Origin of the sequence: Azorhizobium doebereinerae UFLA1-100, from assembly GCF_000473085.1 — a bacterium.
GTDB lineage: Bacteria > Pseudomonadota > Alphaproteobacteria > Rhizobiales > Xanthobacteraceae > Azorhizobium > Azorhizobium doebereinerae.
Genome location: NZ_AXBA01000005.1, coordinates 111,304 through 209,634 on the forward strand (window position 1 = coordinate 111,304; position 98,331 = coordinate 209,634).

The 98,331-nt window shown below is 70.5% G+C and carries 87 protein-coding genes, 1 tRNA gene and 2 other RNA genes (1 of these 90 only partly in view); 51 read left to right on the plus strand and 39 right to left on the minus strand.

Annotated features, from left to right (window positions below):
- The 3 genes in view from YU1_RS0106835 to YU1_RS0106845 are tightly spaced (at most 33 nt apart) and all read right to left on the minus strand, a layout consistent with a single transcriptional unit that may run on beyond the window.
- Nucleotides 1-668: the 5' portion of a branched-chain amino acid ABC transporter ATP-binding protein/permease gene (locus YU1_RS0106835; RefSeq protein WP_029003435.1), read on the minus strand. 1,792 nt of this gene lie to the left of the window's left edge; the window shows 668 of its 2,460 coding nt (coding positions 1-668); the start codon lies at nucleotides 666-668; the stop codon falls past the left edge of the window.
- A 4-nt stretch (nucleotides 669-672) separates the two neighbouring features.
- Nucleotides 673-1,545: a branched-chain amino acid ABC transporter permease gene (locus YU1_RS0106840; RefSeq protein WP_425339137.1), complete on the minus strand. Its 873-nt coding sequence runs from the start codon at nucleotides 1,543-1,545 to the stop codon at nucleotides 673-675.
- 33 nt (nucleotides 1,546-1,578) lie between these two features.
- Nucleotides 1,579-2,760 (minus strand): ABC transporter substrate-binding protein, encoded by a 1,182-nt coding sequence (locus YU1_RS0106845; protein WP_051356581.1) that lies wholly within the window; start codon nucleotides 2,758-2,760, stop codon nucleotides 1,579-1,581.
- A gap of 418 nt (nucleotides 2,761-3,178) precedes the next feature.
- On the opposite strand from YU1_RS0106845, the gene YU1_RS0106850 reads away from it, so the two are divergent.
- The gene (locus YU1_RS0106850) at nucleotides 3,179-3,586 is read left to right on the plus strand and encodes an AprI/Inh family metalloprotease inhibitor (RefSeq protein WP_029003438.1); all 408 of its coding nucleotides are present in this window, start codon (nucleotides 3,179-3,181) and stop codon (nucleotides 3,584-3,586) included.
- Between the two features lie 22 nt (nucleotides 3,587-3,608).
- Here YU1_RS0106850 and mraY read toward each other — a convergent pair whose 3' ends face one another.
- The 7 genes from mraY to YU1_RS0106885 form a co-directional block, all read right to left on the minus strand.
- A complete protein-coding gene (mraY, locus tag YU1_RS0106855) occupies nucleotides 3,609-4,694 on the minus strand; it encodes a phospho-N-acetylmuramoyl-pentapeptide-transferase (protein ID WP_029003439.1) in 1,086 nt (361 codons plus the stop codon).
- Between the two features lie 4 nt (nucleotides 4,695-4,698).
- Complete coding sequence (locus tag YU1_RS0106860) at nucleotides 4,699-6,129, minus strand: UDP-N-acetylmuramoylalanyl-D-glutamyl-2,6-diaminopimelate--D-alanyl-D-alanine ligase (protein WP_029003440.1); 1,431 nt, start codon at nucleotides 6,127-6,129, stop codon at nucleotides 4,699-4,701.
- Nucleotides 6,126-7,571: a UDP-N-acetylmuramoyl-L-alanyl-D-glutamate--2,6-diaminopimelate ligase gene (locus YU1_RS0106865; RefSeq protein ID WP_029003441.1), complete on the minus strand. Its 1,446-nt coding sequence runs from the start codon at nucleotides 7,569-7,571 to the stop codon at nucleotides 6,126-6,128. Before YU1_RS0106865 ends, YU1_RS0106860 begins: the two co-directional genes overlap by 4 nt.
- A gap of 68 nt (nucleotides 7,572-7,639) precedes the next feature.
- Complete coding sequence (locus YU1_RS0106870) at nucleotides 7,640-9,388, minus strand: peptidoglycan D,D-transpeptidase FtsI family protein (protein WP_051356594.1); 1,749 nt, start codon at nucleotides 9,386-9,388, stop codon at nucleotides 7,640-7,642.
- Between the two features lie 235 nt (nucleotides 9,389-9,623).
- Nucleotides 9,624-10,238, minus strand: a complete 615-nt coding sequence (gene ftsL / locus YU1_RS0106875; protein WP_029003443.1) for a cell division protein FtsL — start codon at nucleotides 10,236-10,238, stop codon at nucleotides 9,624-9,626.
- Nucleotides 10,239-11,279, minus strand: a complete 1,041-nt coding sequence (gene rsmH, locus YU1_RS0106880; protein ID WP_029003444.1) for a 16S rRNA (cytosine(1402)-N(4))-methyltransferase RsmH — start codon at nucleotides 11,277-11,279, stop codon at nucleotides 10,239-10,241.
- On the minus strand, nucleotides 11,276-11,749 hold the full coding sequence (locus YU1_RS0106885) for a division/cell wall cluster transcriptional repressor MraZ (protein ID WP_029003445.1): 474 nt from the start codon (nucleotides 11,747-11,749) through the stop codon (nucleotides 11,276-11,278). Before YU1_RS0106885 ends, rsmH begins: the two co-directional genes overlap by 4 nt.
- Before the next feature lie 534 nt (nucleotides 11,750-12,283).
- Between YU1_RS0106885 and YU1_RS0106890 the strand changes: the two genes are divergently transcribed.
- The 4 genes from YU1_RS0106890 (at nucleotide 12,284) to YU1_RS0106900 (ending at nucleotide 15,777) form a co-directional block, all read left to right on the plus strand.
- On the plus strand, nucleotides 12,284-12,991 hold the full coding sequence (locus tag YU1_RS0106890; protein WP_029003446.1) for a molecular chaperone DjiA: 708 nt from the start codon (nucleotides 12,284-12,286) through the stop codon (nucleotides 12,989-12,991).
- A gap of 11 nt (nucleotides 12,992-13,002) precedes the next feature.
- The gene (locus tag YU1_RS28330; RefSeq protein ID WP_051356582.1) at nucleotides 13,003-13,818 is read left to right on the plus strand and encodes an N-acetylmuramoyl-L-alanine amidase; all 816 of its coding nucleotides are present in this window, start codon (nucleotides 13,003-13,005) and stop codon (nucleotides 13,816-13,818) included.
- 70 nt (nucleotides 13,819-13,888) lie between these two features.
- Nucleotides 13,889-14,265: RNase P RNA component class A (gene rnpB / locus YU1_RS31825), an RNA gene on the plus strand.
- A gap of 189 nt (nucleotides 14,266-14,454) precedes the next feature.
- Nucleotides 14,455-15,777 (plus strand): LVIVD repeat-containing protein, encoded by a 1,323-nt coding sequence (locus YU1_RS0106900; RefSeq protein ID WP_084539710.1) that lies wholly within the window; start codon nucleotides 14,455-14,457, stop codon nucleotides 15,775-15,777.
- A gap of 39 nt (nucleotides 15,778-15,816) precedes the next feature.
- On the opposite strand, the gene YU1_RS0106905 is transcribed toward YU1_RS0106900, so the two are convergent.
- Complete coding sequence (locus tag YU1_RS0106905; protein WP_029003448.1) at nucleotides 15,817-16,839, minus strand: LLM class flavin-dependent oxidoreductase; 1,023 nt, start codon at nucleotides 16,837-16,839, stop codon at nucleotides 15,817-15,819.
- A gap of 152 nt (nucleotides 16,840-16,991) precedes the next feature.
- On the opposite strand from YU1_RS0106905, the gene ftsW reads away from it, so the two are divergent.
- From ftsW to lpxC, 11 genes are all read left to right on the plus strand, one after another.
- Nucleotides 16,992-18,191, plus strand: a complete 1,200-nt coding sequence (gene ftsW, locus YU1_RS28335) for a putative lipid II flippase FtsW (protein WP_051356583.1) — start codon at nucleotides 16,992-16,994, stop codon at nucleotides 18,189-18,191.
- Nucleotides 18,192-18,200: 9 nt separating this feature from the next.
- Nucleotides 18,201-19,298 (plus strand): undecaprenyldiphospho-muramoylpentapeptide beta-N-acetylglucosaminyltransferase, encoded by a 1,098-nt coding sequence (murG, locus tag YU1_RS0106915; RefSeq protein WP_029003449.1) that lies wholly within the window; start codon nucleotides 18,201-18,203, stop codon nucleotides 19,296-19,298.
- 61 nt (nucleotides 19,299-19,359) lie between these two features.
- Entirely contained in the window at nucleotides 19,360-20,766 is a 1,407-nt protein-coding gene (gene murC, locus YU1_RS0106920) for a UDP-N-acetylmuramate--L-alanine ligase (RefSeq protein ID WP_029003450.1), read from the plus strand.
- 35 nt (nucleotides 20,767-20,801) lie between these two features.
- On the plus strand, nucleotides 20,802-21,107 hold the full coding sequence (locus tag YU1_RS0106925; RefSeq protein ID WP_035714252.1) for a nucleotidyltransferase family protein: 306 nt from the start codon (nucleotides 20,802-20,804) through the stop codon (nucleotides 21,105-21,107).
- A 502-nt stretch (nucleotides 21,108-21,609) separates the two neighbouring features.
- Nucleotides 21,610-22,497, plus strand: coding sequence for a cation diffusion facilitator family transporter (locus YU1_RS0106930; RefSeq protein WP_029003452.1), 888 nt, complete (start codon nucleotides 21,610-21,612; stop codon nucleotides 22,495-22,497).
- A gap of 57 nt (nucleotides 22,498-22,554) precedes the next feature.
- Nucleotides 22,555-23,484: a UDP-N-acetylmuramate dehydrogenase gene (gene murB / locus YU1_RS0106935; RefSeq protein ID WP_029003453.1), complete on the plus strand. Its 930-nt coding sequence runs from the start codon at nucleotides 22,555-22,557 to the stop codon at nucleotides 23,482-23,484.
- A 191-nt stretch (nucleotides 23,485-23,675) separates the two neighbouring features.
- The gene (locus YU1_RS0106940) at nucleotides 23,676-24,596 is read left to right on the plus strand and encodes a D-alanine--D-alanine ligase (protein WP_029003454.1); all 921 of its coding nucleotides are present in this window, start codon (nucleotides 23,676-23,678) and stop codon (nucleotides 24,594-24,596) included.
- A 14-nt stretch (nucleotides 24,597-24,610) separates the two neighbouring features.
- Nucleotides 24,611-25,576, plus strand: a complete 966-nt coding sequence (locus tag YU1_RS0106945; protein ID WP_084539711.1) for a cell division protein FtsQ/DivIB — start codon at nucleotides 24,611-24,613, stop codon at nucleotides 25,574-25,576.
- On the plus strand, nucleotides 25,573-26,901 hold the full coding sequence (ftsA, locus tag YU1_RS0106950) for a cell division protein FtsA (RefSeq protein WP_245263249.1): 1,329 nt from the start codon (nucleotides 25,573-25,575) through the stop codon (nucleotides 26,899-26,901). The genes YU1_RS0106945 and ftsA overlap by 4 nt, the downstream gene beginning before the upstream one ends.
- Nucleotides 26,902-26,989: 88 nt before the next feature.
- A complete protein-coding gene (gene ftsZ / locus YU1_RS0106955) occupies nucleotides 26,990-28,717 on the plus strand; it encodes a cell division protein FtsZ (RefSeq protein WP_029003457.1) in 1,728 nt (575 codons plus the stop codon).
- 366 nt (nucleotides 28,718-29,083) lie between these two features.
- On the plus strand, nucleotides 29,084-30,025 hold the full coding sequence (gene lpxC, locus YU1_RS0106960; RefSeq protein ID WP_029003458.1) for a UDP-3-O-acyl-N-acetylglucosamine deacetylase: 942 nt from the start codon (nucleotides 29,084-29,086) through the stop codon (nucleotides 30,023-30,025).
- 102 nt (nucleotides 30,026-30,127) lie between these two features.
- Here lpxC and aidB read toward each other — a convergent pair whose 3' ends face one another.
- Nucleotides 30,128-30,949, minus strand: coding sequence for an AidB family quorum-quenching N-acyl homoserine lactonase (aidB, locus tag YU1_RS0106965; protein ID WP_029003459.1), 822 nt, complete (start codon nucleotides 30,947-30,949; stop codon nucleotides 30,128-30,130).
- Between the two features lie 253 nt (nucleotides 30,950-31,202).
- Here aidB and YU1_RS0106970 point away from each other — a divergent pair, with 253 nt between their 5' ends.
- The 6 genes from YU1_RS0106970 to YU1_RS0106995 all read left to right on the plus strand — a co-directional run bounded on the left by YU1_RS0106970 (nucleotide 31,203) and on the right by YU1_RS0106995 (nucleotide 37,227).
- Nucleotides 31,203-32,057, plus strand: a complete 855-nt coding sequence (locus YU1_RS0106970; protein ID WP_029003460.1) for an outer membrane protein assembly factor BamD — start codon at nucleotides 31,203-31,205, stop codon at nucleotides 32,055-32,057.
- A gap of 6 nt (nucleotides 32,058-32,063) precedes the next feature.
- Nucleotides 32,064-33,743 (plus strand): DNA repair protein RecN, encoded by a 1,680-nt coding sequence (recN, locus tag YU1_RS0106975; protein ID WP_029003461.1) that lies wholly within the window; start codon nucleotides 32,064-32,066, stop codon nucleotides 33,741-33,743.
- A gap of 86 nt (nucleotides 33,744-33,829) precedes the next feature.
- A complete protein-coding gene (locus YU1_RS0106980) occupies nucleotides 33,830-34,300 on the plus strand; it encodes an SRPBCC family protein (protein WP_029003511.1) in 471 nt (156 codons plus the stop codon).
- Nucleotides 34,287-34,616: an ArsR/SmtB family transcription factor gene (locus YU1_RS0106985; protein WP_029003462.1), complete on the plus strand. Its 330-nt coding sequence runs from the start codon at nucleotides 34,287-34,289 to the stop codon at nucleotides 34,614-34,616. Before YU1_RS0106980 ends, YU1_RS0106985 begins: the two co-directional genes overlap by 14 nt.
- Before the next feature lie 246 nt (nucleotides 34,617-34,862).
- Complete coding sequence (locus tag YU1_RS34215) at nucleotides 34,863-35,219, plus strand: hypothetical protein (RefSeq protein WP_029003463.1); 357 nt, start codon at nucleotides 34,863-34,865, stop codon at nucleotides 35,217-35,219.
- A 1-nt stretch (nucleotide 35,220) separates the two neighbouring features.
- The gene (locus YU1_RS0106995) at nucleotides 35,221-37,227 is read left to right on the plus strand and encodes a caspase family protein (protein ID WP_029003464.1); all 2,007 of its coding nucleotides are present in this window, start codon (nucleotides 35,221-35,223) and stop codon (nucleotides 37,225-37,227) included.
- A gap of 62 nt (nucleotides 37,228-37,289) precedes the next feature.
- On the opposite strand, the gene YU1_RS0107000 is transcribed toward YU1_RS0106995, so the two are convergent.
- Entirely contained in the window at nucleotides 37,290-37,946 is a 657-nt protein-coding gene (locus tag YU1_RS0107000) for a TetR/AcrR family transcriptional regulator (RefSeq protein WP_029003465.1), read from the minus strand.
- 81 nt (nucleotides 37,947-38,027) lie between these two features.
- Between YU1_RS0107000 and YU1_RS0107005 the strand changes: the two genes are divergently transcribed.
- Entirely contained in the window at nucleotides 38,028-38,768 is a 741-nt protein-coding gene (locus tag YU1_RS0107005) for an SDR family NAD(P)-dependent oxidoreductase (RefSeq protein ID WP_029003466.1), read from the plus strand.
- 70 nt (nucleotides 38,769-38,838) lie between these two features.
- Here YU1_RS0107005 and YU1_RS0107010 read toward each other — a convergent pair whose 3' ends face one another.
- The 5 genes from YU1_RS0107010 to YU1_RS28340 form a co-directional block, all read right to left on the minus strand.
- Nucleotides 38,839-39,555: an SDR family oxidoreductase gene (locus YU1_RS0107010; RefSeq protein ID WP_029003467.1), complete on the minus strand. Its 717-nt coding sequence runs from the start codon at nucleotides 39,553-39,555 to the stop codon at nucleotides 38,839-38,841.
- A 149-nt stretch (nucleotides 39,556-39,704) separates the two neighbouring features.
- Nucleotides 39,705-40,127 (minus strand): alternative ribosome rescue aminoacyl-tRNA hydrolase ArfB, encoded by a 423-nt coding sequence (gene arfB, locus YU1_RS0107015; protein ID WP_029003468.1) that lies wholly within the window; start codon nucleotides 40,125-40,127, stop codon nucleotides 39,705-39,707.
- 146 nt (nucleotides 40,128-40,273) lie between these two features.
- Complete coding sequence (locus YU1_RS0107020; RefSeq protein ID WP_029003469.1) at nucleotides 40,274-40,615, minus strand: hypothetical protein; 342 nt, start codon at nucleotides 40,613-40,615, stop codon at nucleotides 40,274-40,276.
- Nucleotides 40,616-40,670: 55 nt separating this feature from the next.
- Nucleotides 40,671-42,056, minus strand: coding sequence for an MFS transporter (locus tag YU1_RS0107025; protein WP_029003470.1), 1,386 nt, complete (start codon nucleotides 42,054-42,056; stop codon nucleotides 40,671-40,673).
- Between the two features lie 114 nt (nucleotides 42,057-42,170).
- Nucleotides 42,171-47,018: an NAD-glutamate dehydrogenase gene (locus YU1_RS28340; protein ID WP_035714258.1), complete on the minus strand. Its 4,848-nt coding sequence runs from the start codon at nucleotides 47,016-47,018 to the stop codon at nucleotides 42,171-42,173.
- Between the two features lie 305 nt (nucleotides 47,019-47,323).
- Between YU1_RS28340 and YU1_RS0107040 the strand changes: the two genes are divergently transcribed.
- The 9 genes from YU1_RS0107040 (at nucleotide 47,324) to YU1_RS0107080 (ending at nucleotide 55,422) form a co-directional block, all read left to right on the plus strand.
- Complete coding sequence (locus tag YU1_RS0107040; RefSeq protein WP_051356595.1) at nucleotides 47,324-47,875, plus strand: peroxidase-related enzyme; 552 nt, start codon at nucleotides 47,324-47,326, stop codon at nucleotides 47,873-47,875.
- 188 nt (nucleotides 47,876-48,063) lie between these two features.
- Entirely contained in the window at nucleotides 48,064-48,978 is a 915-nt protein-coding gene (locus YU1_RS0107045) for a metal-dependent hydrolase (protein WP_210163757.1), read from the plus strand.
- A gap of 10 nt (nucleotides 48,979-48,988) precedes the next feature.
- Nucleotides 48,989-49,807 (plus strand): class I SAM-dependent methyltransferase, encoded by an 819-nt coding sequence (locus tag YU1_RS28345; protein WP_051356584.1) that lies wholly within the window; start codon nucleotides 48,989-48,991, stop codon nucleotides 49,805-49,807.
- A gap of 105 nt (nucleotides 49,808-49,912) precedes the next feature.
- Nucleotides 49,913-50,443, plus strand: coding sequence for a hypothetical protein (locus tag YU1_RS0107055; protein ID WP_029003473.1), 531 nt, complete (start codon nucleotides 49,913-49,915; stop codon nucleotides 50,441-50,443).
- A 188-nt stretch (nucleotides 50,444-50,631) separates the two neighbouring features.
- On the plus strand, nucleotides 50,632-51,414 hold the full coding sequence (locus tag YU1_RS0107060; RefSeq protein WP_245263251.1) for an ABC transporter ATP-binding protein: 783 nt from the start codon (nucleotides 50,632-50,634) through the stop codon (nucleotides 51,412-51,414).
- A complete protein-coding gene (locus YU1_RS0107065; RefSeq protein WP_029003475.1) occupies nucleotides 51,407-52,129 on the plus strand; it encodes an ABC transporter ATP-binding protein in 723 nt (240 codons plus the stop codon). The genes YU1_RS0107060 and YU1_RS0107065 overlap by 8 nt, the downstream gene beginning before the upstream one ends.
- A gap of 53 nt (nucleotides 52,130-52,182) precedes the next feature.
- Nucleotides 52,183-53,409, plus strand: a complete 1,227-nt coding sequence (locus YU1_RS0107070; RefSeq protein WP_029003476.1) for an ABC transporter substrate-binding protein — start codon at nucleotides 52,183-52,185, stop codon at nucleotides 53,407-53,409.
- Nucleotides 53,410-53,537: 128 nt separating this feature from the next.
- Nucleotides 53,538-54,419 (plus strand): branched-chain amino acid ABC transporter permease, encoded by an 882-nt coding sequence (locus YU1_RS0107075; RefSeq protein WP_029003477.1) that lies wholly within the window; start codon nucleotides 53,538-53,540, stop codon nucleotides 54,417-54,419.
- Between the two features lie 7 nt (nucleotides 54,420-54,426).
- Entirely contained in the window at nucleotides 54,427-55,422 is a 996-nt protein-coding gene (locus tag YU1_RS0107080) for a branched-chain amino acid ABC transporter permease (protein WP_029003478.1), read from the plus strand.
- Nucleotides 55,423-55,471: 49 nt separating this feature from the next.
- Here the strand turns inward: YU1_RS0107080 and YU1_RS0107085 are convergent, their stop codons facing one another.
- Together YU1_RS0107085 and rsmI are read right to left on the minus strand one after the other, a co-directional pair.
- Nucleotides 55,472-55,867 (minus strand): YraN family protein, encoded by a 396-nt coding sequence (locus tag YU1_RS0107085; protein WP_029003479.1) that lies wholly within the window; start codon nucleotides 55,865-55,867, stop codon nucleotides 55,472-55,474.
- 2 nt (nucleotides 55,868-55,869) lie between these two features.
- Nucleotides 55,870-56,859, minus strand: coding sequence for a 16S rRNA (cytidine(1402)-2'-O)-methyltransferase (gene rsmI, locus YU1_RS0107090; protein WP_156921991.1), 990 nt, complete (start codon nucleotides 56,857-56,859; stop codon nucleotides 55,870-55,872).
- 279 nt (nucleotides 56,860-57,138) lie between these two features.
- On the opposite strand from rsmI, the gene YU1_RS0107095 reads away from it, so the two are divergent.
- From YU1_RS0107095 to YU1_RS0107115, 5 genes are all read left to right on the plus strand, one after another.
- Nucleotides 57,139-58,380, plus strand: coding sequence for a penicillin-binding protein activator (locus YU1_RS0107095; RefSeq protein WP_245263252.1), 1,242 nt, complete (start codon nucleotides 57,139-57,141; stop codon nucleotides 58,378-58,380).
- Between the two features lie 234 nt (nucleotides 58,381-58,614).
- Nucleotides 58,615-59,220, plus strand: coding sequence for a hypothetical protein (locus YU1_RS31820; protein WP_029003482.1), 606 nt, complete (start codon nucleotides 58,615-58,617; stop codon nucleotides 59,218-59,220).
- A gap of 292 nt (nucleotides 59,221-59,512) precedes the next feature.
- Complete coding sequence (locus tag YU1_RS0107105) at nucleotides 59,513-61,840, plus strand: ATP-dependent helicase (protein WP_198018856.1); 2,328 nt, start codon at nucleotides 59,513-59,515, stop codon at nucleotides 61,838-61,840.
- Nucleotides 61,841-62,005: 165 nt separating this feature from the next.
- Entirely contained in the window at nucleotides 62,006-63,250 is a 1,245-nt protein-coding gene (locus YU1_RS28355; RefSeq protein WP_051356585.1) for a GGDEF domain-containing protein, read from the plus strand.
- Between the two features lie 123 nt (nucleotides 63,251-63,373).
- Entirely contained in the window at nucleotides 63,374-64,291 is a 918-nt protein-coding gene (locus YU1_RS0107115) for a 50S ribosomal protein L11 methyltransferase (protein WP_029003484.1), read from the plus strand.
- A 15-nt stretch (nucleotides 64,292-64,306) separates the two neighbouring features.
- On the opposite strand, the gene YU1_RS0107120 is transcribed toward YU1_RS0107115, so the two are convergent.
- Both YU1_RS0107120 and YU1_RS0107125 read right to left on the minus strand, forming a co-directional pair.
- Nucleotides 64,307-64,492: a hypothetical protein gene (locus tag YU1_RS0107120; RefSeq protein WP_029003485.1), complete on the minus strand. Its 186-nt coding sequence runs from the start codon at nucleotides 64,490-64,492 to the stop codon at nucleotides 64,307-64,309.
- Nucleotides 64,493-64,844: 352 nt separating this feature from the next.
- Nucleotides 64,845-65,354: a thioesterase family protein gene (locus tag YU1_RS0107125; RefSeq protein ID WP_029003486.1), complete on the minus strand. Its 510-nt coding sequence runs from the start codon at nucleotides 65,352-65,354 to the stop codon at nucleotides 64,845-64,847.
- A gap of 221 nt (nucleotides 65,355-65,575) precedes the next feature.
- Between YU1_RS0107125 and YU1_RS0107130 the strand changes: the two genes are divergently transcribed.
- Together YU1_RS0107130 and YU1_RS0107135 are read left to right on the plus strand one after the other, a co-directional pair.
- Nucleotides 65,576-66,988, plus strand: a complete 1,413-nt coding sequence (locus tag YU1_RS0107130) for an FAD-binding oxidoreductase (protein ID WP_029003487.1) — start codon at nucleotides 65,576-65,578, stop codon at nucleotides 66,986-66,988.
- A 64-nt stretch (nucleotides 66,989-67,052) separates the two neighbouring features.
- Nucleotides 67,053-70,940 carry an AsmA family protein gene (locus tag YU1_RS0107135; RefSeq protein ID WP_029003488.1) on the plus strand — a complete coding sequence of 1,296 codons (3,888 nt, stop codon included), beginning with the start codon at nucleotides 67,053-67,055 and terminating at the stop codon, nucleotides 70,938-70,940.
- 323 nt (nucleotides 70,941-71,263) lie between these two features.
- On the opposite strand, the gene YU1_RS0107140 is transcribed toward YU1_RS0107135, so the two are convergent.
- The 6 genes from YU1_RS0107140 to YU1_RS33950 all read right to left on the minus strand — a co-directional run bounded on the left by YU1_RS0107140 (nucleotide 71,264) and on the right by YU1_RS33950 (nucleotide 75,622).
- The gene (locus YU1_RS0107140; protein WP_029003489.1) at nucleotides 71,264-71,773 is read right to left on the minus strand and encodes a dihydrofolate reductase; all 510 of its coding nucleotides are present in this window, start codon (nucleotides 71,771-71,773) and stop codon (nucleotides 71,264-71,266) included.
- A gap of 216 nt (nucleotides 71,774-71,989) precedes the next feature.
- Nucleotides 71,990-73,258: a flavin monoamine oxidase family protein gene (locus YU1_RS0107145; protein WP_035714262.1), complete on the minus strand. Its 1,269-nt coding sequence runs from the start codon at nucleotides 73,256-73,258 to the stop codon at nucleotides 71,990-71,992.
- A 33-nt stretch (nucleotides 73,259-73,291) separates the two neighbouring features.
- A complete protein-coding gene (locus tag YU1_RS0107150; RefSeq protein WP_029003491.1) occupies nucleotides 73,292-73,867 on the minus strand; it encodes an SspB family protein in 576 nt (191 codons plus the stop codon).
- Nucleotides 73,868-74,140: 273 nt separating this feature from the next.
- Nucleotides 74,141-74,514, minus strand: a transfer-messenger RNA (tmRNA) gene (gene ssrA, locus YU1_RS32575).
- Between the two features lie 33 nt (nucleotides 74,515-74,547).
- The gene (locus tag YU1_RS0107155; protein WP_029003492.1) at nucleotides 74,548-75,468 is read right to left on the minus strand and encodes a site-specific tyrosine recombinase XerD; all 921 of its coding nucleotides are present in this window, start codon (nucleotides 75,466-75,468) and stop codon (nucleotides 74,548-74,550) included.
- A 10-nt stretch (nucleotides 75,469-75,478) separates the two neighbouring features.
- The gene (locus YU1_RS33950) at nucleotides 75,479-75,622 is read right to left on the minus strand and encodes a hypothetical protein (protein ID WP_029003493.1); all 144 of its coding nucleotides are present in this window, start codon (nucleotides 75,620-75,622) and stop codon (nucleotides 75,479-75,481) included.
- 131 nt (nucleotides 75,623-75,753) lie between these two features.
- On the opposite strand from YU1_RS33950, the gene YU1_RS0107165 reads away from it, so the two are divergent.
- From YU1_RS0107165 to YU1_RS0107195, 7 genes are all read left to right on the plus strand, one after another.
- Complete coding sequence (locus YU1_RS0107165; protein WP_029003494.1) at nucleotides 75,754-76,413, plus strand: shikimate kinase; 660 nt, start codon at nucleotides 75,754-75,756, stop codon at nucleotides 76,411-76,413.
- A gap of 42 nt (nucleotides 76,414-76,455) precedes the next feature.
- The gene (gene aroB / locus YU1_RS0107170) at nucleotides 76,456-77,592 is read left to right on the plus strand and encodes a 3-dehydroquinate synthase (RefSeq protein WP_029003495.1); all 1,137 of its coding nucleotides are present in this window, start codon (nucleotides 76,456-76,458) and stop codon (nucleotides 77,590-77,592) included.
- 315 nt (nucleotides 77,593-77,907) lie between these two features.
- Nucleotides 77,908-79,170, plus strand: a complete 1,263-nt coding sequence (locus tag YU1_RS0107175) for an aspartate kinase (protein WP_029003496.1) — start codon at nucleotides 77,908-77,910, stop codon at nucleotides 79,168-79,170.
- Between the two features lie 243 nt (nucleotides 79,171-79,413).
- Entirely contained in the window at nucleotides 79,414-81,681 is a 2,268-nt protein-coding gene (ptsP, locus tag YU1_RS0107180) for a phosphoenolpyruvate--protein phosphotransferase (protein ID WP_029003497.1), read from the plus strand.
- Nucleotides 81,682-81,750: 69 nt separating this feature from the next.
- Entirely contained in the window at nucleotides 81,751-82,821 is a 1,071-nt protein-coding gene (gene prfA / locus YU1_RS0107185; RefSeq protein WP_029003498.1) for a peptide chain release factor 1, read from the plus strand.
- Between the two features lie 4 nt (nucleotides 82,822-82,825).
- Nucleotides 82,826-83,692 carry a peptide chain release factor N(5)-glutamine methyltransferase gene (gene prmC, locus YU1_RS0107190; RefSeq protein WP_029003499.1) on the plus strand — a complete coding sequence of 289 codons (867 nt, stop codon included), beginning with the start codon at nucleotides 82,826-82,828 and terminating at the stop codon, nucleotides 83,690-83,692.
- A 514-nt stretch (nucleotides 83,693-84,206) separates the two neighbouring features.
- Complete coding sequence (locus YU1_RS0107195) at nucleotides 84,207-85,286, plus strand: DUF4167 domain-containing protein (protein ID WP_245263253.1); 1,080 nt, start codon at nucleotides 84,207-84,209, stop codon at nucleotides 85,284-85,286.
- A gap of 85 nt (nucleotides 85,287-85,371) precedes the next feature.
- Here the strand turns inward: YU1_RS0107195 and coaA are convergent, their stop codons facing one another.
- The 7 genes from coaA to hisB are packed head-to-tail and all read right to left on the minus strand — an operon-like array spanning nucleotide 85,372 to nucleotide 90,001.
- Nucleotides 85,372-86,334, minus strand: coding sequence for a type I pantothenate kinase (gene coaA / locus YU1_RS0107200; RefSeq protein ID WP_029003501.1), 963 nt, complete (start codon nucleotides 86,332-86,334; stop codon nucleotides 85,372-85,374).
- Between the two features lie 40 nt (nucleotides 86,335-86,374).
- Nucleotides 86,375-86,704: a phosphoribosyl-ATP diphosphatase gene (locus YU1_RS0107205; RefSeq protein WP_084539725.1), complete on the minus strand. Its 330-nt coding sequence runs from the start codon at nucleotides 86,702-86,704 to the stop codon at nucleotides 86,375-86,377.
- A 46-nt stretch (nucleotides 86,705-86,750) separates the two neighbouring features.
- Nucleotides 86,751-87,527: an imidazole glycerol phosphate synthase subunit HisF gene (hisF, locus tag YU1_RS0107210; RefSeq protein ID WP_029003503.1), complete on the minus strand. Its 777-nt coding sequence runs from the start codon at nucleotides 87,525-87,527 to the stop codon at nucleotides 86,751-86,753.
- A gap of 9 nt (nucleotides 87,528-87,536) precedes the next feature.
- On the minus strand, nucleotides 87,537-88,277 hold the full coding sequence (gene hisA / locus YU1_RS0107215) for a 1-(5-phosphoribosyl)-5-[(5-phosphoribosylamino)methylideneamino]imidazole-4-carboxamide isomerase (protein ID WP_156921993.1): 741 nt from the start codon (nucleotides 88,275-88,277) through the stop codon (nucleotides 87,537-87,539).
- On the minus strand, nucleotides 88,265-88,912 hold the full coding sequence (hisH, locus tag YU1_RS0107220; RefSeq protein WP_029003505.1) for an imidazole glycerol phosphate synthase subunit HisH: 648 nt from the start codon (nucleotides 88,910-88,912) through the stop codon (nucleotides 88,265-88,267). The genes hisA and hisH overlap by 13 nt, the downstream gene beginning before the upstream one ends.
- Complete coding sequence (locus YU1_RS28360; RefSeq protein WP_051356587.1) at nucleotides 88,909-89,397, minus strand: DUF2628 domain-containing protein; 489 nt, start codon at nucleotides 89,395-89,397, stop codon at nucleotides 88,909-88,911. The genes hisH and YU1_RS28360 overlap by 4 nt, the downstream gene beginning before the upstream one ends.
- 10 nt (nucleotides 89,398-89,407) lie before the next feature.
- On the minus strand, nucleotides 89,408-90,001 hold the full coding sequence (hisB, locus tag YU1_RS0107230; RefSeq protein WP_029003506.1) for an imidazoleglycerol-phosphate dehydratase HisB: 594 nt from the start codon (nucleotides 89,999-90,001) through the stop codon (nucleotides 89,408-89,410).
- Between the two features lie 137 nt (nucleotides 90,002-90,138).
- Here hisB and YU1_RS28365 point away from each other — a divergent pair, with 137 nt between their 5' ends.
- The 3 genes from YU1_RS28365 (at nucleotide 90,139) to hslU (ending at nucleotide 92,970) form a co-directional block, all read left to right on the plus strand.
- Nucleotides 90,139-90,933, plus strand: coding sequence for an alpha/beta fold hydrolase (locus YU1_RS28365; protein ID WP_051356588.1), 795 nt, complete (start codon nucleotides 90,139-90,141; stop codon nucleotides 90,931-90,933).
- A 110-nt stretch (nucleotides 90,934-91,043) separates the two neighbouring features.
- The gene (gene hslV, locus YU1_RS0107240) at nucleotides 91,044-91,586 is read left to right on the plus strand and encodes an ATP-dependent protease subunit HslV (RefSeq protein WP_029003507.1); all 543 of its coding nucleotides are present in this window, start codon (nucleotides 91,044-91,046) and stop codon (nucleotides 91,584-91,586) included.
- 76 nt (nucleotides 91,587-91,662) lie between these two features.
- Nucleotides 91,663-92,970 (plus strand): ATP-dependent protease ATPase subunit HslU, encoded by a 1,308-nt coding sequence (gene hslU / locus YU1_RS0107245; RefSeq protein ID WP_029003508.1) that lies wholly within the window; start codon nucleotides 91,663-91,665, stop codon nucleotides 92,968-92,970.
- 48 nt (nucleotides 92,971-93,018) lie between these two features.
- Here hslU and YU1_RS28370 read toward each other — a convergent pair whose 3' ends face one another.
- The 3 genes from YU1_RS28370 to YU1_RS0107260 all read right to left on the minus strand — a co-directional run bounded on the left by YU1_RS28370 (nucleotide 93,019) and on the right by YU1_RS0107260 (nucleotide 97,438).
- A complete protein-coding gene (locus YU1_RS28370) occupies nucleotides 93,019-94,830 on the minus strand; it encodes a hypothetical protein (RefSeq protein WP_051356589.1) in 1,812 nt (603 codons plus the stop codon).
- A gap of 393 nt (nucleotides 94,831-95,223) precedes the next feature.
- Nucleotides 95,224-95,376: a DUF3309 family protein gene (locus tag YU1_RS32580; RefSeq protein WP_035714267.1), complete on the minus strand. Its 153-nt coding sequence runs from the start codon at nucleotides 95,374-95,376 to the stop codon at nucleotides 95,224-95,226.
- Nucleotides 95,377-95,578: 202 nt separating this feature from the next.
- A complete protein-coding gene (locus YU1_RS0107260; protein ID WP_084539717.1) occupies nucleotides 95,579-97,438 on the minus strand; it encodes an aminopeptidase P family protein in 1,860 nt (619 codons plus the stop codon).
- A 142-nt stretch (nucleotides 97,439-97,580) separates the two neighbouring features.
- Between YU1_RS0107260 and YU1_RS0107265 the strand changes: the two genes are divergently transcribed.
- Nucleotides 97,581-97,655 (plus strand) — tRNA-Gly (locus tag YU1_RS0107265).
- 84 nt (nucleotides 97,656-97,739) lie between these two features.
- Here YU1_RS0107265 and YU1_RS0107270 read toward each other — a convergent pair.
- Nucleotides 97,740-98,018, minus strand: a complete 279-nt coding sequence (locus YU1_RS0107270; protein ID WP_245263254.1) for a hypothetical protein — start codon at nucleotides 98,016-98,018, stop codon at nucleotides 97,740-97,742.
- A gap of 99 nt (nucleotides 98,019-98,117) precedes the next feature.
- On the opposite strand from YU1_RS0107270, the gene YU1_RS28380 reads away from it, so the two are divergent.
- A partial coding sequence (locus tag YU1_RS28380; RefSeq protein WP_035713436.1) for a transposase occupies nucleotides 98,118-98,331 on the plus strand: 214 nt, incomplete at its 3' end.

The following is a 98,331-nucleotide window of genomic DNA, read 5'->3' on the forward strand; positions in this document are numbered from 1 at the left end:
GCGAACACCGCGCCCGCCAGCCCGGCGAGGGCGGCGGAGAGCACGAAGGCCAGCGTCTTCAGCACCACCGGGTTGAGGCCGACGGACTGGGCCGCCACCTCGCTGTCGCGCACCGCCAGCATGGCGCGGCCGAGCCGGCTTTCCGCCAGCGCCAAGAACCCGAGCAGCGCCAGCGTGGCGAGGGCGACGCAGAGCACCGCCATCTCCCGCTCGGCGAGCATCAGCCCCATCACCGGCGGCGGCAGGATGCCCATCAGCCCGTTGGCGCCGCCGGTCACCGCCCGCCACTCGATCAGGCCATGCTCGACGATGAAGGCGAAGGCGATCGTCACCATGGCGAGGTACGGCCCCCTCACCCGCAGCGCCGGCAGCGCCAGGAGGAAGCCGACCGCCCCGGCCGCCACCGCCGCCGCCGCCAGGGCCAGCGGGAAGCCGGCGCCCTTCAGCAGCAGGATGCCGCTCACATAGGCGCCGATAGCGTAGAAGCCCACATGGCCGAGCGAGACTTGGCCCGTGAGCCCGAGCAGGATGTTGAGGCCGATGCCCACCAGCGCGGTGAGCGCCACCAATGCGATGACGAAGGCGGTGTAGCTCTCCCCCGCGAGCGCCAGCCCGGTGGCGGCCCCGGCCAGGACCAGGATGGCGAGCGCGGGCAGGAGGGCGCGCACGCGCTCAGACCTTCTTCACGGCGGCGCGGCCGAACAGGCCGTCCGGCGCCAGGGCCAGGGCGGCGATGACCGCCAGGAACACCAGGATCTGGGTGTAGGAGGAGCCCAGCATGCTGGTGACCAGCGCCTCCACCAGGCCATAGGCGAAGCCCGCCAGCATGATGCCCGAGGCCGAGCCCATGCCGCCCAGGATGGCGACGGCGAACGCCTTGATGCCGAACATCAGTCCCATGTCGGAGGAGACCGCGAGCAAGGGCGCGATCAGCAGGCCGGCGATGCCCGCCAGCACGGCGGAGGCGGCGAAGGCGAGCGCCACCACCCGCTTGACGTCGATGCCCATCAGGCTGGCGGCGGTGGGGTTCTGCACCACCGCCAGCAGCGCCTTGCCGCGCGCCGTGTGGCGCAGCAGGACGTGCAGCCCCAGGGCGATCGCCACCCCGACCACCGGGATGACCAGCTGGAGCGGATAGACGCCGGCGCCGAACAGGTCCACCGGCGTGCGGGCGAGCAGCGAGGGGAAGGCGCGCGGCTCCTTGCCGAAGGTGAACATCACGGCGTTGTCCAGCACGATGCCGCCGGCGACGGTGGCCATCAGCCAGGCGCTGGAGCCGCGCGCGGTGAAGGGGCGCACCAGCGCCCGCTCCACCACCAGCCCGGCGAGGGCGCAGGCGGCGAGTGTCGCGGCGATCGCCAGCGGCAGGGGCAGGCCCAGCGTCACCCAGAAAGTGTAGCCGAGCACCGCCCCCAGCATGACGCACGAGCCCTGGGCGAAATTGACGGCGTATGACACGGTGTACGTAGTGTGAAATCCAAGAGCGATAAGCCCGTACATGCTGCCCAGGCTGAGCCCCGAGACGATGGCAGAGAGGATCAGCATGACTTACCTCAATACCGAACCGTATCCGCCGGCCTATTGGCCGACGGGCACGATCTCGGCGCCCTTGAAGTGGGTGAAGATGTAGTCGCCCTTGCCCAGCGCGTCGTTATTGCCGACCGAGAACGGCGTCTCATAGGTCTTGATGAGCCCGACATAGGGGCCGATCTCATAGAAGGCCTTGCGCAGCGCCGGCCCGTCGGTGGTGCCGGCCTTGGCGATGGCGAGCGCCAGCAAATTCATGGCGTCATAGGCATTGGCGATGCCCACCGCCGGGGTGACGTCCGCCAAGGTCTTGATTTCAGGATACTTCGCCTTCAGCGCCGCGAGCACCTGCTCACCCTTGGGCGATAGTTTGCCGGAGAAGGAATAGGTCTGGACCATGTCCACCTTCTCCGCGCTCGGCCCGCCCAGCTCGATGAAACGCCCGCCGGCGGGGCCCCAGTGCGAGACCACCGGCACGTTCCAACCCATGCGGTCCAGCGACTTGACCACCTGCGCGGCGGGCTGGACGTTGGCGACGAGGAAGAGCGTATCGGCCCCCGCCTCCTTCAGGCGGGTGAGCTGGGGCACCATGTCGACGTCCGCATTGTCGAACTTCTCCGCCCCGGCGACCGGCAAGCCCTTGGCGCCGGCTGCCTTTTTCAGGCCGGCCTCGTTGGATTCGCCCCAGGGGTTGTTGATGAGCATGAGGCCCGGCTTCTTGGTGCCGTGGATCTTCACTGCGAAATCGATCATCGCCTCGTCCACCAGCTCATCCACGGCGGAGACCCGGAAGACATAATTCTCCTCCGCCCCGTTGCGGGTGATGCCGGTGCCCGCCGCCCAGACGGCGATGAAGGGCACCTTGGAGGAGTTGGCGAAGGGCACGACGGCCAGCGACACCGGCGTGTCGATGCCGCCGAAGAAGGCCACCACCTTCTCCTTCTGCACCAGCTCGCGGGCGGCCAGCAGGCCCTTGGCCGGGTTGCTCTCGTCGTCGCGGCGCACCAGCTCGAAGGTCCTGCCGAGCACGCCGCCCTTGGCGTTGATCTCGTCGATGGCCACCTGGAGGCCGCGCGTGATCGCCTCGCCGGATTTCGCCGACTGGCCCGACAGCGCGGCGACGAGGCCGACCTTGATGGTGTCCTGCGCGCGGGCGGGCGCGGCAAGGGTGACGGCAAGGCCGATGGCGGCGGCCAGGCGCGGAAGACGAAGAGCGGAAGCGAAGATGCCCATGGTGTCCCCTCCGGAAAGTCCGCTCCTGCTTGGCAAGCGCCGTGCCAAGCCATGGACGGCCGGAGATAGCCGGCGCCCCGGCGGCACGCGCATCCGCCAAAGCCCGCCCGCAGCCAGCTTGCGCCGCAGCTTGATGCAGGATACGCCGAAATCGACGCCATATTGCATCCATTAATTATTATAAATTGGATACAATTGTGCTGCTGACGGCCGGCTGTGACGGGTGAAGCGTTGCAATTGAAGGCATGGCCCGCACCGATACGAGCGCTGGAGACGCCCACGCCGCAAGCTTGGCGTATACGATGATGCCTAAGATTTGTGCGCGATCCATGGGAGGACGCCCCTTCTCCCACGCGGTGCCAACGGCGTGCATCGTGCGCTAGAATTCCCCGCCAGGTCAGAGGGCGGAGGGACATCCATGCTTCGCGCGGTTCGCATCGCCGCCACCCTCCTGCCGCTGCTGGCCGGGATCGCCCGGGCGGAGGAGCCGAAGGTGCTGAACCTCGACGAACTCGACCCGCAGGAGGTCAAGGACCTGCTCGGCGTCTGGATCATCAAGGATCAGCGCGGCAGAAAGCAATGCCGGGTCGTGCTCAAGCGCGAGCCCACCATCGGCGGCATGCAGATCGACGTGGACCCGAAGTGCCCGAAGGTGTTTCCGGTGATGGGGGACATCACCGCCTGGCGCCTCATGGAAGGCTGGGAAATCCGCCTGGCGGACGGCGAGCGCAAGACCCGCATCCGCTTCTTCACGCCCGACAACCGCTATGTGGCCGAGCCGGAGACCGACGGCATCTTCACCATCGACCAGGGGCCGCGCCGGTAGCGCGGCCAGCCCGGCGGGCCGCTCAGCGCAGCTTCAGCGTGGCGAGGCCGAGCAGGGCCAGCATCACGGCGACGATCCAGAAGCGGATCACCACCTGGCTCTCGGTCCAGCCGAGCTGCTCGAAATGGTGATGGATGGGCGCCATCTTGAACACCCGCTTGCCGGTGAGCCGGAACGACAGCACCTGCACGATCACCGATACCGCCTCCAGCACGAACAGGCCGCCGATCACCGCCAGCACGATCTCGTGCTTGGTGGCCACCGCGATGGTGCCGAGCAGGCCGCCCAGCGCCAGCGAGCCGGTGTCGCCCATGAAGATCTGCGCCGGCGGCGCGTTGAACCACAGGAAGCCGAGCCCAGCGCCGATGATGGCGCCGCAGATCACCGCCAACTCGCCAACGCCCGCCACGTAGTGAATCTGCAGATAGTCGGCGAAGACCACGTTGCCGGAGAGATAGGAGATCACGCCAAAGGAGCCGGCGGCGATCATCACCGGCACGATGGCGAGGCCGTCGAGGCCATCGGTGAGGTTCACCGCATTGCCCGCCGCGACGATGACGAAGGCGCCGAAGATCACGAAGAACCAGCCGAGATTGAGCAGCAGATCCTTGAAGAAGGGGAAGGAGACCGAGCTCGACAGGCCGCTGCGGCCCACCTGGATCATCGCCACCACGGCGATGCCGGCGACCAGCGCCTCGATGGCCAGCCGCGCCCTGCCGGAGAAGCCGGCATGGCTCTGGCGCGTCACCTTCAGATAGTCGTCATAGAAGCCGATCAGGCCGAAGCCGGTGGTGACGAACAGCACCACCCACACATAGGCGTTCGAGAGATTGGCCCACAGCAGCGTCGCCACGATGAGGCCGGAGAAGATCATCAGCCCGCCCATGGTGGGCGTGCCCTTCTTGGTCAAAAGGTGCGACTGCGGGCCGTCGGCGCGGATCGGCTGGCCCTTGCCCTGCTTCAGCCGCAGGGTGGAGATGATCGCCGGCCCGAACAGGAACACGAACAGCACCGCGGTGACGATGGCGCCCCCGGTGCGGAAGGTGATGTAGCGGAAGACATTGAAGGCGGGAAAGGTGTCGTGCAGCTGCGCGAGCCACTGGAGCATTGATCTATCCTTCGAGCAGCGCGTCGCCGGACACCCGGAAGCGGTCGCAGAGGGCTTTGACCAGCGGGCCCATGCGGCTGCCGTTCGAGCCCTTCACCATCAACGTGTCGCCGGCGCGGATCGCGGCGGAAATAAGCGGTTCGAGATGCGAGGCGTGGAGCGCGTAGCCGCCCCGGCGCGAGGAGGGCAGCGCCTCCCACAGCGCGTGCATCAGCGGCCCGGCGCAGAACACGGTATCGATCCTGGCGGCGTCCAGCGCGCCGGCCAGTTCGCGATGGTGCAGCGCGCCCTCGGGCCCCAGTTCCAGCATGTCGCCCAGCACGGCGATGCGCCGGCCGCGCGGCCCCACCGGCGTGCGGCTCAGCACGTCGATGGCCGCGCGCATGGAGGCGGGATTGGCGTTGTAGCTCTCGTCCAGCAGCGTGGCGCTGCCGCCGAGGACGGCGAGGTCCAGCGGCACGCCGCGCCCCGGCGGCGGGCGCAGATGGGCGAGCGAGACCGCCGCCAGCGCGAGGTCGGCGCCGATCAGGCTCGCCGCCGCCAGCACCGCCAGGGCGTTCTGCACGATGTGGCGGCCGGGCATGCCGATCTTGAAGGTCACCGGCGTGCCCAGAACCTGGGCCACCGCGATGGAGCAGCGCGGATGCAGCGCCACGTCCACCAGCCGCACGTCGCTTTGCGGATCGGCGCCGAACGAGACGATGCGCGCCACGCCCTTGGCGCGGGCACTCGCCGCGAGGCGCTCGAACAAAGGATTGTCCCGGTTCAGCACGGCGGCGCCGCCGGCTTCCAGGCCGTCGAAGATCTCCGCCTTGGCGTCGGCGATCGCCTCGATGCCGGAGAACGCCTCCATGTGGACGGCTTCCACGGTGGTGATGATCGCCACCTGCGGGCACACCAGGCGCACCAGCGGGGTGATCTCGCCGGGATGGTTCATGCCGATCTCGAACACGCCGTAGCGCGCCTCGCGCGGCAGCCGGGCGAGCGACAGCGGCACGCCCCAGTGATTGTTGTAGGACGCGGCAGAGGCATGGGTCGCGCCGTCCGCCTGGAGGGCGAGGCGCAGCGCTTCCTTGGTGGTGGTCTTGCCGACCGAGCCGGTGACCGCGACGATGCCCGCGTGCGAGCGCGCCCGGGCGGCCTTGGCGAAGTCGGTCAACGCCGCCAGCACGTCCGGCACCACCAGCATGGGGCCGTGCGGCAGCCCGTCGGCGCGGTCCGCCGCCACCACGGCGAAGGCGGCGCCGGCCGCGAACGCCCGCTCCACATAAGCGTGGCCGTCGCTGTTCTCGCCGGTGATGGCGAAAAAGGCGTCGCCGGGCGCCAGCGTCCGGGTGTCGATGGAGATGCCGGAGGCCGTGTTGATGAGGCCGCGGGCGGTCCCGCCCGTCGCCGCGAGGGCTTCGGCCGGGGTGAACAATGCGCGCGTCGTCATGCTCCCACCTCCCTCAAGGCGGCGAGAACGGCCGCGGTGTCCGAGAACGGATATGTCCGGTCGCCTATGATTTGGCCCGTTTCGTGACCTTTGCCAGCAACAAGGAGAACATCCCCAGGGGCAAGCATGCGCACGCCGGCCCGGATGGCCTCCTCGCGGGCGCCGATTTCCAGCGCGCCGGGGGCGGCGGCGAGGATCTCCGCCCGGATGGCGGCCGGGTCCTCGCTGCGCGGATTGTCGTCGGTCACGATCACCACATCGGCCTTGCGGGCGGCGATGGCGCCCATCAGCGGGCGCTTGCCCCGATCCCGGTCGCCGCCGCAGCCGAACAGCGCGATCAGCCGGCCGGGGGTGGCGGCGCGCAGGGTGTCGAGCACGGTCTCCAGCGCCTCCGGCTTGTGGGCATAGTCCACGAACACCGGCCGGGCCGGGTCGTCGCCGATCCGCTCCAGCCGCCCCGGCACGCCCGAGAGGCCGGCGAGCGCGGCGAGCGCGTCATCGAGCGGCACCCCGCCCGCGGCGACCAGGCACGCCGCCAGCAGCGCATTGTCAGCCTGGAACCGTCCGACCAGCGGCACCACCACGTCCGGCCGGTCGGCGAAGCGGATGCGCTGGCCGGTGCCCTGGGCGATCACGTCCGTCACCTTCAGGTCGCCGCCGGGGCCGATGGCGAAGGTCGGCAGGCCGCGGGTGCGGGCGTAGGCCAGCGTGGTCGCGCCATAGGGCGCGTCGAGCGCGGCCACGGCGGGCGCCGTATCCGGCAGCAGCTCGGTGAACAGCCGCAGCTTGGCGTGGTAGTAGGCTTCCACCGTCGGGTGGTAGTCCAGATGGTCCCGCCCGAGATTGGTGAAGCCGCCGGCGGAGAGCCGGACGCCGTCGAGCCGGCGCTGGTCGAGGCCGTGCGAGGAAGCTTCCAGCGCCATGTGGGTCACGCCGGCGCCGGCCAGCCGGTCGAGCGCCGCATGCAGGTCCGCCGGATCAGGAGAGGTGAGGCCGCCATAGGTGGACTGCCCCGGCGCGATCAGGCCGAGCGTGCCCATATAGGCTGCCTGGAAGCCGAGATGGGTCCAGATCTGGCGCAGGAACTCGGCGACCGAGGTCTTGCCGGCGGTGCCGGTGACGGCGACGACGGTCTCGGGCTGGCGGGCATGGAAGCGGGCGGCGGCCAGCGCCAGCGAGCGGCGCACGTCGAGCGAGAAGACCAGCGGCACCGCCATGTCCGGCGGCGCGCCTGTGGGCTCCATCAGCACGGCGGCGGCGCCCCGCGCCAGTGCGTCGGGCACGAAGCGGGCGCCATCGGCCTTCACCCCGGGCACCGCCACGAACAGCGTGCCCGGCAGGACCTTGCGGCTGTCGCTGGTGATGCCGCTGATGGCGCTCGCATGCCCTTCGCCCCGCTCCAGGCGGGCGTGACCGGCGATCAGTGCGACGAGATCCGCCATGGTGCCCTTCTGTGACCTTCTTTGATGGCTGACCGTCCCCCGGACGGGCCCGGCCCGCTGGGGCCGGATCAGCGCCGGTCCGCCACCTTCTGCCCGATGTCACGCAACATCTGATCCGAATTGAGCGGCGTCTGGCGCGGCGCGACGTTCAGCATCGGCGCGATGCGCTCCACGATCTTTCCGGCGGTCGGCGCCGCATTCCAGCCCGACGTGGCATAGCCGTGGGTCTCGGGCGTGGGCTGGGGCTCGTCCAGCATAACCAGCAGCAGATATTGCGGCTTCTCCATAGGGAACACCGCCGTGAAGGAAGTCAGCAGCTTGTTGTGCGCATAGCGGCCGTTGACCACTTTCTCGGCCGTGCCGGTCTTGGCGCCGACATTGTAGCCCGGAACGTTCGCGCTCTTGCCGGAGCCCTTCTCCACGTTGAGGCGCAGGAGGTAGCGCATCTTGTCGGAGGTTTCCGGCTTCAGCACACGGGTGGCCACCTGCATGGCCTCTTCCTCGCTGCGCTTCATGAAGGTCGGCGGGATCAGATAGCCGCCATTCACCATGGAATTGACCGCCATCACCGCCTGCAGCGGCGCGACGGCGATGCCGTGGCCGAAGGCGATCGTGGCTGAGTTCACCTCGCCCCAGCGACGCGGAACGATGGGCTCGGCGCTCTCGGGCAGCTCGGTCCGCAGCCGGTCGAGCTGGCCCATCTTGCGCAGGAACGCCTTGTGCGCCTCCACGCCGAGACTCAGCACCATCTTCGCGGTGCCGACGTTGGACGAATAGATGTAGATCTCCGGCACCGACAGCACCCGGCCTTCCGCATGGAAGTCGTGAATGGCGAAGCGGCCGAAGGACAGGGCGCCACGGGCGTCGAACGAACTGCCGAGGGTGACCTTCCCGGAATCCAGCGCCATGGCGAAGGACAGCGACTTGAAGGTCGAGCCCATCTCGAACACGCCGGTGGTCAGGCGGTTGAGGTGGGCGTTGTCGCGCGGGTCGCCGGACTGGTTGGGGTCGAAGTCGGGCAGCGAGACCATGGACACGACCTCGCCGGTGCGCACGTTGGTCACCAGCCCCATGGCCGCCTTGGCCTTGAACTTGTCCCGCGCCTTCAGGAGTTCGTCCCGCAGCGCGTGCTGGACGCGCGAATCCATCGCCAGCGCCACCGGCTCCTGCTGGCGGTCGGTGGCAAGGCCGGCGAGGTGCAGTTCGGCGAGGCCCCGGTTGTCGACATATTTCTCCAGCCCGGCAATGCCCTGGTTGTCCACGTTCACGTTGCCGAGCACGTGGGAGAAGGTGGGACCGTCGGGATAGATGCGGCGGTTCTCGCGCACGAAGCCGATGCCGGGAAAGCCGAGCCGGTAGATGGCCCGCTGCTGGGCCGGCGTGATCTCACGTTTCAGCCAGGCGAAGCCCTTGCCGGAGTTCAGCCGGGCGCGCACCTCGGCGACGTCCAGGTCCGGCAGCACCTTGAGCAGGCCTTCCAGCGTCTCGTCGGGATCGATCAGGCGCTTGGGCTCGGCGAACAGCGAGGGCGAGCGCACGTCGATGGCGATGACGTCGCCGTTGCGGTCCACGATGTCCGGGCGGGCCGAGGCCACCGCCTCCGAGCCGCCGCCGCGCGTGCCATTGGGATCGGAGGTCAGCGCCAGGATGGTGAGGCGGCCGGCGATGGCCACGAACACCAGCGAGAAGGCCAGGATGATCAGCTTGAGCCGCGCCCGCGCCACCGTCTCCTGGTCCACCCGGTCGAGCCCGAACAGGCCTCGGACGATGAAGATGGAGGCGTGGTAGGAGAACAGGACGAGGCCGATCGCCCGCATCACGAACCAGCGGCACAGCCGGTAGATGCGCAGCACGATCCACCGCAGGATGCCGTAGAACGCCATCCCCACCGCCCGCACCATGCGCCACAGCAGGTCCAACAGGAACAGGCCGGCGACGCCGCCCATGCGGCCGAGGACGCGCCCGGTGGCGGCGCCGGCCCGGCCGAGGAGGCGGCCGGCCTTGGCCAGCGGTGCGGGAATGGAAAACGAGGGGGTCATGGCATGGGCCTCGTTAATGCGTGCCGCCGAGCAGCCCGGGCGGCAGGAGCGCACCCAGAGCGGCGAAGGGATTGGTGGGAGCCTGGGGCGCCGGGGCGGCCTGGGGCTGGGGCGCCTCGCGCGGGGCGGCCTGCGCCATCGGCGCGGAGGCGCGGGGCGTGGCGGCGCTGGGAGCTGCGGGCTTCGGCTTCGCCGGGCTGGTCGGCGAGCGGAGCGAAGAGGATGCCGGCGGGGCCGAACTGCCGGAATTCGCGCGCTCGGACGGCACCGACTTGGCGCTGGTCGACGAGGTGGTGAGCGGCGCATCCACCAGCGCCTCGATCATCCCGCCGATGCCGTCACCGCCGGCCGCCGGCTTCTCCGGCAGGTCGTCGAGGGTGGAGATGTTGTCCGGGGAGAGCGGCTGCAGGTCGAGATGGCGCTGCACCAGCCCCTGCACATAGAGCGGCGCGGTGCGCCGGGCCCATTCCGCGCGCAGGACGGCGATCTGGTCGCGTTCGGTGCGGATCGCGGCGCGCAGGTGGGCGAGGCGTTCCGCCTCCGCCGTGGAAGCGTACTTCACCTGATAGACCACTGCGGCGGTCACGAGCAGCGCCAGAACCATCAACAGGTTGGCGATGCGGAACATTCAGTTTCGTCTCCGCCCTCGGCGTTGCGACAGGTCGGCGGGAAGCAGTCCCGCCAAGTCACCGTCCGGATGCGCCGGGGCTTCCGTGCGCTCGGCCGCGCGAAGCTTCGCGGACCTTGCACGCGGATTGCCTGCCACTTCCTCGGAGCCGGCCTCCACCATCCCCTTGGCCACGAGCCGGAAGGAGGGGGCCGGCCCCTCCGCTTGCGGCATATGACGCGAGGCGGACGGTGCCTTGCTCCGATGTGACAGAAAATTCTTAACGATCCGGTCTTCGAGCGAATGAAACGTCACCACCACCAGCCGGCCACCCGGCTTCAGCACCCGCTCGGCCGCCGCCAGGGCGCCCACAAGCTCCTGCAATTCCTCGTTTACGGCGATGCGCAGGGCCTGGAAGGTGCGGGTGGCGGGATGCATTTCGCCGGGCTTGGCCCAGACCACCTTCGAGACGATGTCGGCCAGCTGAAGGGTGCGGGTGATGGGCGATTCCGCCCGCGCGGCGACGATGGCCTTGGCGATCTGGCGCGAGAATCGCTCCTCGCCCAGGGTCCAGATCACATGGGCGAGTTCCACCTCGTCGAGGTCGGCCACGAGGTCGGCGGCGGAAGGGCCGTCATTGGCCATGCGCATGTCGAGCGGCCCGTCGCGGCGGAAGGAAAAGCCACGCTCGGCCTCGTCGAGCTGCATGGAGGAGACGCCGATGTCCAGCACCACGCCGTCGAGCGGGGCAAAGTCCATCTGCTGCGCCACGGTGCCGAGCTCGGAGAAGCGGTCCTGCACCAAAGTGAGCCGCCCGCCCGCATCCAGCACCAGGCCGGCGCCGCCGGCGATGGCGGTGGGGTCACGGTCGATGGCCAGCACGCGGCAGTCGGCGGCGGCGAGGATGGCGCGGGTGTAACCTCCCGCGCCGAAGGTGCCGTCCACATAGCGGCCGGCATCCTTCGGCGCGAGGTGCGCGAGAACTTCGGCAAGCATCACCGGAAGATGACGGGCCGGTCCGCCTGCGGCGTCGGTGGGCCCGACCCCGCGACCCGTCTTCATCCCGTGGTACTCCCCTCGTTCTCCTGTCCGGCTCCCAGGTCACGCCGCAGCTTGCGCACCTTCTCGCGGGCCTCTGCGAGATGGGCGCGAAAGCGCTCCGGTTCCCAGATCCGGAACTTGTGCCCGAGGCCCACGAACGTCACCTGATCGGCAATCGCGGCGTGGGCTTTCAGGCTGTCCGTCAGGACCGCCCGGCCTTCCGGGTCGATCCTCAGCATTTCCGTCGTGCCGTAGAGCGCCGCCGCCAGTTCCTCCCGCGCTTCCGAATAGGGCGGATAGCGGGCGATCAGGGCTTCGATCTCGGCCATCAGGCGATTGCCGCCCGCATCCAGCGCCGGTTCGGCGAGGCTGGGGTGGCAATGGAGAAGGTCCGTGCCGTCCTTCCCGAGGACGGTGCGATAGGGCGCGGGAATGGAGACCCGGCCCTTGGCGTCCAGGCGCATCGTGTAGGTGGACACGAAGCGGTCCATGACGCCCGTGGAACCCCCAGCGCAATAAGGAACCCCCACCTGCGGGACACCGCCGCCTCACACGGCCGGGACACGGCGAAACGCGCCAGCATCTCCGGATGGGTGATTTTGGGTTAACATGGGATATTATGGGCGTCAATGGATTCAGGCGGGGGCGACGCCCCTCCAGGCCCGCCACTTCCCGCCACGACAGCAAGACGGCGCGCTTGGCGCGGGGGACCCCTCCGGTGCGGGGTTTCGCCGCGCAAAATGGTGAACCCACGCGCAAGCTTAACGGCGCATTAACCCTAATCAGTCCTTAACTTAGGGACCGGGCCTTTCCATCGCCCAGGCGGCGGGACGGTTCGACGGGGGTGAATCACCGCAGGACGTCGGCACCGCCCGCGGTCCGGCGGAAGCGGATGCCGGACGCGGGCTTCGGCCACGGCCGGCACCGCGCCTGCAAACAGCCCCCTCGCGTTGCGTTATGGTTAACAATTTGTTGCGGCAGCGTTCTGCGTCTCTACTGTTGATGAGTGACCGGGTGGGGGGTTCGTGACTCTGGTGGGGATCATCGGCGGGGCCGGCGTGGGGTTTGCCCTGGGCGGCCCGCTCGGCGCATTGCTCGGCGGCCTTGCCGGACATGCGCTCCAACGCCTGCTTGCTCCCGCCCCGCGTCCCGCTGCCTTCTCAATCGCCCTCATCGCACTCTGCGCCAAGATGGCCAAGGCCGATGGCGTAGTCGTGCCGGTGGAAGTCGCCGCGTTCCGTGAAGTCTTCGATATTTCCCCCGAGGATCTTGCAGGAGTGGCTCGCGTGTTTGACCTAGCCAGCCAAGACACCGCCGGTTTTGAAGCCTACGCCCGACAGATCGGCGTGATGTTCGCCGACGAGCCGGACACCCGCGAAGACCTTCTCGACGCCCTGTTTCACGTGGCCAAGGCGGACCACGCACTGCATCCGGGCGAACTGGTCTTCATGCAGAAGGTCGCCGTCCTCCTCGGCTTCGATGGCCCGGCCTATGACCGGATCGAGGCCCGCCACGTGCGCCGGCCCGGCGACCCCTATGCGGTGCTGGACCTGCCCCACGACGCCACGGATGCCCAGATCAAGGCCCGCTGGCGCCAGCTGGTGCGCGAGCACCATCCCGACCGCCTTCTGTCGCGGGGCGTGCCGCCGGCGGCGATCAAGCTCGCCAACGACCGGGTGGTTGCGGTAAACGCGGCCTACGCCCGCATTCTCGAACACCGGGAGAAACGGTGAGTCCCGAGCCTTTGCCCTTCGCCCCAGACAGCGACCTCGTCAGCCTTCTCGCCCCCTCCCCCAACCACGGGGAGCGCAAGTCCGCCATCGACATGCTGGTGCTGCACTATACCGGCATGGAGAGCGCGGAAGCGGCCATCGACCTCCTGCGCGCGCCCACCGCCGAGGTCTCCTGCCACTACGTGGTGCTGGAGGACGGCAGCATCATCCAGATGGTGCCGGAGGCGCGGCGGGCGTGGCATGCGGGCGTGTCCTCCTGGGAAGGCAAGGACGACATCAATTCCCGCTCCATCGGCATCGAGATCGTCAATCCCGGCCATGAGCTCGGCTATCCGGATTTTCCCGAGCGCCAGCTCCGCTCGGTGGCGGCCTTGTGCCAGGACCTCATCGCCCGCCATGCCATCCGCGCCGACCGCGTGCTGGCCCACTCCGACGTCGCGCCGGGGCGCAAGCAGGATCCGGGCGAGAAATTCCCCTGGGAGTTCCTGCACCATGCCGGCGTCGGCCATCATGTGCACGAGGCACCGAAGGGCGGCGGGCGCTTCCTGATGATGGGCGACAGCGGCCAGCCCATCGCGGCCCTCCAGGCCATGCTGGCGCTCTACGGCTACGGCCTTGCGGTGACCGGCGTCTATGACGCGGCGACGCAGGACGTGGTCACCGCCTTCCAGCGCCATTTCCGCCGCTCGCAGGTGGACGGCGTGGCCGACGGCTCCACCATTCTCACCCTGCGCAACCTGATCGGCGCCCGCCCGCAGGACGGGGACGCGCCGGACCATGACCACGACGGCCATGGCCATGGCCATGGCGGCTGCGCGCACGGCTGAGGCCAGCCGCGCCAGGGGAAAAGCGGCGGGACGCTTGACGCCCGGCTCGCGAACCCCCATTGCAGGGCCACCAGCCGGCCGGGCGGCCGCGATGTTCGCATCGAGGAAAGTCCGGGCTCCACGGAGACACGGTGCCGGATAACGTCCGGCGGGGGCGACCCTAGGGAAAGTGCCACAGAAATCAGACCGCCCGTGCGTGCACGGGTAAGGGTGAAACGGTGGGGTAAGAGCCCACCGCGCGACCGGCAACGGAAGCGGCACGGTAAACCCCACCGGGAGCAAGGTCGAATAGGGACGGCACGGCCCGCGCAAGCGGTCCAATCCGGTCTTCGGATCGTCGTCCGGGTTGACTGCCAGAGGCGCCGGGTAACCGGCGTCCTAGAGGAATGGCCGCCACGCGGGAGCAATCCCGCCGTACAGAACCCGGCTTATAGGCCGGCTGGTAACTCTCCCCCGCCCGCGGGCGGCGCGCCCGCTCCGCCAACCATGCCGATGCGGTTCCTTAACGCGTCTGGGATAGAGCCCGCGACGCCGCGCGCCGCGACCGCCTGTCCGGTCCCGCTTCCGCTCGGCTGTCCGCACACTATCCTGGCCACCGTCGGTGGGAACGGCCGGCTGAACCTTTGGGGGGTTCTCATGTTGTCACGTCGATCCTGCCTGGCCGCGCTCGCCGGGCTCGCCGCTCCGGCCTTGCCGCGCCCGCTGTGGGCGCAGGCCGCCGCCACGCCGGCCGCCGCGTCCGCCTTGCCCATGAACGGTCGGCTCACCCATCTGGCCTATAGCGACCAGGGCGGCCGGCCCGACGGCGTGCAGGTGATGGTCAGCCGCAAGACGCTCTATGTGGGCCACATGTTCTCGAACGGCTTCACCGTCATGGACGTGGCCGACCCGGCCAAGCCGTCGCCAATCCAGTTCGTGGCCGCCCCGGCCAATACCCGCACCCACCATCTCCAGACCAATGGCGACCTGATGCTGCTGGCCTGCGGCGCCGACATCCCGACCATCGGCAAGTACAATCCGGGCGTCTCCTATTACCAGCAGTCGTTCGGCGGCAACATGGCGGGGAAGGCCGACTTCGCCGCCGGGCTGAAGATCTACGACATCTCCAGGCCCGCCGCCCCGCGCGAGATCGCCTTCCTCAACATCCCCGGCATCGGGGTGAACCGGCTATGGTACGCGGGCGGGCGCTATGCCTACGTCTCCGCCCATATGGACGGCTTCACCGACCATATCCTCGTCATCGTCGACATGCAGGAGCCGGCCAAGCCGGAGATCGTCGGCAGATGGTGGATCCCCGGCATGTGGAAGGAGGGCGGCGAGACCCCAAGCTGGAGCGGCAAGCGCGTCGCCCTGCACCACATGATCGTCGCCGGCGATACCGGCTATGCCGCCTGGCGCGACGGCGGCTTCACCATCCTCGACCTCGCCGACAAGACCAAGCCGAAGCTGGTCTCGCACGTGAACACCGCTCCGCCCTATCCGGGCGGCACCCACACGCCCCTGCCCCTGCCCGGCCGCAAGCTCGCGCTGGTCCTCGACGAAAGCTCCGGCTTCGCCTGCGCCAAGGGCCTCAGCTACACCTGGATCTACGACGTGCGCGCGCCGCAGAACCCGGTGTCCATCGCGACGCTGCCCACCCCCACGGACCAGCAGTTCTGCCGCACGGGGGAGAATTTCGGCCCGCACAACCTGCACGAGAACCGGCCAGAGACGTTCCAGAGCGAGGAGCTGATCTTCGCCACCTACCACAATGCCGGCCTCAGGGTGTTCGACATCCGCGACGCCTATGCCCCGCGCGAGGTGGCGCGCTTCGTGCCCCCGGCCCCGGCCCGCATCCTCGACCCCCGCCCCGGCAATGCGCTGGCTCCGCAGAGCTGCGACGTGAACGTGCAGGCGGACGGCATCGTCTATCTCAGCGACTGGAACGCCGGCCTGCACGTGCTGCGCTACGAGGGCTGAACCGGCCGCGGGGCGGGCGCACCCCGCCCCGCGCGCGCCTCAGCGCCAGCCCAGCGCCGGGGCCACGTGGGTGAGGATCGCCTCAATGACGTGCGCATTGTAGGCGACGCCGAGCTGGTTCGGCACGGTGAGGAGCAGCGTGTCGGCCTCCGCGACCGCCTCGTCCTTCTTCAGTTCCTCGATGAGCACGTCCGGCTCGGCGGCATAGCTGCGGCCGAAGATGGCGCGGGTCTTCTCGTCGATGAAGCCGATCTGGTCCTCGCCCTCGTTGCCGCGCCCGAAATAGGCGCGGTCGCGCTCGTCCACCAATGCGAAGATGCTGCGGCTGACCGACACCCGCGGCTCGTGCGCATGGCCGGCGGCGGCCCAGGCCGCGCGATAGGCGCGGATCTGCTTGGCCTGCTGGATGTGGAACGGCTCCCCGGTCTCGTCGTCCTTCAGCGTCGAGCTCTGCAAATTCATGCCCCGCTCCGCCGCCCAGGCGGCGGTGGCGTTGGAGCCCGCCCCCCACCAGATGCGCTCACGCAGCCCCTCGGCATGCGGCTCCAGGCGCAGCAGGCCGGGCGGGTTGGGGAACATGGGGCGGGGATTGGGCTGGGCGAACCCCTCGCCGCGCAGCACCTCCAGCAGCACCTCGGCGTGGCGGCGGCCCATGTCCGCGTCGCTCTGGCCCTCGGTGGGCTGGTAGCCGAAGTGGCGCCAGCCGTCGATCACCTGCTCGGGCGAGCCGCGGCTGATACCCAGTTGCAGGCGACCGCCGGAAATGAGGTCCGCCGCGCCGGCGTCCTCCGCCATGTACAGCGGGTTCTCGTAGCGCATGTCGATGACGGCGGTGCCGATCTCGATGCGGCGCGTCCGCGCGCCCACCGCGGCCAGCAGCGGGAAGGGAGAGGCGAGCTGGCGGGCGAAGTGATGCACGCGGAAATAGGCGCCGTCCGCGCCCAACTCCTCGGCGGCAACCGCGAGGTCGATGGATTGCAGCAGCGCATCGCCCGCCGAGCGGGTCTCGGAGCGGGACGAGGGCGTCCAGTGCCCGAAGGAGAGAAAGCCGATCTTTTTCAAGGGTCACACGGTGGTTCGTTGAAGTTGGCGGGACGCTACGCCGCAACGGCCGGCCGCGCCACTCACGGCCGCGTGGACGCCGCCGCCCTTAATCCCCCGTCAACCAAGCCTGCCCCATGGTGTCCGGCAAAGCCCGCCGGAGTATTCGTCTGATGATGTCGCGCGCCGACCGCACCGTGCTGAGCGAGTGGTGGTGGACGGTGGACCGCCTGCTGCTCGGCAGCCTGCTGGTCCTCATGATGGTGGGCATCGTGCTCTGCCTCGCCGCCTCCCCGCCGGTGGCGGCCCGCCTCGGCATCGCCGATCCGTTCCACTTCGTGGACCGGCAGGTGATGTTCCTGATCCCGGCCATCTTCGTACTGTTCGGCACCTCCTTCCTCCAGCCGCGCACCATCCGGCGCATCTGCGTGGTGGTGTTCGCGGTGTTCCTGGTGCTGCTGTTCGCCACCCTGGTGCTGGGCCCGGAAGTGAAGGGCGCGCGGCGCTGGCTCAACCTCGCCGGCGTCACCGTGCAGCCGTCCGAATTCCTCAAGCCCGCCTTCGTGGTATTGGCCGCGTGGCTGTTCTCGGAGAGCGGCAAGCGGCCGGAAATGCCGGCGCAGCTCCTCGCCATCGCCCTGCTCGGCTCGGTGCTGCTGCCGCTGGTGATGCAGCCGGATTTCGGCCAGACCACGCTGGTCTGTCTCGTCTGGGGCGCCCTGTTCTTCCTCGCCGGCCTGCGCTGGATCTGGATGGTGGGCCTCGCCGGCGCCGGCGCCAGCGGACTGCTCATCGCCTACAAGTTCGTGCCGCACGTCACCAAGCGCATCGACCGCTTCCTCGATCCGGCCTCCGGCGACACCTATCAGGTGGATACCGCGCTGGAGAGCTTCCGCCATGGCGGCTGGCTGGGCCAGGGGCCGGGCGAGGGCACGGTGAAGCGCATCCTGCCCGACGGCCACACCGATTTCGTGTTCGCCGTGGCGGCGGAGGAATTCGGCATCATCCTGTGCCTCATCCTGCTGGCGCTGTTCGCCTTCATCATCCTGCGCAGCCTCAACCGGGCGCTGAAGGAGCAGGACCCGTTCTCCCGCTTCGCCGCCACCGGCCTTGCCATGCTGTTCGGCCTGCAAGCCTCCATCAACATGGCGGTGAACGTCCACCTCATGCCGGCCAAGGGCATGACGCTGCCGTTCATCTCCTACGGCGGCTCCTCGCTGATCTCGCTGGCCTTCGGCATGGGCATGCTGCTGGCCCTCTCGCGCAGCCGGCCCGGCGCGGCGGCCATGGCGGCGCTGAGCGAGCCGATGCAACCGCCCAAGAGCGGCGTCCTCGCCACGCCCGTCGAAATCCCCCACGCCGAAGCCGCGTAAGGAGAGCCGGTGAGCCGCCTGATCCTGCTCGCCGCCGGGGGCACCGGCGGCCATTTGTTCCCCGCCGAGGCGCTGGCCGCCGCGCTGAACCGGCGGGGCTTCATCATCGACCTCGCCACCGATTCCCGCGCCGCCCGCTATGCCGGCCATTTCCCGGCGCGCCAGCTGCATGTGCTCTCCGCCGACACCGTGCGCGGCCGTTCCCCCATCGCGCTGGCCAAGACCGCGCTGGCCTTGGGCGGGGGCTTCCTGTCCGCGCTCCTGCTGCTGCGCCGGGTGAAGCCGGCGGTGGTGGTCGGTTTCGGCGGCTATCCCACGGTGCCGCCGGTGTTCGCCGCCACCGTGCTCGGCGTGCCCAGCCTGGTGCATGAGGCCAACGGCGTCATGGGCCGCGCCAACCGCCTGCTGGCGGGCCGAGTGAAGGCCATCGCCACCGGCTTTCCCGGCATCCTGGACCAGGACCCGCGCCTCGCCCCCAAGGCGGTATGGACCGGCAACCCGCTGCGCCCCGCCGTGCTGGAGGTGGCCCACCTCCCCTACGTGCCGCCCGTCGCAGGCGGGCCGCTGAACCTGCTGGTGTTCGGCGGCAGCCAGGGCGCGCGGGTGATGTCGGACGTGGTGCCGGACGGGCTCGCCGCCCTCGATTCGGACCTCAGGGCCCGGCTCAGGGTGGTGCAGCAGGCCCGTGCGGAAGACCTCGACCGCGTGCAGGGCACCTATGCAAAGGCGGGCATCTCCGCCGAGGTGGCGCCCTTCTTCCAGGACCTGCCGGCCCGCATGGCGGCGGCGCAACTCGTCGTTTCCCGCTCCGGCGCATCCACCGTGGCGGAACTCGCCGCCCTAGGCCGGCCCAGCCTTCTCGTGCCCCTGCCGGGGGCCATCGACCAGGACCAGGCGGCCAATGCCAGGGCGCTGGCCGCCACCGGCGGGGCGCTGCCCATCCCTCAGGCCGAATTCACGCCCGAGCGCGTGGCACGCGAGATCACGCGGCTGGCCGCGACGCCGGAAACATTGACGCAGATGGCGGATGCCGCCAAAAGCGCCGGCGTGCTGGATGCGGCCGAACGCCTGGCGGATCTCGTGGCGCGCCTCGCCGGCGGCGCCTGAACATCACCCGCGCGGCATCGGTCGGGGACCGACGCCGCCGGTCTCATGGTGGATTGAACAGATGAAGCTTCCCGAGGCGCTCGGCTCCATTCATTTCGTCGGCATCGGCGGCATCGGCATGAGCGGCATCGCGGAGGTGCTGCACAATCTGGGCTATACGGTCCAGGGCTCGGACGTATCCGAGAGCGCCAACGTCAAGCGCCTGCGCGACAACGGCATTGCCGTGACTGTCGGCCACAAGGCGGAGAATATCGACGGCGCCGAGGTGGTGGTGGTGTCCTCCGCCATCAAGCGCGACAATCCCGAGCTTCTGGCCGCCCGCGCCAAGCGCCTGCCGGTGGTGCGCCGGGCCGAGATGCTGGCCGAGCTGATGCGCCTGAAGAGCTGCGTCGCCATCGCCGGCACCCACGGCAAGACCACCACCACCTCGCTGGTGGCGACCCTGCTGGACAAGGGCGGCTTCGACCCCACCGTCATCAACGGCGGCATCATCAATGCCTATGGCACCAACGCGCGCCTGGGCGGCGGCGACTGGATGGTGGTGGAGGCGGACGAGAGCGACGGCACCTTCCTGAAGCTGCCGGCGGAAGTGGCCATCGTCACCAATATCGACCCCGAGCATCTCGACCACTTCAAGACCTTTGAGCGGGTGCAGGAGGCGTTCCGCGCCTTCGTGGAGAACGTGCCTTTCTATGGCTTCGCGGTGATGTGCACCGACCATCCGGTGGTGCAGGCCCTGGTCGGGCGCATCGAGGACCGGCGCATCATCACCTATGGCGAGAACCCGCAGGCGGACGTGCGCCTGGTGGACGTGGACCTGCGCGGCGGCATCACCCGCTTCGGCGTGGTGTTCCGCGACCGCGCCGGCACCAGCGAGCACCGCATCGACGGCCTCAAGCTGCCCATGCCCGGCAAGCACAACGCACTGAACGCCACCGCCGCCATCGCGGTCGCCCGCGAGCTGCGCGTGCCGGACGCGCGGATCATCGAGGCCATCGGCGGCTTCGGCGGGGTGAAGCGGCGCTTCACCCGCACCGGCGACTGGAAGGGCGTGACCATCTTCGACGACTACGGCCACCATCCGGTGGAGATTTCCGCCGTGCTGCGCGCCGCCCGCGCCGCCACCGAGGGGCAGGTGATCGCCGTGGTGCAGCCGCACCGCTACACCCGCCTCGCCTCGCTGTTCGACGAATTCTGCACCTGCTTCAACGACGCCGACCACGTGATCGTCGCGCCCGTCTATGCGGCGGGTGAAAGCCCGGTACCGGGCGCCGACAGCGAGCACCTCGTCCAGGGCCTGCGCGCCCGCGGCCACCGCTCGGTCACCGCCCTGCCCGGCCCGGAGGCGCTGGCCGGCATCGTGGCCGGCCTCGCCAAGCCGGGCGACTACGTCATCTGCCTCGGCGCCGGCACCATCTCGCAATGGGCCTATGCCCTGCCGGGAGAGCTGGAGAAGCTGGAAGGCTGAGGCGCGCATGAGGGTGGATGTGCTATCGTTTATCCATGTCCATCTCGCGCGGAGAGTTGATCGAGGCCCTCGCCGCCCTTGAACCGCAGTTGCGCTCCGAGGGCGTGACCGGGCTTGCCTTGTTCGGCTCGCGGGCGCGCGGCGATCACCGCGCCGACAGCGACGTGGACGTGGCCATCGACGTCGAGGCGGGTTCGCGCTTCTCCCTGATTACCTTGGCGGGTGTTGCCCGACAGATCGAGGCGCGCGTTGGCGTGCCGGCAAACATCTTCATGCGGCGCAGCCTGGACGAAAGCTTCCGGCACACCTTGGCGCGCGACGGCATCAAGGTGTTCGGCTAATGGTCCGTCGTGCCGTTTTCCGACTCCATGACATGCGCGACAGTATCCGTGAGATTCGGCGCTTCTGGATGGCGTGACCTTCGATGCGATGTATGCTGATCGCGCCACCCGGGCGGCATTCGAGAGGTTTCTGGAAATCCTGAGCGAAGCTTCCCGCCACGTGCTTCCGATTGGAAAGAGGCCGTGGCACCGGAGATCCCATGGATCGATATTGCCAACATTGGCAACCATGTCAGGCATGTCTACCATAAGATTGATGCGGAGATCTTATGGTAGATCTACGAGAACGATCTGGATGCACTTGAGCATGCGGTCGAGAGCATGCGTGCGATGTTTGCGACCCAAGACGATGATGCATCCGACCACTGATGCCCACTCGCTTCGTCTCCCAACCCTGAGCTTTGCCCGCTAAGCACAGGCCGCCTGCGCAAGGCGCAGTTGCACTGCAGCGCGCGAACCGCTAGGCATCCCTCTCCCACCGTGACGTGCCTCGGAGACGCTGATGAGCCGCAACCTGCAGGTGGCAGCCGCAAGCGTTGCAATCGGGCTCATCGTGCTGGCCCTGAAGGGCGCGGCCTATTGGGTCACCGGCTCCATCGCCCTTCTGTCCGATGCCCTGGAGAGCATCATCAACGTGGCGGCGGCGCTCGCCGCCTTCTTCGCGCTCCAGATCAGCGGCCGCCCGGCGGACGAGAACCACCAGTACGGCCACCACAAGGCGGAATATTTCTCCGCCGTGCTGGAAGGCGTGCTCATCGTCCTCGCCTCGCTGTCGATCCTGCGCGAGGCCTATTACGGCTTCCAGGATCCGCACCTGCCGGACCAGCCGCTGAACGGCATGCTGCTCAACGGCGCGGCCACCGTCATCAACGCCATCTGGTGCACGGTGCTGATCCGCGTCGGCCGGGCGCGGCGCTCCCCGGCGCTGATCGCGGACGGCAAGCATCTCCTCACCGACGTCATCACCTCCGTCGGCGTGCTGATCGGCTTCGTCCTGGTGCCGGTCACCGGCTGGCCGCAGCTCGACCCGCTGCTGGCGGGCCTCGTGGCGCTGAACATCCTGTGGACCGGCTGGGGCCTGATGCGCGAATCGGTGGGCGGCCTCATGGACGCGGCGCCGCCGGCCGACGTGGTGGCGCGCATCCGCGACCTCGTATCCACCCATGCCGCCGGCGCCATCGAGGCGCACGACCTGCGCACCCGCCACGCCGGGCGCATGACGTTCGTGGAATTCCACCTCGTCGTGCCCGGCGACATGACCGTGGCCGCCGCGCACGAGATCTGCGACCGCATCGAGCGCGCGCTGGAGGAGGAGATGGACGACACCATCATCACCATCCATGTGGAGCCCGAAGGCGAGGCGAAGCATCGCGGCGTGGTGGTGCTTTGACCGGGGCGACAGCGCCACGCATTGGCAGCGGCCGGCCGAGGCGCTAAAGCCCCGGCCATGACCGCGCCCACCTTCCCCGACCTCGTGCCCGACCTTGCGGCCAAGCTGCCGGAGCTGCGCGGCCGCCTGACCGCCAACGCCCCCCTCGCCGACATCACCTGGTTCCGCGTCGGCGGCCCGGCGCAGGTGCTGTTCCAGCCCGCCGACGAGGCCGACCTCGCCTATGCCCTCGCCCACCTGCCGGCCGCTCTGCCGGTGACGGTGATCGGCCTCGGCTCGAACCTCATCGTGCGCGACGGCGGCGTGCCCGGGCTCGTCATCCGGCTGGGCAAGGGCTTCTCGGACATATCTGTCGACGGCACGCGCATCACCGCCGGCGCAGGCGTGCCGGACGTGAAGGTGGCGCGCACGGCGGCGGATGCCGGCCTCGCCGGCCTCGCCTTCCTGCGCGGCATCCCCGGCGCCGTCGGCGGCGCGCTGCGCATGAACGGCGGCGCCTATGGCGGCGAGACCAAGGACGCGCTCGTCTCCGCCCGCGCCGTGGACCGCGCCGGCCGGATCCATGTGCTGACCCTGGCCGACATGGGCTTCACCTACCGCCACAGCGCGGTACCGGAGGACTTCATCTTCACCCGGGCGACCTTCCAGGGCACGCCGGGGGATGCCGCCGCGATCCAGGCGGAGATGGACCGCATCACATCGTCCCGCGAGGCCACCCAGCCCATCAAGAGCCGCACCGGCGGCTCCACCTTCAAGAATCCGGACGGCCACAAGGCCTGGCAATTGGTGGACGCCGCCGGCTGCCGGGGGCTCGTGATGGGCCGCGCCCAAGTGTCGGAGATGCACACGAACTTCCTCCTCAACCTCGGCGGCGCCACGGCGGCGGAGATCGAGGGGCTGGGCGAGGAGGTGCGCCGGCGCGTGCGCGAGACCAGCGGCGTGACGCTGGAGTGGGAAATCAAGCGCATCGGCCTTCCCGCCGCCTGATGCGCCCCTCGCCCCATTCGCGGCGCCTTTAGGGAATTACACACCCGCAGCGGTCTTAATGCGCTGGTCCGTCCCGCACAGGGCGCGCCATGCCTGTGGCCGCGCCGTGCAGCCCGCGCCGATCCGGCCGCGGGGCCGGCGGTTCTCGCATTTGTCCCGCCCCGTGACGGCGGGCCTCAGGAGCATGGGCGATGGCGAAACACGTGGCGGTGCTGATGGGCGGCTGGTCCCCGGAGCGGGAGGTGTCGCTGCGCTCGGGTGCCGCCTGCGCGGCGGCACTGGAGGAGGCGGGCTATCAGGTGACGCGCGTCGATGTCGGCCGCGACGTGGCCGAGGTGCTGGCCCGGCTCAAGCCGGACGTGGCGCTGAACGTGCTGCACGGCTGCCCGGGCGAGGATGGCACGGTGCAGGGCATCCTGGAGATCCTGCGCATCCCCTATTCCCATTCCGGCGTGATGGCCTCGGCGCTGGCCATGGACAAGGTGCGGGCCAAGGTGGTGATGGCCGCCGCCGGCGTCCCCGTGCCCGGCGGACGGCTGGTGACGCGCGCCGAGGCGGCCCAGGCCCACGTGCTGCCCCCGCCCTATGTGCTCAAGCCCAATGCGGGCGGCTCCAGCGTCGGGGTCTTCATCGTCAAGGAAGACCAGGCCCACCCGCCGCAGGAACTGTTCCGCCCTGACTGGGCGTTCGGCGAATCACTGCTGGCGGAGCCCTTCATTCGCGGTTTCGAGCTCACCTGCGGGGTAATGGGCGACCGCGCCCTCGACGTGATCGAGGTAGAAGCTGTGCATGCTTTTTACGATTACGAATCCAAATATGCAGTTGGCGGCTCCCGCCACATCCTTCCGGCGCGCATTTTACCCCAAATTTACCAACAGGTCCGGATGCTGTCCCTGGAAGCGCACCGAGCGCTCGGCTGCAGGGGGGTCTCCCGCGCTGACTTTCGCTACGACGACACGGCTCCCGAGGGAACCGGGCTCGTCTGCCTGGAGGTCAACACGCAACCCGGCATGACCGAGACGTCCCTGGTGCCGGACATGGCGGCCCATGCGGGCATTTCCTTCGGCGAGCTTGTGACATGGATGGTCGAGGACGCGACGCTGGACCGCTGAGGGGCGAGGCCGACATGGCCGACCGCACCGCGACCCGGCCCCGCACCGCCGATGCCGACGCCCGTCGGTTCGCAGCGGCGCGCCGCCACAAGCCGCGCCCGATCTCCGACTTCCGGGCGCCGAGCCGCTTCGTGCTGCTGCTGCACCGGCTCTCCATCCGCCTGTCCGCCTCGCCGCTCGGCCGGCGCGGCGGCGGCATCCTGGCCTCGCTGGTGATCGGCGGGTTCGTCGCCTACGGCGTCGTGCTCGGCGGCCATGTGGAGGAGGCGCGCGAGCTGGCGGTGGACCTGGGCGACGTGGCCGCCAATGTCGCCGGCTTCAAGATCACCCAGGTGGGCCTGTCCGGCCAGAACCACGTGACGCCGGCCGAGATCCTCGCCGCCGCCGGCATCAAGCCCACCACCTCCCTGCTGTTCGTGGATGCCGACGCCACCCGCCAGAAGCTGGAGGCCATGCCGTGGATCGCCAGCGCCACGGTGCGCAAGCTCTATCCCGACCGCATCGAGATCGCGGTGGTGGAGCGCGAGGCCTATGCGCTCTGGCAGGTGAACGGCGAAATCCGCGTCATCGCCAAGGACGGCATGCCCATCGCCCCCTATTCGGACGATCCGCGCTACATCAGCCTGCCCATCGTGGTGGGCGAGGGCGCGCAGAAGAAGGTGCAGGAGATCGTCGACGCGCTCGGCCGGCTGCCGGCGATCCGCGATCAGGTGCGTGCCGCCATCCTGGTGGCCGAGCGCCGCTGGACGCTGAAGCTGCGCAACGGCATCGACGTCCGCCTGCCCGAGGTCGGGCTCGACGGCGCGCTGATGGAACTGGCCGACCTCGACCGCGACAAGAAGCTCCTGACCCGCGACATCACCATCGTGGACCTGCGCCTGCCCGACCGGGTGGTGGTCCGCCTCTCCGATTCCGCCGCCGATGCCCGCATGCAGATGCTGAAAGCGCGCGCCAAAGCCAAGAAGGTAGGCGCCACATGAGCAGATCCCGCCTCGCCCAGGGTTTCGCCCCCAAGATGCGCCCGCTGCCGCCCAAGAAGAGCGGCATCATCGGCGTATTGGACATCGGCACCAGCAAGATCGTCTGCATGATCGCGCGGCTGAAGCCGCGCCCGCCATCCGACGTGCTGCGCCGTCGCACCCATTCCATCGACGTGCTCGGCATCGGCCACACCCGCGCCCACGGCGTGAAGGGCGGCGCGGTGGTGGACATGGGCCGCGCGGAGGCCGCCATCCGCCAGGCGGTGGACATGGCCGAGCGCGCCTCCGGCGTGCAGATCGCCTCCGTCATCCTCGGCGTCTCCGGCGCCCGCCTGTCCTCGCAGCATTACGAGGCACAAGTCCGCCTCACCGCCCCGGCGGTGGAGGAATTCGATATCCGCCGCGTGCTCGAAGCCGCCTCCACCTATGCGGTGGGCGACGGCCGCGCCGTGATGCACGCGCTGCCGGTGGGCTATTCGCTCGACAACCGGCGCGGCATCGGCGAGCCCTGCGGCATGCTCGGCCGCGAGCTGGGCGTGGACATGCACGTGGTCACCGGCGACCTGACCTCCCTGAAGAACCTCGTGCTGTGCGTCGAGCGCTGCCATCTCGGCATCGAGGCGATGGTGGCCGCGCCCTATGCGGCGGCCCTGTCCTCCCTGACCGACGACGAAATGGAGCTTGGCGTCACGCTCATCGACATGGGCGCGGGCACCACAACCTTCTCGGTCGTGGCCGGCGGACACTGCGTCTATGTGGACGGCATCGCGGTCGGCGGCCAGCACATCACCAACGACGTGGCCCGCGGCCTGCCGGCCCGCCTCGCCGACGCCGAGCGCCTGAAGGCGCTGCACGGCGCGGTGGTGGCGGTGTCGTCCGACGACCACGACATGCTCACCATCCCGCCTTTGTCCGGCGACGAGCGCGACCAGCCCAACATGGTGCCCAAGTCCCGCCTCGTGACCATCGTGAAGCCACGGGCGGAAGAGATCGTCGAATTGATTCGCGACCGCCTGCGCGCCTCCGGCCACGTGGGTGACGCGGGACGCCGGCTGGTGCTCACCGGCGGCGCGGCGCAGCTCCAGGGCCTGCCGGACCTGCTGGCGCGGGTGATCGGGCCGCAGGTGCGCATCGGCCGCCCGCTGGGCGTCTCGCGGCTGCCGGAGGCCGCCCGCGGCGCCGCCTTCGCGGTGGCGGCGGGACTGCTGGTCTACCCGCAGGTGGCAGGGCTCGAACACTTCGAGCCGCGCCGCCGCCAGGCCGCCGGAGCCGAGGGCGGGTCATATTTCGGTCGTGTTGGTCAATGGCTGCGAGACAGCTTTTAGAGATGGTTAACCGTGAGGCCCTTAACTAGGGGCACACCACGGATTCGGAACCGTCGGGACAGCGCTTCGGGCGCAACGGAGTGAGGACATGTCGATCAACCTTCAGATGCCCGACATTCGGGAGTTGCGGCCCAGGATCACGGTGTTTGGTTGCGGCGGTGCCGGTGGCAACGCGGTCAACAACATGATCACCGCGGGTCTCACCGGCGTTGAGTTCGTGGTGGCCAACACCGACGCCCAGGCGCTCTCCCTCTCCAAGGCCGAACGCCTCGTGCAGATGGGCGTGGCGGTGACCGAGGGCCTCGGCGCCGGCTCCCAGCCGGAAGTCGGCCGCGCCGCCGCCGAGGAAGTCATCGACGAGATCCGCGACCACCTGTCCGGCTCGCACATGGTGTTCATCACCGCCGGCATGGGCGGCGGCACCGGCACCGGCGCCGCCCCGGTCGTGGCCCGCGCCGCTCGCGAGCTCGGCATCCTCACGGTGGGCGTGGTGACCAAGCCCTTCCACTTCGAGGGCCAGCGCCGCATGCGCGTCGCCGAGCACGGCATCAACGAATTGCAGAAGACGGTCGACACCCTGATCGTCATCCCGAACCAGAACCTGTTCCGGGTCGCCAACGAGAAGACCACCTTCGCCGACGCCTTCGCCATGGCCGACCAGGTGCTCTATTCCGGCGTCGCCTGCATCACCGACCTGATGGTGAAGGAAGGCCTCATCAACCTCGACTTCGCCGACGTGCGCGCCGTGATGCGCGACATGGGCAAGGCGATGATGGGCACCGGCGAAGCCTCCGGCGACAAGCGCGCCATCCAGGCGGCGGAAGCCGCCATCGCCAACCCGCTGCTGGACGAAATCTCCATGCGCGGCGCCGGTGGCCTCTTGATCTCCATCACCGGCGGCAACGACATGACGCTGTTCGAGGTGGACGAGGCGGCGACCCGCATCCGCGAGGAAGTGGACCCCGACGCCAACATCATCCTCGGCGCCACCTTCGACCAGTCGCTGGACGGCATCATCCGCGTGTCGGTGGTCGCCACCGGCATCGACCCGGCGGTGGTTCCCGAGCAGATCGCGACCAGCGGCAACGGCCTGCCGGATCTCGGCGGCCGCAAGATGTCGAATGCCGGCCGCGTCGCCGTGGAACAGGCCCGCGAGGCCCAGATCCGCAGCGCGGTGGCCTCCATCTCCGCCGAGGACCTGATGTCCATGGAGCCGGCCCCGCCCGCGCCCCAGCCGCAGCAGACCGTCTATCGCGACCCGGCGCCGCAGCAGGCCCGCCCTCCCATGCCGGAGCGCCCTCAGCCGGCGCAGTCGGTGGTGGATGACGTGACCATCCGCGCCGCTGCGCCGAAGCCCTCCTTCTTCTCCGAGCCGGAGCAGCCGCCGGCGCCACCGCCGGTGGTGGAGGACGAGTTCGCTCCCTACATCCCGCCGCAGGCCCAGCGTCCCCGCGCCCCGCGCATGCCGCGCGTCGAGGAACTGCCGGTGCCGGCGCAGAACCAGATCCGCGCCCAGCGCGGCGAAGCGCCGGTCGAGCAGAAGCGCATGACGCTGCTGCAGCGCCTCGCCAACGTGGGCATGGGCCGCCACCATGACGAGCCGGAAGCCCCTCCGGCCCGCCGCGAGCAGCCCAGCATGCGGGCGCCGGAAGCCCGCGGGCCTGCGCCCCGCCAGGGCGAGCCGCCGGTGTCTGAATTCGCCAAGCGCCCGCCCACCCGGCCGCAGCAGGAAGTGCCCAGCCGTCCGGCGCCCCAGCAGGGCCACGACGACGACCAGCTGGAAATCCCGGCCTTCCTCCGCCGCCAGGCGAACTGAAGTCCCGCTGCGGCGCGGCATCGGCCACCGGCCGATTCGCGCCGCGCGGCTCCCGGGGCCCGGCCCCGGTGGGACACGACCGTCCGAATCCGGTCCCACGCTCTGTAACACTGCCCCTCGCGCCCGGAGCCTGCTCCGGGCGTAACTTTTTGATAATGATGAATTATTTGCCCGCTAAGCTTGGTAACAGGCGGTAAGCAAGCGTGATTTGGCGCGGCGCACACCACCGACTAGGGTGCAGCCCATCCGAAGGGCTCCCACGCTCTCCGCCAGCCTAGACAGGCAAGCGCGGCAAATGTGGTCCCCCCGGATGTTGGTTTGGGGGCGAAGAAGTGGCAGGGCTTTCCAGCCACCGCTTCGAGACGGATGGTTCCACTGATGCAGACCACACTGGCCGGTACGGTCACGCTCACGGGCGCCGGAGTTCACGCGGGTGTCGAAACCCGTCTGCTCCTGAAGCCCGCTCCCGTCGACACCGGCATCGTCTTCCTCCGCACCTTCGCCGACCAGGCTCCCCGCAAGATTTCCGTGTCCCGCCAGTCGGTGCAGGCCACCGACCTCGCCACCGTGCTTGGCGACAAGAGCGGCATCCTCGTGTCCACCGTCGAGCACCTGCTCTCGACGCTCTCCGGCCTCGCCATCGACAATGCGCTGATCGAGATCGACGGGCCCGAAGTTCCGATCCTGGACGGCAGCGCCGCCCTCATCGTCGCGGCCATCGACCGGGTCGGCACCGTCTCCCAGAAGGCGCGCCGCAAGTTCATCAAGGTGCTGAAGCCGGTGCGGGTCGAGAACGGCGCCGCCTTCGGCGAACTGCGCCCCTATGACGCCGGCTTCCGCGTCGAGGTGGAGATCGAGTTCGACCATGTCGAGATCGGCCGCCAGCGCTTCGCCGCCAACCTGACCCCCGCGGTGTTCCGCCGCGAGCTGGCGCACGCCCGCACCTTCGGCTTCCTGAAGGACGTGGAGCGCCTGCGCGGCGCCGGCTTCGCGCGTGGCGCCTCGCTGGAAAACACCGTCTGCCTCGGCCCCGAGGGCATCCTCAACCCCGAGGGCCTGCGCTGCCCGGACGAGTTCGTGCGCCACAAGGCGCTGGACGCGGTCGGCGACCTCGCCCTCGCCGGCCTGCCGCTTCAGGCCCGCTATGCTTCGTTCCGCGGCGGCCACAAGCTGAACTTCCAGGTGGTGGACGCGCTGCTGGCGGACCGTTCCGCCTATGCCATCGTGGAAGCCCCGGAAGCCCGCCGCCGCGACGCCGCCGAACTGGTGTTCGGTCAGCCCATGCCGGCCTTCGCCCCCGAGCGCTGAGCCCTGGACCGGGCCGGCGCCCGGCCCGTCAGAAACAACTCCCCCGAATGACCGGCGCCTGAGGCCGGTTCGGATGGCTTGAGATCTTCGGAACGGCCGCGCTCAGTCCGGCACGATCCGATAGGCGCTGCCCACAGCCTCCACCCGCCCGAACCCGCTCACATGCCCGCCGGCAACGCTCCAGCCTTGCCGGGCGGCCTGTTCCAGCGCTCCGCGCCGCGTGCGCGCGGCCGCGGCAGGGTCGAGATCATACACCAGGCCGACGTCCGGATCGGCGGGCTGAAGCGTCTCCAGGTGCAGCATGTCCGCCCAGAGCAGCAGACGATCCGCGCCGTCACCGATGAGATAGCCGGTGTGGCCGGGCGTGTGGCCCGGCAGCGGGCACGCATCGATGCCTGGCATGACCGTCCCCGGACGGATGGGGCGGATGCGCCCGGCATAGATGCGCTGCAAGGCCGCGGCGATGTCGAAGCCGCCCTGCCGGGCCTTCGGGATCGCCGCACGGGCCTCGGCATCGGTGAAGAAGGCCAGATCCGCCTGCGGCACCAGAATCTCTGCCTCTGGAAAATAAGGCGCCTCGCCATCGAACAGGCCGAGGGCATGGTCGCCATGGACATGGGTGAGCAGAACGCAGCCGACCTCGCCGGGTGCCACGCCGATGCCGGCGAGCGCCGCGCGGGCATGGCCGAGATGCGCGCCCCAGCTCGGGCCGGTGCCGGCATCCACAAGGACGACACCGGAGGGACCGCGCAGCGCGAAACAGTTCACGTCCATGCGCAGGGCGGGCAGCCCCCAGGCGGCGATCGCCTGCCGCCGCGCGCCCTCGCCGGCGACATGGACCAGCGCTTCCGCGGGCGCCTCGAAGACCCCGTCGCGCAGCAGGAACACATCATAGGCGCCGAAGCGCCGGGGGCCATATTCCATTCGCGCGGGTTCCGGTGTGGTCCGCCTCCTTACAGCACGGTGCCGGCGCGGTGGTCCAGGGCCCGGCAACCGGCCCCCTGCCGCTGCGGCGAGGCTTGCCGCCGGAGCACACCCGGTCTATTTCCTCTTTCCGGAATGACGTTTGCGGTCTGTTCATGACCGCCCGCCACAATGCCGGCGGAAAGCGCCATTAGCGCCGTAAGCGGTGGCCTCCTCGCCAGCAGAGGCATGCGCCTCAATGGGATCTGAACGTATGCGCCTTTTCATCGACGCGGTTCCGTTTCGCGCTGGGACTGCCCGCGCCGCGGCCCTGCTGGGTGTGCTTCTCGTCTCCGCGACGCTCGCGGGCTGCGCCAACGACAAGGACGTCACCCCCCCCGACGAGCCGGCCGAGAAGATCTACAACGAGGGCCTGACCCTCATGCGCAAGGGCGAGATGGACGCCGCCGCCAAGCGCTTCGAGGACATCGACCGCACCCACCCCTATTCGGAATGGGCCCGCAAGGCGCTGCTGATGGACACCTATGTCTATTACGAGGCGGGCAAGTACGACGAGGCCATCGCCGCCGGCAAGCGCTACATGACGCTGCATCCCGGTTCGCAGGACGCGCCCTACGCTTCCTATCTGGTGGCCTCGGCCTATTTCGACAGCATCCCCGACATCACCCGCGACCAGCGGCGCACCCGCCAGGCGCTCGACGCGCTGGACGACGTGATTCGCAAATATCCCAACACCGAGTATGCCGCCGGCGCCAAGCGCAAGGTGGAGGTGGCCCGCGACCAGCTCGCCGGCAAGGAGATGCTGGTCGGCCGCTACTATCTTGAGCAGCGCAACTACACCGGCGCCATCAACCGCTTCAAGGTGGTGGTGACGCAGTATCAGACCACCCGGCAGGTGGAAGAGGCGCTCATGCGCCTGACCGAGGCCTACATGGCGCTCGGCATCGTCTCCGAGGCACAGACCGCCGCCGCCGTGCTGGGCTATAACTTCCCCGACAGCCCGTGGTACAAGGACGCCTACAAGCTGGTGCAGTCCAAGGGCGTTCTCCCGCAGGAGAACAAGGATTCCTGGATCAGCCAGTCGTTCAAGAAGATGGGCCTCGGCTGATACCCCATGATCTCGTCCCTCTCGATCCGGGACATCGTTCTTATCGAGAGGCTTGACCTCGCCCTGTCGGACGGCCTCACCGTCCTCACCGGCGAGACGGGCGCGGGGAAGTCGATCCTGCTCGATGCCCTGTCCCTGGCGCTCGGCGGCCGGGGCGACGGCGCCCTGGTGCGGCATGGCGAGGCCAAGGGGCAGATCACCGCTGTCTTCGACATCGCGCCGGGCCATCCCGCCCGCGCCCTGCTCGCCGAGGCCGACATCGCCGACGAGGGCGACCTGATCGTCCGCCGGGTGCAGATGGCCGACGGGCGCACACGCGCCACCATCAACGAACAGCCGGTCTCGGTGCAGACCCTGCGGGCGCTCGGCGCGCTGCTGGTGGAACTGCACGGCCAGCATGACGACCGCGCTTTGGTGGACCCCGCCAGCCACCGCGCGCTGCTCGATGCCTTCGGCGGCCTGATCCCCGACGTGCAGAAGGTGAGCGCGCTGTGGCGCGTCTGGCGCGCCATCCTGTCCGAGGCGGATGCCGAGCGCGCCCGCCTGGAGGCCGCCGCCAAGGAGGCTGACTTCATCCGCCACGCGGTGGAGGAATTGACCGCGCTCGGCCCCGAGGACGGCGAGGAAGCGCTGCTCTCCGAGCGGCGCACCTTCATGATGCGCTCGGAGAAGATCGCCGGCGACCTGTCCGAGGCGCTCGACGCCGTGGGCGGCGGCGCCTCCCCCGTGCCCTCGCTCGCCGCCGCCGTGCGCCGGCTGGAGCGCCGCGCCGGCGAGGCGCAGGACCTGGTTCTGCCCGCCGTGGAGGCCATCGACATCGCGCTCGACGCGCTGGAGACCGCGCGCAGCCACCTGGAGGCGGCCATCGCCGCCACTGCCTTCAACCCACGCGAGCTGGAACGGATCGAGGAGCGGCTGTTCGCTTTGCGCGCCGCCGCCCGCAAGTATGGCGGGGCGGTGGACGACCTGCCGAAGGTGGCGGCGAAATTTTCCGCCGACCTCGCCGCGCTCGACCGCAGCGCCGCGACCCTGGCCGGGCTGGAGACCCGCACGGCGGATGCGGAAGCCGCCTATCGCGCCGCCGCCGACAAGCTGGCCCAGCGCCGCGCCAAGGCCGCCGCCGCCCTGGACAAGGCGGTGGATGCGGAACTGCCGCCCTTGAAGCTGGAGCGGGCGCACTTCACCGCCCGCATCGACAGCGACCCCGCCCAGGCGGGCCCGGAAGGCTATGACCGGGTGGAATTCTGGGTGCGCACCAACCCCGGCACCCGCCCCGGCCCGATGATGAAGGTGGCCTCCGGCGGCGAGCTCTCCCGCTTCCTGCTGGCGCTGAAGGTGGTGCTGGCGGATCGCGGCTCTGCCCCCACCCTGATCTTCGACGAGATCGACAGCGGCGTCGGCGGCGCGGTGGCGGACGCCATCGGCCAGCGCCTCGCCCGCCTCGCCGGCAAGGTGCAGGTGCTGGCGGTGACCCACGCGCCGCAGGTGGCGGCTCGTGCCGGACAGCACCTGCTGATCTCCAAGGCCAGCGCCGCGGGGGCGAAGAAGGACGCGCCGGTGACCACCCGCGTTCAGCCCCTCACCGACGACCACCGCCGCGAGGAGATCGCCCGCATGCTGGCCGGCGCGACGGTGACCGCCGAGGCGCGCGCGGCGGCGGACCGGCTGCTGGGGGCGGAGGGCTGACCTGAAAAAGGCAACTTTTTAGTTGCATGTTTCGGCGGCCAATGCCCTAATCAGGCAACCGGGAGGTTGCTGATATGAGCACTGACATGAGCCAAGACATCGACACCGCCGATAGCAACGTCGTCACCAAGACCATCCTGCTGAAGGCGCCCATCGACCGCGTGTGGCAGGCCCTGACCGACCATCGGGAATTCGGCGCTTGGTTCCGCGTGCGGCTCGAGACCCCTTTCGTGCCAGGCGCCCCGACGAGCGGGCAGATGACCGTGCCGGGTTATGAGCATGTGCGCTGGTCGAGCGTGACCCAGCGCATGGATGCGCCGCACGTCTTCGCCTTCACGTGGCATCCCTACGCCGTCGAGCCGGACGTGGACTATTCCGCCGCAACACCGACACTGGTGGAGTTCCGCCTGACGGCGGTGGACGGGGGCACCCGCCTCGTCGTCACGGAGACCGGCTTCGATGCCCTGCCCGCCCATCGCCGCCCGGATGCCTTGCGCATGAACTCACGTGGCTGGGCCGCACAGATGGACAATCTTCGCGGGCATGTTGAACCCTAGCCTTTCCCCCGACGCCGCCGCCCCGCTCTTCGCCGCGCTCGGCGACCCCACCCGCCTCTCGCTGGTGCGGCGCCTGAGCGACGGCGAGGCGCGCTCCATCGCCCGCCTGTCGGAGGACACCGACCTCACGCGGCAGGCGGTGACGAAGCATCTGAAGGTGCTGGAAGGCGTCGGCCTCGTCAGCAGCACCCGCAGCGGGCGCGAGAGCCTGTTCGCGCTCCAGCCGGAGACGGTGGGCGCGGCGCGCGACTATCTGGCGAGCGTGTCGCGGCAGTGGGACGATGCGCTGGGACGGCTCCGGGCCTTCGTCGAGTAGGCCGGCGCGCCCGGCCATCGGCGATCTCCCGTGCGCATGAGTATAGCCAGCTATATTGCGCTTACAACACTACCGCCAAAGAGTCTTCGCCCTGCGCACATCTTCAGGAGAACACTCGACTTTTTCTCATACTGCTACGTCACCCCGGAGCATCGACGCCACTCGTCTCCTGCCTGTGCCACCTCTATTGAAGAGAGCCTGCAACCAATGGTATTGGTTAAGCAGGACTTAAGGTGGGGGCGGGTTATGGAAATCTCCTTTGATGGAGTCTCGGCCGCCGAGGCCGGACTGCTGGCGCGTGAACTGAGCATTGAGCTGAAGACTCTCGGGGCGCCGTCGAAAAGCCTTCAGATCAAGCGCTCATCCGAAGAGAATATGGATCTCGGCACGCTGCTGGGCGTCGACCTCAGCATGATGACTGAATTGCTGACCGCCGCCGGCGGCGTCACCGCATTCGCCCAGAGCATCTACAATCTCGTGCGCAAGAATTCCGTGACGGTGCACATCCACGGGCTGGAAAATTCCACCGTCATCCCGCCGAAGACCGCCTCGCTGGAGCAGATCGAGGAGATTCTGCGCCGCCTGAACAAGACGGACAATTGAGATGCGCCAGCTCGGCGTCATCATCCTCGGGGCCAGCACCTATGATTACTGGCAGAGCCTGAGCGATCCGCGTTTCGCGGCCTCGGCCAAGGCATTCCGCCGGCTGTTCGCCCATGGCGGGGCGCTGGGCGAGGCGGGCGCCGCCGCGCAGGTGCTCGATCTCTACGATTCCCCGGCCTCGGCCGACGACATCACCAGCCAGATCGTCGAATTCGTCGCCGAGTCCGAATTCGACGACGTCATCCTCTATTATTGCGGCCACGGCTTCATCTCCGCCGACCGCAAGGGCTATTGCGTCACCCTGCGCCGCACCAAGGAGCTGACCAAGACGTCAAGCAGCCTGCTGGTGCGCAACCTCGCCCATGACCTCAGCGAGCACCTCATCGGCAAGCGCACCTTCATCGTCTTCGATTCCTGCTTCTCGGGCGATGCGGTGAAGGAGTTCATGGCGCCGGGCTTCCTCGACAATTTCGTGGAAGACTATTTCATGGAGAGCTTCCCCCGCAGCGGCACGGCGGTGATCTACGCCACGTCCGGCGGGGACGTGGCCCTGTCCAAGCAGCAGGACACCATGACGCTGTTCACCGGCACGCTGGTCTCGGTGCTGAGTAGCGGCCTGGAGGCGAAGAAGGACGCCGCGCTCATCTCCTGGCGCGATGCCGTCGAGCAGGTGCGCAAGCTGACCAAGGAGCGCCTCGGCGTCGCCGCCCCGCGCCCCAGCATCACCGCCGTCAAGAGCGACGACGGCGACATCACCACCATGCCGTTCTTCGTCAACAGCGCCCATGCCGTGACGCCGCCGGCGGCACCGGCCCCCGTCCCCGCCGCGCCGCAGCCGGCTCCCCTGTCCGCCGCCGCGCCGGCGCAGGCGCTGGTCGTCGTGCCGCCGGAACGCCGCGCCGGCCCGCGCCGCGTCATGCTGGCGGCCGGGATCGCGGCGGGGCTGCTCGCCCTCGGCTCGGTCTTCTACGTGCTCGACGAACGCCAGACGCAGCGCATGTCCGAACTGCGCCAGGACATCGGCGGCAAGGCCGCCCCGGGCAGCGAGAGCGCGGCGGTCACGCAGGCCGCGAAGGATGCCGCCGCGGCCGCCGCCGAGGCTACGCGCCAGCGCACGGCCGAGCAGGAGGCCCAGCGGCAGGCGGCCGAGCGCCAGCAGGCGGAGCAGCTTGCCGCGCTGCGCCAGCAGCAGGCGGACGCCGAGGCAGCCCGGCTGCGGGCCGAGGAGGCGGACGCCGCCCGCCGCAAGGCCGTCGCCGATGCCGAGCGGGCCCGTGCCGAGCGGATTGCCCAGGCCGATCTCTGCGATCAGCTCGCCGCCAGCCCCTATGACCGCAGCAAGGCCGAGACCGCCATGGGCGTGAGCTTCCAGACGCTGAAGCTTCAGGCCAGCGACGCCATCGCCGCCTGCGCCGGCGCGGTGAATGCCTTCCCCGCCGAACTGCGCTTCAAATATCAGCTCGCCCGCGCCACCCAGGCCACCGACCCGCGCCAGGCCCTGGCGCTGGAGACCGAGCTGACCCGGGCGAACTATCCGGCGGCGTTCGATAATTTCGGCTGGCTGACGATCCAGCAGCAGAAGGACTACCCGGCCGCCGTCGCCGCCTTCCGGCGCGGCGCCCAGCTCGGCGACCCCGCCGCCATGGTCAGCCTCGCGCAGATGATCGAGGAGAAGCGCTTCACGCCGCAGACGCCGCAGGAGAGCAAGGTCGAGCTCTACCGGCGTGCCGCGGCCATCGGCCACCAGGGCGCGGCGACCGCCTATCTCGCCGCGCTCCAGGAGGAGCAGGACAAGGCGGCGGCGGCAGCCGCCAAGGCCCAGCAGCGGGCGGCTGCCCAGCAGCAGCAGCAGCAGCAGCGCGCCGCCGCCCAGCAGCCCAAACCTGCCGCGCAGCAGCCGCCGGCGCCCTCGGCCCAGGAGCAGGCCGCCGCGGCGGCGGCCAATGCCGCCGCCATGGGAACGATGATCAACGTCATCGGCGGCATCGCCAGCAGCGTGCGGCGGTGAGGCGGCGGCCGACGCACGGCCGCACCTGGCCCGGGACGTCGCGATAGCCAGGTCGACGCCGGTCAACCGCCGGCGAGGGCGTCCCACCCCTGCATTGCATGGCGGGCGACGGCTTCCAGTTCCGTCCGGCTCGCGCCGTCGCGGGCCTGGAGCGACATGCCGCCCTGCACCGCTAGCACGAAGCGGGCCAGGCCGGGGACGTCCGCGGCGGTGCTGATCTCTCCCGCCGCCACCCCTTGCGCGAGCCGCTCCTCCAGAAGCCGGAGGCCGAGGGCACGGGCCGCGCGCACCTGTGCGCCCAGATCCTCCTGGCCTTCGCCGCCGACCGCGGACAGTGTCACCATGCAACCGCGCGGATCCGCGCCCCCGCAGGCCCCGGTGAGCGCGGCGGCAGAATCCGTCAGATAGGCCGCCATCGCCGCGCGGGCGGTGGGAGCCGCCAGGAAATTGGCCCAGACGAGCGCCCCGTATTGCTGCTGGTAATGCTCCAACGCCTCCGCATAGAGCGCCTCCTTCGAGCCGAAGGCCGCATAGAGGCTGGGCGAGCCGATGCCCATCGCCTCCGTCAAGTCGGCGATGGAGGTGGCCGCATAGCCCTTGCGCCAGAACAGCCGCGTGGCCTCGGCCAGCGCGGCCGCACGGTCGAACGCCCGGGGCCGGCCGCGCGACCGGGCCGGCGGCTCCGGCGAGGGGGCGGAAGTGGGGACCGATTTATGCATCGGTCGTTATATAAATCTCTTGACGCTTCACCGCAACGCATCTAGCCATTTCTGTATCAATCGACACATAAAGGTGTGCAGATGACTGAACTGGCTGGAAAGCGCGCGCTCGTAACGGGTGCCTCGCGCGGCATCGGCGCTGCCATTGCGCTGGCGCTGGCGGAGAAGGGCGCCGACGTGGCGATCACCTACGAGCGTTCGGCGGACAAGGCCGCCGAGGTGGTGCGGGCCATCGAGGCCAAGGGCCGGCGGGGCATCGCCCTCCAGGCCGACAGCGCCGACCCGGCGGCGGTGAAACGCTCGGTGGACGCGGCGGCCGAACAACTCGGCGGCCTCGACATCCTAGTGAACAATGCCGGCATCGCCCGCCCCGGCGCGGTGGCCGACATGAGCCTTGCCGACATCGACGCCCTGCTCAGCGTCAACGTGCGCGCGGTGGTGCTCGCCTCCCAGGCGGCCCTGGCGCACCTGCCGCAGGGCGGGCGCATCATCTCCATCGGCTCGTGCCTCGCCGAGCGCGTGCCGTTTCCGGGGGTGACGGTCTATTCCATGTCGAAGTCGGCCTTGCTGGCCTTCACGCGGGGCCTCGCCCGCGAGCTCGGGCCGCGCGGCATCACGGTGAACCTCGTGCATCCGGGCGCCACCGACACCGACATGAACCCGGCCGGCGGCGAACAGGCGGACGGCCTGCGCGCGCTGACGCCCCTCGGCCATTTCGGGCGGCCCGAGGATGTGGCGGCGTCCGTCGCCTTCCTGGCGAGCCCCGCCGCCGGCCAGATCACCGGCACCGGCCTCGTGGTGGACGGCGGCTTCAACGCCTGAGAGCGCGGGCGGCGGCGGCCATCCGGCACCGCCGCCCCGCCATGATCGACGCCGAAGGACCGGCGCCGCCTCAGATCCCCCGCATCAGCCCGCCGTCCACCTTGATGTTCTGCCCGGTGATGTAGCCCGCCCCTTCCGAGGCGAGGAAGGCGATGGTGGCGGCGATCTCCTCAGACGTCCCATAGCGGCCGAGCGGCACGCCGGCGCGGCGTTCCTCGGTGGCAGTCAGGCTGTCGATCCAGCCGGGCAGCACGTTGTTCATGCGCACGTTGTCCGCCGCATACTGGTCCGCGAACAGCTTGGTGAAGGCGGCGAGCCCGGCGCGGAACACGGCGGAGGTGGGGAAGGTGGCGGCCGGCTCGAACGCCCAGGCAGTGGAGATGTTGATGATCGCCCCGCCCTTCTGCGCCGCCATGATCGGCGCCACCAGCCGCGTCGGGCGGATGACGTTCATCAGGTAGACGTCCATGCCGGTGTGCCATTGCGCATCGGTGATCGCCAGGATCGGCGCGCGCGGACCGTGGCCGGCGCTGTTCACCAGCACGTCGATGCGCCCATGGCGGGCCATGGTCTCGGCTACCAGCCGCTGCAGGTCGTCCACGCTCTGGTTGGAGCCGGTGACGCCGAAGCCGCCCAGTTCCCGCGCCAGCGCCTCGCCCTTGCCGGAGGAAGACAGGATAGCGACGGTGTAGCCGTCCGCCGCGAGGCGCCGCGCCGCCGCAGCCCCCATGCCGCTGCCGCCCGCCGTCACGATCGCCACCTTGCCCGCACTCGCCGCCGCGCTCATCTTCGCCGTCCTCGCCTCGCGCGGCGGAGCCGCTGCGGAAATGGGGAATCACCCCCGGTGCCGCCGAGACTGCCGGAACGCCCGCGCCCGCGCCAGCCGCTCCCGGCAAGGCGGGCGGCATTCCCCGGCACCGGCCGGCGGGCGTGCTGTCAGTCCACGTCCGGCTTGCCTTGCCGCAGGCTCTTCACGCTGCCGCGCCGCTCCTTGGCGGCGAGCCGGCGCTCCTTGGAGCCCAGCGTCGGCCGGGTGGGGCGGCGCTTGGGAACCACCACGGCGGCGGCGCGCAGCAGCTCCACCAGCCGCTCGATGGCGTCTTCCCGGTTGCGCTCCTGGGTGCGGAAGCGCTGGGCCTGGAGCACCAGCACGCCGTCCTTGGTCAGGCGGCTGCCGGCCAGAGTGGCGGCGCGCATCTTCACCCCCTCGGGCAAGGAGGGGGAGCCCATGAGGTCGAAGCGCAGCTGCACGGCGCTCGACACCTTGTTCACATTCTGCCCGCCGGGGCCGGAGGCGCGCACGAAGGAGAGGCTGATCTCCTCCTCGGCGATGCGGATGCGGGGCGTGATCTCGATCATGTCTGCGCCGGACGGGTGGGCGGGCCGCACCGGCCGGCGCCCCACCGGCGCGGCCGCTCGTCCCCTCCCCGCGTTTGAGCGCGTTTCGGGCGGCAGGTCAAAGCCGGGGCGAGGGAAGCAGCGTAGGAAACGCCGCCGCCCGCCCCTCACCGGCCCTGGAAATGGCCGGGCTTGAAGGTCCAGATGGTCAGGCCGTGGATCTCCCAGGACGGGCCGATCCAGCGCGGATCGAGCGCCTCGGCCTCCGCGAGGCGGGTGGGTGAAGGTGTCTTGGTGGAGGCCGGGGCCTTCGGCGCGGGCGAAACCGTTGGTGCTGGCGGCAGGCTGGGCGCCGACTGAGGCGCCGGCGGCGGCCCGTCGGCGGGCTTGGCCGGCTCATCCGCCAGCGCGGGCGCGGCCAGAAGAAACGCGGCAAGGAGGAACGCGGCAAGCAGGGCCACGGCCAGAACCGGCGCGGCGGCGAAACGGCACAGGCTCCGATGGCTCATCGCGGCGCCTCCCCGAAAGGGTGAAAATCAAGGATAACGCCGATCGGCCCGGGCCTCAACGGGCCGGTTCGCGCACCCCGGCCAGCAGCAGCCCGCCCAGGAGGAAGAAGCCGAGCAGCACCGCGACGCCGGCCCGCTGGCTGGCGGCAAGGCCGGTGACGATGGCCACCAGCGTCGGTGCCGCGAACGAGGTGAGCCGGCCGGACAGCGCGAACAGGCCGAAAAACTCCCCCAGATGCTCCGGCGGCGCGAGGCGGGCCAATACCGTGCGCGAAGCGGCCTGGAGCGGCCCCGCCACCAAGCCGATGAGCAGGCCGAGGCCGAGGTAGAACTTCTCCGGCAGCGTGCCGAACAGCCCGGTGCCCGGCGCGGTGGGGATGAGGCCGAACAGCAGGCTGTCGCGGGCGAGGCTGAGGACGCCCAGCGCCGCCACGAACAGGCAGGCGAGCGCGATCAGCACCACCCGCCGGCCGCCGATGCGATCGTCCAGCCAGCCGCCGATCAAGGCACCGGCGATGCCGGCGATCAGGATGAGGATGCCGAAGATGCCGATCTGCACCGAGCCCCAGCCGAGCGTGCCCGCCGCATAGATCCCGCCCAGCGAGAACAGGCCCACCAGCCCGTCGGTATAGATCATGTTGGCGATCAGGAAGCGGGCGAGGTTCGGCTGCCCCTTCAGGCGGCGCAGCAAGGCAGCCACGTCGCGTAGCCCGCCGCGGATCGCCACGTCGAGCGGCAGGCCGCGCGGCCGGTCGGGCGTGAACAGGAACATGGGCGTCACCAGCACCAGGAACCATACGGCGCACAAGGGCCCGGAGATGCGGTCGCCCTCCCGCAGCGCCGCGCTGAGCCCGAAGGCGGGCGGCTGGCCCAGCAGCGTCAGCCCGGTCCTGGCGTCGGTGGCGAAGAAGGCGAGCACGAGGGCGAGCGCGACGAGCCCGCCCACATAGCCCGCCGCCCAGCCGATGCCGGACAGCCGGCCGAGTCGTTCGGGGGGCACGAGGCCGGGCATCATGGCGTTGTTGAAGGTGATGGCGCATTCCGCGCCGATGGTGGCGAGCGCGAAGGCGGCGAGGATCAGCGGCACCCGGCTCTCCTCCCCCGGCAGCGCGAACCACAAGGTGGCGCTGCCCAGCACCAGGGCCGCGCCGCAGGCCGCGATCCACGGCTTGCGCCGGCCCGCCGCGTCGGCCACCGCGCCGAGGATGGGCGAGGCCAGCGCGATCATCAGCCCCGCCATGCCGGTGGCGAAGCCCCACAATTCCTGTCCCCGCGCCGGATCGCTGACCACGGCGGAGGCGAAATAGGGAGCGAAGATGAAGGTGGTGACGAGGCTGAAGAAGGGCTGGCAGGCCGGATCGAACAGCACCCAGCCCACCACCGCCGCGCGCGAGGCGGGCCGGGCGGACGAAACGGCGGAAGCGGAGGGCATCGCGGTCATGCGCCGGACAGTGGCACCATGGCCCGCGCGGCGGAAGCCGTCCCGCCGCCAGGCGGGACCGATCCCCAAGTATCGCGCAAGACCGGCCCGGCCCTGTCCCTCCCCCGCAACCCCTCACCCCCGGGCGAGGTCGCCCAGGAGGTTGGCGGCCAGCGTCAGCTTGGAGAGCGAGAGGCCGGAGGCGGTGATGTCCTGCACCGTAGCGCGGATGCGCTCCACTTCCTTGCGGCGGCGCTCCACCCAGGCTTCCACCCCTTCGACGCCGGTGCCGCCCTGCGCCAGCACCTCGCTGGTGATCTGGCGGGTGAAGGTCTCCACCTGCCCGAGCGCCCGGTCGAGGGCGAGCCGGTCGTAATAGTCCGGCGCGGTGATGGCGCGGGCGGAGGCGACGATGTCGTCGATGGCGAAATAGCGCCCCGCCGCGAAGAAGGTGGGCGCCGCGTCGGCGATGCTCCGCCCGCTGCGCTCGGCCAGCAGGGCGATGTCGGAACCGACCGCGAGGACCGGCAGCACGGCGATGTCCTTCGCCAACCCATCCGGCACGCGCTGCTGCACCAGCTCCGCCACGCGGCGGTCACGCGCCACGCGCCACGTATCCGGCAGGCTGGTGTCGAGCACCCGCTTGACCTCGGCGATGGCCGCGCCATAGCGCGCCACCACCCCGGCGATGCCCTCAGCGAGGCTGACGTTGCGCAGGAACCAGATGGCCCGGCCGATCATCAGGTCCTGCACCGCCATGTAGAGGCCGAGCTGCACCTCGCCGTCCACCTGGTTGTCCAGGGCGTCGATGGCGGCGTTAAGCTGCGGCAGGCGGTAGCTGTCGCGCACCACGGCGAAGGCGTGGGCGATGCCCGCCGCGTCCGCCCCGGTCTGGTCGGCGATGCGGGTGATGCTGGCGGGCCCGCCCTGGTTGACGATGGCATTGGCAAGGCCGGTGGCGATAATCTCCCGGCGCAGACGGTGCGCCGCGATGGCGGCGGGGAAGCGCTCGCGCAGCGCCGGCGGGAAATAGGTCACCAGTTCGTCGGCGAGATAGCTGTCGTCCGGCACCTCGGAGGCCAGCAGCTCGGCATAGAGCGAGAGCTTGGCATAGGCCAGCAGCACCGCCAGTTCCGGCCGGGTCAGGCTTTCCCCGCGCGCCCGGCGCTCCTGGATCTCCGCATCGCCGGGCAGGTATTCCACCGTCCGGTCCAGTTCGCCGCGCACTTCCAGCGCCTGCATCATGCGCTGCTGGAAGGCGAGATCCTCGGTGCCGCGCCGCTCGGCGAGCGACAAAGCGAGCGGCTGGAGATAATTGTTGCGCAGCACCAGCAGCGCCACGTCCGCCGTCATGTCGGCCAGCAGCTTCGCCCGGTCGGGCGCGGTCAGCACCCCTTCCGCCACCGGCAGCGACAAGGCGATCTTGATGTTCACCTCCACGTCGGAGGTGTTCACGCCGGCGGAATTGTCGATGGCGTCGGTGTTCAGCTTCACGCCCTTGCGGGCGGCCTCGATGCGGCCGCGCTGGGTCATGCCGAGGTTGGCGCCCTCGCCCACCACCTTCACCTTGAGGTCGGCGGCGCTGACGCGGATGGCGTCGTTGGCGCGGTCGCCCACCTGGGCATCGCTCTCCGCCGTGGCGCGCACATAGGTGCCGATGCCGCCGAACCACAGCAGGTCGGCGGCGGCCTTGAGGATGGCGGTCATCACCTCGTTCGGCGCGGCCTCCGGCTTGGCAAGGCCGAGCAGCGCCTGCGCCTGCGGCGACAGCGGGATGCGCTTGGCGCTGCGCGGATAGACGCCGCCGCCCTCGGAGATGAGCGCGGCGTCGTAGTCCGCCCAGGAGGAGCGCGGCAGGGCGAACAGGCGGGCCCGCTCCGCATAAGCGGCGGCGGTGTCCGGCGTGGGGTCGAGGAAGATGTGGCGATGGTCGAAGGCGGCCACCAGCTTGATCGCCTTCGACAGCAGCATGCCGTTGCCGAACACGTCGCCGGACATGTCGCCGACGCCGACCACGGTGACCGGCGTCACCTGGATGTCCACGTTCAATTCGCGGAAATGGCGCTTCACCGCCTCCCAGGCGCCGCGCGCGGTGATGCCCATGGCCTTGTGGTCGTAGCCCACCGAGCCGCCGGAGGCGAAGGCGTCGTCCAGCCAGAAGCCGTGGCGCTGGGAAATGGCGTTGGCCGTGTCGGAGAAGGTCGCCGTGCCCTTGTCGGCGGCGACCACCAGATAGGGATCGTCGCCGTCGAGCCGCACCACGTCCTGCGGATGGACCACCGCGCCGCCCTTCAGGTCGTCGGTGAGGTCCAGCAGGCTGGAGACGAAGGTCTCATAGGCCGAGACGCCCTCCGCCTGCACCGCGTCGCGGCTGCCGCCGGCGGGCAGGCGCTTGGGCACGAAGCCGCCCTTGGCGCCCACCGGCACGATGACGGCGTTCTTCACCTGCTGCGCCTTCACGAGGCCCAGCACCTCGGTGCGGAAGTCCTGCGGCCGGTCCGACCAGCGCAGCCCGCCGCGCGCCACATGGCCGAAGCGCAGGTGCACGCCCTCCACCTGCGGGGAATAAACGAACACCTCGTAGAGCGGGCGCGGCAGCGGCAGCCCCTCCACTTTGGCACTCTCATACTTGATGGCGATGGCCGGCTTCACCTGCCCGTCCGGCCCGGCCTGATAGAAGGTGGTGCGCAGGGCAGCGTCCACGAGGTTCACGAAGCGGCGCAGAATGCGGTCCTCGTCCAGGCTCGACACCTCGGCGAGCGCGGCCTCGATGGCCGCGCGCAGCGGCGCCTCGCGGGCGGCACGCGCCTCGGGCGCGGGGTCGCGGGCGGGATCGAAGCGGGCGTGGAACAGCCGCGCCACCTTCTCCGCCACCGGCGCATGGCGCACCAGGGTGGTCCACAGATAGTCCTGCGAGAAGGCAAGGCCCGCCTGGCGCAGGTAGCGGGCGAGCGCGCGCACCAGCGCCACCTCGCGCCAGGCGAGCTGGGTGTCGAGCACCAAAGCGTTGAAGCCGTCGTTCTCCGCCTCGCCGCGCAGCACGGCGGTGAGCAGGTCCTCCAGGCGCTCGGCCGAGCCCGACACCTCGATGGTGCCGCCGTCGGCCCGCTCCAGGCTCATCTCGTGCACCCAGCCGCGCGCGGCGGGTGCCCCGCCGGCACGGGCGGCGGTGGCGATGCGGTAGGAGCTTTCGTCGATGGCGCGCAGGCCCATGTTCTCCAGCGTCGGCACCCGCTGCGACAAAGGCAGGGGGCGGCCGAAGGAGATCAGGCGCAGCGAGATGCGGGTCGAAAGGTCGCCGGGCCGGCGGTAGAAATCCAGCGCCACCGGGCGGGCCTCGGACAGCCGCTCCATGCGGGCGATGTCCTCCACCGCCGTCTGCACCCCATAGGCGGCCACATAGCCGGCATCGAAGGCGGCGCCGTAACGCGCGATCAGCGCCTGGGCCTCGGCGGCGCCGTGGGTGGCCAGCAGCGCTTCGCGCAGGCGGTCGGACCAGGTGAGGGCAAGCCGGGCGACCTCCTTCTCCAGCGCCGCCCGGTTCACCTCGGGCGTGCGGCCTTCCTGGCGGCCGATGATGTAGTGCACGCGGGTGAGCGGCAGGTCATGCAGGAAGACCGGCTCCACCGTCGCCACCTGCCCGGAGAACACCTGGGCGAGATAGGCGCCGACGCGCTGGCGCAAGGCGGCGTCGAAGCGCTCGCGCGGCGCGAACACCAGCACGGAGACGAAGCGGTCGAACGCATCCACCCGCGGCAGCACCCGCACCCGCGGCCGATCGTAGAGCGAGAGGATGTCGAAGGCATAGGTCTGCAGCGTATCAGCGTCGATCTGGAACAGGTCGTCGCGCGGATAGGTCTCCAGCACGGTGGAGAGCGCCTTGCCCGAGTGGCTGTCGGGCACGAAGCCCGCCCAGTCCATCACCGCCTCCGCCTTGTGGCGCACATAGGGGATCTGCATCACCGAATGCGTGTAGGCGGTGGAGGTGAACAGGCCGATGATCCTGAGCTCGCCGGTGAGCTGGCCCTCGGCGTCGTGCAGCTTCACGCCCACATAGTCGAGGAAGGTGCGGCGGTGGACGCGCGAGCGCAGGCTCGACTTGGTGATGATGAGCGGCTGGCCACCGGACAGGAACTGGCGGATCTCCGGCGTGGTGACCACGGGGGCTGAGCCGAGGCGCAGTTCGTGCACCGCCGGGTCGCGCAGCACGCCGAGGCCGCTGTCGGCCACCGCCTCCAGGCCGCCTTCGGCGGTCAGCGCATAGGCACGCACGCCGAGGAAGATGAAATTGTCGGCCACCAGCCATTCCACGAGGTCGGCGGCCTCTTCCCGCTCGACCACCGGATACGGGCATTTCTCGCGCCGATAGGTCTTCGAGACCTCATGGACGCGGCTGCGCATGGCATGGAAGTCGCGATTGGCGGCGCGCACGTCGGCCAGCACCTGGAGCAGCGCGGCGCGCAGTTCCGCTTCCGCCTCCGGCCCGCTCAGCGCGGGGATGTGCAGGTGGATCAGGCTCTCGCGCTTGAGGCCGCGCGCCACGGCGGCGGCAAGGTCCGCCTCCAGGGCGCCGGCGCCGCTCGCGCCGCGTTCCAGCGCGAAGATGGGATGGGCCACAAGGCTCAGGTCGAGGCCCCGGTCGGCCAGTTCGCCGGCGACGGAATCGAACAGGAACGACATGTCGTCATTGATCGTCTCGACCACCGTGATGGCCGGCTGTCCCGGCAGGCTGGGGGTGAAGACATGCACGTCGCTCTGGCCCGGCTGGTGGGCGAGCAGGTGCGCCCAGGCCGTGCGCGACAGGTCGGCGATGGCCTCGGGGAGCAGCGTGTCCACGTCTTCCGGAGCGGCGGAGCCGAACAATTGGCGGGTGAAGGCCTCCGGCACGCGGGCACCGTCCGCCTTGAGCAGGCTCACCGCCACCGAGAGGCGGGCCTGGGGCCCGAAGGAGGCATCGGAACCCTGGCTTCCCTGGATATTCATCACACCTCTCCTGGGGCTCTTGCGAACACCCCGATTTGAGCGATCCTCATCCCCTCCGGGAGGCCATGGGTCTGAGCCCAAGGCGCGACAAAAGAATGACGAGGTCCCCCTCAATGGCGAAGAAGATGACGCCCGCCACGACGGCGCGCAAGCCCGCTGAAAACCTTGATAAACCTGCCCCCTTGCGCGCCGCGCCTGCAAAAGAGGCAACTGCCGGACGGTTGAAGGCTACCGCGAAATCCCCACCCCCGGCCCGGCGCCCGACAGCGCCCGCCGCCGCGCAGGCGGCCAAGGCGGAGCCCGCCATCGCCCTCGACCTGCCGCCCGCGCCGCTGGACGCGCCGACCCGGGCCTATTTCGACAAGTGCCTGGAGAAGATCGGCTTCGTGCCGAACGTGCTCCTGGCCTATGCCTTCGACATGGCCAAGCTCGGCGCCTTCGCCGCCATGTATAACGACCTCATGCTCGCGCCCTCCGGCCTGTCGAAGCTGGAGCGGGAGATGATCGCGGTGGCCGTTTCGGCGGTGAACCGCTGTTATTATTGCCTCACGGCTCATGGGGCGGCGGTGCGCGCGCTCTCCGGCACACCGGAGCTGGGCGAGCAGATCGTCATGAACTACCGCGCCGCCCGGCTCGACGCCCGCCAGCGGGCGATCCTCGACTTCGCGGTGAAGCTCACCGAGACGCCGCACCTGGTGGAGGAGGCGGACCGCGCCGCGCTGCGCGCGGCGGGCCTGTCCGAGCGGGACATCTGGGACGTGGCGGCGGTGACCGGCTTCTTCAACATGTCGAACCGCGTCGCCAGCGCCACCGACATGCGCCCCAATGCGCAATACCACGCCCAGGCGCGGGGTTGAGGATGCGGGGTTGAGGTCGCGAGGCTGGCCGCGCCGGGCCGGCCTCGGCGGCCCGGCGCGCGGCTTTATGCGCTTCCGCCGTCATGCTACCCCGCCGGCCGGCGATCTGCGATAAGGCACGGGTGACGGTCCGTCGTCCGGCACGGCGCGGGATCGCGCGGCCGGTTCCAACCGAGTGGATTGAGCATATGGCAGGACCCAGCGGCTACGGTCAGGACACGGCGGGACACGGGACGGCCCACATGGCCAACCCGGACGACATCATCCCGCGTGACATCCGCTTCGGGATCCTCGGCAACGCCCAGCGCCACTGGCTGGAAGACGATATCATCAAGACGGTGCTGATCGACGGCCTCTCGGTGTTCCTGCCGGAGGGCGAGCGCTTCTTCATCCGCTCGCTGAAGCACTATGCGGCCAAGATGCCGGACCGCCAGATGGCCGCAGAGATCAACGGCTATGCGGTTCAGGAAGCCTTCCATACCCGCGAGCATGAGGAATACAACCGGGCGATGATGTCGCTCGGCTATGACGTCGAGGCGATGGAGAAGCCGATCCGCTTCGGCTTCGAGGTGGTGAAGAACCCGCTGCACCGGCTGGCCATCACCTGCGCCATCGAGCACATGACCGCCACCCTCTCCACTCTGACGCTGCGCCATCCCGACCTGCTGGACAAGGCCGCCCCGGCCTATCGGCGGCTGTGGATGTGGCACGCGCTGGAGGAGCTGGAGCACAAGGCGGTGGCGCTCGACGTGCTCCAGGCGGCGACGCCGGAGATGTCGCGCTGGCAGCGCTACATGCTGCGGGTGCTGGGCATGAACGGCACGCTGCTGCCGTTCCTGGTCATCTTCCTGCGCAACGTGCCGATCTATGCCCGCGCCGACGGGGTGAAGACCGGCCTGCGCTTCTGGCTGCGCTTCATCTGGGTGACGCTCGGCTATCCCGGCTACTGGCGGCGCTGCCTGCCGAACGTGCTGCGCTACTATCTGCCGGGCTTCGACCCGCGCAACAGCGACGATGCCGAGCTGATGCGCAAGGGGCGGGAGTGGCTCGCCAACGACATGCCGCCGGGCAGCGGCGCCGCGCCCGCCGGCAAGGCCGGCTGAGGGACCCGCCATGGCCAGCCCCGTCTTCACCCGCATGCTCGACGCCATCGACCACGGGGCATTCCCACGCACCCGCAAATGGGCGTGGCGCGGCCTCTACGACATGCTGTCCTGGTTCTGGCGCGACGACGACTGGCGCTTCATGAACTACGGCTTCGTGCCGGACGGCGCGCCGTTTCCGCTCAGGCCGGAGGACGAGCCCGAGCGGGCCTTCATCGGCCTCTACCAGCAGGCCGTCGAAGGACTGCCGGTGGCCGGCGCCCGCGTGCTGGAGGTCGGCTCGGGGCGCGGCGGCGGCGCGCGCTACGTGGCGCGCTACTGCGCGCCGGCCGTGGTGGTCGGCCTCGATTACTCGCCGCAGACGGTGCAATTGGCGCGGCGGCTGAACGGCGACACGCCGGCGCTTTCCTTCCAGACCGGCGACGCCGAGCGGCTGCCGTTCGCCGACGGCGCGTTCGACATCGTCGTGAACATCGAATCCTCGCACTGCTACGCCGACGTTCCCGCCTTCGCCCGCGAAGTCGCGCGGGTGCTCAAGCCGGGCGGCTGGTTCACCTTCGCCGACATGCGCGGCAAGGCCATGGTGGCCGAGCTGGACCGCCAACTGGCGGCGCCGGGGCTGGAGCTGGCGGCGGCGCGCGACCTGTCGGCGGGCGCCGTGGCCGCGCTCGATGCCGCCGAGGCGCGCAAGCGCGCGCGCATCGGCCGGGTGTGGCTGATGCAGCGCTTCATGGCCGAGTTCGCCGGCGCCCAGGGATCGATGCTCTACAAGGGGCTGGCCAACGGCCAGGTGGCCTACGTGGCCCGCCGCTACCGCAAGGCGGCCTGAAGCCGGGGCGCTGCGGCCGGCGGCGAAACGTCCTCCTTGGGCATGCGCCCTGCCGGCGCGACGGCCATGCTATATTCAGGCGGATATATCATGGAGGCCTGTCCCATGCGCCGCTCCCGGCTGCCCCTGCTGATCCTCGGCTTCGCCCTTGTCCAGCCGCTGCTCCTGCCCGCCGCCGCCGCGGCGGCCGAGGGGTCCGGCTGCGCGGCCGCCGCCTGGCCGCTGGAGGCGGAGGGGGCGCGGCTCCAGGCCGCCGGCCTGCCGCGCCTCGCCAGCGGCGCGACGCTCGCGGCGGACAGCCCCACCGCCTTCGCCCTCGCGCTTGTCCCGGCCGGCGAGGCGGGCCTGCCGACGCCGCCGGAACGGGCTTCGGGCGCGGGCTTCGCCGGCTTCGTGCGGCTCGCCCCGCCGCGGCAGGACGGCGTGCTGCAGATCACCCTCGACCAGGGCGCCTGGATCGACCTGGTGCAGGACGGCAAGCCACTCAAGCCCACCGCCTTCACCGGCGTGCGCGACTGCCCGCTGGCGCGCAAAAGCGTGCGGTTTTCCCTGAAGGCCGGCGATGCCCCCGTGCTGCTCCAGGTCAGCGGCGCGGCCGCCGATACGCTGCGCCTCGCCCTGACCGCAGCGCCGTAACCACACTGCTGCACCGCCAAATACAGGAATCGATCATACGTTCATATCTTCACCGTTTGATCTATTGACGACAGCCATTCCTACCGTGCTACGGTCGCTGCCAACATAAGCGCTAACCATTAAGGCGCGTTCCAAGGGAGTACGCCAGAACCGCCGTGCGGTCTGGCGCAAACGCAAGCGAGGCGCCCGTGGCGATTCCGGACACTGTCTCAGACGTGCCCTATATCGTTGAAGCTGAAGGTCTCACCAAAGAGTTCAAGGGGTTCACCGCGGTCAAGAACGTGAACCTCAAGATTCGCCGCCACACCATCCACGCCCTCATCGGGCCCAATGGTGCCGGCAAGACCACCTGCTTCAACCTCATCACCAAGTTCCTGGAGCCGACCCGCGGGGCGATCCGCCTCAACGGGCGCGACATCACCCGCACCAAGCCCGCCGACGTGGCGCGGCTCGGCATGGTGCGCTCGTTCCAGATCTCCGCCACCTTCGGCCACCTCACCGTGCTGGAGAACGTGCGCGTCGCCCTCCAGCGCAAGCTCGGCACCTCGTTCCATTTCTGGGCCCCGGAAGGCGCGCTCGACGCGCTGAACGAGCGCGCCATGGAACTGCTGGAGGAAGTGGGGCTCGCCTCCTACGCCCAGCACCTGGCGGTGGAACTGCCCTACGGCCGCAAGCGCGCGCTGGAGATCGCCACCACGCTGGCGCTGGAGCCGGAGATGCTGCTGCTGGACGAGCCCACCTCCGGCATGGGCCGCGAGGACATCGCCCGCACGGCGGAGCTGATCAAGCGCGTGTCCGCCAACCGCACCGTGCTGATGGTGGAGCACAATCTCTCCGTCGTCGCCGACTTGTCCGACACCATCACCGTGCTGGCGCGGGGCGAGATCCTCACCGAGGGTCCGTATGCGGAGGTGTCGAAGAACCCGCAGGTGGTCGAAGCTTACATGGGCACGGGGCACGGTCATGGTTGAAGCCCGGACATCGGCTGAGGCGCTGCTCAAGGTCGACGACCTGCATGGCCACTATGGCGAGAGCCATGTGCTGCATGGCATGAGCTTCGAGGTGCGCCCCGGCGAGGTGGTCACCCTGCTCGGCCGCAACGGCGCCGGCAAGACCACCACCATGCGCGCCATCATGGGCCTGCTGCGCAAGCGCGCCGGCTCGATCCGCTACGAGGGCACCGAGACGGTGGGCCTCCAGCCCAACAAGATCGCCCGGCTCGGCATCGCGCTGTGCCCGGAGGAGCGCGGCATCTTCGCCAGCCTCAACGTGCGCGAGAACCTGCTGCTGCCCCCCGTGGTGAAGCCCGGCGGCCTCTCCGTGGACGAGATCCACGAATTGTTCCCCCGCCTGCACGAGCGCCGCAGCAGCCAGGGAACCAAGCTCTCGGGCGGCGAGCAGCAGATGCTGGCCATCGCCCGCATCCTGCGCACCGGGGCGAAATTCCTGCTGCTGGACGAGCCGACCGAAGGGCTCGCGCCGGTCATCGTGCAGCATATCGGCGAGATCATCCGCNCGCTGAAGACGCGCGGCTTCACCGTGCTGCTCGTCGAACAGAACTTCCACTTCGCCTCAACTGTCGCCGACCGCCACTATGTGGTCGAGCACGGACGGGTGGTGGACATGGTGCCCAACGACAAGATCGCAGAAAACGCGACGCGTCTGGAAGCCTTCCTCGGCGTCTGAAGCCGGGGATTTCGTACAGCGACACGCCGGTCCGTCCGGCAGGAGGAAACGAAATGCGTCTTGCAGCCATGTTCCTGGCCGCCGGCAGCCTGTTGGCCGCCGGCGCGGCCCAGGCCCAGACCCCCGCAGCCCCCCTCGCCGTCAAGATCGGCGTGCTCAACGACCAGTCCGGCCTCTATGCCGATCTCGGCGGCCCCGGCTCGGTCTGGGCCGCCAAGAAGGCGGTGGCGGACTTCCTCGCCACCCCCGCCGGCAAGAACCTGAAGGTGGACGTGGTGTTCGCCGACCACCAGAACAAGGCGGACGTCGGCACCGCCATCGCCCGCCAGTGGTTCGACGTGGACGGCGTGGACGTGATCCTCGACGTGCCCAATTCCGGCGTCGCCCTGGCGGTGAACCAGGTGGCCAAGGAAAAGAACAAGGTGTTCATCAATTCCGGCGCGGCGGCCTCCGACCTCACCGGCAAGGCCTGCACGCCCAACACCGTGCACTGGACCTACGACACCTGGGCGCTGGCCAACGGCACCGGCAAGGCCATCACCAAGAATGGCGGCGACACCTGGTTCTTCATCACCGCCGATTATGCCTTCGGCCATGCGCTGGAGCGCGACACCGCCGCCGTCGTCGCCGCCAACGGCGGCAAGGTGGTCGGGCAGGTGCGCGTGCCGCTCAACAATGCCGACTTCTCCTCCTTCCTGCTCCAGGCGCAGTCGTCCAAGGCCAAGATCATCGGCCTCGCCAATGCCGGCGGCGACACCATCAACTCCATCAAGCAGGCGGCGGAATACGGCATCGTGGAAGGCGGGCAGAAGCTCGCCGGCCTGCTGATCTTCCTCTCCGACGTCAACTCGCTGGGCCTGAAGACCGCGCAGGGCCTGACCCTGACGGAAGCCTGGTACTGGGACATGACCGACGAGAACCGCGCCTTCGCCAAGGAGTTCGCCGCGGCCAATCGCGGCGTGCATCCCACCATGGTGCATGCGGGCGTCTATGCCGGCACGCTGCACTATCTCAAGGCGGTGGCCGCGCTCGGCGCCGACAAGGACGGCGCCGCGGTGGTGGCGGAGATGAAGAAGCTGCCCACCGACGACAAGCTGTTCGGCAAGGGCGAGATCCGCGCCGACGGCCGCCAGATCCACCCCATGTTCCTGTTCGAGGTGAAGAAGCCGTCGGAATCCAAGTATCCCTACGACTACTACACCCTGAAGGCGACCATTCCCGCCAACGAGGCGTTCCGCCCGCTGAGCGAGAGCGAGTGCCCGCTGGTCAAGAAGAGCTGAGGCGTCAGCCGAAACACCGGGACCGGCGGCGGCGTCACGTCCCGCCGGCCCTTCCCGGCGCAGGCCGCGCGCGGCCCGCGCCGGCCTCTGCCCCTTCGACCGCACCCACCGGGATCTGAGACCGCCCCATGTTCGAGCTCCTCGGCATCGCGCCGCAAGCTTTGTTCGGCCAGCTGCTTCTGGGCCTCATCAATGGCGCCTTCTACGCCATTCTGAGCCTCGGCCTCGCGGTGATCTTCGGCCTGCTCAACGTCATCAACTTCACCCATGGCGCGCAGTACATGATGGGCGCCTTCGGCGCCTGGATGCTGCTGAACTACGTGGGCATCCCGTTCTGGGGCGCGCTGGTGCTGTCGCCGATCATCGTCGCCATCATCGGCATGGTGATCGAGCGCACATTGCTGCGGCGGCTCTACCATCTCGACCATCTCTACGGCCTGCTGCTGACCTTCGGCCTCGGCCTCATCATCGAGGGCCTGTTCCGGCGGCAGTACGGCTCCTCGGGCCTGCCGTACAACAATCCCCTGCCCGGCGGCACCAATCTCGGCTTCATGTTCCTGCCGAACTACCGCGCCTTCGTGGTGGTGTTCTCGCTGGCCATCTGCATCGGCACCTGGTTCGTCATCGAGCGCACCAAGCTCGGCTCGTACCTGCGCGCCGCCACCGAGCGGCCGGACCTGGTGCAGGCCTTCGGCATCGACGTGCCGCGCATGATCACGCTGACCTACGGTTTCGGCGTCGGCCTCGCCGCGCTGGCCGGCGTGCTCGCCGCGCCCGCCTATCAGGTGAGCCCCACCATGGGCTCCAACCTCATCATCGTGGTGTTCGCGGTGGTGGTGATCGGCGGCATGGGCTCGATCATGGGCGCCATCGTCACCGGCTTCGGCCTCGGCCTCGTGGAGGGGCTGACCAAGGTGTTCTATCCGGAGGCCTCCTCCACGGTCATCTTCGTGATCATGGCCATCGTGCTTCTGGTGAAGCCGGCCGGCCTGTTCGGCACGGTCAAGTGAGGGCGTCATGAGCACCACATCATCTCCCGCAGCCCTCGCGGGCGGCCCGGCCTCCACGGGCGGCGTCCTGCGCCTCGTGGGCGCCGCCATCGCCCTTGCCCTGCTCATCGCCGCCCCGCTCGCGATCTATCCCGTCTTCCTGATGAAGGTGCTGTGCTTCGCGCTGTTCGCCTGCGCCTTCAACCTGCTGCTCGGCTATGTCGGCCTGCTGTCCTTCGGCCACGCCATGTTCTTCGGCGGCGCGGCCTATATCTGCGCCCATGCGGTGAAGAACTGGGGCCTGACGCCGGAACTGGGCATCCTCGCCGGCGTCGCCTTCGCCGCGCTGCTCGGCCTCGTCGCCGGCCTGCTCGCCATCCGGCGCCTCGGCATCTATTTCGCCATGGTGACGCTGGCGCTGGCGCAGATGTTCTTCTTCTTCTGCCTCCAGGCCCGCTTCACCGGCGGCGAGGACGGCCTGCAGGGCGTGCCGCGGCGCGCGGTCTTCGGCCTCATCGACATCACCAAGGACCTCAATCTCTATTATGTGGTGCTGGCGATCTTCGTCATCGGCTTCGCCATCATCTACCGCACCATCCACTCGCCCTTCGGGCAGGTGCTGAAAGCCATCCGCGAGAACGAGCCGCGCGCCATCTCGCTGGGCTACCGGGTGAACCAGTACAAGCTGCTGGCCTTCGTGCTCTCCGCCGCGCTGGCCGGGCTGGCCGGCGCCACCAAGGCCATCGTGTTCCAGCTCGCGTCCCTCACCGACGTCGCCTGGCAGATGTCCGGCGAAGTCATCCTGATGACGCTGGTCGGCGGCATGGGCACGGTGCTCGGCCCGGTGGTCGGTGCCGGCATCATCGTCACCATGCAGAACTATCTCGCCGGCTTCGGCGAATGGGTGCTGGTGATCCAGGGCGTGATCTTCGTGGTGGTGGTGTCGCTGTTCCGCCGCGGCCTCGTGGGCGAGGTCATCGCTTTGTTCAGCCGCCAGAAGCCCGGCGCCCCCGCCGGCCACTGAGCCCGCGCGCCCTGCCGTCACGGGCAGGGCGTCCATTGCCTGCGGCGCCCTATCCGTCGAGGTCGAACGCCCCTTCCAGATGCTCGGCCCCGCCGTCGCGGCCGAGCAGGACGGCATCGAAGCGCATGTGGAGGCCGGCCAGCTCCGGCCGGGTGGCGAGATAGGCTTCCGCCGCCGCCGCGATGCGCCGGCGCTGGCGCGGTTGCAGGCTTTCCGCCGCCACCACGAGATCGGCGCGCAGCTTCACCTCGCAGAACACCAGGAGGTCGCCGCAGCGGGCCACCAGGTCCAGTTCGCCGGCCCCGGTGCGCAGGCGGCGCTCCAGAATGGCAAACCCCCGCGCTTCCAGCAGGCCCGCCGCGCGCGCCTCGGCGTCGAGCCCCCGGGCATGGGCGGCCTGGCGGCGCCGGCGCGCCGGCGTGTCGGCGGGCGGCGGCCGGGCCATGCTCAGTCGGTGCCGTCGCCGTCCGCGCCGCCCTTGGTCAGCGCCAGGGCGCGGGCATAGACCTCGCGCTTGGGCCGGCCGGTGGCGGCGGTGACGGCGGCCACCGCGTCCTTGAGCGAATGCACCGCCAGGGCGCGGGCGAGCGCGGCGTCCACGTCGTCGTCGGCGGCCGGGGCCTCCAGCGGCGGGCCGATCACCAGCACGATCTCGCCGCGTGGCGCGCCGGCCTCCGCGTAATGCGCGGCAAGCTCGGACAGCGGGCCGCGCCGCGTCTCCTCGAACGCCTTGGTCAGTTCGCGGCACACGGCGGCGGGGCGGTCGCCGAGCCCCTCGGCCAGGTCGGCGAGGCTGTCGGCGAGGCGCGGGCCGGTCTCATAGAGCACCAGCGTGGATGGCAGCGGCGCCAGCTCGGCGATGCGGTTGCGCCGCTGGCCGCCCTTCTGCGGCAGGAAGCCGTCGAACAGGAAGCGGTCGGTGGGCAGGCCGGCGGTGACGAGGGCGGCCAGCAGCGCGGAGGCGCCGGGCACCGGATGGATGCGGAAGCCGGCGGCGGCCGCCTCCACCACCAGCTTGTAGCCGGGATCGGACACCAGCGGTGTGCCGGCGTCGGAGACGAGCGCGATGGCCTCGCCCGCCGCGAGGCGCGCCAGCAGCTTCGGGCGCATGGAGGCGCCGTTGTGGTCGTGATAGGGCACGAGGTGCGTGGTGATGCCGTAGCGCTCGGTGAGACGGCGCGTCATGCGCGTGTCCTCGCAGGCGATCAGCCCCGCGCCCGCCAGCGTCTCCAGCGCCCGCACCGTGATGTCGGACAGATTGCCGATGGGGGTCGCCACCACGTGCAGCCCGGTCTCCAGGCGCCGCGCCGCCACGGTCTGGCCGAGCAGGGTGAAGGTGCCGGTGCCCTGGCCTTCGGCGGCGAGACTGGGCAGGTCGGTGTCGCCGTCCTCGGGCGCGGGGACGTCGGACGACAGCGGGGAAGTGTGCTGGCTCATGTCCCCGAGCATAGAGCGGGCGGCCCGCCGGCGACAGCCGGTAGCGCACATGCGTAGCGGGACACCATGACAGGGCGGCGCGATGCCGATAACGTGACCGCCGGTCACCGGGGCAGGCGCCGGCGCGGCATCGCGCGGGCCGCGCGCCGGTGACAGGATCGCCGAAAGGCTGGGGATTGCGATGCCGACGCAGGATCAGGCCCGCGTGCCTTTCCGTGCCGGCGCGGCTTTGTTATGTGCGTGCCCGACGGGGCATTCTGGGCTCCGAGGAGTAGAGTGGTGACCGATCGCGTTCAGCCCCCCGGCTTTGCCCAGGCTTCCCTCATGGCGGACCAGACCTCCGGCCTCACCCGCCGGTCGCTGCTCGGCGGCGGGCTGAAGCTGGCCGGCTCGGTCTCCGCGGCCGCTTTGCTGGCCGCCTGTGCCGGCGGCGAGGCGCCGCTCGCCACCGGCCCCCAGGCGGCGCCGACCCCACAGGTCGCCAGCGCCCCCCTGCCCTCCGGCCCGGTGGTGGCGCTGATCCTGCCGCTGGGCGCCCAGGGCAATGCGGCCCTGGCCGGGCAGGCGCTGAAGAATGCCGCCGAGCTGGCCATGGCGGAGATGGGCCAGCCGCCGTTCCAGCTCCTCATCAAGGACGATGCCGGCACCACCCAGGGCGCGCGCACGGCGGCGGAAGCCGCCATCAACGAGGGCGCGCGCATCATCCTCGGGCCGCTGTTCGCCCATGCGGTGGGCGCCGCCGCCCAGGTGGCGCGGCCGCGCGGCGTGCCGGTGGTGGCCTTCTCCACCGATACCAACGTGGCCGGCAACGGCGTCTTCCTGCTGAGCTTCCTGCCGCAGACCGACGTGGACCGCATCATCCGCTTCACCGCCAGCCAGGGGAAGCGCTCGTTCTCGGCGCTGCTGCCGGAGAATGCCTATGGCACCGTGGTGCAGGGCGCGTTCCAGCAGACCGTGGCGGAGACCGGCGGCCGGGTGATGGCGCTGGAGCGCTACACCCCCGCCCGCCTCGCCGACGCGGTGAAGCGGGTGGCGGACGTGGCCGCCCAGACCGACGCCATCTTCATCCCCGATGCCGCCGACAGCGTCACCAACGTGGTGCAGCAGCTCGCCGCCACCGGCATCGACCTGAAGCGCATCCGCCTGCTGGGCACCGGCCTGTGGGACGAGCCGCGCCTGTTCAGCGTGCCGCAGATGGACGGCGCGCAGTTCGCCGCCCCCGACGCCACCGGCTGGCGCTCCTTCTCCGACCGCTACAAGGCGCGCTACGGCTCCGACCCGGTGCGCACGGCGACGCTCGCCTATGACGCGGTGTCGCTGGTGGGCGCGATCGTGCGCACCCAGGGCGCCGAGGGTCTGAACAGCACCACCCTCACCAATCCGTCGGGCTTCGCCGGCGTGGACGGCGCCTTCCGGCTGAAGCTGGACGGCACCAACGAGCGGGCGCTGGCGGTGCTGGAGATCCGCGGCGGCGCGGCCACCGTCATCAGCCCGCCGCCGCGCACCTTCGCCGGCGGCTGAGACCCCGCGCACCGGGATCGCCGGGCCGACGCAGCGTCACAGCTTGGTTTGGCCGCAGAATCCGCTATAGGGTCCGGCGCGTCCCCGCGCTGGCCCCGGGCCACAAGAGCCTGATCCGTTCAGGTTGCATCAACCTGAACGGTGAATCAGTCTCTGAACGTTGGTAGAGAGCGTTTTACCGGCCCGGTTGCCATGCAATGAGGTCCGAACGTGCTCTGGAAGGAAGACAGGTCCATGAAAGTGATTGCACCTCTGGCGGGTCTCATCCTGGCCGTCTCCGGCTTCGCCGCGCTGGCGCAGACCGCGCCGGCGGCCGGCACCGCCCCGGCCACGCCCCCCGCCGCGCAGGCCCAGGCCGCCGACCCGGCCCCCGGCCAGCCGGAAATCGAGATCGCCCGTCCCATCGAGATGATGCTGACCCAGCAGTCGGCCGCCCTCTCCTTCGACGGCAAGGTGCTGACCCTGACCGGCGTGTCGCCCACCACCGCCTTCACCATCGACCGCCCCGAGCGGATCGGCGGCACCATGACCACCGAGCAGTTCGTCAAGATGTGGAACGCCACCGTGGCGACCATGAAGAACGATCCGCCGAACGTCTCCCTCACCACGCTCGGCCCGGTGCCGACCCAGGCCATCGTCGAGCTCGGCGCCGCCAGCCTCTCCGGCACCACGCTGACCTTCAACACCGTGGTGCTCGACGGCGTGCTGCCGCCCACCGGCGAATTGGTGAGCCTGACCTCCGCCCCCACCATCTTCCGGCCCATGCGCGAGGTGCGCGGCTTCCTGAAGTGCTGGTGGAGCCCCTACTGGTCGCAGCGCGTCTGCCGCGCCAACTGGTGAGCTGAAACGGCGCCTGCGGGCGCCGTTTCCACAAAGGCGGGGCTTGCCCCTCGCAATCCCGCCCTTGCGGTGCCATTTTGTTCTCACACCAGAATCGGTGCCCGAGGACGAGACCCGCGATTGCCCATGTTCGTTATCCATGCCCCATGAGAAGCACGGCCTGCCCGCCGACGGCGCGCGCCGTGAGGTTGCCCGCAGCGAGACCGGCCTGAGCGACACCCGCCGCAGCGAGACCGGGGTGGAACGCCCGGCGCTGAAGCCCGGCGGCATCGCCGAGCGGGCGCGCGCGGGCATGGGCCTTCCCACGGGCGCCCCGGCGCGCGCCTCCTATCTCGACGGCCTCAATCCCGAGCAGCGCGACGCGGTGGAAACCCTGGACGGGCCGCTGCTGGTGCTCGCCGGCGCTGGCACCGGCAAGACCCGCGTGCTCACCGCCCGCGTCGCCCACATCCTCTCCCAGGGCCGCGCCTTCCCCTCCCAGATCCTGGTGGTGACCTTCACCAACAAGGCCGCGCGGGAGATGAAGGAGCGCATCCATTCCATGGTCGGCGACGCCGTGGAGGGCATGCCCTGGCTCGGCACCTTTCATTCCATCGGCGTGCGCATCCTGCGCCGGCACTATGAGCTGGTGGGCCTGAAGAGCGGCTTCACCATCCTCGACACCGACGACCAGATCCGACTGCTGAAGCAGTTGCTCGCGGCGGAGCAGATCGACGAGAAGCGCTGGCCCGCCCGCATGCTGGCCGCCGCCATCGACGGCTGGAAGAACCGCGGCCTCTCCCCCGAGCAGGTGCCGGCCGGCGAGGGCTCGGCCTTCGCCCACGGGCGCGGGCAGATGCTCTACGCCGCCTATCAGGCGCGGCTGAAGGCGCTGAACGCGGTGGATTTCGGCGACCTGCTGCTGGAGGGCATCCGCCTGTTCCGCGAGCATCCCGACGTGCTGGCGGACTATCACAAGCGGTTCAAATACCTGCTGGTGGACGAGTATCAGGACACCAACGTCGCCCAGTATCTCTGGCTGCGGCTGCTGGCCCAGGGCTCGAAGAACGTCTGCTGCGTCGGCGACGACGACCAGTCCATCTACGGCTGGCGCGGCGCGGAGGTGGACAACATCCTGCGCTTCGAGAGCGACTTCCCCGGCGCCAAGGTGATCCGGCTGGAGCGCAACTACCGCTCCACCGGCCATATCCTGGCCACCGCCTCGCACCTCATCGCCTTCAACGAGGGGCGCCTCGGCAAGACCCTGTTCTCCGAGGGCGAGGCCGGCGAGCGCGTCTCCGTCACCGGCGCCTGGGATTCGGGCGAGGAAGCCCGCGCCATCGGCGACGAGATCGAGGCGCTGCAACGCGCCGGCCATCCCCTGTCGCAGATCGCCATCCTGGTGCGCGCCTCGTTCCAGATGCGCGAGTTCGAGGACCGCTTCGTCACGCTCGGCCTCAACTACCGCGTCATCGGCGGCCCGCGCTTCTACGAGCGCGCCGAGATCCGCGACGCGCTGGCCTACCTGCGCTGCGTCATCTCCCCCGCCGACGACCTCGCCTTCGAGCGCATCGTCAACGTGCCCAAGCGCGGCATCGGCGACGTGGCGATCAAGCAGATCCGCGATGTCGCCCGCGCCCACGGCGTGCCTCTGATGGAAGCCTCGCGCCTGCTCACCGAGAGCGAGGAGCTGAAGCCCAAGTTGCGCGGCACGCTGCGCGGCCTCGTCCAGTCGTTCGAGCGCTGGCGCGAGCAGGGCGAGACCACCAAGCACACCGAATTGGCCGAGATCGTGCTCGACGAGAGCGGCTACACCGAGATGTGGCAGAAGGACCGCTCGGCGGAAGCCGCCGGCCGGCTGGAGAATCTGAAGGAACTGGTCCGCTCCATGGAGCAGTTCGAGAACCTCTCCGGCTTCCTGGAGCACATTTCCCTGGTGATGGACGTGGACAGCGGCGCCGGCGACGACGCGGTGCAGATCATGACGCTGCACTCCGCCAAGGGCCTGGAGTTCGACACCGTCTTCCTGCCCGGCTGGGAGGAGGGCCTGTTCCCCCACCAGCGGGCGCTGGACGAGCAGGGCAAGGCGGGCCTGGAGGAGGAGCGGCGGCTGGCCTATGTGGGCATCACCCGCGCCCGCGCCTCCGCGCGGGTCTATTTCGCCTCCAACCGGCGCATCCACGGCATGTGGAACTCCACCGTGCCCAGCCGCTTCCTGGACGAATTGCCCGACGCCCATGTGGACGTGCAGGAATCCAAGGGCGGCTTCGGCTGGGGCGGGTCCGCCGGCCAGGGCGGGGGCGGCTATGGCGGCAGCCGGTTCGACAATGCGGCGCCGTTCGCCTCCACCTATGCCACGCCCGGCTGGCAGCGGGCGCAGAATGCCCGCGCGGACAGCCGCGACGCCGGGCCGCGCGGCGGCTTCGGCGCGGCCAACCGGCGCTCCGGCCCCACGGTGATCGAGGGCACGCTGATCGCGTCCTCCACCGGCGCGGCCTCGGCCTTCGATCGCGGCGAGCGGGTCTTCCACATCAAGTTCGGCTATGGCGAGATCACCGGCATCGACGGCAACAAGCTGACGGTGCAGTTCGACAAGGCAGGCGAGAAGCGGGTGCTGGACAGCTTCGTCGAGAAGGTCTGAGCCACCGAAAAGCCGGGGGCGCCCGCCGCAACGGCGGGCTCGCGCAAGCTCGGGGCGGCAGAAAAGCGCAGCCGCACCTGTCGCGGCATCTCCGCGCGGGGTAACATGCGGTTGGCCTGCTGCCGCGCGCGGCCATTTCTGGCTCCGACACCGATTTCCCCGCCCATGTATCTCGGTAATTTCCTGGTGATCGCCGCGCAGATGGCGATCTATTTCGGCGGCATGCTGGCGCTGTTCCGCGCCCGGCGGCTCATCGGCATCGGCGCGTTCTTCTGCGCGCTCGGCACCACCCATTTCCTCGAGACCTACCTGGCCATCTCCTTCTACCTGAAGATGCCGTTCGGCCTCGCGCTGTCGCCCGGTTCGGCCATGCTGTTCTCCGGCAAGATCGCGCTGCTGCTGCTGACCTATATCCGCGAGGACGCGCCGGTCGCGCGCCAGCCGCTCTACGGCATGCTGCTGGGCAATGTGGTGGTGTTCCTGCTGGTGGCGACGCTGGCCATCGGCCACACCCGCCTGCCTTTGCCCATCGCGCTCGACGTGCCGCTGCTGGGCAAATATGCGGTGCTCATGCTGTGGGGCAACCTGCTGCTGTTCGTCGAATGCCTCGGCATGTTCGTGCTCTACGAGCGCCTGGCGCGCGCCTCCCGCCTCGGCCTCTGGCTGCCGGCCTTCATCGCGCTGGTGCTGGCGCTGACCATCGACCAGATCGGCTATTTCACCGCCCTGCACTTCTCCTTCAACATCCCGCTCGCCGCCGGCCTCGGCGGCTGGCTCGGCAAGCTGGCGGCGGCGGCGGTCTTCAGCGGCGTGCTGGCCTGGTACCTGACCCACATCGAGGCCCAGCCCGCCACCGGGCTGCGCGACCCGCACGAGATCTGGCGCGCCATGCGCCCCGGCACGCCGGCCTCCCGCCCGGCCACGCGGCGCTACGATCCGCTCACCGGCACCTTCCATACCTCGCAGTTCGAGCCGATCTGCGACCACCTGCTGTCCGTCACCACGCTGACCGGACGGCCCATGAGCCTGCTGCTGATGCATATCGACGGCCAGGACCCCGCCGCGCCGGACCTGGAGGAGCGCAATGCCGTCGTGCGCCGGGTGGGCGAGGCGCTGGGCGAGGGCATCCGCTCCGGCGACTATGTGGTGCGCTACCACGACAACATCTTCGCCATCCTCACCCCCGGCGCGCCGCACCAGGCCGCCATGCAGGTGGCCGCGCTGCTGCGGCGGGAGACCGAGGCGGTGCTGGGCGCTTCCGAGGGGCCGCCGCACACCCTGAGCATCGGCGTCGCCACCACGCCGCAGGACGGCAGCAGCGTGAGCGCGCTGCTGCGGGCGGCCGAGCAGCGGGTGCAGGAGGCCCGCCGCCTCGGCCCCAATCAGGTGGCCGGCATGTTCAGCGGCTGAGCGGGCTTTCGCGCACCGACGCGCGCATCGGCGTATGATGGCACTGGATATCCGGCGGCGGCTCTGGCACTGACCGTGCAGCCATGCGCCGCGCGACGCGCCCGCTTAAAGTTCGAGGATTGGATGCTGGAAGGTCTGCCGCCCAACGACGCCACCCATGTGATGCGCCTGAGCGCCCCCGAGCGCGAGGCCCGCCGCGTGGCCGACTTCCTGGCCGAGCATTTCGATCCGGCCGAGGTGGCGGTGGCGAATTTCGAGCAGCCGGACGGCGCCTGGGCCATCGAGCTCTATGCCGGCGAGGCGTTCGACGCCGACCTGCTGCGCGAGTTGGTGACCATCGCGGCCGGCCCGGAGATGGCGGCGCAGGTGACGTTCCACGCCATCGAGGAGACCGACTGGGTGGCGGCGAGCCTGGACGGCCTCGCGCCGGTGCGGGTCGGCCCGTTCATCGTCCATGGCAGCCATGACCGCAGCCGGGTGCCGGTGAATGCCATCGGCATCGAGATCGAGGCGGCGCTGGCCTTCGGCACCGGCCACCACGGCACCACGCAGGGCTGCCTCGCCGCCATCGCCGACATGGCCAAGCAGCGCACGCCGGCGCGCATTCTCGATGTGGGAACGGGGACGGGCGTGCTGGCCATCGCCGCGGCGCGGGAGTTCCGCCGGCCGGTGGTGGCGAGCGATCTCGATTGGGTGGCGGTGCGCACGGCGCGGGAGAACGCCCGCTACAACGGCGCGGGCCCGTTCGTGACCCTGCATCTGGCGGCAGGCGTGGACGCGACGAGTGTGCGGGCCTCGGCGCCCTACGACCTGATCCTGGCCAACATCCTGCTGCCGCCGCTGAAGCGGCTGGCGCGCCCGGTGCGGCCGCTGCTGGCCCCCGGCGGATGGCTGGTGCTGTCCGGCCTGCTCCCCAGCCACGCCAATGCGGCGCTGGCGGCATATCGGGCGCAGGGCCTGAAGCTGGTGCGGCGCCGCGACATCGACGGCTGGACCAGCCTTATCCTCTCTGCCACCGGGGCGGCGCCCCGGCGGATCTGACCCCGGGCAATCAGATCAGAGCAGCGGGTAGCGGCCGGGGCGCTGGATGTACTTCAGCACTTCGCGCTCGGCCTGCTCGGTGCGGGCGGCGATGATGGCGTCGAGCACGCGGGCGAAGAAGCCCTTCTTCGGCTCGGCATTCGCCTGAGCGTTCGCCTGGGCGGGCACGTACTTCGGGGTGGTGTAGCTTACGGCGCTCATGATGGCGGCCCTCTTGCACTGCAATATCTGCACTGCAAGATAGTCCGTGTTGCGCCGCAGCAGAATTGATAGGTCAGCATGTCTGACCTGCACGCAGCGCAGACATGCCCGCAAGCTGGGCACAAGCCCGCGCGACGCAGCGCTCGAGCGGCTTTCCCGCTCCGGTCGCGCGCAGACGGTTGCGGCACGCCGCGCCACACGCACCGGCCGGCGGGAAGGCCCGTCCGAACCGGGCGCGCGCTATCCATCAGGGCCGCCCACCGCCCATGCGGCTCAGCCCAGGCGCCTGCTCTATCAACGTGTTAGAGGGCGATTCACCGATCAGATTGAGTCAATCTGATCGGATCGCGCTCTAGCAGCGCGCCCGCATGCCGACGCTGCGGCCGATGCCGTCCGGCGGCGGCAGGGTGGCGTGGGCCGCCCGCATGGCGGCGATCCGCTCCAGCACGTCGTCGGGCATGGTGCGGGCGCGGCGGCTGTCCAGGTCCACGTGCAAAGCGATCTGCTCCGTGGTGGCGGCCACCCAGCCCTCGGTGCCGTGGTGCAGGCTCTCGAACAGGTGCAGCCGCTTGTCGTCATAATCGACCAGCCGCAGGGTGACGCGCACCGGCACACCGGTGGCAAGCTCCCGCAGGTAGCGGGTATGCGTCTCGACCGTGAAGAAGGATGTGTTGCGGCGCGCCAGCGCATGCGGCCCGAACCCGAGCAGGGCCAGCGCCTCGTCGAACGCACGGTCGAACATCAGGCTGTAATAGGCCACGTTGAGATGGCCGTTATAGTCCGTCCAATCCCGCTCGACCGCCATCGTCGAGGAGACGAAGGGCGCGAAGAAGACCGGTTCGAAGTCCGTGGTGTCCAGCATGGGAGAGACCTCCTGTCCCGGAAGGTGCTCGTCAGGCACTCAGTGTGCCGTTACTGGAGGCATCGGTCACTATCGAAGTGGCGTAAGATTGGCTCCGATGCGGAATCGAAAAGCAGATGCCCTCGTCTTTCCGCCCCATTGCGAGACCCGTTTTCACGAGCCTCCCGGCCCGATACACTCGCGCCGGAAATGCCCCCGCCACATATGTTAAGGAATTCTAAATGCTTGGTGCGGCTGCGAAGACCTCCTTCGCAAACGAGGAAACGCTCGGGCAGGCCCTCGCCGAACTCAGTGCCCAGCTTGGTAACAAGGTCGTGATGTCGCGCCCGGTGCGCGAGCAGCATGCCAATGTCACCACCTTCCTGCCCAACGAGCCCGCGGACGCCGTGGTCTTCGCCGCCAGCGTGGAGGACGTGCAGGCCGCCGTGCGCATCTGCGCGGCCCACAAGATCCCGGTCATAGCCTGGGGCGCCGGCACTTCGCTGGAAGGCCATGTGAACGCGCCCTACGGCGGCGTCTGCATCGACCTGTCCGGCCTCAACCGCATCCTCGCCGTGAACACCGAGGACCTCGACTGCGTGATCGAGCCCGGCGTCACCCGCAAGCGGCTCAACGAGGAGCTGCGCGACCAGGGCCTGTTCTTCCCCATCGACCCCGGCGCCGACGCCTCGCTGGGCGGCATGGCCTCCACCCGCGCCTCCGGCACCAATGCCGTGCGCTACGGCACCATGAAGGACAATGTGCTGTCGCTCAAAGTGGTGATGCCCAGCGGCGAGCTGATCACCACCTCCCGCCGCGCCCGCAAGTCCTCCGCCGGCTACGACCTCACCCGCCTGTTCATCGGCGCCGAGGGCACGCTCGGCATCATCGTCGAGATCACGCTGAAGCTCTACGGCATCCCGGAGAGCGTGGTGGCCGGCGTCTGCCCCTTCCCCACCATCTCGGACGCCTGCAACGCGGTGATCCAGACCATCCAGTCCGGCATTCCCGTGGCCCGCATCGAGCTCCTGGACGAGGTGCAGGTGCGCGCCTCCAACGCCTATGCCAAGCTCACCCTGCCCGAGACCCCGCACCTGTTCCTGGAGTTCCACGGCACGGAAGCGGGTGCGGCCGAGCAGGCGGAGCGCTTCGGCGAGATCGCGGCGGACAATGGCGGCGGACCGTTCGCCTTCGCCGGCAAGGCCGAGGACCGCACCAAGCTGTGGCAGGCCCGGCACGACGCCTACTGGTCCGTGCTGCCGCTGCGCCCCGGCGCCAAGGCGGTGGCCACCGACGTCTGCGTGCCGATCTCCCGCCTCGCCGAATGCGTGGAGGCCACCAAGGCCGACATCGTCGAGATGGGCCTCGTCGCCCCCATCGTCGGCCATGTGGGCGACGGTAACTTCCACACCACGCTGATGGTCGACGTCACCGACGAGGCGGACATCGCCAAGGCGGAGGTGTTCATGAAGCGGCTGGTGGAGCGCGCGCTGGCCATGGAGGGCACCTGCACCGGCGAGCACGGGGTCGGCGAGGGCAAGAAGAAGTACCTGCTCGCCGAGCACGGCGCCGGCACGCTGGAGGCCATGCGGTCGATCAAGCACGCGTTCGACCCGCACAACATCATGAACCCCGGCAAGATCCTCTCGATGTAAGGCCCCGCCTCGGGTCCGCCGGGCGCGGCGGACCCGCCATGGACACTGGAATGGGGACAGGCGCGTGCAAGCCATCCTGATCGGCCTCGCCACGGCGGTCATCCTTGCCATCGGCGCCGCCTTCGCGGCGCCGTTCGTCGTGGACTGGACCGCCTGGCGCAGCAGCTTCGAGGCCGAGGCCAGCCGCGTCCTCGGCGTGCCGGTGCTGATCCGCGGCCAGATCGACGCCGACATCCTGCCCACCCCGCACATCGTCCTGCGCAACGTCGCGCTCGGCGCCGACGAGGTCGCCACCGGCGGCACGGTGCGCGAGCTGCGCGCCGACCTCGCCCTCGGCCCGCTCATCCGCGGCGAGGTGGAGGCGAGCCGCGTCACCCTGGTGCGCCCCAGCCTGCGCCTGGTGCTGGACAGCGCCGGCCGCCTCACCGCCCCCACCGGCACCGGCCGCCCCGCCGGCTTCGCCATCGCCCAGATCGCCATCGCCCAGATCGCCATCGAGCAGGGCACGCTCGACATCCTCGACCGCGGCGCCGACCGCAGCCTCCGGCTCTCCGACCTCAACCTCAAGGGCGAGGTGCGCTCCACCCTCGGCCCGTTCCGCCTCGACGGCGACGGCGTGGCGGGCGGCGAGCGCTACGCCCTGCGCACCAGCCTCGGCCGGCTCACCGAGGACGGCGGCCGGCTGCGCCTCATCGCCGACGGCCGCACCCGCCCCTTCTCCATCGATCTCGACGGCCAGATGCGCTTTGCCGGCGGCACGCCGCGCTTCGAAGGCAAGGGCACGCTGGTGCGCCGGGGCGAGGCCGGCGCCGCCGCCGACGCCTGGCGCCTGTCCGCCGCTGTCCGCGCCTCTCCCGAGGCCATCGTCGCCGACACGCTCGACCTCGCCATGGGCGAGGACACCCGCCCGGTGCAGCTCTCCGGCTCGGCCCGGCTGTCGCTCGGCCGCGCGGTGGGCCTCGACGCGGTGCTGAATGCCCGCAGCCTCGATCTCGACGCCTTGCGCCCGGTGCCCGCCGGCGCCGCCCAGGCCCCCGCCGACACGCTGACCGGCCTCCTCGCCGGCTTCGCCGCCCTGCCGGCGCCGGACGTCACCTCGCGCATCGGCATCGCCGTGGACCAGCTCACCGTCGGCGGCACGGTGATCCGCGACGCCCGCGCCGACTTCACCGGCACGGCGGACGGCTGGCGCATCGACACCGGCGAGGCCAAGCTGCCGGGCCAGACCGCCATCCGCCTCTCCGGCATCGCCGCGCGCGGGGCGGCCCAGCCCGCCTTCGGCGGCGACCTCACGCTGACCTCCGAGGACCCCGCCACCTTCCTGCGCTGGGCCGCGCCCCGCGCGGCGCAGGACTATGCCGCCGCCGTGCGGGGCCCGGTGCGCATCGCCGGCCGGATCTCGGCGGATGACGCGCGCTACGCCGTCTCCGGGCTCGACGCCGCCTTCGGCCCCGCCCGCCTGCGCGGCGACGGCGCGCTGAGCTTCACCGCCGGCAAGCCGCCGCAGCTCGACCTTCGGCTCGCCATGGAGGGCGCCGACCTCGACCCGCTGGTCGGCCTCGCCCGGCGCGCCGTCGGCGGCGGCGTGCCGCTCACCGGCCGCGTCTCGCTGGACGGCCAGTCCCTCACTTTGTCCGGCCTGCCGCTGCGCGGCCTCGCCGTCACCGCCGAGGCCACCGGCCAGTCCTGGGCGCTCTCCCGCTTCAGCCTCGACGATCTCGTCGGCCTCAGGATCACCGGCACCGGGCAGATGGACACGGCGGGCGCGGCCCCCACCGGGCGGCTCGGCCTCGCCATCGCCGGCGGCAAGGCGGACGGGCTGGTGCCGCTGGCGCGGCTGGTGGCCGGGCCGGAGGCGGCCGACGCCGTCCAGCGCCTGCTGCCGGTGGCCGCCCCGGTGCAGCTCTCCGCCGCCGCCACCTGGGGCGAGAAGGGCGCCCACGGCCTCACCGCGGAGGGCACGCTCGGCCAGCTTTCCGGCCGCGCCGCCTTCGCCCGCACCGACGGGACGGCACCGAGCCGGGTGGACCTCGCCCTCACCGCCGCCGACGGCGCCAGGGCGCTGGAGGCGGCCGGCCTGCCCGGCCTGCGCCAGGGCCTCGGCCCGGCCCGCATCGACCTTGCCATCGATCCCCGCGCCGACGGCACCGCCGGCTTCGACGGCCGCCTGTCGCTCGGCAATGCGCAGGCCAGCGGCCAGGGCAGCGTGCGCCTCGCGCCCGACGGCGCGCTGCTGCCCACCCTCGACATGCGCCTGGAGGGCCCCGACCTCGCCCGCCTGCTGGCGGCGGCCGGCGCCACGGACGGGGCGGTCCCCGGCAGCCTCACCTTCGCCTTGTCGCGCGCCGGCCCGCTGTGGCGGCTCGAACGGCTGGCGGGCACGCTGGCCGGCGCGCCCGTCGCCGGCGCCCTCGACCTGGAGCCCGGCGCCCTGCCCCGGCTGAGCGGCCGCCTGGAGCTGGACGCCCTCTCGGTCCCCCGGCTGATCGGCCTGTGGAGCGCGCGCAGCGCCGGCCCGGACGTGGGCACCGGCCCGTGGTCGGCGGCGCGCTTCGCCCCCGCCGCGCCCGCGCCCGCCGCCTTCGCGCTGGATCTGACCGCGAAGAAGATCGAGCTGGGCGGGGCCTATGCCGTCGCCGACGGGCACATGCGCATCCTCGCCGACAGCAGCGCCTTCGAAGTCCGCGACCTCGCCGGCACCCTCGGCTCCGGCCATCTGGGCGGCGGGCTGACCCTGCGGCGGCGCGGCGAGATGCTCCAGGCCGACGGGCGGCTATCGCTGGACGCGGTGGAGAGCGGCATCCTCCTCGCGCCGCTCGCCGTGCGCGCCCCGCCGCGCGGGCGGGTGACATTGGTGCTCGACGCCATGGGCACCGGCCGCACGCCGCTGGCCATCGTCCAGGCGCTCTCCGGCCAGGGCACGCTGTCGGTGCAGGAGCTTGAGATTCCCGGCGCCGACCCCCGGGCGCTGGACAGCGTGATGGCCGACACCGCCACCGGCACGCCGCCGGACGAGCGGCGCATCACCGCCATGTATGACCGCGCGCTGGCGCGCGGGCCGCTGCGGCTGGACAGCCTGGAAGGCACCTTCGGCATCGTCAACGGCGTCGCCCGCCTCTCGCCCGCCCGCGCGGTGGTGGGCAACACCAGCATCATGATTTCCGGCAATCTCGACCTCGCCCGACAGGTGCTGGACATCACGCTGGAGCAGGAGGGCCGCGACGCCCCCGGCACCATGCCCGGCGGGGCGATCTCCTGGCGCGGCCCGCTGGCGGTGCCGGAACGCAAGGTGACGTCCACGGCGCTGACCGGCGTCATCTCCATGCGCGCCATCGAGCGCGAGACCAGGCGGCTGGAGGAGCGCCAGGGCCTCGGCGGCGGCGCCCCCGCCCTGGTGCCCGCCACCCCGGCACCAGCACCGGCATCTGCCGCGCCGGCAGCGCAGCCGCCCGCCGCCGCGTCTCCCGCCGCCCCCCCCGTTCCCGCGCCGGCGCCTCTGCCTCAGGTCGTGCCTCAGGCCGCCCCGCAGGTCGCGCCCCAAATCGCGCCCCAAGTCGCGCCCCAGGCCCCGCCCCAGGCCGCGCCTCAAGTCCCGCCTCAGACCCCGCCCGCGCCCCAGCCCGCACCCCAGGCAACGCCCACGCCGCCCGCCGCGCCGATCACGGCGCCGGCCGCGTCAGCTCCGGCGGCGACGCCCGCCCTTCCGGCCGCCCCGATGCCCCTGCCGGCACCGCCGCAGCCGCGCGCCGAGCCGCGCCAGCCGGACTCCCGCCAAGCCAGCCCCCGGCAGGTGGACACACAGGCCGCCCCGCCCTTGCCGCCGCCGGTGGAGATCAGCCCCACGATCCGGCCGCGCGCGGCCCGTCCGGACGCCGACCCGCCGCTGTCGATCGCCCCCGGCGTGGGCGGCTTCGGCACCTTCCCCCGCCCGCCGGGCCTGGTCCCGGACTGAGTCCCGGATTGAAGCTTGCCGGATCGGCACCACGCCTGCCCCGCCACCCGCGCGGCCCCACTCTCTCTCCCGCTCGCGGGGGAGGGCCGGGGTGGGGGCCGCGCGCCAGCGCGGAAACCGCGTCACAGCGCGAACGGCCGGCGACACCGCGCGGCCTCCGGCCGCCGGCGGCGCCCGGCGCAGATGGCTCGCTCCGGCCCCCACCCCCTCCCGCTGCGCGGGAGAGGGAGACATCGGTGGGCGGGCGTCGGTGTGGAGAGGGTGCCGTGTCGGCCGGAGCAGGCGGGCGGGTCCGTCCTGTCCGCCGGACGATCCCCGGAGGCTCAGATCCGTTCCAGCGTCACGTAGCTGAAGGGCAGGTCGTCGCCCGGGCCCTGGAGCGGGCCCTCGCGGTCGCGCTCGCGCCAGACGGCGGGATCGAACGGCGGCAGGCGGACGTCGCCCTCGGGCGCGGCATGCACCTGCGTCAGGTGCACCAGATGGGCCAGCGGCAGGGTGTCGGCGAAGATGCGGCGGCCGCCGATCACCATCACCTCGTCCGCGCCGAGATCCTGCGCCGCAGCCTCGGCCAGGGCCAGGGCCTCCTCCAGGGTGCGGGCCACCCGCACCTCCGGCGGCGGGGCGAAGGCGGGATCGGTGCCCACCACCACCGAGATGCGCCCCGGCAGCGGGCGGCCGATGGATACATAGGTGTGCCGCCCCATCAGGATCGGCTTGCCCAGCGTCAGCGCCTTGAAGCGCTTCAGGTCGGACGGCAGGTGCCAGGGCAGCGCCTGGTCGCGGCCGATGACGCCGTTCTCCGCCACGGCGACGATCTGGGACAAGGGACGCATCACCATACTCCGTCGTTCAGGCCGGCCGCACGACCAGCCATGTTGCGGCCGGTCCGCCGGCCGCAACGCCCGTCCACTTGCCCGGCCCTTCTGGTTGGCCCTTCTGGCCGGTCGTGCCGCGTGCCGGGCCGACGCCTCATGGCGATACAGGCAAAACCACGCCGGCGAAATGTCCGCCTCCCGCAGCCGACGAAAGCCGGACGCCGCCGGCGAGCGTCAGCCAGGCGGGTGCAGCGCCAGCGCCCGCTCCGCCGCCGCGATGCCGGACAGGTGCGCGCCGTGGCAGGTGGAAAAGGCGGTGCGATGAACAGCTTCGCCGGCAAACAGGATCCTGTCGGCCAGCGGCTCGAACAAATGCTCTCGCGCCCCGGCCTGCCCCGGCACGGCGCAGGAATAGCCGCCGCCGATGAAGCGGTCGTTCGCCCACGAGGTGGTGAAGCTGCCGCGCAGCCGGCGGCGCAGGTCCTCGCCGAACACGGCGCAGAGCGCGTCCAGCGCCGCCGCGGTCATGGCCGCCGGGCCCGCCTTGAGCAGATCGCCTCCCGCCGCACCCGCCAGATGGCCGATGGCGGCCGGACGGGCGCCGGGCAGAAGCTGGAACTGGATGGGGCCGCGCCGGGGATCATCCGCGCCCAGCACGCCGAGGCCGGTGCGGTCGGCGAAGCCGAACACGTCGCGGTCGAAGCTGAGCGCCACCTTCTCCGCCACTCCGAGAGGCAGGGCGGCGCAGGCTTCCGCCAATGCCACCGGCAGGGCCGGGAAGAAGCCCAGGCCGCCGTCGGCGATCACCTGGGTGGACACGGTGACGATGACGGCGCGGGCCTTGAGCGTGCCGGCATCGGTCTCCACCCCGACATGCGGGCCGGACCAGTCCAGCCGCCGCACCGGGCAGGCGAGCGTCACCGGCACGTCGGCGCCGGCGGCCCGCACCAGGGCGCCGTAGCCGTCCGTCACCGGCCAGTTGTCGTCAGTGTCCACATAAGCGGCGAAATCCACACACGAGATGCGCTCGGGCTCCTGCGCCGACATCAGCCCGAACCATTGCCGCACCAAGGCGGTCCAGCGCGGATCGCCGTCGCGCTCCGCCAGCGCGGCGGCGGCGGACACGTCCCGCCCGGCACGGCCGGCGGCGCGCACAACGTCGAAGGCGGCGTCCACCTCGGCGCGGGCCGCCGCCTCCTCGGTGGGGTCGGCCCAGCGGGTGCCCAGATGCAGGCGGCGGTTGCCGCGCCCCTCGGTCCGGCGATAGCGGAAGCCGAGCTGGTCGGCGAGGGCGACGAAGGGATTGTCGCGGGCGTGGTGCAGCCAGTGGCAGCCCAGGTCCCAGGGCTGGCCGAGGCTGGCGGTATCGGTGAAGGCACGCCCGCCGGTGCGGCCGGAGGCTTCCAGCACCCGCACATGGGCGCCGGCCGCGTGGAGGGTGCGCGCGGCCGCGAGTCCCGCCGCACCCGCACCCACGACAACGACGTCGAACTCGGCTGTCATGGGCGGCACTTCATGCGGGGGCGGCGGACCGCGCTATTTCTTGCGGAAGACGTCCAGGCGAACCACCTCGGCTCCGCCGGAGGCGGGCGGAGTGCCCTCCTCCCCGTCGCCGGAGGCGGCGGTTTCGGGCTTGCTGGCGCTGATCACCGGCGGCTCGGAGGCGGCGCCGCGCAGCGGGCGGACGGTGCCGGGCAGCGCGGCCGGCGCGGCGGTGTCCTGCGCCCCGTCCAGCTCGGGCTCCTCCTCGGGCGTGCCGAGGTCGAACTGGAGGCCGAACTTCACCGACGGGTCGAAGAAGCCCTTCATGGCGGAGAAGGGGATCAGCAGCTTCTCCGGCACGCCGCCGAACGAGAGCCCCACTTCCAGGGCGTGCTCGGTCACGGTCATGTCCCAGAACTGGTGCTGGAGCACGATGGTCATGTCCTCGGGATACTGCTCGCGCATGCGCTGCGAGAGGCGCACGCCGGGGGCGCGCGTGTCGAAGGACAGATAGAAATGATGATCGCCCGGCAGGCCGTCGCGGGCCACGTCCGTCAGCACGCGGCGGACGACGCCGCGCAGGGCTTCCTGGGCGAGAAGATCGTAGCGGATGTGATCGACCGGCGGCATGGGTCCTGCTGACTCTGTGTCCTGCTGACTGGCAGTCCTGCCGGCTCGGGGGCCTGCCGACTGCTGATCCCGCCGGAGGCTGCGTCGCGATGAAGCAGCGTCCCCAGGCGATGGCGCTGGCCGGCCCCGCCGGTCCCGCTCCGCCGCCGACGCGCGCCAAGCAGGAGGCCCGAGCGGAAACGCCATGCGACAGCCGCGATGCGACAGGGTGTTCCAAATGGGGAATTTCGCCCCATTCCCTTTCCCCCGGAGCCGGCACGCCCCCCGGAGGGAAGTGGAGGCTTCTGTTGCCAGGTGCCTCCGAACCCCGCCTATCCAGTGCTACCCAGTAGGACTTTTATTTCGGTACCTTTACCGCTCACGCGGCAACGGCAACCGGAGCATAGTTGTCATTCGCAACTATAGGTCGGCCCGATATCGGCGGAACCATGCCGAGCGAAAGAAAGCCCTTTACGCCCTCGTCGATCCTGTTTCGCCCCCGCCGGAGCCCAACCCGCGATGCGTCGCCGCGCCGCGTTGTGGGCTTTGGTGGAGGCGCCGGGTACTGCCCCCGGGTCCGAAAGGTTTATTCCGACAACCATTTATCGCCATAGCCGGCTTGCGCCGGCCCGTTGAATATAGGCGGGCGGGGCCGGCGATGAAAGGGGCCGGGCGCGGATAATGGGGACAGCCCCCCGATCTCAGCCGCCGGACAGGGGATGCAGGTCGCGCACCATGCTCTTCAGCCGCTCGTCCAGCACGTGAGTGTAGATCTGCGTGGTGGAAACATCCGCATGGCCGAGCAGGGTCTGGACGATGCGCAGATCGGCGCCATGGGCCAGCAGATGGCTGGCGAAGGCATGGCGCAGCACATGCGGCGACAAGGCTTCGGGCGCCACCCCGGCGGCCACCGCCAGATCCTTCAGTTCCCGCGCGGCGTGCTGCCGCGTCAGGTGGCCGCTCTCCGCCGCCGTCGGGAACAGCCATTTGGAACCGGCCAGCCCCTGCTCGGTGCGCGCCGCCAGATAGGCGGCCATGGCGGCCTTGGCCGGCGTGCTCAAGGGCACCAGCCGCTCCTTGCCGCCCTTGCCCGTCACCACCAGCACCTCCCGCGCCCGGGCGGCGGAGGCCGGCAGGGCGACGAGCTCGGAGACGCGCAGGCCGGTGGCATAGAGCAGCTCGACGAGGCAGACCACGCGCAGGCGGCGCAGCCGCTCGGCCGGCGGGGCGGGCTCGGCGGCGCGGGCCTGGGCGGTGTCGATCAGCCGGCCCACCTCCTCGACGCTGAGCACCTTGGGCAGCGGACGGCCGCGCTTGGGGCCTTCCAGCACGGCGGCCGGATCATCCCCCCGCCGGCCTTCCGCATAGAGGAAACGGTAGAGCTGACGGATGGCCGAGAGGCGGCGCGCCACGGTGGTGGACTTCAGGCCGCGGTCGCTCAGTTCGGCGAGATAAGCGCGGATGTCCGGCGTCTCCGCCTCCGCGACGCCGCGTTCCCGCACCGAGAGGAAATCGGCGAAATCGGCGAGGTCCCGGCCATAGGCGTCCAGCGTGTGGCTGCTCGCCCCGCGCTCCACCGCCTGCATGTCGAGGAAGAGCGCGATGGGGCCGGAGGCGCTCATCGTTGCCCCATCACTTGGCGAAGCGGTCGTTCGGGACCGTGAAGCTGGTGTCACGCTGCACCGGCTGGACCATGGTCGCGAGCGCCCAGACGCCGGCATAACCGAGGCCGGCCAGGATCGCGATAACCAGGAGGAAGCGCAGAAGGCTCGGCACAGTCTATCTTCCGAATCGCGCTGGACGTACTTTCCCGACTGGTCGCACGCCAGGGCTGAGCTTTCAACCGGCATTGCCGGTTCGCCCTGGCGGTGCTACGGGCGGCGCTACATCTCTATGAGCCGAATAACATGACCGGGGCGGAGGAGACGGCGGTGGGTGGTCATTTGGGCCGGAGCAAGGTGGAGGCACAGGGCGCGCCCGTGGCCGACGCTGCCGTGCTGGAGCACCTCGGCCCCCGCTGCATCGTGCTCGTGGGCATGCCGGGCGCGGGGAAATCCTCCGTCGGGCGCCGCCTCGCCAAGCGGCTCGGCCTGCCGTTCATGGACGCGGACGAGGAGATCGAGCGCGCCGCAGGCATGTCGATCCCGGAAATCTTCACCAGCCGGGGCGAAGCCGAATTCCGCGAGGGCGAGAAGCGGGTGATGACCCGCCTGCTCCAGACCGGCCCCTGCGTGCTCGCCACCGGCGGCGGCGCCTTCATGAATGCCGACACCCGCGCCGCCATCGCCCGGCTGGGCGTCTCGGTCTGGCTGAGCGCCGACTTGCCCGTGCTGCTGCGCCGGGTGCGCAAGCGCGCCGACCGGCCGTTGCTCGCCGAGGGCGACCCGGGCGAGAAGCTGGCCGCCCTGCTGGCCGCGCGCGGCGATGTCTATGCCCTCGCCGACATCCGGGTGGAATCGCGCGATACCGCCCATGAGGCGGTGGTGGAGGACGTGCTCCTCGCCATCGCCACCCATTTTCAGCGCAAGGCCGAGGGACAGGCGACGCCCGCCCCTCCCGCATCTTGAGGCCGAGGCTGCGCCCGGCCATCCCCCCGATCAGGACCCGACATGACCGCCTCTCCCGCAGTGCCCGCCCCGTCCCCGCGCCTGGTGCGCGTCGAACTGGGCAGCCGGGCCTATGACATCGCCATCGGCCCCGGCCTGCTGGCCGGCATCGGCGGGCGCATCGCCGCGCTGCGGCCCGGCGCGCGGGTGGCCATCGTCACCGACAGGAACGTGGCCGGGCGCCACCTCGGCACGGTGGAGGCCGCGCTGGCCCAGGCGGGCATCGCCCATTCCGCCATCGTGGTGGAGCCGGGCGAAGCCACCAAGAGCTATGCCGGCCTCCAGCAGGTGACCGAGGGCCTCATCGCCGCCCGCGTCGAGCGGCGCGACCTCGTGCTGGCGCTGGGCGGCGGCGTGGTGGGGGATCTGGCGGGCTTCGCCGCCGCGGTGGTGCGGCGCGGCCTTGATTTCGTGCAGGCGCCGACCACGCTGCTCTCGCAGGTGGATTCCTCCGTCGGCGGCAAGACCGGCATCAACTCGCCCCAGGGCAAGAATCTGATCGGCGCCTTCCACCAGCCGGTCCTGGTGGTCGCCGACACGGCGGCGCTCGATACTTTGCCGGCGCGAGAACTGCGCGCCGGATATGCCGAGGTGGCTAAGTACGGCCTGCTGGGTGACGCCAAGCTGTTCGACTGGCTGGAAGGCGCGTGGCGCGACATCGTCACCGGCGATGCCCAGCGGGTGGAAGCCGTGGCTGCCAGCTGCATGGCGAAGGCGGCCATCGTCGCCCGCGACGAGACCGAGACCGGCGACCGGGCGCTGCTCAACCTCGGCCACACCTTCGGCCATGCGCTGGAGGCGGGCGCAGGCTATTCCCAGCGGCTGCTGCACGGCGAGGCGGTATCCATCGGCATGTGCCTCGCCTTCGCTTATTCCGCGCGTCTTGGTCTCTGTCCCGGTCAAGACGTCGTGCGCGCCCAGCGCCATCTGGCGGCGGTGGGCCTGCCCACCCGCATCGCCGACGTGCCCGGCGACCTGCCGGACACCGACGGCCTGATGACCCTGATCGCGCAGGACAAGAAGGTCTCGCGCGGCCAGCTCACCTTCATCCTGGCCCGCGGCATCGGTGAAGCGTTCGTCGCCAGGGACGTGGACGCGGCGAGCGTGCGCGCCTTCCTGGCGGAGATGCGCGCTGCCTGAGCGCAGTTTGCAGAGATTCGCATCAACCAACGCCCCATTGCCGGACGGGCGGGACATCGCTATTTAGGCGCGCCAAGTCATGACCCGCAGCGAAACCTCTCTGCGGGAAGGGGTCAGGAATGTTTCAGCCGGTCGAGATCCGCGTGTCCGTCCCGCATCGCGCCATGGGTCGAACTCCCATGGGCGCCATGTCCGCGCACGCGACGGCGAAAGCGAAACGCCGCGCGCGAAAATGATGCGGCGGCGCGTGGCGCCCTTCGCCCGCTGACGGTTCGTTCTCCCTGGCAATCCGGTTTTTGAGAGAGGCACGAGCACATGGCTCGGCTGGTCATGAAGTTCGGCGGCACGTCTGTCGCCACCATCGAACGCATCCGCAACGTGGCGCGCCATGTGAAGCGGGAAGTGGACGCCGGCTATCAGGTCGCCGTCGTGGTTTCCGCCATGTCCGGCAAGACCAACGAACTGGTCGGCTGGTGCAAGGAAGCCTCCGCTCTGCACGATGCGCGCGAATATGACGCGGTGGTCGCCTCCGGCGAGCAGGTCACGTCCGGCCTTCTGGCCATCACCCTCCAGTCGATGGGCCTCGATGCCCGCTCCTGGCAGGGCTGGCAGATCCCCATCTCCACCGACGACGCGCACGGCTCCGCCCGCATCCAGGAGATCGACGGCACGGCGCTGAATGCCCGCCTCGATGCCGGCGAGGTGGCGGTGGTGGCCGGCTTCCAGGGCATCCACCTGCCCTCCGGCCGCATCACCACGCTGGGGCGCGGCGGCTCGGACACCAGCGCGGTGGCCATCGCCGCCGCCATCGGCGCCGAGCGCTGCGACATCTATACCGACGTGGACGGCGTCTACACCACCGACCCGCGCGTGGTGCCCAAGGCCCGCCGGCTCGACCGCATCGCCTTCGAGGAGATGCTGGAAATGGCCTCGCTCGGGGCCAAGGTGCTCCAGGTCCGCTCGGTCGAACTCGCCATGGTGCATCAGGTGCGCACCTTCGTGCGCTCCAGCTTCGAGGATCCCGATGCCCCGCACATGGGCACGGTCGAAGCAGCCGGCACCCTCATCTGCGACGAGGAGGAAATCGTGGCAAACCAGATGGAAGCCCGGGTGGTCACGGGCATCGCCTTCGCCAAGGACGAGGCCCAGGTGTCGATCCGCCGCGTGGAGGACAAGCCCGGCATCGCCGCCGCCGTGTTCGTGCCGCTGGCCGACGCGCACATCAATGTGGACATGATCGTGCAGAACGTGTCGGCCGACGGCCGCTACACGGACATCACCTTCACCGTCCCCAGCGCCGATTACGAGCGCGCCAAGAGCGTGCTGGAAAAGGCCCGGGACACCATCGGTTTCGAGACCGTGGAAGGCGCCACCGACGTGACCAAGGTGTCGGTCATCGGCATCGGCATGCGCTCCCACGCCGGCGTCGCCGCCGATGCCTTCCGGGCGCTCGCCGCCAAGGGGATCAACATCCGGGCGATCACCACGTCGGAGATCAAGATCTCCATCCTGATCGATGCGGCCTATACCGAGCTTGCCGTGCGGACTCTCCATTCGCTATACGGGCTGGATAGCTGATGCCTGCCTCGCGCCGCTCGTCATCCGAGTAGCGCGGGACGCGGTGCAAATGCCAAGTTGAAGGACGGCGTGCGGCCACGGGGTGATCCGGGCCGGTCCGCCCTTCGCGTGCCCTGGCTGGCCTGGAACCCGAGGCCGGCGGTGAGGGGCGCGGTGTGTGAGGTTTGAGTCGCCGGGGGGCGCCGTCCGCAGACCCGTTCCGGGAACGCGGTTCCCGGCCACCCGTTTTCGAGGATGCGGTCGATGCGTGGCGCGCTCGGCGGTCCCCGCGTGCTCTTGAGGCGTCTCCGCGAAGTCATGGCGGAGCCGATCAGCGCGCAGGACCGGCTGGACAAGATCGTGGTGCTGATCGCTGCCAACATGGTGGCGGAAGTCTGCTCGGTCTATGTGCTGCGCGTCGACGCCACGCTTGAGCTCTATGCCACCGAGGGCCTGAACCGCGACGCGGTGCATCTCACCGTGATGCGCACCGACGAGGGCCTCGTCGGCCACGTCGCCCGAGAGGCCGAATCGCTCGCCCTCTCCGACGCCCAGAACCACCCGGAATTCTCCTACCGGCCGGAAACGGGCGAGGAGATCTACAACTCCTTCCTCGGCGTGCCGATCCTGCGCGGCGGCAACACGCTGGGCGTGCTGGTGGTGCAGAACCGCGCCCGGCGCACCTATACGGACGAGGAGATCGAGGCGCTCCAGACCACCGCCATGGTACTGGCGGAGATGATCGCCTCGGGCGAACTGACCGCGCTCGCCAAGCCCGGCGCGGAGCCGGCGGTGCGCCGGCCGTTGCACCTGACGGGCGTGCCGCTGGCCGACGGCCTCGGCCTCGGCCATGTGGTGCTGCACGAGCCGCGCATCGTCGTGACCAACGTCATCGCCGATGACGTGCACAAGGAAACCGCACGCCTCGACGGCGCCATCGGCAAGCTGCGCGCCTCCATCGACCTGCTGCTGGAGGACGACGGCCTGTCCAAGGCCGGCGAGCATCGCGACATTCTCGAAGCCTACCGCATGTTCGCCCACGACCGCGGCTGGATGCACAAGATGCGCGAGGCGGTGCTCTCCGGCCTCACCGCCGAGGGCGCGGTGGAGCGGGTGCAGTCGGACACCCGCGCCCGCATCATGCGCGCCTCCGACCCCTATCTGCGCGAGCGCCTGCACGATCTCGACGACCTCGCCAACCGGCTGCTGCGCGAACTGACCGGGCGCACCCGCGCCTCCGAGCGCGCCGATTTGCCGGAAAACGCCATCCTCATCGCCCGCAACATGAGCCCGGCCGCGCTGCTGGACTATGACCGCACCCGCATCCGCGGCCTGGTGCTGGAAGAGGGCGGCACCACCAGCCACGTGACCATCGTCGCCCGCGCGCTCGGCATCGCCGCCGTCGGCCAGGTGGACAACGCCTCCGGCCTCGCGGAGGCCGGCGATCCGGTGATCGTGGACGGCCAGGCCGGCGAGGTGCATTTGCGCCCGCCCGGCGACGTGGAAGCCGCCTATGCGGAGAAGGTGCGCTTCCGCGCCAAGCGGCAGGCGCGCTATGCCGCGCTGCGCGACATTCCCAGCGTCACCCGGGACGGGGTGGCGATCGACCTGCACCTGAACGCCGGCCTGCTGGTGGACCTGCCGCACATCGCCGAGACCGGCGCCGCCGGCATCGGCCTGTTCCGCACCGAGTTGCAGTTCATGGTGGCCGCTACCTTCCCGCGCATTTCCGAGCAGCTCGGCCTCTACCGGGCGGTGCTCGACGCGGTGGGCGAGCGGCCGGTGACCTTCCGCACGCTGGATATCGGCGGCGACAAGGTGCTGCCCTACATGCGCACGGTGGAGGAGGAGAACCCGGCGCTCGGCTGGCGTGCCATCCGCCTCGGCCTCGACCGGCCGGGCCTGCTGCGCAGCCAGATCCGCGCGCTGCTGCGGGCCGGCGCCGGGCGCGAACTGCGCATGATGTTCCCCATGGTGGCGGACGTGCACGAGTTCGACCAGGCGAAAGCCATCCTGGAGCGCGAGCTCACCCACCTGCGCAAGCATGGCCACAGCCTGCCGGAGAAGGTGTTCGTCGGCGCCATGGTGGAGGTGCCGTCCCTGCTGTTCCAGCTCGACGAGATCCTCTCCCGCGCCGACTTCCTCTCCGTGGGCTCCAACGACCTGGTGCAGTTCCTGTTCGCCGCCGACCGCTCCAACGTGCGCGTGGCGGACCGCTTCGATCCGCTGTCGCCCGCCGCGCTGCGGGCCTTCCGCATGGTGGCGGAGGCCGGGGCGCGCCACGGCAAGCCGGTCACCCTGTGCGGTGAGTTGGCCTCGCGGCCGCTGGAGGCCATCGCGCTCGCCGCGCTCGGCTATCGCGCGCTGTCGCTGTCGCCGGCCTCGGTGGGGCCGGTGAAGTCCATGGTGCTGGACCTGGACGTGGGCGCCGCGCGGGCCATCCTGCTGCCGCTGCTGGACGACACCACCGGCGGCGCCGACATCCGGGCGCGGCTGAAGGCGTTCGCGGAGGAGAGCGGACTGCCGCTCTGACGCCATGCGCCTGCCAGCCCTCGTTTTCCTGTCCATCCCGGCCGCTGCGGTCACCCCCGGAGCGGCCGCATGAGCATCGACCTGCCCACCGCCAAGCTCGACCAGGTGGTGGCGCGCCATCGGGAAGTGGAGGCGCTGCTCGCCGCTGGCGCCGAGGGCGAGGAATATGTCCGCCTCGGCCGCGAATTCTCCGACCTGTCCCCGGTGGTGGAGCAGGTCCGGGCCCTGCGCGCCGCCGAGCAGGACCTGGCCGACGCCCGCGAGATGCTCGGCGACCCGGAAATGCGCGACCTCGCCCAGAGCGAGGTGGAGCGGCTGGAGGCGCAGCTCGACGTGCTGGCCAAGGAGGTCCGCCTCGCCTTGCTGCCCAAGGACGCCATGGACGAGCGCGGCGTCATCCTGGAGGTGCGCGCCGGCACCGGCGGCGACGAGGCGGCGCTGTTCGCCGGTGACCTGTTCCGCATGTATGCGCGCTACGCCGCCGAGAAGGGCTGGAGCGTGGAACTGCTGTCCGAGAGCGAGGGCTCTATGGGCGGCTACAAGGAAGTGGTCGCCGCCGTGCACGGGCGCGGCGCCTATGCGCGCATGAAGTTCGAATCCGGCGTCCACCGGGTGCAGCGCGTGCCGGACACCGAGGCCTCCGGCCGCATCCATACCTCCGCCGCCACCGTCGCGGTGCTGCCCGAGGCGGAGGAGGTGGACGTGGACATCAACGAGAGCGACCTGCGCATCGACGTCTACCGCGCCCAGGGCGCCGGCGGGCAGCATGTGAACAAGACCGAGAGCGCGGTGCGCATCACCCACCTGCCCACCGGCATCGTGGTGGCGGTGCAGGACGAGCGCTCGCAGCATCGCAACAAGGCCCGCGCCATGGCGCTGCTGCGCTCGCGCATGCTGGACGAGGAGCGCCAGCGGGCCGACGCGAGCCGTGCCGCCGACCGGCGCGGGCAGGTGGGCTCGGGCGACCGCTCCGAACGCATCCGCACCTACAATTTCCCGCAGGGGCGGGTCACCGACCACCGCATCAACCTCACCCTCTACAAGCTGGAGGAGGTGATGACCGGGCAGGCGCTGGACGAGATCATCGACGCGCTGCTGACCGAGCATCAGGCCGGCCTCATGGCCGCCGAGCGGGACTGACCCCATGCCGCAGGACGCGCCCGACACCATCGGCGCGCTGCGCCGGGCGCTCGCCGCCCGCCTCGAAGCCGCCGGGATCGACAGCCCGGACCTCGATGCCGGCCTTCTCGTCGCCCATGCCCTGGGCCTCTCCCACGCCGCCGTGCGCCTCGGCGCCGGCGATCCGGTGGACACCGCCGGGGCGGCACGCGCGGAAGCGCTGGCGGCGCGGCGAATCGCCGGCGTGCCGGTCGCCCGCCTGCTGGGAGAGCGGGAATTCTGGAGCCTGTCCTTCGCGCTGAGCGACGAGACGCTGGTGCCGCGCCCCGACACCGAAACCGTCGTCGAGGCGGCCCTCGCGCTCATCGCCGACCGCCGCGCGCCCTTGCGGCTGCTCGATCTCGGCACCGGCTCCGGCGCCATCCTGGCGGCCCTGCTGGTGGAACTGCCGGGCGCCTGGGGCCTGGGCGTGGACCGCGCCTATGGCGCCACGCGCACCGCCCGCGACAATCTGGCGCGCGCGGGCCTGGACGGTCGCGGGGCGATGATCGTCGGCGACTGGGCGGCCGGTCTCGCGGGGCCGTTCGACCTCATCGTCTCCAACCCGCCCTACATTCCCAGCATCGATATTCCCGGCCTCGCCATCGAGGTGCGCGAGAACGATCCCATGGCGGCGCTCGATGGCGGCGCGGACGGGCTCGAATCCTACCGCATCATCGCCCGGGAAGCCCCGCGCCTGCTGGCCTCCGGCGGCCATCTGGTGCTGGAATTGGGCATCGGGCAGGAAATGGACGTGGCAGCGCTGCTGGAGGCCGCGGGCATGCGCGTGGTCGGCCCGGCCCGCCGGGATCTCGGCGGCATTCCCCGCGCCCTGGTCGCCCGGCGGCCGTGAGCGACAATCACCGCCCCGTGCGAAGGAGCGCGCCGCTCTGCCGCAGCGCGGTAAAATCGAAAAAACTGCTTGGAACACCGGGTCGAACTGGCTAGTGTCCAGACAGGTGTCGAACCGATGCGGCAGCCCGAGGGGCTGATGCGAGCTTCCGAAATCTCGACAGGATCTCTCGGACGCTGCGGAAGGCGAAAGCCGGCGGTGCGGATAGCGCGCCACTGTGCACCTTCCCGGGACGGCTCATGACGCCAGGTTCTCGCGTTCAGGGCATGCCCGTGACGGCGAGGTTTGACGTGGCTTGCCGCGCGCGAATGCGCGGAGCGGGGCTCATGGTCACACAGATCCTGAATTCATTGTGTCCGGGACGAACGTGACAGCCGACGGGCGCATCAGCCCTGGCGAACAAACCGTTGCGACGTCATCGGGCTTTCGATCTCCGGCCGTGCCGGGCGCTTCATCAGCACCCGGTTTCGCGGTTCGGACGCAGGCGGCGGCGGCACAGCCGAGTGAGTAGAGAATGATCCTCATGAGAAATGGTCAGCAGAAGCGTATGCGCGGCCGTAACAACCGCCGCAGCTCCAACCCGATGACCCGGGTGTACGAGTCCAACGGCCCGGACGTGAAGGTGCGCGGCACCGCTCACCACATTGCCGAGAAATACCAGCAGCTTGCCCGCGACGCCCAATCCTCCGGCGACCATGTGGCTGCGGAGAATTACTACCAGCACGCCGAGCACTATCAGCGCCTGATCGCCGCCCTCCAGGGCCAGTTCGCCACCCAGCCCGGCTTCGGGCGGGAAGACGAGATGGACGAGGACGAGATGGATGACGGCGGCTTCGACGCGCCGCAGCCGAACTTCCAGCCGCGCGAGCAGAACTACCAGCCCCGCGAAGGCCAGCGCCAGCAGCGCGACAACCGCCAGAACGGCAACCAGCGTCGCCAGCGCGACGACGAGGGCGGCGAGGGCAATTACCAGCCGCGCGAATTCCGCGGCCAGCGCCGCGACGACGACCAGCAGGGCAATTATGCCCCCCGCCAGCCGCGCGAGCCCCGTTACCCCCGCGAGGAAGGCAGCGAGGGCTACGCGCCCCGTCCCCCCCGCCAGCCGCGCGAGGAGGGCGAGGGCTATGCCCCGCGCCAGCCGCGTCAGCCCCGTGAGGAAGGCGAAGGCGGCTATGCCGCCCGCGCCCCGCGCCAGCCGCGCGAGGAAGGCGAGGGCTACGCGCCCCGCCCTGCCCGTGAGCCGCGCGAGCCCCGCGAACAGCGCCAGCCGCGCCAGACTGAGGACGAAGCCCCCTACGCCGCCCCGGCGGCGGCGCCTGCCCCGGCCCCCGCTCCGGCTCCGCGCGCCTCCCGCGCCCGCAAGGAGCGCGAGGAAGTCCAGCAGCCCGAGCTCGGCCTGCCCTCCTTCATCACCGGCGGCACCCCGGCCCCGGCCGCCAAGGAGCGCGCCGCCGCCCCCGCGGCCGAGGAAGGCGGCGAGGACAGCCCCCGCTTCACCCGCCGCCGCCGCCGCTTCCGCGGCCAGTCGGAGGAAGGCGCCGAGGGCGCGGCCCCGGCCGCCGAGAGCGGCGCCGAGCCCCAGTTCGACAACTGAAGCGCGCCTCGGCACCAAGCCGGCGCCCACAATAAAAAAGGCCCGCTCGCGCGGGCCTTTTCTTTTGAACGCGATGGCTTGCCGCTCACAGCTTGCGCAGCTGAACCTCTTGGATCTCGTGATCGCCCGCCTTGCGCAGGATGAGGTCCGAGCGCTGGCGGGTGGGCAGGATGTTCTCCTGCAGGTTCGGCAGGTTGATCCGGTGCCAGATGGACAAGGCGGTGGCCCGCGCTTCCTCCTCCGACAGCTTGGAATAGCGATGGAAATAGGAGAGCGGATCCTTGAAGGCGGTCTCGCGCAGCCGCATGAAGCGCTGCACATACCATTGCTCCAGCACGTCCTCGTCGGCGTCGATATAGACCGAGAAATCGAAGAAGTCGGAGACGAACGGGATGGCCTTGCCGTCGCGCGGCGGCCGGCCGGTCTGCAAGACGTTGAGGCCCTCGACGATGAGGATGTCCGGACGGTCCACCTCCACCGTCTGGTCGGGCATCACGTCGTAGAAGAAATGCGAATAGAGCGGCGCCTTCACCGGCCGGCGCCCGGCCTTGATGTCAGTGAGGAAGCGCAGCAGCAGGGAGAGGTCGTAGCTTTCCGGAAAGCCCTTCTTCTCCATCAGCCCTTCGCGTTCCAGCACCGCATTGGGCAGCAGGAAGCCATCGGTGGTCACGAGGTCCACCTTCGGCGTGTTCGGCCAGCGGGCAAGCAGCGCCTGGAGCACGCGGGCAGTGGTGGACTTGCCCACCGCCACGGACCCGGCCACGCCGATGATGTAGGGCATCTTGCCCTCGCCGGTGTCGCGATGGTCGAGGAAGTGGCTCATGGCGCGGAACAGCTTCTGCGTCGCCCCCACATAGAGCGACAGCAGGCGCGACAGCGGCAGGTAGATCTCCTCCACCTCGGACAGGGACAGGCGATCGTTCAGGCCCTGGAGGCGGATGATCTCTTCCTGCCGCAAAGGCATGGGCGTGTCTTCGCGCAACTGCGCCCATTCAGCCCGCGTAAACCTGCGGAAGGGCGAGAGGCCTGGGTCAAGCCGTTGATCCATATAGTGCGTTCCCTCCCAAGACGGCCCCTCTCATGACGGCTCAGCTGCGTTGTCTCGCGGCTTTTTCTTGGTGCCCGGACTGGCTGGTGCGTCGCGCCAGTTCCGCGTGGATGTCATCGAGCGGCACGCCCTTGGCATGGAGTAGAACCGCCAGATGGTAGAGTAGATCGGCGGCCTCGGATACCACCTCCGCCCGGTCGCCGGCGACGGCGGCAAGCGCCGTCTCCACCGCCTCCTCGCCGACCTTCTGGGCACACTTGGCGATGCCCTTGTCGAGCAGGGAGCGGGTGTAGGACGCCCCCGCGTCCGCCTGCGCCCGCGCGGCGACGATGCGCTCCAGATCGGCGAGGGTCACGCGGTCTTCGCTCATCGTCATCCCCGCCATAGTGCGGCACCCCGAGGGCGCGAAAAGATCTTCAGGTTTCCAGCCGGACCGGCAGGCCGGCCTCCGCCAGGCGCTCCTTGGCCTGGCGCACGGTGAAGGTACCGAAATGGAAGATGGACGCCGCCAGCACCGCCGACGCGCCGCCTTCCCGGATGCCTTCCACCATATGGTCCAGCGTGCCCACGCCGCCCGAGGCGATCACGGGAACGTGCACCGCGTCCGAGACCGCGCGGGTGAGCACCGTGTCGAACCCCCGGCCCGTGCCGTCACGGTCCATGGAGGTGAGCAGCAGCTCGCCGGCCCCGAGGTCCACCACTTCGCGGGCATATTGCACCACGTCGATGCCCGTGGGTTTGCGCCCGCCATGGGTGAAGATCTCCCAGCGCGGCGCCTCGCCGGGGCCGGACACCTGCTTGGCGTCGATGGCCACCACGATGCACTGCTCGCCGAACTTCTCCGCCGCCTCGCCGACGAAGGCGCGGCGGGCCACGGCGGCGGTGTTGATCGCCACCTTGTCCGCGCCCGCATGCAAGAGGGTGCGCACGTCGTCCACGGTGCGCACGCCGCCGCCGACGGTCAGCGGCATGAAGCACTGCTCGGCGGTGCGCTGGACCACGTCGAGGATGGTGCCGCGATTCTCGTGGCTGGCGGTGATGTCGAGGAAGGTCAGCTCGTCCGCGCCGGCGGCGTCATAGGCGCGCGCGGCTTCCACCGGGTCGCCGGCGTCGCGCAGGTCGACGAACTGCACGCCCTTCACGACGCGGCCGTCCTTCACGTCCAGGCAGGGGATGACGCGGACTTTCAGCATGGCCGCGCCTCAGCCCCGCCCGGCCACGAGCGCGAGCGCTTCGCCGGGGTCGAGCCGCCCGTCGTAGAGCGCGCGGCCGGTGATGGCGCCGGCCAGCTTGTGGGCGCGAGGGGTCAGCAGCGCCTCCACGTCCGCCAGCGAGGCGAGGCCGCCGGAGGCGATCACCGGGATGTTCACCGCCTCGGCCAATTCGATGGTGGCATCGAGATTGAGGCCCTTCAGCAGGCCGTCACGGGCGATGTCGGTGTAGATCAGCGCGGCGACGCCCACGTCCTCGAAGCGGCGGGCGATCTCCACCGCCGGCACGTCGGAGCTTTCGGCCCAGCCCTGCACGGCGACGCGGCCGTCGCGGGCATCGAGGCCCACCGCCACCCGGCCCGGATGGGTCTTGGCGGCGGCGCGCACGAAATCGGGATCACGCACCGCGGCGGTGCCGAGGATGACGCGCGTCACGCCCTTCTCCAGCCACGCATCCACCGTCGCCATGTCGCGGATGCCGCCGCCCAGTTGCACCGGGATGGAGACCGTCTCCAGGATGCGGTCCACCGCCGCCGCATTGACCGGCCGGCCGGCGAAGGCGCCGTCCAGGTCCACCAGATGCAGGTAGCGGAAGCCGAGCGCCTCGAACTCGCCCGCCTGGCTGGCGGGGTCGCGGTTGAACACAGTGGCCCGCGCCATGTCGCCCTGTTCCAGGCGCACGGCGAGGCCGTCCTTCAGATCGATGGCGGGAAACAGGATCACGGGCGCCACTTCAGGAAATTGGCGAGAAGGGCGAGGCCAAGCCGCTGGCTCTTCTCGGGATGAAACTGGGTGCCGGCCACGTTGTCGCGCGCGACCACGGCGGTGATGGTGCCGCCGTAATCGGTCGTCGCCACGAGGTCGGCGGGATCGGCGAGCTGGAACGCATAGGAATGCACGAAATAGGCATGCAGGCCGCCCTCGCCCACGGGGATGGCGTCGAGCAGCGGGTGCGGCCGGGCCGGAACCAGCGTGTTCCAACCCATGTGCGGGATCTTCAGCGCCGGGTCGGCGGGCGTGATGCGGTCCACCTCGCCCTTGATCCAGCCGAGGCCCTGCGTGGTGCCGTGCTCCAGGCCGCGCTCGGCGAGAAGCTGGAGGCCGACGCAGATGCCGAGGAACGGCCGGCCCTTGCCGTGCACCGTGTCCTCCAGCGCCTCAACCATGCCCGGCACGGCATCGAGCCCGCGCCGGCAGTCGGCGAAGGCCCCGACGCCCGGCAGCACCACGCGGTCGGCGCCGCGCACCACGTCCGGGTCGCTGGTCACGACCACGCGTTCGGCGCCGGTGTCCAACGCCGCGCGCTCAAGGGCCTTGGCGGCGGAATGCAGGTTTCCGGAGCCGTAATCGACAATGGCGACGGTCATGATGCGTAAGGCTCCGGCAGCGAGCCGATCACCGGCCCCGGCCGCGCGGGCGTGCGGCGACCGGCGGAGGGCGGCGCAGACGCGTGTCCCGAGGCGCCGGTGGGCGGCGTCCAGTCCGCGAAGAAGCGCCATTCCGCTTCCATCTCGTCACGGGCGACGACGACGCCGGCCTCCTCATAGCCGCGCCAGCGCAGCTTGCGGATGCGCAGCGCCGGCAGCTCCAGCGCGACCAGCACGTGGAAGCCGAGCGACACAGCGCCCGTCACCATGTCATCGAGGCCGAAGCGGTGCTCGGCCACGGCCAGGATGACCGCCACCGCCACATAGGCGGCGAACACCAGCCACAGGCGGTAGCGCAGCAGCACCAGCGGGGCGAAGAAAAGCGCGGCCCAGGAGAAGCGCTCGCGCACGAACACCACCCGCTCGGCGGCCCGCACCGGCGTGTCGCCCGCCACGTCCCTGGTCAGAACGGTCCAGCTCGCCATGACGCCTCCTTCAGCCGCCGAGGGCGCCCTTGGTGGAGGGGATTTCCCCCGCCGCCGCCGCGTCGATGGCCACAGCCGCGCGCAGCGCACGGGCCAGGCCCTTGAAGCAGCTTTCGGCGATATGGTGGGCATTGTCGCCGTACAGCGTCTCCACATGCAGCGTCACACCGGCATTGGAGGCGAACGCCTGAAAGAACTCGCGCACCAGCTCGGTGTCGAACGCGCCGATCTTGGCGACCTTGAATTCCGTGCGGAAGACGAGATAGGGACGGCCGGAAATGTCCAGCGCCACGCGGGTCAGCGTCTCATCCATGGGCAGGTGCAGGTCGGCATAGCGGGTGATGCCGCGCATGTCGCCGAGCGCGCGCTTCACCGCCTGGCCGAGCACGATGCCGACGTCTTCCGTGGTGTGGTGGAAGTCCACATGGAGATCGCCCTTGGCCTCCACTTCGAGATCGAAGCGGGCGTGGCGGGCGAGCAGGTCGAGCATATGGTCGAGGAAGCCGACGCCGGTGGAAATGGCGGCACGGCCCGTCCCGTCCAGATCGAGGGACAGGCGCACCTTCGTTTCTTTGGTCTCGCGGACGATCTCGGCCTGACGCATGGAACTCCTCCAAGGCCGCGCCTTCTAGCAGGTACCGTGCTGCAACGCCATATGGCGGCCATGTGACAACCGCATGGGAGATGGACGTATGCCCCTGCGCGAAGCACGTCTTTCCGGGGCGGTCACAGGGGGATGGCATGACAGCGTTTGCGACCAGCGGCGGCCTCAGGATCGCCTATGACCTCCAGGGCGACGGCCCGGCGCTGCTGCTCATCGGCGGCCTGTCCGCCGACCGGGCGTTCTGGAGCTTCGCCCGGCCGCATCTGTCCGCCTTCCGCACGCTGGCCTTCGACAATCGTGACATCGGCGCCAGCGACCGGGCCGAAGGCGCCTATGCCCCCGTGGACATGGCCCGCGACGCACTGGCGGTGATGGATGCGGCCGGCATCGGCAAGGCCCATGTGCTCGGCCATTCGCTCGGCGGCGCCATCGCCCAGGAACTGGCGCTGCTGGCGCCGGAACGGGTGGACCGCCTGGTGCTCGCCTGCAGCTTCGCCCGGCCGGACCTCTATGTGCACGGCGTCCTCACGCTGCTGAAGCGGCTGCGGGCGGAACTGGCCGACCCGGTCTCCTATGTGTCGGCCCTCGCCACCTTCACGCTCGGCCGGACGTTCCTGGAGGCGAACGGGCTGGAGGACATCGCCCGCGCCGCGCTGGTCGCCGGCCCGCTGCAGGAGGTGGCGGCCTTCCAGCGGCAGGCCGATGCCACCCGCAAGGTGGACACCCTGGCCCGCCTCGGCGGCATCGCCGCGCCGACGCTGGTGCTCTCCACCCCCGAAGACCGCTTCTTCGGACAGCTCTTCTCGGACGCGATCGCCGCAGCCATTCCCGGCGCGCGGCAGGCGATGGTGGGCGCCTGCGGCCATTGCCCGATGATCGAGGCGCCGGAACGCTTCGCCGCCGCCGTCTCCGGCTTCCTGCGCGGCCGTTGAGGACGCAGGGGCCAGACCGCCCCGGGGGGCTCCTTCCGCGCGCCTTGGCCGAGGGGGCGTTGCGCCGGCGGCGGAACGCCTTAAGTAAGGCGTCGTCAGCGGAGCCTTGCATGCATTCCCCAGATACCATTTACGGCACGACCATCGTCACGGTGCGCAAGGGCGATCGCGTCGCCATCGCCGGCGACGGGCAGGTGACGCTCGGCCAGACGGTCCTGAAAGCCAATGCACGCAAGGTGCGGCGGCTGGGGAAAGGCGACGTGATCGGCGGCTTCGCCGGCGCGACCGCCGACGCCTTCACATTGTTCGAGCGCCTGGAAGCCAAGCTGGAGCAGTATCCCGGCCAGCTCCAGCGCGCCGCGGTGGAACTGGCCAAGGACTGGCGCACCGACCGCTATTTGCGCCGGCTGGAGGCGATGATGATCGTCGCCGACGCCCAGGTGTCGCTGGTGCTCACCGGCACCGGCGACGTGCTGGAGCCGGAAGCGGGCGTGGCCGGCATCGGCTCGGGCGGCATGTACGCGCTCGCCGCCGCCCGCGCGCTGCTCGACCGCGAGGAGGCGCCCGAAGCGATCGTGCGCCGCTCGCTGGAGATCGCCGCGGATATCTGCGTCTATACCAACCGCAATATCGTCGTGGAGACCATCGGCTGACCTTTGCGTCCGCCGGCCCCCGCGCATCCCTGTCACCGGAGGGCCAAGCCCTGCGGGACGCGAAAGACCTGGACCGATGACCGACTTTTCCCCCCGCGAGATCGTCTCCGAACTGGACCGCCACATCGTCGGCCAGGCCAAGGCCAAGCGCGCCGTCGCCATCGCGCTGCGCAACCGCTGGCGCCGGCAGCAGCTCGAAGGCCACATGCGCGAGGAGGTTCTGCCCAAGAACATCCTGATGATCGGCCCGACCGGCGTCGGCAAGACCGAGATTTCACGCCGCCTCGCCCGCCTCGCGGGCGCCCCCTTCCTCAAGGTGGAGGCCACCAAGTTCACCGAGGTGGGCTATGTGGGCCGCGACGTGGAGCAGATCATCCGTGACCTCGTTGAAGTGGGCATCGGCCTGGTGCGGGAAGCCAAGCGCAAGGACGTGCAGGCGCGCGCCCATCTCGCCGCCGAGGAGCGCGTGCTGGACGCCCTGGTGGGCGCCAACGCCTCCGCCACCACCCGCGACGCCTTCCGCAAGAAGCTGCGGGCGGGCGAGTTGGACGACAAGGAAGTGGAGATCGAGGTGCAGGCCGGCGGCCAGGGCCTGCCCATGTTCGAGATCCCCGGCATGCCCGGCGCGCAGATGGGCGCCGTCTCGCTGGGCGACATGCTGGGCAAGGCTTTCGGCGGGCGGAGCAAGGCGCGCCGCGTGCTGGTGAAGGACGCCCACCCCCTCCTCCTCACCGAGGAGGCCGACAAGCTGATCGACCAGGACGCCACCACCCAGGAAGCCATCTATGCGGTGGAGAACAACGGCATCGTCTTCCTGGACGAGATCGACAAGATCGCCGGCCGCGAGGGCCGCTCCGGCGCCGACGTCTCGCGCGAGGGCGTGCAGCGCGACCTGCTGCCGCTGATCGAAGGCACCACCGTCTCCACCAAGCACGGGCCGGTGAAGACCGACCACATCCTGTTCATCGCCTCCGGCGCCTTCCACGTCTCCAAGCCTTCGGACCTGCTGCCGGAGCTGCAGGGCCGCCTGCCCATCCGCGTCGAGCTGGAAGCGCTCACCCGCGCCGACTTCGTGCGCATCCTCACCGAGACCGAGGCCAGCCTCGTCAAGCAGTCGCTGGCCCTCATGGGCACCGAGGGGGTCACGCTGGACATCACGCCGGACGCGGTGGAAGCCATCGCCGACGTGGCGGTGGAGGTGAATTCGAGCGTCGAGAACATCGGCGCCCGGCGGCTCCAGACGGTGATGGAGCGGGTGCTGGACGACCTGTCCTTCACCGCGCCGGACCGCTCCGGTGAGAGCGTCGTGATCGATGCGGCCTATGTGCGCGACCGGGTGGCGGACCTTGCCAAGAATGCCGACCTGAGTCGCTACATCCTCTGATCCCGGCGCGGGACGGCTCCGTCCGGATCGATCACGGATCCGGGCAGCCTATCCCCGCGGCTGGACGGCGGAGACCGAGCGCGGGGTCAGGCCCGCTTTTTCCAGCTCATCCAGCGCCGGCTCGGCCACGTCGGACTGCGGCAGCAGGTTGCGCACCACCCGGCGGACCCCGGCCGCGCCCTCGGGCGTGTCCTGCGCCAAGGCGACGACCACATCATGCTCCTCCTGCGCCCGGCCGAGCGTATGCAGCGCGAGGGCCAAGGCGACACGGGTCTGCGGCGTCGGATGGAGCTGGAGCGGCAGCACCACCGAGCCGGCGGCATGGGCGTCGTCCCGCATGAAGGCCGAGACCGCGAGATAGGCTTCCTGCAAGGGGGTGCGCAGGGCGCCGTGGGCGCGGGCGAAGGTCAGCAGCGCCTCACCCTGCTCCGGCTGCCCGAGCCCGATGAGCAGCGAGCCCACATCCGCCGCGGCGTCATAGTCCAGCGGATTGAGAGCCAGCGCCCGTTCGGCCGCTGCGAGGGCCGCGTCCCGCTCGCCGCGGGAGAAATCCACCTTCGCCAGCACCCGCGCCGCATAGGCGCTGGTGGGAACCAGATCGGCGGCCAGTTCCGCCTCGCGCAGCATCCGCGCCTCGCGCTCCACATCGGGCGGCGCATCCGGCGCGCGCTGCGTCTCATCGAGCAGAAGCTGCGCCCGCACCGCATGGGCGAGGGCAAAGCCGGTGTGCTGCCGCGCCACCTGGACGAGGCATTCGTGGATCTGCGTCGTGGCGCCGGCCTCCGCCGCCCGCGTGACCGCATAGACCTGGGCGATGCAGCCGAAGCCGGAGGGCGTCACGTCGGCGCGCGCCTGCGCCCGCGCGCGGGTGGGCAGCACGCCGTAGGCCTGCATCAGCGCCACCGACATGTCGCGGACCACCCGCTGCTCGGTGGCCGGCATGTCCGCACCCCGCCGCAGCCCCTCGAAGGCCGAAGACCAGACGATGGTGCCCTCGCAGCGGTCCACCAGGCGCACCAGCAGCGAGAAGGTGCCGTCATCCCGGCCCTCGGCCAGGCCGGACAAGGCGAAGACCGAGCGCGGCGGCGGATCCCGGCACTCCCGCACCGAAGCCTCCTGCCCGGGCTCCATCACATCGACGAAATCGAAGCGGGCGAAGGCGTCGCGCAGCCGGGCTTCGATGGCATGGGTTTCGGCGAGCGTGGGCGCGCGGCTGCCCACCGTCTCGAACGGGCGCACGTCCAGTACCGGCATCCCCAGGCGATCGGCGAGATCGCGCGGGCCGTCCTGCGCCAGCCCGAAGGCCCGGCCGAGGGAATCCGCCCCGACCCCGTAGCGCAGGCTGGTCCAGCCCAGCGCGGCGCCCACCAGCAGCAGAAGCGCCGCGATCCCCCACTGCGCCCGCCGCCCCGAACGCGCCGGGGCCGGAGGCGGCGCGACGGGAACCGGCAATGCGGGATCGATGTCGGGCAGCGGCTCGGCAGCGTCGCCGCGCTGGCGGAACTGCGGCACGTAGCTGCCCTTGGGGATGACGACTTCCAGCGTCTCCTCGGGACCCGCGCCGGCATAATAGCGCTCCAGCGCGCGGCGCAGGCGTGTCGCCTCGACGCGCACGATGGGGTCGCTTTGGGGGTCGAACGAGGTCGGCCGGCCGAGGGCCTCCACCGCGATGGTGTAGCCCTTGATTTCCTCCGCCCGCCCCGCGAGCTTGGCTTCCACCACGAAGCGCAGGAAATCAGCGAGGCGCGGCGAGGACACGAATTCCTCGGAGGCGAGGACGCGCGCCAAAGCCGCCCGAACCAGGGCGCCTTCGTCCGCTTCCGGCGAGGTCTCGCCGGCGTCACCCGTCGCCATGTCCATGTCAGCCCCCCTCCCCGGCCGACGCGCACGCGCGCGAGCCCGCGCCGTTGCGCGCAGGCGTGCGGCGGCGGGGGGCCATGGGGGACGCAGGGTGACGTATCGTCATAACGCTCTTTTCGATCAGCCCGCTCCCGCGCGCAAGGGGCGATCGGCACCGGAACGGCCAGCGAAACCTGCCAACCCGGCGAAACGCCTCGCTCCCGGTGCTTTGCGCGCAACAGCGCGCCTTCGCTGTCCGCTCAAAACCCCGTGTTCTCTTGCCGTGACACATCCCTGCGTCGGTATGCGGCGGATCTGAGGCCGCGGCGCGCCAGGGCGCCGGAGCGAACGCCACGCTGAACGCAAAAACCCGGGGAGGTGCCTCCCCGGGTCTGCCCGCTTGCGCGAGGTTCGCTAGATGCGTCCCGTCAAGGCAAGGACGATCACCACGACCAGCAGTACGCCCACGATGCCGCCGGGGCCGTAGCCCCAATTGCCGCTGTAACCCCAAGTGGGAAGCGCGCCGACCAGCAGCAAAACCAAAACAATGATGAGAATAGTTGACATGGCTGTTGCGTCCTTCTGTCACCTCTGGCGAAAGAACGCAGGCTCCAGGTAAAGGTTCCGCTGGGGTGCGGCGGCTTTGGAAAGATGAGACACAGAAAGCAAGGGGACGGAACAAAGCCCGTCGACCCTCGCTCCCCGTGCCGCAGAAGCTAACGTTGCGTCATGGCAGCATCGATCCGTGAGATGGGCCGAACGGCGCCGTTCATTCGAGCGGGGCCGTGGCAGCCTCCATCCAGGCCCGCGCCGCCGGATCGAGCAGCGGGCCGATGCTTGCCGCCACGCGGGCGTGATAGCTGTCGATCCACGCCGCCTCGCCCGCCGTCAGCAGAGCGGTGTCGATCAGCCGCCGGTCGATGGGCGCCAGCGTCAGCGTCTCGAAGCCGAGGAAGCTCTTCCCGCCGGCCGCCATCTCGCGCGGCTCCACCAGAATCAGGTTCTCGATGCGGATGCCATAGGCCCCGGTGCGATAATAGCCCGGCTCGTTGGAGAGGATCATGCCCGGCTCCAGCGCCACATGGCCGAGCTTCGAGATGCGGGCCGGCCCCTCGTGCACGGAGAGGCCCGCACCCACGCCATGGCCCGTGCCGTGCTCGAAATCGAGCCCCGCCGCCCACAGGAACTGCCGCGCCAGCGTATCCAGCTGCGCCCCGGTGGCCCCCTTCGGAAAGACCGCCCGCGCCAGCGCGATATGGCCCTTCAGCACCAGGGTGAAGTGCGCCCGCATGTCGGGGCTGGGGGTGCCCACCGCCATGGTGCGCGTCACGTCCGTGGTGCCGTCGGGATATTGCGCGCCGGAATCCAGCAGGAACAGATCGCCCGGCGCGATGGTCCGGTTGGTGGCCCGGGTGACGCGGTAGTGCACGATGGCCCCGTTCGGCCCGGCGCCGGAAATGGTCGGGAAGGACACGTCGGTGAGCTGTCCCGTCTCGCGCCGGAAGGTCTCCAGCGCCTCCACCGCCTCGATCTCGGTCAGGGTGCCGGAGGCGGCCGCGCCGTCGAACCAGTGCAGGAAGCGGGTCAGCGCCACCCCGTCGCGCAGATGCGCGGCGCGCATGCCGGCGATCTCCGCCGCATTCTTGCGCGCCTTCAGGGCGCTCACCGGGTCCGCGCCCTTGGCCACCGTGCCGCCCGCCCGCTCGACGATCTCGGCGAGATGCACCGGGGCGGTGGCCTGATCGAGCCGCAGCGCGCGCCCGACGGCAAAAGCCGCGAGCGCAGCCTCCAGTTCGTCCTCGGGCCGGATGTCGACCACCGGGGCGAGCGCTTCGCGCACGGCGGGCGACAGCTTGGCCGGCGACAGGAAGAGCTGCGCCCGCCCCTCGGCCGGGACCAGCGACCAGGCGAGCGGCAAGGGCGTGTGCGCCACGTCGCCGCCGCGCACGTTGAACAGCCAGGCCGTGGCGTGGGGATCGGAGATCAGCGCCCCGCCCACTTTCTCCTTGGCGAGCACCGCCTGCACCCGTTCGAGCTTGGCGCCCGCATCCTCTCCCGCCAGCGCGGGATCGAGCAGGCGCAGCGGGGCAGACGGCGGCAGCGGGCGGTCGGCCCAGATCGCGGCGACAGGATCGTCCGCCACGCCGACCAGGACGCCCCGTGCCGCCGCCACCGCCCGGGCGAACTTGTCGCGGCCGTCCAGCGTGGTGCGCCAGGGATCGAAGCCCAGGGTCAGGCCCGCCGGCAGGTTGGCCTCCAGCCAGCGTTCCGGCGTGGTCTCGGCCAGGGGAACGATGGTGAAGGCATCCCCGTCCACCTGGGCGGCGGCCTGAAGCGTGTAGCGCCCGTCCACGAACAGCGCGGCGACCTGCGGCAATACCACCAGCAGCCCAGCCGATCCGGTGAAGCCGGTCAGCCAGGCGAGGCGCTCTTCGCCCGGGGGCACATATTCGTTCTGGTGCGCATCCGCGCGCGGCACCACGTAGCCGCCGACGCCGCGGCGCTCAAGCTCCGCCCGCAGGGCCGCAAGGCGCGCCGGCCCGGCGCTGCCGTCGGCGGTCTCATCGAAGGACTGGAACTCGGCACGAAACCGGCGGGCGGGCGCGGGAGGCGGGGGCATCTGTGACATGAGACCAGCTTAGCCAGGACGGGCAGGGTTGGAAATCCGCATGGCGCCCGCACGGGCCGGCGCTCACCGCGAGCGTTCAGGCGGGGATGACGCGCCGTGCCCCTTGATGCGCGGGCCACCTCCTGTCTATGGTGCCCCCGCTGCGGGCGTAGTTCAGTGGTAGAACGACAGCTTCCCAAGCTGTATGTCGTGGGTTCGATTCCCATCGCCCGCTCCAATTTCGCGAGCTTCGACAAAGGCTTGTCGGTCTACCGTTGAGCTACGCGTTCCCCACGTTCCCCATCGCGTTCCCCATGTGTGTTTACGGCTTGTTCCGGTGTGCCGAACGAAGCTCGGCAACTTCGCGGCTCCTCCCCATGCCGCGCACGTAGCGGAGCGTGGTGGAAGACTGTGAATGACCCGCCGTGGAGCGGATCGCGTCGAGATCAGCGCCGGCGTCATCGGCCTCGGAGATCCCACCGGCGCGGGCGTCCATGTTCCACACCTCATCGGGAATGCCGGCCTCGCGGGCGATGCTGCGCCACTCACGGGCATAAGCATGCTCAGCGTAGGGGCGGCCGGCGGTTTCATCGATGATCAAGGGGCCGACGCGCTGCGACGCGGGCACTAGGTAGTGTGGACTCTTGGGGTTCCCGGGCTGAATGATCTGTGATTCAAAGCTGCCTTTGATGAGGCAGCGATGGGTGTTCTTGATCGACTGGTGCTTGGGGATGAGCAGTGGGCGCGGATAGCGCCGCACATCATCGGCGACGAGCGGACGCGCGGCTCTTCGGGCCGGGACAATCGTATGTTCATCGAGGCGGTGCTGTGGATCGTGCGCACCGGCTCGCCTTGGCGCGATCTGCCGGAGCTGTTTGGAGAATGGAACACCGTCTTCCGTCGCTTCAGCCGCT

Bases quoted from the DNA above. Each gene is read 5' to 3' on its own strand.
- YU1_RS0106840 (WP_425339137.1), bottom strand. From the start codon at position 1,545: ATGCTGATCCTCTCTGCCATCGTCTCGGGGCTCAGCCTGGGCAGCATG.
- YU1_RS0106845 (WP_051356581.1), bottom strand. From the start codon at position 2,760: ATGGGCATCTTCGCTTCCGCTCTTCGTCTTCCGCGCCTGGCCGCCGCC.
- YU1_RS0106850 (WP_029003438.1), top strand. From the start codon at position 3,179: ATGCTTCGCGCGGTTCGCATCGCCGCCACCCTCCTGCCGCTGCTGGCC.
- mraY (WP_029003439.1), bottom strand. From the start codon at position 4,694: ATGCTCCAGTGGCTCGCGCAGCTGCACGACACCTTTCCCGCCTTCAAT.
- YU1_RS0106860 (WP_029003440.1), bottom strand. From the start codon at position 6,129: ATGACGACGCGCGCATTGTTCACCCCGGCCGAAGCCCTCGCGGCGACG.
- YU1_RS0106865 (WP_029003441.1), bottom strand. From the start codon at position 7,571: ATGGCGGATCTCGTCGCACTGATCGCCGGTCACGCCCGCCTGGAGCGG.
- YU1_RS0106870 (WP_051356594.1), bottom strand. From the start codon at position 9,388: ATGCGGGCGATCGGCCTCGTCCTGTTCTCCTACCACGCCTCCATCTTC.
- ftsL (WP_029003443.1), bottom strand. From the start codon at position 10,238: ATGTTCCGCATCGCCAACCTGTTGATGGTTCTGGCGCTGCTCGTGACC.
- rsmH (WP_029003444.1), bottom strand. From the start codon at position 11,279: ATGAAGACGGGTCGCGGGGTCGGGCCCACCGACGCCGCAGGCGGACCG.
- YU1_RS0106885 (WP_029003445.1), bottom strand. From the start codon at position 11,749: ATGGACCGCTTCGTGTCCACCTACACGATGCGCCTGGACGCCAAGGGC.
- YU1_RS0106900 (WP_084539710.1), top strand. From the start codon at position 14,455: ATGTTGTCACGTCGATCCTGCCTGGCCGCGCTCGCCGGGCTCGCCGCT.
- ftsW (WP_051356583.1), top strand. From the start codon at position 16,992: ATGATGTCGCGCGCCGACCGCACCGTGCTGAGCGAGTGGTGGTGGACG.
- murC (WP_029003450.1), top strand. From the start codon at position 19,360: ATGAAGCTTCCCGAGGCGCTCGGCTCCATTCATTTCGTCGGCATCGGC.
- YU1_RS0106925 (WP_035714252.1), top strand. From the start codon at position 20,802: ATGTCCATCTCGCGCGGAGAGTTGATCGAGGCCCTCGCCGCCCTTGAA.
- YU1_RS0106930 (WP_029003452.1), top strand. From the start codon at position 21,610: ATGAGCCGCAACCTGCAGGTGGCAGCCGCAAGCGTTGCAATCGGGCTC.
- murB (WP_029003453.1), top strand. From the start codon at position 22,555: ATGACCGCGCCCACCTTCCCCGACCTCGTGCCCGACCTTGCGGCCAAG.
- YU1_RS0106940 (WP_029003454.1), top strand. From the start codon at position 23,676: ATGGCGAAACACGTGGCGGTGCTGATGGGCGGCTGGTCCCCGGAGCGG.
- YU1_RS0106945 (WP_084539711.1), top strand. From the start codon at position 24,611: ATGGCCGACCGCACCGCGACCCGGCCCCGCACCGCCGATGCCGACGCC.
- ftsA (WP_245263249.1), top strand. From the start codon at position 25,573: ATGAGCAGATCCCGCCTCGCCCAGGGTTTCGCCCCCAAGATGCGCCCG.
- ftsZ (WP_029003457.1), top strand. From the start codon at position 26,990: ATGTCGATCAACCTTCAGATGCCCGACATTCGGGAGTTGCGGCCCAGG.
- lpxC (WP_029003458.1), top strand. From the start codon at position 29,084: ATGGTTCCACTGATGCAGACCACACTGGCCGGTACGGTCACGCTCACG.
- aidB (WP_029003459.1), bottom strand. From the start codon at position 30,949: ATGGAATATGGCCCCCGGCGCTTCGGCGCCTATGATGTGTTCCTGCTG.
- YU1_RS0106970 (WP_029003460.1), top strand. From the start codon at position 31,203: ATGCGCCTTTTCATCGACGCGGTTCCGTTTCGCGCTGGGACTGCCCGC.
- recN (WP_029003461.1), top strand. From the start codon at position 32,064: ATGATCTCGTCCCTCTCGATCCGGGACATCGTTCTTATCGAGAGGCTT.
- YU1_RS0106980 (WP_029003511.1), top strand. From the start codon at position 33,830: ATGAGCCAAGACATCGACACCGCCGATAGCAACGTCGTCACCAAGACC.
- YU1_RS0106985 (WP_029003462.1), top strand. From the start codon at position 34,287: ATGTTGAACCCTAGCCTTTCCCCCGACGCCGCCGCCCCGCTCTTCGCC.
- YU1_RS34215 (WP_029003463.1), top strand. From the start codon at position 34,863: ATGGAAATCTCCTTTGATGGAGTCTCGGCCGCCGAGGCCGGACTGCTG.
- YU1_RS0106995 (WP_029003464.1), top strand. From the start codon at position 35,221: ATGCGCCAGCTCGGCGTCATCATCCTCGGGGCCAGCACCTATGATTAC.
- YU1_RS0107000 (WP_029003465.1), bottom strand. From the start codon at position 37,946: ATGCATAAATCGGTCCCCACTTCCGCCCCCTCGCCGGAGCCGCCGGCC.
- YU1_RS0107005 (WP_029003466.1), top strand. From the start codon at position 38,028: ATGACTGAACTGGCTGGAAAGCGCGCGCTCGTAACGGGTGCCTCGCGC.
- YU1_RS0107010 (WP_029003467.1), bottom strand. From the start codon at position 39,555: ATGAGCGCGGCGGCGAGTGCGGGCAAGGTGGCGATCGTGACGGCGGGC.
- arfB (WP_029003468.1), bottom strand. From the start codon at position 40,127: ATGATCGAGATCACGCCCCGCATCCGCATCGCCGAGGAGGAGATCAGC.
- YU1_RS0107020 (WP_029003469.1), bottom strand. From the start codon at position 40,615: ATGAGCCATCGGAGCCTGTGCCGTTTCGCCGCCGCGCCGGTTCTGGCC.
- YU1_RS0107025 (WP_029003470.1), bottom strand. From the start codon at position 42,056: ATGACCGCGATGCCCTCCGCTTCCGCCGTTTCGTCCGCCCGGCCCGCC.
- YU1_RS28340 (WP_035714258.1), bottom strand. From the start codon at position 47,018: ATGAATATCCAGGGAAGCCAGGGTTCCGATGCCTCCTTCGGGCCCCAG.
- YU1_RS0107045 (WP_210163757.1), top strand. From the start codon at position 48,064: ATGGCAGGACCCAGCGGCTACGGTCAGGACACGGCGGGACACGGGACG.
- YU1_RS28345 (WP_051356584.1), top strand. From the start codon at position 48,989: ATGGCCAGCCCCGTCTTCACCCGCATGCTCGACGCCATCGACCACGGG.
- YU1_RS0107055 (WP_029003473.1), top strand. From the start codon at position 49,913: ATGCGCCGCTCCCGGCTGCCCCTGCTGATCCTCGGCTTCGCCCTTGTC.
- YU1_RS0107070 (WP_029003476.1), top strand. From the start codon at position 52,183: ATGCGTCTTGCAGCCATGTTCCTGGCCGCCGGCAGCCTGTTGGCCGCC.
- YU1_RS0107075 (WP_029003477.1), top strand. From the start codon at position 53,538: ATGTTCGAGCTCCTCGGCATCGCGCCGCAAGCTTTGTTCGGCCAGCTG.
- YU1_RS0107080 (WP_029003478.1), top strand. From the start codon at position 54,427: ATGAGCACCACATCATCTCCCGCAGCCCTCGCGGGCGGCCCGGCCTCC.
- YU1_RS0107085 (WP_029003479.1), bottom strand. From the start codon at position 55,867: ATGGCCCGGCCGCCGCCCGCCGACACGCCGGCGCGCCGGCGCCGCCAG.
- rsmI (WP_156921991.1), bottom strand. From the start codon at position 56,859: ATGAGCCAGCACACTTCCCCGCTGTCGTCCGACGTCCCCGCGCCCGAG.
- YU1_RS31820 (WP_029003482.1), top strand. From the start codon at position 58,615: ATGAAAGTGATTGCACCTCTGGCGGGTCTCATCCTGGCCGTCTCCGGC.
- YU1_RS0107105 (WP_198018856.1), top strand. From the start codon at position 59,513: ATGGGCCTTCCCACGGGCGCCCCGGCGCGCGCCTCCTATCTCGACGGC.
- YU1_RS28355 (WP_051356585.1), top strand. From the start codon at position 62,006: ATGTATCTCGGTAATTTCCTGGTGATCGCCGCGCAGATGGCGATCTAT.
- YU1_RS0107115 (WP_029003484.1), top strand. From the start codon at position 63,374: ATGCTGGAAGGTCTGCCGCCCAACGACGCCACCCATGTGATGCGCCTG.
- YU1_RS0107120 (WP_029003485.1), bottom strand. From the start codon at position 64,492: ATGAGCGCCGTAAGCTACACCACCCCGAAGTACGTGCCCGCCCAGGCG.
- YU1_RS0107125 (WP_029003486.1), bottom strand. From the start codon at position 65,354: ATGCTGGACACCACGGACTTCGAACCGGTCTTCTTCGCGCCCTTCGTC.
- YU1_RS0107130 (WP_029003487.1), top strand. From the start codon at position 65,576: ATGCTTGGTGCGGCTGCGAAGACCTCCTTCGCAAACGAGGAAACGCTC.
- YU1_RS0107140 (WP_029003489.1), bottom strand. From the start codon at position 71,773: ATGCGTCCCTTGTCCCAGATCGTCGCCGTGGCGGAGAACGGCGTCATC.
- YU1_RS0107145 (WP_035714262.1), bottom strand. From the start codon at position 73,258: ATGACAGCCGAGTTCGACGTCGTTGTCGTGGGTGCGGGTGCGGCGGGA.
- YU1_RS0107150 (WP_029003491.1), bottom strand. From the start codon at position 73,867: ATGCCGCCGGTCGATCACATCCGCTACGATCTTCTCGCCCAGGAAGCC.
- YU1_RS0107155 (WP_029003492.1), bottom strand. From the start codon at position 75,468: ATGAGCGCCTCCGGCCCCATCGCGCTCTTCCTCGACATGCAGGCGGTG.
- YU1_RS0107165 (WP_029003494.1), top strand. From the start codon at position 75,754: ATGACCGGGGCGGAGGAGACGGCGGTGGGTGGTCATTTGGGCCGGAGC.
- aroB (WP_029003495.1), top strand. From the start codon at position 76,456: ATGACCGCCTCTCCCGCAGTGCCCGCCCCGTCCCCGCGCCTGGTGCGC.
- YU1_RS0107175 (WP_029003496.1), top strand. From the start codon at position 77,908: ATGGCTCGGCTGGTCATGAAGTTCGGCGGCACGTCTGTCGCCACCATC.
- ptsP (WP_029003497.1), top strand. From the start codon at position 79,414: ATGCGTGGCGCGCTCGGCGGTCCCCGCGTGCTCTTGAGGCGTCTCCGC.
- prfA (WP_029003498.1), top strand. From the start codon at position 81,751: ATGAGCATCGACCTGCCCACCGCCAAGCTCGACCAGGTGGTGGCGCGC.
- prmC (WP_029003499.1), top strand. From the start codon at position 82,826: ATGCCGCAGGACGCGCCCGACACCATCGGCGCGCTGCGCCGGGCGCTC.
- YU1_RS0107195 (WP_245263253.1), top strand. From the start codon at position 84,207: ATGATCCTCATGAGAAATGGTCAGCAGAAGCGTATGCGCGGCCGTAAC.
- coaA (WP_029003501.1), bottom strand. From the start codon at position 86,334: ATGGATCAACGGCTTGACCCAGGCCTCTCGCCCTTCCGCAGGTTTACG.
- YU1_RS0107205 (WP_084539725.1), bottom strand. From the start codon at position 86,704: ATGAGCGAAGACCGCGTGACCCTCGCCGATCTGGAGCGCATCGTCGCC.
- hisF (WP_029003503.1), bottom strand. From the start codon at position 87,527: ATGCTGAAAGTCCGCGTCATCCCCTGCCTGGACGTGAAGGACGGCCGC.
- hisH (WP_029003505.1), bottom strand. From the start codon at position 88,912: ATGACCGTCGCCATTGTCGATTACGGCTCCGGAAACCTGCATTCCGCC.
- YU1_RS28360 (WP_051356587.1), bottom strand. From the start codon at position 89,397: ATGGCGAGCTGGACCGTTCTGACCAGGGACGTGGCGGGCGACACGCCG.
- hisB (WP_029003506.1), bottom strand. From the start codon at position 90,001: ATGCGTCAGGCCGAGATCGTCCGCGAGACCAAAGAAACGAAGGTGCGC.
- YU1_RS28365 (WP_051356588.1), top strand. From the start codon at position 90,139: ATGACAGCGTTTGCGACCAGCGGCGGCCTCAGGATCGCCTATGACCTC.
- hslV (WP_029003507.1), top strand. From the start codon at position 91,044: ATGCATTCCCCAGATACCATTTACGGCACGACCATCGTCACGGTGCGC.
- hslU (WP_029003508.1), top strand. From the start codon at position 91,663: ATGACCGACTTTTCCCCCCGCGAGATCGTCTCCGAACTGGACCGCCAC.
- YU1_RS28370 (WP_051356589.1), bottom strand. From the start codon at position 94,830: ATGGACATGGCGACGGGTGACGCCGGCGAGACCTCGCCGGAAGCGGAC.
- YU1_RS32580 (WP_035714267.1), bottom strand. From the start codon at position 95,376: ATGTCAACTATTCTCATCATTGTTTTGGTTTTGCTGCTGGTCGGCGCG.
- YU1_RS0107260 (WP_084539717.1), bottom strand. From the start codon at position 97,438: ATGTCACAGATGCCCCCGCCTCCCGCGCCCGCCCGCCGGTTTCGTGCC.